The organism is Streptomyces sp. CA2R106 (assembly GCF_037034245.1).
In the GTDB taxonomy this organism is placed as follows: Bacteria; Actinomycetota; Actinomycetes; order Streptomycetales; family Streptomycetaceae; genus Actinacidiphila.
Genome location: NZ_JBAGKC010000009.1, coordinates 113,033 through 226,027, shown reverse-complemented (window position 1 = coordinate 226,027; position 112,995 = coordinate 113,033). Strand labels below are relative to the sequence as shown.

Annotated in this window: 102 protein-coding genes, 3 tRNA genes and 2 pseudogenes (1 of these 107 running past the window's edge); 62 read left to right on the top strand and 45 right to left on the bottom strand. The window is 72.8% G+C overall.

What is annotated here, in order from left to right:
* The first annotated feature begins 47 nt into the window (after positions 1-47).
* The 3 genes from WA788_RS16425 (at position 48) to WA788_RS16415 (ending at position 2,443) form a co-directional block, all read left to right on the top strand.
* A complete protein-coding gene (locus WA788_RS16425) occupies positions 48-938 on the top strand; it encodes an SIS domain-containing protein (RefSeq protein WP_335977956.1) in 891 nt (296 codons plus the stop codon).
* Between the two features lie 183 nt (positions 939-1,121).
* On the top strand, positions 1,122-1,976 hold the full coding sequence (locus WA788_RS16420) for a class II fructose-bisphosphate aldolase (protein WP_335977954.1): 855 nt from the start codon (positions 1,122-1,124) through the stop codon (positions 1,974-1,976).
* Between the two features lie 263 nt (positions 1,977-2,239).
* On the top strand, positions 2,240-2,443 hold the full coding sequence (locus WA788_RS16415; protein WP_335977953.1) for a MarR family transcriptional regulator: 204 nt from the start codon (positions 2,240-2,242) through the stop codon (positions 2,441-2,443).
* Between the two features lie 25 nt (positions 2,444-2,468).
* Here the strand turns inward: WA788_RS16415 and WA788_RS16410 are convergent, their stop codons facing one another.
* From WA788_RS16410 to WA788_RS16380, 7 genes are all read right to left on the bottom strand, one after another.
* Positions 2,469-3,377 (bottom strand): DedA family protein, encoded by a 909-nt coding sequence (locus tag WA788_RS16410; protein WP_335977952.1) that lies wholly within the window; start codon positions 3,375-3,377, stop codon positions 2,469-2,471.
* 172 nt (positions 3,378-3,549) lie between these two features.
* Positions 3,550-4,296: an SDR family NAD(P)-dependent oxidoreductase gene (locus WA788_RS16405; protein WP_335977951.1), complete on the bottom strand. Its 747-nt coding sequence runs from the start codon at positions 4,294-4,296 to the stop codon at positions 3,550-3,552.
* Positions 4,297-4,703: 407 nt separating this feature from the next.
* Positions 4,704-5,993 (bottom strand): citrate synthase, encoded by a 1,290-nt coding sequence (locus WA788_RS16400; RefSeq protein WP_335977950.1) that lies wholly within the window; start codon positions 5,991-5,993, stop codon positions 4,704-4,706.
* A gap of 124 nt (positions 5,994-6,117) precedes the next feature.
* Complete coding sequence (gene recD2 / locus WA788_RS16395; RefSeq protein WP_335977948.1) at positions 6,118-8,340, bottom strand: SF1B family DNA helicase RecD2; 2,223 nt, start codon at positions 8,338-8,340, stop codon at positions 6,118-6,120.
* Between the two features lie 314 nt (positions 8,341-8,654).
* Entirely contained in the window at positions 8,655-9,506 is an 852-nt protein-coding gene (locus tag WA788_RS16390) for a sugar phosphate isomerase/epimerase family protein (protein ID WP_335977946.1), read from the bottom strand.
* Positions 9,503-10,666, bottom strand: a complete 1,164-nt coding sequence (locus tag WA788_RS16385; RefSeq protein WP_335977945.1) for a dihydrodipicolinate synthase family protein — start codon at positions 10,664-10,666, stop codon at positions 9,503-9,505. The genes WA788_RS16390 and WA788_RS16385 overlap by 4 nt, the downstream gene beginning before the upstream one ends.
* On the bottom strand, positions 10,663-11,814 hold the full coding sequence (locus WA788_RS16380) for a Gfo/Idh/MocA family protein (RefSeq protein WP_335977943.1): 1,152 nt from the start codon (positions 11,812-11,814) through the stop codon (positions 10,663-10,665). Before WA788_RS16380 ends, WA788_RS16385 begins: the two co-directional genes overlap by 4 nt.
* Before the next feature lie 286 nt (positions 11,815-12,100).
* Here WA788_RS16380 and WA788_RS16375 point away from each other — a divergent pair, with 286 nt between their 5' ends.
* The 4 genes from WA788_RS16375 (at position 12,101) to WA788_RS16360 (ending at position 16,262) form a co-directional block, all read left to right on the top strand.
* Positions 12,101-13,198, top strand: a complete 1,098-nt coding sequence (locus WA788_RS16375; RefSeq protein WP_335977941.1) for a LacI family DNA-binding transcriptional regulator — start codon at positions 12,101-12,103, stop codon at positions 13,196-13,198.
* Between the two features lie 105 nt (positions 13,199-13,303).
* Positions 13,304-14,224 (top strand): bifunctional helix-turn-helix transcriptional regulator/GNAT family N-acetyltransferase, encoded by a 921-nt coding sequence (locus WA788_RS16370; RefSeq protein ID WP_335977939.1) that lies wholly within the window; start codon positions 13,304-13,306, stop codon positions 14,222-14,224.
* A 243-nt stretch (positions 14,225-14,467) separates the two neighbouring features.
* Entirely contained in the window at positions 14,468-15,265 is a 798-nt protein-coding gene (locus WA788_RS16365) for a sugar phosphate isomerase/epimerase family protein (RefSeq protein WP_335977937.1), read from the top strand.
* A 94-nt stretch (positions 15,266-15,359) separates the two neighbouring features.
* Positions 15,360-16,262: a LysR family transcriptional regulator gene (locus WA788_RS16360; RefSeq protein ID WP_335977936.1), complete on the top strand. Its 903-nt coding sequence runs from the start codon at positions 15,360-15,362 to the stop codon at positions 16,260-16,262.
* 54 nt (positions 16,263-16,316) lie between these two features.
* Here the strand turns inward: WA788_RS16360 and WA788_RS16355 are convergent, their stop codons facing one another.
* Positions 16,317-20,219 (bottom strand): ABC transporter ATP-binding protein, encoded by a 3,903-nt coding sequence (locus WA788_RS16355; protein ID WP_443034045.1) that lies wholly within the window; start codon positions 20,217-20,219, stop codon positions 16,317-16,319.
* 103 nt (positions 20,220-20,322) lie between these two features.
* Positions 20,323-21,282, bottom strand: coding sequence for an agmatinase (gene speB, locus WA788_RS16350; protein WP_335977932.1), 960 nt, complete (start codon positions 21,280-21,282; stop codon positions 20,323-20,325).
* A gap of 336 nt (positions 21,283-21,618) precedes the next feature.
* Here speB and WA788_RS16345 point away from each other — a divergent pair, with 336 nt between their 5' ends.
* Positions 21,619-22,500 (top strand): phosphatase, encoded by an 882-nt coding sequence (locus WA788_RS16345; RefSeq protein WP_335977930.1) that lies wholly within the window; start codon positions 21,619-21,621, stop codon positions 22,498-22,500.
* Between the two features lie 58 nt (positions 22,501-22,558).
* Here the strand turns inward: WA788_RS16345 and WA788_RS16340 are convergent, their stop codons facing one another.
* The 3 genes from WA788_RS16340 to WA788_RS16330 are packed head-to-tail and all read right to left on the bottom strand — an operon-like array spanning position 22,559 to position 25,259.
* Entirely contained in the window at positions 22,559-23,443 is an 885-nt protein-coding gene (locus tag WA788_RS16340) for an acyl-CoA thioesterase (protein WP_335977928.1), read from the bottom strand.
* The gene (locus tag WA788_RS16335; RefSeq protein WP_335977926.1) at positions 23,440-24,597 is read right to left on the bottom strand and encodes an acyl-CoA dehydrogenase family protein; all 1,158 of its coding nucleotides are present in this window, start codon (positions 24,595-24,597) and stop codon (positions 23,440-23,442) included. Before WA788_RS16335 ends, WA788_RS16340 begins: the two co-directional genes overlap by 4 nt.
* Positions 24,598-24,629: 32 nt before the next feature.
* On the bottom strand, positions 24,630-25,259 hold the full coding sequence (locus tag WA788_RS16330; RefSeq protein ID WP_335977924.1) for an SACE_7040 family transcriptional regulator: 630 nt from the start codon (positions 25,257-25,259) through the stop codon (positions 24,630-24,632).
* Positions 25,260-25,344: 85 nt separating this feature from the next.
* Here WA788_RS16330 and WA788_RS16325 point away from each other — a divergent pair, with 85 nt between their 5' ends.
* The 6 genes from WA788_RS16325 to glmS all read left to right on the top strand — a co-directional run bounded on the left by WA788_RS16325 (position 25,345) and on the right by glmS (position 33,647).
* A complete protein-coding gene (locus WA788_RS16325; RefSeq protein ID WP_335977923.1) occupies positions 25,345-26,973 on the top strand; it encodes a carboxyl transferase domain-containing protein in 1,629 nt (542 codons plus the stop codon).
* A gap of 41 nt (positions 26,974-27,014) precedes the next feature.
* Positions 27,015-29,087 (top strand): acetyl/propionyl/methylcrotonyl-CoA carboxylase subunit alpha, encoded by a 2,073-nt coding sequence (locus WA788_RS16320; protein ID WP_335978086.1) that lies wholly within the window; start codon positions 27,015-27,017, stop codon positions 29,085-29,087.
* Positions 29,084-30,073, top strand: coding sequence for a hydroxymethylglutaryl-CoA lyase (locus tag WA788_RS16315; protein ID WP_335977922.1), 990 nt, complete (start codon positions 29,084-29,086; stop codon positions 30,071-30,073). The genes WA788_RS16320 and WA788_RS16315 overlap by 4 nt, the downstream gene beginning before the upstream one ends.
* Before the next feature lie 2 nt (positions 30,074-30,075).
* Positions 30,076-31,242, top strand: a complete 1,167-nt coding sequence (locus WA788_RS16310) for an acyl-CoA dehydrogenase family protein (protein ID WP_335977920.1) — start codon at positions 30,076-30,078, stop codon at positions 31,240-31,242.
* A gap of 192 nt (positions 31,243-31,434) precedes the next feature.
* Entirely contained in the window at positions 31,435-31,710 is a 276-nt protein-coding gene (locus WA788_RS16305) for a hypothetical protein (protein WP_335977918.1), read from the top strand.
* A 122-nt stretch (positions 31,711-31,832) separates the two neighbouring features.
* The gene (gene glmS / locus WA788_RS16300; protein WP_335977916.1) at positions 31,833-33,647 is read left to right on the top strand and encodes a glutamine--fructose-6-phosphate transaminase (isomerizing); all 1,815 of its coding nucleotides are present in this window, start codon (positions 31,833-31,835) and stop codon (positions 33,645-33,647) included.
* 66 nt (positions 33,648-33,713) lie between these two features.
* On the opposite strand, the gene WA788_RS16295 is transcribed toward glmS, so the two are convergent.
* Complete coding sequence (locus WA788_RS16295) at positions 33,714-34,235, bottom strand: universal stress protein (RefSeq protein ID WP_335977915.1); 522 nt, start codon at positions 34,233-34,235, stop codon at positions 33,714-33,716.
* A gap of 802 nt (positions 34,236-35,037) precedes the next feature.
* Between WA788_RS16295 and WA788_RS16290 the strand changes: the two genes are divergently transcribed.
* The 3 genes from WA788_RS16290 to WA788_RS16280 all read left to right on the top strand — a co-directional run bounded on the left by WA788_RS16290 (position 35,038) and on the right by WA788_RS16280 (position 37,350).
* Entirely contained in the window at positions 35,038-36,546 is a 1,509-nt protein-coding gene (locus tag WA788_RS16290; protein WP_335978084.1) for a helix-turn-helix domain-containing protein, read from the top strand.
* A gap of 10 nt (positions 36,547-36,556) precedes the next feature.
* On the top strand, positions 36,557-37,174 hold the full coding sequence (orn, locus tag WA788_RS16285; protein ID WP_335977913.1) for an oligoribonuclease: 618 nt from the start codon (positions 36,557-36,559) through the stop codon (positions 37,172-37,174).
* 100 nt (positions 37,175-37,274) lie between these two features.
* Positions 37,275-37,350 (top strand) — tRNA-His (locus WA788_RS16280).
* Positions 37,351-37,462: 112 nt separating this feature from the next.
* Here WA788_RS16280 and WA788_RS36075 read toward each other — a convergent pair.
* Positions 37,463-37,582: pseudogene (locus tag WA788_RS36075) on the bottom strand (transcriptional regulator); the annotation flags it as partial.
* Between WA788_RS36075 and WA788_RS16275 the strand changes: the two are divergent.
* Positions 37,563-37,877, top strand: a complete 315-nt coding sequence (locus WA788_RS16275) for a hypothetical protein (protein WP_335977911.1) — start codon at positions 37,563-37,565, stop codon at positions 37,875-37,877. The pseudogene WA788_RS36075 and the gene WA788_RS16275 overlap by 20 nt on opposite strands.
* 12 nt (positions 37,878-37,889) lie before the next feature.
* Positions 37,890-38,438, top strand: coding sequence for an NUDIX hydrolase (locus WA788_RS16270; RefSeq protein ID WP_335977909.1), 549 nt, complete (start codon positions 37,890-37,892; stop codon positions 38,436-38,438).
* Positions 38,439-38,476: 38 nt separating this feature from the next.
* On the opposite strand, the gene WA788_RS16265 is transcribed toward WA788_RS16270, so the two are convergent.
* Both WA788_RS16265 and WA788_RS16260 read right to left on the bottom strand, forming a co-directional pair.
* Complete coding sequence (locus WA788_RS16265; protein WP_335977907.1) at positions 38,477-39,484, bottom strand: sensor histidine kinase; 1,008 nt, start codon at positions 39,482-39,484, stop codon at positions 38,477-38,479.
* A 6-nt stretch (positions 39,485-39,490) separates the two neighbouring features.
* A complete protein-coding gene (locus WA788_RS16260; RefSeq protein ID WP_335977906.1) occupies positions 39,491-40,183 on the bottom strand; it encodes a response regulator transcription factor in 693 nt (230 codons plus the stop codon).
* Between the two features lie 576 nt (positions 40,184-40,759).
* On the opposite strand from WA788_RS16260, the gene WA788_RS16255 reads away from it, so the two are divergent.
* Positions 40,760-42,553: a discoidin domain-containing protein gene (locus tag WA788_RS16255; protein WP_335977904.1), complete on the top strand. Its 1,794-nt coding sequence runs from the start codon at positions 40,760-40,762 to the stop codon at positions 42,551-42,553.
* Positions 42,554-42,744: 191 nt separating this feature from the next.
* Here the strand turns inward: WA788_RS16255 and WA788_RS16250 are convergent, their stop codons facing one another.
* Together WA788_RS16250 and WA788_RS16245 are read right to left on the bottom strand one after the other, a co-directional pair.
* The gene (locus WA788_RS16250; RefSeq protein WP_335977902.1) at positions 42,745-43,728 is read right to left on the bottom strand and encodes a phosphotransferase family protein; all 984 of its coding nucleotides are present in this window, start codon (positions 43,726-43,728) and stop codon (positions 42,745-42,747) included.
* 36 nt (positions 43,729-43,764) lie between these two features.
* Positions 43,765-44,133: a hypothetical protein gene (locus tag WA788_RS16245; RefSeq protein WP_335977901.1), complete on the bottom strand. Its 369-nt coding sequence runs from the start codon at positions 44,131-44,133 to the stop codon at positions 43,765-43,767.
* 78 nt (positions 44,134-44,211) lie between these two features.
* On the opposite strand from WA788_RS16245, the gene WA788_RS16240 reads away from it, so the two are divergent.
* Positions 44,212-44,649: a VOC family protein gene (locus tag WA788_RS16240; protein WP_335977899.1), complete on the top strand. Its 438-nt coding sequence runs from the start codon at positions 44,212-44,214 to the stop codon at positions 44,647-44,649.
* 183 nt (positions 44,650-44,832) lie between these two features.
* Positions 44,833-45,303 carry an NUDIX domain-containing protein gene (locus WA788_RS16235; protein WP_335977897.1) on the top strand — a complete coding sequence of 157 codons (471 nt, stop codon included), beginning with the start codon at positions 44,833-44,835 and terminating at the stop codon, positions 45,301-45,303.
* A 37-nt stretch (positions 45,304-45,340) separates the two neighbouring features.
* Here WA788_RS16235 and WA788_RS16230 read toward each other — a convergent pair whose 3' ends face one another.
* Positions 45,341-46,189 (bottom strand): helix-turn-helix domain-containing protein, encoded by an 849-nt coding sequence (locus tag WA788_RS16230; protein ID WP_335977895.1) that lies wholly within the window; start codon positions 46,187-46,189, stop codon positions 45,341-45,343.
* Between the two features lie 210 nt (positions 46,190-46,399).
* On the opposite strand from WA788_RS16230, the gene WA788_RS16225 reads away from it, so the two are divergent.
* The 4 genes from WA788_RS16225 (at position 46,400) to WA788_RS16210 (ending at position 48,299) form a co-directional block, all read left to right on the top strand.
* Entirely contained in the window at positions 46,400-47,239 is an 840-nt protein-coding gene (locus WA788_RS16225; protein ID WP_335977894.1) for a helix-turn-helix domain-containing protein, read from the top strand.
* A complete protein-coding gene (locus WA788_RS16220; protein WP_335977892.1) occupies positions 47,236-47,445 on the top strand; it encodes a DUF397 domain-containing protein in 210 nt (69 codons plus the stop codon). The genes WA788_RS16225 and WA788_RS16220 overlap by 4 nt, the downstream gene beginning before the upstream one ends.
* An 80-nt stretch (positions 47,446-47,525) precedes the next feature.
* Positions 47,526-47,735, top strand: a complete 210-nt coding sequence (locus WA788_RS16215) for a DUF397 domain-containing protein (protein WP_335977890.1) — start codon at positions 47,526-47,528, stop codon at positions 47,733-47,735.
* 27 nt (positions 47,736-47,762) lie between these two features.
* On the top strand, positions 47,763-48,299 hold the full coding sequence (locus WA788_RS16210; protein ID WP_335977888.1) for an RBBP9/YdeN family alpha/beta hydrolase: 537 nt from the start codon (positions 47,763-47,765) through the stop codon (positions 48,297-48,299).
* A 34-nt stretch (positions 48,300-48,333) separates the two neighbouring features.
* On the opposite strand, the gene WA788_RS16205 is transcribed toward WA788_RS16210, so the two are convergent.
* Positions 48,334-49,353 carry a LacI family DNA-binding transcriptional regulator gene (locus WA788_RS16205; RefSeq protein WP_335978082.1) on the bottom strand — a complete coding sequence of 340 codons (1,020 nt, stop codon included), beginning with the start codon at positions 49,351-49,353 and terminating at the stop codon, positions 48,334-48,336.
* A gap of 393 nt (positions 49,354-49,746) precedes the next feature.
* Here WA788_RS16205 and WA788_RS16200 point away from each other — a divergent pair, with 393 nt between their 5' ends.
* From WA788_RS16200 to WA788_RS16185, 4 genes are all read left to right on the top strand, one after another.
* A complete protein-coding gene (locus WA788_RS16200; RefSeq protein WP_335977887.1) occupies positions 49,747-51,081 on the top strand; it encodes an ABC transporter substrate-binding protein in 1,335 nt (444 codons plus the stop codon).
* A gap of 135 nt (positions 51,082-51,216) precedes the next feature.
* The gene (locus WA788_RS16195) at positions 51,217-52,224 is read left to right on the top strand and encodes a carbohydrate ABC transporter permease (RefSeq protein ID WP_335977886.1); all 1,008 of its coding nucleotides are present in this window, start codon (positions 51,217-51,219) and stop codon (positions 52,222-52,224) included.
* Positions 52,225-52,226: 2 nt separating this feature from the next.
* Complete coding sequence (locus WA788_RS16190; protein ID WP_335977883.1) at positions 52,227-53,144, top strand: carbohydrate ABC transporter permease; 918 nt, start codon at positions 52,227-52,229, stop codon at positions 53,142-53,144.
* 113 nt (positions 53,145-53,257) lie between these two features.
* Entirely contained in the window at positions 53,258-54,730 is a 1,473-nt protein-coding gene (locus WA788_RS16185; protein ID WP_335977882.1) for a GH1 family beta-glucosidase, read from the top strand.
* A gap of 114 nt (positions 54,731-54,844) precedes the next feature.
* Here WA788_RS16185 and WA788_RS16180 read toward each other — a convergent pair whose 3' ends face one another.
* From WA788_RS16180 to WA788_RS16170, 3 genes are all read right to left on the bottom strand, one after another.
* The gene (locus WA788_RS16180; RefSeq protein ID WP_335977881.1) at positions 54,845-56,320 is read right to left on the bottom strand and encodes a glycoside hydrolase family 18 protein; all 1,476 of its coding nucleotides are present in this window, start codon (positions 56,318-56,320) and stop codon (positions 54,845-54,847) included.
* Between the two features lie 204 nt (positions 56,321-56,524).
* A complete protein-coding gene (locus tag WA788_RS16175; RefSeq protein ID WP_335977880.1) occupies positions 56,525-57,241 on the bottom strand; it encodes a class F sortase in 717 nt (238 codons plus the stop codon).
* A gap of 306 nt (positions 57,242-57,547) precedes the next feature.
* Positions 57,548-57,952, bottom strand: coding sequence for a hypothetical protein (locus tag WA788_RS16170; protein WP_335977879.1), 405 nt, complete (start codon positions 57,950-57,952; stop codon positions 57,548-57,550).
* A gap of 330 nt (positions 57,953-58,282) precedes the next feature.
* On the opposite strand from WA788_RS16170, the gene WA788_RS16165 reads away from it, so the two are divergent.
* Positions 58,283-59,497, top strand: a complete 1,215-nt coding sequence (locus tag WA788_RS16165) for a multicopper oxidase domain-containing protein (RefSeq protein WP_335977877.1) — start codon at positions 58,283-58,285, stop codon at positions 59,495-59,497.
* A 72-nt stretch (positions 59,498-59,569) separates the two neighbouring features.
* Here the strand turns inward: WA788_RS16165 and WA788_RS16160 are convergent, their stop codons facing one another.
* On the bottom strand, positions 59,570-61,342 hold the full coding sequence (locus WA788_RS16160) for an FAD-dependent oxidoreductase (protein ID WP_335977876.1): 1,773 nt from the start codon (positions 61,340-61,342) through the stop codon (positions 59,570-59,572).
* 396 nt (positions 61,343-61,738) lie between these two features.
* Here WA788_RS16160 and WA788_RS16155 point away from each other — a divergent pair, with 396 nt between their 5' ends.
* The 7 genes from WA788_RS16155 (at position 61,739) to WA788_RS16125 (ending at position 67,489) form a co-directional block, all read left to right on the top strand.
* The gene (locus tag WA788_RS16155) at positions 61,739-62,998 is read left to right on the top strand and encodes a SchA/CurD-like domain-containing protein (RefSeq protein ID WP_335977875.1); all 1,260 of its coding nucleotides are present in this window, start codon (positions 61,739-61,741) and stop codon (positions 62,996-62,998) included.
* A 154-nt stretch (positions 62,999-63,152) separates the two neighbouring features.
* Positions 63,153-63,635, top strand: a complete 483-nt coding sequence (locus WA788_RS16150) for a cupin domain-containing protein (protein WP_335977873.1) — start codon at positions 63,153-63,155, stop codon at positions 63,633-63,635.
* Positions 63,632-64,936: a beta-ketoacyl-[acyl-carrier-protein] synthase family protein gene (locus tag WA788_RS16145; protein ID WP_335977871.1), complete on the top strand. Its 1,305-nt coding sequence runs from the start codon at positions 63,632-63,634 to the stop codon at positions 64,934-64,936. Before WA788_RS16150 ends, WA788_RS16145 begins: the two co-directional genes overlap by 4 nt.
* Positions 64,933-66,201 (top strand): beta-ketoacyl synthase N-terminal-like domain-containing protein, encoded by a 1,269-nt coding sequence (locus tag WA788_RS16140; protein ID WP_335977868.1) that lies wholly within the window; start codon positions 64,933-64,935, stop codon positions 66,199-66,201. The genes WA788_RS16145 and WA788_RS16140 overlap by 4 nt, the downstream gene beginning before the upstream one ends.
* A 55-nt stretch (positions 66,202-66,256) precedes the next feature.
* Positions 66,257-66,556, top strand: coding sequence for an acyl carrier protein (locus WA788_RS16135; RefSeq protein WP_335977866.1), 300 nt, complete (start codon positions 66,257-66,259; stop codon positions 66,554-66,556).
* Positions 66,557-66,650: 94 nt separating this feature from the next.
* A complete protein-coding gene (locus WA788_RS16130; RefSeq protein WP_335977864.1) occupies positions 66,651-67,157 on the top strand; it encodes an SRPBCC family protein in 507 nt (168 codons plus the stop codon).
* A gap of 5 nt (positions 67,158-67,162) precedes the next feature.
* Positions 67,163-67,489, top strand: coding sequence for a TcmI family type II polyketide cyclase (locus tag WA788_RS16125; protein ID WP_335977862.1), 327 nt, complete (start codon positions 67,163-67,165; stop codon positions 67,487-67,489).
* Positions 67,490-67,579: 90 nt separating this feature from the next.
* Here WA788_RS16125 and WA788_RS16120 read toward each other — a convergent pair whose 3' ends face one another.
* The 9 genes from WA788_RS16120 to WA788_RS16080 all read right to left on the bottom strand — a co-directional run bounded on the left by WA788_RS16120 (position 67,580) and on the right by WA788_RS16080 (position 75,798).
* Positions 67,580-68,572, bottom strand: a complete 993-nt coding sequence (locus WA788_RS16120) for a methyltransferase (RefSeq protein ID WP_335978081.1) — start codon at positions 68,570-68,572, stop codon at positions 67,580-67,582.
* Positions 68,573-68,782: 210 nt separating this feature from the next.
* A complete protein-coding gene (locus WA788_RS16115) occupies positions 68,783-69,886 on the bottom strand; it encodes a right-handed parallel beta-helix repeat-containing protein (RefSeq protein WP_335977860.1) in 1,104 nt (367 codons plus the stop codon).
* A gap of 179 nt (positions 69,887-70,065) precedes the next feature.
* Complete coding sequence (locus WA788_RS16110) at positions 70,066-71,409, bottom strand: sensor histidine kinase (protein WP_335977858.1); 1,344 nt, start codon at positions 71,407-71,409, stop codon at positions 70,066-70,068.
* Positions 71,410-71,434: 25 nt separating this feature from the next.
* Complete coding sequence (locus WA788_RS16105; RefSeq protein ID WP_335977856.1) at positions 71,435-72,127, bottom strand: response regulator transcription factor; 693 nt, start codon at positions 72,125-72,127, stop codon at positions 71,435-71,437.
* Between the two features lie 198 nt (positions 72,128-72,325).
* A complete protein-coding gene (locus WA788_RS16100; RefSeq protein ID WP_335977854.1) occupies positions 72,326-72,847 on the bottom strand; it encodes a hypothetical protein in 522 nt (173 codons plus the stop codon).
* Positions 72,848-72,875: 28 nt separating this feature from the next.
* Positions 72,876-73,730: a spermidine synthase gene (locus WA788_RS16095; RefSeq protein ID WP_335977852.1), complete on the bottom strand. Its 855-nt coding sequence runs from the start codon at positions 73,728-73,730 to the stop codon at positions 72,876-72,878.
* A gap of 66 nt (positions 73,731-73,796) precedes the next feature.
* Complete coding sequence (locus WA788_RS16090) at positions 73,797-74,180, bottom strand: hypothetical protein (RefSeq protein WP_335977850.1); 384 nt, start codon at positions 74,178-74,180, stop codon at positions 73,797-73,799.
* Positions 74,181-74,397: 217 nt separating this feature from the next.
* The gene (locus WA788_RS16085; RefSeq protein WP_335978080.1) at positions 74,398-74,988 is read right to left on the bottom strand and encodes a histidine phosphatase family protein; all 591 of its coding nucleotides are present in this window, start codon (positions 74,986-74,988) and stop codon (positions 74,398-74,400) included.
* 120 nt (positions 74,989-75,108) lie between these two features.
* Positions 75,109-75,798 (bottom strand): TetR/AcrR family transcriptional regulator, encoded by a 690-nt coding sequence (locus WA788_RS16080; RefSeq protein WP_335977849.1) that lies wholly within the window; start codon positions 75,796-75,798, stop codon positions 75,109-75,111.
* Between the two features lie 236 nt (positions 75,799-76,034).
* Here WA788_RS16080 and WA788_RS16075 point away from each other — a divergent pair, with 236 nt between their 5' ends.
* The 11 genes from WA788_RS16075 to WA788_RS16025 all read left to right on the top strand — a co-directional run bounded on the left by WA788_RS16075 (position 76,035) and on the right by WA788_RS16025 (position 86,574).
* Positions 76,035-77,063 (top strand): phosphatase PAP2 family protein, encoded by a 1,029-nt coding sequence (locus tag WA788_RS16075; RefSeq protein ID WP_335977848.1) that lies wholly within the window; start codon positions 76,035-76,037, stop codon positions 77,061-77,063.
* Between the two features lie 70 nt (positions 77,064-77,133).
* Positions 77,134-78,432 carry a hypothetical protein gene (locus WA788_RS16070; RefSeq protein WP_443034044.1) on the top strand — a complete coding sequence of 433 codons (1,299 nt, stop codon included), beginning with the start codon at positions 77,134-77,136 and terminating at the stop codon, positions 78,430-78,432.
* Positions 78,429-80,096: a hypothetical protein gene (locus tag WA788_RS16065; RefSeq protein ID WP_335977845.1), complete on the top strand. Its 1,668-nt coding sequence runs from the start codon at positions 78,429-78,431 to the stop codon at positions 80,094-80,096. The genes WA788_RS16070 and WA788_RS16065 overlap by 4 nt, the downstream gene beginning before the upstream one ends.
* A 14-nt stretch (positions 80,097-80,110) precedes the next feature.
* On the top strand, positions 80,111-81,475 hold the full coding sequence (locus tag WA788_RS16060; protein WP_335978078.1) for an AAA family ATPase: 1,365 nt from the start codon (positions 80,111-80,113) through the stop codon (positions 81,473-81,475).
* Positions 81,476-81,622: 147 nt separating this feature from the next.
* Positions 81,623-81,832, top strand: a complete 210-nt coding sequence (locus tag WA788_RS16055) for a hypothetical protein (protein WP_335977843.1) — start codon at positions 81,623-81,625, stop codon at positions 81,830-81,832.
* Positions 81,816-82,328, top strand: a complete 513-nt coding sequence (locus WA788_RS16050; RefSeq protein WP_335977841.1) for a DUF6879 family protein — start codon at positions 81,816-81,818, stop codon at positions 82,326-82,328. Before WA788_RS16055 ends, WA788_RS16050 begins: the two co-directional genes overlap by 17 nt.
* Positions 82,325-83,158, top strand: a complete 834-nt coding sequence (locus WA788_RS16045) for a helix-turn-helix domain-containing protein (protein WP_335977840.1) — start codon at positions 82,325-82,327, stop codon at positions 83,156-83,158. The genes WA788_RS16050 and WA788_RS16045 overlap by 4 nt, the downstream gene beginning before the upstream one ends.
* A gap of 339 nt (positions 83,159-83,497) precedes the next feature.
* A complete protein-coding gene (locus tag WA788_RS16040) occupies positions 83,498-83,635 on the top strand; it encodes a hypothetical protein (protein ID WP_169748831.1) in 138 nt (45 codons plus the stop codon).
* Positions 83,636-83,649: 14 nt separating this feature from the next.
* The gene (locus WA788_RS16035; RefSeq protein ID WP_335977838.1) at positions 83,650-84,837 is read left to right on the top strand and encodes a cupin domain-containing protein; all 1,188 of its coding nucleotides are present in this window, start codon (positions 83,650-83,652) and stop codon (positions 84,835-84,837) included.
* A complete protein-coding gene (locus WA788_RS16030; RefSeq protein WP_335977836.1) occupies positions 84,834-85,739 on the top strand; it encodes an aldo/keto reductase in 906 nt (301 codons plus the stop codon). Before WA788_RS16035 ends, WA788_RS16030 begins: the two co-directional genes overlap by 4 nt.
* A complete protein-coding gene (locus WA788_RS16025; protein WP_335977834.1) occupies positions 85,720-86,574 on the top strand; it encodes a hypothetical protein in 855 nt (284 codons plus the stop codon). Before WA788_RS16030 ends, WA788_RS16025 begins: the two co-directional genes overlap by 20 nt.
* A gap of 320 nt (positions 86,575-86,894) precedes the next feature.
* On the opposite strand, the gene WA788_RS16020 is transcribed toward WA788_RS16025, so the two are convergent.
* Positions 86,895-87,539 (bottom strand): FMN-dependent NADH-azoreductase, encoded by a 645-nt coding sequence (locus WA788_RS16020; RefSeq protein ID WP_335977833.1) that lies wholly within the window; start codon positions 87,537-87,539, stop codon positions 86,895-86,897.
* A 158-nt stretch (positions 87,540-87,697) separates the two neighbouring features.
* Between WA788_RS16020 and WA788_RS16015 the strand changes: the two genes are divergently transcribed.
* Together WA788_RS16015 and WA788_RS16010 are read left to right on the top strand one after the other, a co-directional pair.
* The gene (locus WA788_RS16015) at positions 87,698-88,108 is read left to right on the top strand and encodes a winged helix-turn-helix transcriptional regulator (RefSeq protein ID WP_435131927.1); all 411 of its coding nucleotides are present in this window, start codon (positions 87,698-87,700) and stop codon (positions 88,106-88,108) included.
* Positions 88,109-88,265: 157 nt separating this feature from the next.
* Positions 88,266-89,340 (top strand): annotated as a pseudogene (locus tag WA788_RS16010) (methyltransferase domain-containing protein).
* Here the strand turns inward: WA788_RS16010 and WA788_RS16005 are convergent.
* Positions 89,330-90,211 (bottom strand): LysR family transcriptional regulator, encoded by an 882-nt coding sequence (locus WA788_RS16005; protein WP_335977829.1) that lies wholly within the window; start codon positions 90,209-90,211, stop codon positions 89,330-89,332. The pseudogene WA788_RS16010 and the gene WA788_RS16005 overlap by 11 nt on opposite strands.
* 139 nt (positions 90,212-90,350) lie before the next feature.
* Between WA788_RS16005 and WA788_RS16000 the strand changes: the two genes are divergently transcribed.
* The 5 genes from WA788_RS16000 (at position 90,351) to WA788_RS15980 (ending at position 93,310) form a co-directional block, all read left to right on the top strand.
* Entirely contained in the window at positions 90,351-91,439 is a 1,089-nt protein-coding gene (locus WA788_RS16000; RefSeq protein WP_335977828.1) for an FAD-dependent monooxygenase, read from the top strand.
* Between the two features lie 132 nt (positions 91,440-91,571).
* Entirely contained in the window at positions 91,572-91,934 is a 363-nt protein-coding gene (locus tag WA788_RS15995) for a hypothetical protein (RefSeq protein WP_335977826.1), read from the top strand.
* Between the two features lie 122 nt (positions 91,935-92,056).
* Positions 92,057-92,617 carry a bifunctional DNA primase/polymerase gene (locus WA788_RS15990; protein ID WP_335977824.1) on the top strand — a complete coding sequence of 187 codons (561 nt, stop codon included), beginning with the start codon at positions 92,057-92,059 and terminating at the stop codon, positions 92,615-92,617.
* Positions 92,618-92,635: 18 nt separating this feature from the next.
* Positions 92,636-92,709: transfer RNA gene (locus WA788_RS15985), tRNA-Lys, on the top strand.
* A gap of 172 nt (positions 92,710-92,881) precedes the next feature.
* Entirely contained in the window at positions 92,882-93,310 is a 429-nt protein-coding gene (locus WA788_RS15980; RefSeq protein WP_335977823.1) for an OsmC family peroxiredoxin, read from the top strand.
* A gap of 48 nt (positions 93,311-93,358) precedes the next feature.
* Here WA788_RS15980 and WA788_RS15975 read toward each other — a convergent pair whose 3' ends face one another.
* Entirely contained in the window at positions 93,359-94,609 is a 1,251-nt protein-coding gene (locus tag WA788_RS15975) for a M6 family metalloprotease domain-containing protein (RefSeq protein ID WP_335977821.1), read from the bottom strand.
* Positions 94,610-94,612: 3 nt separating this feature from the next.
* A complete protein-coding gene (locus WA788_RS15970; protein ID WP_335977819.1) occupies positions 94,613-95,986 on the bottom strand; it encodes a M6 family metalloprotease domain-containing protein in 1,374 nt (457 codons plus the stop codon).
* 425 nt (positions 95,987-96,411) lie between these two features.
* Here WA788_RS15970 and WA788_RS15965 point away from each other — a divergent pair, with 425 nt between their 5' ends.
* Complete coding sequence (locus WA788_RS15965; protein ID WP_335977818.1) at positions 96,412-98,187, top strand: putative bifunctional diguanylate cyclase/phosphodiesterase; 1,776 nt, start codon at positions 96,412-96,414, stop codon at positions 98,185-98,187.
* On the opposite strand, the gene WA788_RS15960 is transcribed toward WA788_RS15965, so the two are convergent.
* On the bottom strand, positions 98,124-98,990 hold the full coding sequence (locus tag WA788_RS15960; RefSeq protein WP_335977816.1) for an AraC family transcriptional regulator: 867 nt from the start codon (positions 98,988-98,990) through the stop codon (positions 98,124-98,126). The two genes, WA788_RS15965 and WA788_RS15960, sit on opposite strands and share 64 nt — an antisense overlap.
* Positions 98,991-99,092: 102 nt before the next feature.
* Between WA788_RS15960 and WA788_RS15955 the strand changes: the two genes are divergently transcribed.
* Positions 99,093-99,914 carry a sulfite exporter TauE/SafE family protein gene (locus WA788_RS15955; protein ID WP_335977814.1) on the top strand — a complete coding sequence of 274 codons (822 nt, stop codon included), beginning with the start codon at positions 99,093-99,095 and terminating at the stop codon, positions 99,912-99,914.
* A gap of 104 nt (positions 99,915-100,018) precedes the next feature.
* Here WA788_RS15955 and WA788_RS15950 read toward each other — a convergent pair whose 3' ends face one another.
* Positions 100,019-101,878, bottom strand: coding sequence for a glycosyl hydrolase family 18 protein (locus WA788_RS15950; protein ID WP_335977813.1), 1,860 nt, complete (start codon positions 101,876-101,878; stop codon positions 100,019-100,021).
* 369 nt (positions 101,879-102,247) lie between these two features.
* Positions 102,248-103,372 carry an LLM class flavin-dependent oxidoreductase gene (locus WA788_RS15945; protein ID WP_335977812.1) on the bottom strand — a complete coding sequence of 375 codons (1,125 nt, stop codon included), beginning with the start codon at positions 103,370-103,372 and terminating at the stop codon, positions 102,248-102,250.
* A gap of 362 nt (positions 103,373-103,734) precedes the next feature.
* Here WA788_RS15945 and WA788_RS15940 point away from each other — a divergent pair, with 362 nt between their 5' ends.
* Both WA788_RS15940 and WA788_RS15935 read left to right on the top strand, forming a co-directional pair.
* Positions 103,735-104,493, top strand: coding sequence for an IclR family transcriptional regulator (locus WA788_RS15940; RefSeq protein WP_335978077.1), 759 nt, complete (start codon positions 103,735-103,737; stop codon positions 104,491-104,493).
* A 46-nt stretch (positions 104,494-104,539) separates the two neighbouring features.
* Positions 104,540-104,613 (top strand) — tRNA-Lys (locus WA788_RS15935).
* A 129-nt stretch (positions 104,614-104,742) separates the two neighbouring features.
* On the opposite strand, the gene WA788_RS15930 is transcribed toward WA788_RS15935, so the two are convergent.
* Positions 104,743-105,591 carry a pentapeptide repeat-containing protein gene (locus tag WA788_RS15930; protein ID WP_335977810.1) on the bottom strand — a complete coding sequence of 283 codons (849 nt, stop codon included), beginning with the start codon at positions 105,589-105,591 and terminating at the stop codon, positions 104,743-104,745.
* Between the two features lie 345 nt (positions 105,592-105,936).
* Here WA788_RS15930 and WA788_RS15925 point away from each other — a divergent pair, with 345 nt between their 5' ends.
* Positions 105,937-107,160: a PP2C family protein-serine/threonine phosphatase gene (locus WA788_RS15925; RefSeq protein ID WP_335977809.1), complete on the top strand. Its 1,224-nt coding sequence runs from the start codon at positions 105,937-105,939 to the stop codon at positions 107,158-107,160.
* 65 nt (positions 107,161-107,225) lie between these two features.
* On the opposite strand, the gene WA788_RS15920 is transcribed toward WA788_RS15925, so the two are convergent.
* From WA788_RS15920 to WA788_RS15905, 4 genes are all read right to left on the bottom strand, one after another.
* Positions 107,226-110,144: an FAD-binding and (Fe-S)-binding domain-containing protein gene (locus tag WA788_RS15920; protein WP_335977807.1), complete on the bottom strand. Its 2,919-nt coding sequence runs from the start codon at positions 110,142-110,144 to the stop codon at positions 107,226-107,228.
* An 88-nt stretch (positions 110,145-110,232) separates the two neighbouring features.
* Positions 110,233-110,934 (bottom strand): class F sortase, encoded by a 702-nt coding sequence (locus WA788_RS15915; protein ID WP_335977805.1) that lies wholly within the window; start codon positions 110,932-110,934, stop codon positions 110,233-110,235.
* A gap of 6 nt (positions 110,935-110,940) precedes the next feature.
* Positions 110,941-111,618 carry a hypothetical protein gene (locus WA788_RS15910; RefSeq protein WP_335977803.1) on the bottom strand — a complete coding sequence of 226 codons (678 nt, stop codon included), beginning with the start codon at positions 111,616-111,618 and terminating at the stop codon, positions 110,941-110,943.
* A 143-nt stretch (positions 111,619-111,761) separates the two neighbouring features.
* The gene (locus WA788_RS15905; protein ID WP_335977801.1) at positions 111,762-112,541 is read right to left on the bottom strand and encodes an HAD-IIA family hydrolase; all 780 of its coding nucleotides are present in this window, start codon (positions 112,539-112,541) and stop codon (positions 111,762-111,764) included.
* Between the two features lie 113 nt (positions 112,542-112,654).
* On the opposite strand from WA788_RS15905, the gene WA788_RS15900 reads away from it, so the two are divergent.
* Positions 112,655-112,995 carry the start of a Gfo/Idh/MocA family protein gene (locus WA788_RS15900; RefSeq protein ID WP_335977799.1) on the top strand. 721 nt of this gene lie beyond the right edge of the window, so 341 of the gene's 1,062 nt are visible here — the first part of the coding sequence; it begins with the start codon at positions 112,655-112,657; the stop codon falls past the right edge of the window.

Below are 112,995 nucleotides of genomic sequence, written 5' to 3'. Positions count from 1 at the left end.
GACACCCGACCGCGCAGCCCCGCGCGCCGCCTGCCCGAGGAGCCCTTATGGCCGCCCCGTCACTGACCACCACCGAGATCACCACCCAGCCCGACTGCTGGCAGCGCGCGGTCGAGCTCGCTCCGGAACAGTCCGGGAAGCTGCCCGCCCGTGGTGAGCGGGTCGCGGTCATCGGCTGCGGCACCTCCTGGTTCATGGCGCAGTCCTACGCCACCCTGCGCGAGAGCACCGGTCAGGGTGAGACGGACGCCTTCGCCGCCTCCGAGTTCCCGCTCGGCCGCAGCTACGACCGTGTGCTGGCGATCACCCGCTCCGGCACGACCACCGAGGTGCTCAGGGCCTGCGAGCAGCTGCTCGGCTCCACCCCGGTCACCGCCATCACCGCCGACCCGAAGACCCCGGTCATGCAGGCCGCGGACGAGATCGTCGTCCTGGACTTCGCCGACGAGCAGTCCGTGGTGCAGACCCGCTTCGCCACCACCGCGCTGGCGCTACTCCGTGCCCACCTCGGCGAGGACCTCACCACCGCGATCGCCGACGCGCGCACCGCTGTGAGCGACGATCTGTCACCCGAGGCACTGGCCGCCGAGCAGGTCACCTTCCTCGGCACCGGCTGGACCTACGGGCTGGCGCAGGAGGCCGCGCTCAAGATGCGGGAGGCCGCCGGCGCCTGGACCGAGGCATATCCGGCCATGGAGTACCGCCACGGCCCGATCAGCATCACGGGCCCCGGCCGCGTCGCCTGGTCCTTCGGCCCGCTGCCCGAGGGGCTGGCCGACAATGTCGCCGCCGTCGGCGGGCACCTGGAGCACCGGCCCACCGTCGACCCGCTCGCCGACCTCGTCCGCGCCCAGCGCCTCGCCGTCGCGATCGCCGAGGCCAAGGGCTACAACCCGGACCGTCCGCGCAACCTGACCCGATCGGTCATCCTCGGCTGACCCCATCTCCATCCACCTCCCTTCTCCCCTTCTCCCGCTGACGGCGCTTCCGCATCCGTCGGTACCCGCTCCACATCCGTCCGCCGCTGCCACGGCGGACCGACCCACCTGCACCGTCGGCACGCCGCGTGCCGGCCCACCGGTCCCCGAACGACCCCGGGGACCCGGACCCGAGGAAGCCGCATGCCGACCGCCGCCACCGCCGAACTCGTCCTCGCCGCACACGCGTCCGGCGGTGGCGTGGCCGCCTTCAACGTGATCACCCTGGAGCACGCCGAAGCGATCACTGCCGCCGCCGAGCAGACCGGTCTGCCCGTCATCCTCCAGATCAGCGAGAACGCCGTGAAGTTCCACGGCGGCCGCCTCGATGGTGTGCTCGCGGGCGCGGCGGCCGCCGCCGAAGCGGCCGCCGTACCCGTCTCCCTCCACCTGGACCACGTGGAGGACGAGGCACTCCTTCGCGCCGGGGTCGCCGCCGGCGTGACCTCGGTGATGTTCGACGCATCGGTCCTGCCCTACGAGGAGAACGTCAGCGCCACTGCCCGGATCACCGAGTGGGCCCACACCCACGGGGTGTGGGTGGAGGCCGAACTCGGCGAGGTCGGCGGCAAGGACGGTGCGCACGCCCCGGGTGTGCGCACCGACCCGGCGGAGGCCGCGGCTTTCACCGCTGCCACCGGTGTGGACTCGCTGGCCGTCGCGGTCGGCAGTTCGCACGCGATGACCGAGCGCACCGCCCGGCTCGACCACGAACTCATCGGCCGGCTGCGCGAGTCCGTGGGCGTGCCGCTGGTCCTGCACGGCTCGTCCGGCGTGTCCGACGGCGAACTGCGGCAGGCGGTCACCGCAGGCATGGCGAAGATCAACATCGGGACGGCGCTCAACATCGCCTTCACCACCGCCGTACGCGACTACCTCGCCTCGGACCCCACAGCCGTCGACCCGCGCCGCTACCTCCGCCCTGGTCGCGACGCGATGACCGCTACCGCCGCCCACCTGCTGCGAGTGGTGGCCGGCGCGCCCGAGCAAGAAGGCTGAGACCCGAAGCGGGATTGTCACGCACGGTAATTCTGCCGCAGTCCGGCCGGTCCGAAACGATCTCCACCGAAAGGCAACTCGAACGAGTGATCGAGCGCGCTTCGATGTGATCAATACTTCGGTAATACTGGCCGTGACCTGCGGTTTGTCACCGTTACGCGGGTTCCGTGTCACAGAAGATCAACAACCGCATGCGCGCGTCGCGCCCCGTCGTTGTCCGGACGAAGGTGCTGATCGATATCGCCGTCGCATGGAGGTGCTTCATGACCGATCGGACCCTGTGGTCGTACGCGGACATCGCAGCCCACATCCGCGTCCAGGTGGACACCGTGCGTTCCTACCGGAAGCACGGCCACCTGCCGGACCCCGACGTCGTCGAACGCGGGAAACCGTTCTGGTACGCGGACACGATCCGGGCGTGGAGCGCCCGGCGCCCGGGCAACAGGGGGCGCCGGGACCCCGGCTGACCCGGCGCCGCGGCGCAGCTCACCGCTAAGTGCCGCGCCCGGTCAGCGGACGCGAACTGTCGCCCGCATCGTTGTCCGGCGGCGGCACGGGAGACGGCAGGATCTCCCGGCCGTCCTCGGGCACCGAGACCGGCGGAGGACGCTCGGACGCGGCAGGCGGCGGGACGATCACGGCACTCGTGGCTGCGGACGACTGCGGGGCGGACGCCGCCGAGGTGCCACCCTCGACACCCGCCGCAGTCGGTCCGGCCGGCCCTTCACACCCCCCGGCGGCGGACGCGACCACGACGGACGGGGGACTGCCCCCGTCGCCATGCCGTCGGTCCCGCCCGCGTGAGACCCACTGCGCCACCGTGCCGACCCCGGCGACCAGCAGGGATATGCCGAGCCCGAGGGACAGTGCGTAGAAGGAGTTCGAGGCTGCCCGGCCGCTGATGTATCCGGCACCGACCGAATACGACGCCCACACCGCCTCCGCGACACCCGCGCCGACGGCATACCGCCGTGCCGGGTACCGCACGACGCCCGCGGCCAGCCCGCCGATCACCCGGCCGCTGGGCAGGAAGCGGACGCCTATGACGAAGGGCACACCATGACGCTGGATGCGCAGGGCGGCCCATTTGAGCAGTGCCGCCTGGCGGGGCCGGCGGCGCATGCGGTGCAGCACACGGCCGCTCAGTGCCCGCCCGGCGCGGTGCAGCAGCATGTCACCGACAACGGCGCTGCCCGCCACCACCAGCAGCACGAGGGCGATGCTGAGACGGCCCTCAGCGGCCATCACACCGCCCGTGACGAGCAGGACGGCGTTGGGTACGAGCGGCGGGGCCGTCGTCGCGGCCAGCAGCGCGTACGCCCAGAAGACGTTGCCACCCCGCAGGTGCTCGGCGAGACCGGAGGTGAAGTCGATCGACGACACGCTCAGTGCAACGTCCATACCACCGCCCCTCTTCCCACCCCCTGGGATCAACGCTCCCAGCGGTTCCCTCGGCTCGGCAAGCGGGTTTGGCGGTGTAGGGGTACTTCTCCGCCGATTCCCCGGAAATCTCATCCTCGGGATGCAGCGGGCCTACTCCCGTGGGTGGAGGCCCGGAAACCACTGGTCGCCGTCAACGCCCGAGCAGCTCGCCGCCGTTGCACTGCAGGATCTCGCCGGTGATGAAGCCGGCCTCCGGGGAGGCCAGGAAGAGCACGGCCGCCGCCACGTCCGCCGGCCTGCCGACCCGGCCCACCAGCGTGCGTCCCGCGCGCCGGGTCAGCTCCGCGTCATTGAGCCGCGACCCGAAGAACTCGGTGCCCGCCACGGTCCCGGGAGCCACGATGTTGCACGTGACGCCCTGCGGACCCAGCTGGGCGGCCAGGGAGTGGTTCCAGGCGTGCAGGGCGGCCTTGGAGGCCCCGTAGGAGCCACCGCCGCGCAGCGCGGCGACCGAGGTGACGGTGACCACCCGGCCGGCGTCGGAGAAGCGGTCCCGCAGCGACTCGGTGAGCAGCACCGCCGTCAGGACGTTCCGTTCGAAGTCACCGCGCCAGCGCGCCAGCAGACCGTGCGGCCCGGCCCCCACGGCCAGCTCGCGGCTGCCCGCGCTGTTGACCAGAACGTCGACCCGCTCGGGCAGTTGTGCCAGGACCCTCTCGACGTCGTCGGGATCGGCCAGATCGCAGACGGCCGGAGTGACGTCCAGTCCGCGCTCGGTGTGCAGCTCGTCCGCGGCGGCGTGCAGGACCTCGCGGCGGCGGCCGACGATCGTGACGCGGTGGCCGTCCTCCGCGAACCGGATCGCGATGGCCAGGCCGATCCCTGTGCCTCCGCCGGTCACGACGATGTTCCGGACCGTTGTCGCGTTCTCTGCCATGTGCTCCGCCCCTCGAGGAGAAACAGCACGCTACGGGATCACGCCGGACCGGCCGCGAGCGGGGTAGCCAGCACAAACACCCACAGCGAAGAGACGTAGATCACATCGCCAAGAGCGTAACCAATACGGCGTCTCGTGGGTCTTATGTCTTGAACACCGGCCCCCGGCGGAGCCGGTGTAGAGAGTTGAGGTACGGTCCATCTTGGGGGATGGATCGAGTTGCGTCGCCGGGGCGATCTCCGGGGAGCTTGAGCGGCCCTCCCGGCCGCTTCGTCCCGGCTTGGCGCGGCCGCCGAAAACGCCCGGTACGGACCCGTGGGGGGATCCGCTCCGGGAAACGGGAGCGCCCCGTGCCGGACCCGTGGGGGGATCCGTCGCGGGGCGCTCTCTTTACCCGTGGGCCCAGGTCAGCGGGCCTCGACCGGGACGTAGTCGCGGGTGACGACGCCGGTGTAGATCTGCCGCGGCCGACCGATGCGGGAGCCGGGCTCCTTGATCATCTCGTGCCACTGGGCGATCCAGCCGGGCAGCCGGCCCAGCGCGAACAGCACGGTGAACATGCTGGTCGGGAAGCCCATCGCGCGGTAGATCAGGCCGGTGTAGAAGTCCACGTTGGGGTAGAGCTTGCGCGAGACGAAGTAGTCGTCGCTGAGCGCGTGCTCCTCCAGCTTGAGCGCGATGTCGAGCAGCTCGTCGGACTTGCCGAGCGCCGAGAGGACATCGTGCGCCGCCGCCTTGATGATCTTCGCCCGCGGGTCGAAGTTCTTGTAGACGCGGTGCCCGAAGCCCATGAGCTTCACGCCGTCTTCCTTGTTCTTCACCCGGCGGATGAAGGAGTCGACGTCGCCGCCCTCGGCCTTGATGCGCTCCAGCATCTCCAGCACGGACTGGTTGGCACCGCCGTGCAGCGGCCCCCACAGCGCGCTGATGCCGGCGGAGATCGACGCGAACAGGTTGGCCTGCGAGGAGCCGACCAGCCGGACCGTGGACGTCGAGCAGTTCTGCTCGTGGTCGGCGTGCAGGATCAGCAGCTTGTCCAGCGCGTTGACCACGACCGGGTCGAGCTCGTACTCCTCGGCCGGGACCGAGAAGGTCATCCGCAGGAAGTTCTCGACGTAGCCGAGGTCGTTGCGCGGGTAGACCACCGGCTGGCCGACGGACTTCTTGTACGCGTACGCCGCGATCGTCGGCAGCTTGGCGAGCAGCCGGATCGTGGACAGGTCGCGCTGCTCGGGGTCGAACGGGTTGTGGCTGTCCTGGTAGAACGTCGACAGCGCGCTGACCACGGAGGACAGCATCGCCATCGGGTGGGCGTCCTTCGGGAAGCCGTCGTAGAACCGTTTGACGTCCTCGTGCAGCAGCGTGTGCTGCGTGATCTGCCCCTGGAACGAGGAGAGCTGGTCGACGGTCGGCAGCTCGCCGTTGATCAGCAGGTACGCGGTCTCCAGGAAGGAGCCGCGCTCGGCGATCTGCTCGATCGGGTACCCGCGGTAGCGCAGGATGCCCTGCTCACCGTCGAGGAAGGTGATCGCGGACTTGTACGCCGCGGTGTTGCCGTAGCCGCTGTCCAGGGTGACCAGCCCGGTATCGGCACGCAGCTTGCCGATGTCGAAGCCGTTGTCACCGACGGTGCTGTCCACAACGGGGTAGCTGTACTCGCCGTCCCCGTACCGCAGTACTACAGAGTTGTCGCTCACGTCATTCCCTCACCGACGGTTTTGCCTCTTCTTCGAGGTGCCCTGACTACGTCCACTGTCCCCCATTTGGCACTGGGGTGTGCACTCGGGGTCGGCCATCGGGCCGAAAAGTGGCACGGAGTGCCTATTTTGCGCCCAGATCAAGCCGATGGTCGAGAGCGGTGAAGCGCCGACCCGCCGAGACCGTGCGCACCGCCTGGCCGATCGCCCGGCGGGACCCCACCAGCACGACCAGGCGTTTCGCCCGTGTGACCGCGGTGTAAAGCAGGTTCCGTTGGAGCATCATCCAAGCGCCGGTAGTGACGGGGATCACCACCGCGGGGTACTCGCTGCCCTGCGACCTGTGAATCGTGACGGCATAGGCGTGGGTCAACTCGTCCAGTTCGTCGAAGTCGTATCCGACCTCTTCGTCCTCGTCGGTCCGCACCGTCAGCTTCTGCTCCACCGTGTCGAGGGCGGTGACCACGCCCACGGTGCCGTTGAAGACGCCGTTGGCACCCTTCTCGTAGTTGTTCCTGACCTGCGTGACCTTGTCGCCGACCCGGAAGGTGCGCCCGCCGAAGCGGCGCTCGGCGACGTCCGGGCGGGCCGGGGTGACAGCCTGCTGGAGCAGCCCGTTGAGCACGCCCGCGCCGGCCGGCCCGCGGTGCATCGGGGTGAGCACCTGGACGTCGCGGCGCGGGTCGAGACCGAACCTGGCCGGAATTCGACGGGCCACGACGTCGACTGTCAGCCGGGCCGCCGCCTCCGAGTCCTCCTCGGCGAAGAGGAAGAAATCGGCCAGTCCCTGAGTGACCGGCGGGGTGCCCGAGTTGATCCGGTGCGCGTTCGTCACCACACCGGACTGCTGGGCCTGACGGAAGATGCGGGTCAGCCGCACCGCCGGCACCGGGCCGCTCGGGGTGAGCAGATCCCGCAGCACCTCGCCCGCTCCCACGCTCGGCAGCTGGTCGACATCGCCGACGAACAGCAGGTGCGCTCCGGGTGGCACCGCCTTCACCAGTTTGTTCGCCAGCAGCAGGTCCAGCATGGACGCCTCGTCGACGACCACCAGGTCCGCGTCGAGCGGCCGGTCCCGGTCGTAGGCCGCGTCCCCGCCCGGCTTGAGCTCCAGCAGGCGGTGCACCGTCGAGGCGGCGGCCCCGGTCAGTTCGGCGAGCCGCTTGGCAGCCCGGCCGGTCGGCGCGGCCAGCACCACCTTGGCCTTCTTGGCAACCGCCAGGGCGACCACCGAGCGCACCGTGAACGACTTGCCGCAGCCCGGGCCGCCGGTGAGTACCGCGACCTTCTGTGTGAGCGCCAAGCGCACGGCGTCCTGCTGCTCGGGGGCGAGGTCCGCGCCGGTCTGCTCGGCGAGCCAGGCCAGCGCCTTGTCCCAGTCGACGTCCTGGAAGCCGGGCATACGGTCCTCAGGTCCGCGCAGCAGCCGCAGAACCTGGGCGGCGAGCGCGATCTCCGCCCGGTGGAATGGCACGAGGTACACCGCCTTGATCGGTTCGCCGTCCCCGTCGGGCGACGGGACGCTCTCACGCACCACGCCCTCCTCGTCGGCCAACTCCCCCAGGCACTCGATCACCAGGCCCGTGTCCACCTGCAGCAGCTTCACCGCGTCGGCTATCAGCCGCTCCTCCGGCAGGAAGCAGTTGCCGTTGTCCGTGGCCTGCGAAAGGGCGTATTGCAGGCCGGCCTTGACCCGCTCGGGGCTGTCGTGCGGAATTCCCACCGCCTGTGCGAGCCGGTCGGCGGTCAGGAACCCGATGCCCCACACCTCGGCGGCGAGCCGGTACGGCTGGTTCTTCACCACGGAGATCGAGGCGTCGCCGTACGTCTTGTAGATGCGCACGGCGATGGAGGTGGACACCCCGACGCCCTGGAGGAAGACCATCACTTCCTTGATCGCCTTCTGCTCCTCCCAGGCGGCCGCGATCAGCTTCGTCCGCTTGGGCCCGAGGCCCGGTACCTCGACGAGGCGGGTGGCCTCGGTCTCGATGACGTCCAGCGTGTCGGTGCCGAAGTGGTCCACGATGCGCTCGGCGATGCGCGGCCCGATGCCCTTGATCAGCCCGGAGCCGAGGTAGCGCCGGATGCCCTGGACCGTGGCCGGCAGGACCGTCGTGTAGTTCTCGACGGTGAACTGCTTGCCGTACTGCGGGTGGGAGCCCCAGCGGCCGTTCATCCGCAGGGACTCGCCGGGCTGCGCGCCCAGCAAGGCGCCCACCACCGTGAGCAGGTCGCCGGAACCGCGTCCGGTGTCCACCCGCGCGACCGTGTAGCCGTTGTCCTCGTTGGCGTACGTGATCCGTTCGAGGACGCCCTCCAGGACCGAAAGGTGCGGTGCCTCACCCATCTGCGAGCTCCCTTCGGGCCGGTCGGTGATCTGCTCCGAAGGTACCGGCAGCGGCCGACAGCGCGGCGGCGGTCACCCGCCCGGCTGTGGACAACTCCGAAGCCGGCGGGCGGAAAGCGAGAGGGGCCCGGCCGAAGCCGGGCCCCTCTTCATCCCTCCCCCTGTACCCCCGAAACCCCCCTCGGGCGTACCAGCCGGGCTCCCTGAACCCCCTCCGGGAGCCCCGATGCCATGTACGACACACCACGGCCCGAAAGGGTTGCACCGCGGAACGGCAAAATTCGAAGATTTTTTTCCGGCCCCGTCAGGGCACGTCAGAGCACGTGCCTCCGGTACCTGTCGGCGACTTCGGCGAGCACCTCGGCCCCGTCCCTCGCCCACAGGCCGGGGTTGAAGATCTCCACCTCCACCTGGCCCTGATAGCCGGCCTTGTCGGCAAGGACGCGGAATCCCCTGAGGTCGACGCAGCCGTCACCGAGTTGACCGCGCCCGAGCAGTACGCCCTCGGGCAGCGGCGTCACCCAGTCGGCCACCTGGAAGCAGGCGATCCGGCCGCCCTCGCCGGCACGCGCGATCCCGGCCGGCGCACGGTCATCCCACCACAGGTGGTAGGTGTCCACCACGACGCCGACGTGTTCGGGCGCGAAGCGCTCCGCGATGTCCAGGGCCTGTTCCAACGTCGAGATCACACAGCGGTCCGAGGCGTACATCGGGTGCAGTGGCTCGATCGCCAGCCGCACGCCGTGCTCCGCGGCGTACGGCACGAGCGAGCCGATCGCTTCCGCGACCCGTTCCCGGGCGGCCGCGATGTCGCGTTCGCCCTCGGGCAGGCCGCCGGAGACCAGCACCAGGGTGCCGGTGCCCAGGGTCGCGGCCTCGTCGATCGCCGCACGGTTGTCGGCCAGTGCCTCCGCCCGCTGCGCCGGGTCGGAGGCGGTGAAGAAGCCGCCGCGGCACAAGGAGGTGACAGTGATCCCGTGGTCGCGCATCAGCGCGGCCGCCTCCGACACGCCGTACTCCTGGACCGGCGCGCGCCACAGGGCGACCGACGTGATGCCGACCTCCGTGCAGCCCGCGGCCAGTTCGGGCAGCGACCACTGCTTGATGGTCTCCTGGTTGATGCTCAGGCGCGCGAGGTCCGTCACGGCGCCCAGGTCTCCGGTCATGCGTCCACTCCGTATACGGCCAGCAGCCCGCGCATCCGGGCCTCGGCGAGTGCGGGGTCGGCGAAGATCCCCACCTGGTCGGCGAGTTCGTAGGCCCGCGCGAGATGCGGCAGCGAGCGGGCCGACTGGAGTCCGCCGACCATCGTGAAGTGGTCCTGGTATCCGGCCAGCCAGGCGAGCAGGACCACACCGGTCTTGTAGAAGCGGGTCGGCGCCTCGAAGAGGTGCCTCGACAGGCCGACCGTGGGGTCCAGCAGTGCCCGGAAGCCCGCGGCGTCCCCGGTGTCCAGGGCGCTGACCGCGGCAGAGGCCAGCGGAGCCAGCGGGTCGAAGATGCCGAGCAGGGCGTGGCTGAAGCCTTCGTCGTCACCCTCGATCAGCTCCGGGTAGTTGAAGTCGTCGCCGGTGTAGCAGCGCACCCCTTCGGGCAGGCGGCGGCGCAGCGCGACCTCGCGGCCCGCGTCGAGCAGCGAGATCTTGATGCCGTCGACCTTGTCCGGGTGGGCGGCGATCACCTCGAGGAACGTTTCGGTCGCGATGTCGAGATCGCCGCTGCCCCAGTAGCCGGCGAGTGCGGGATCGAACATCGGGCCGAGCCAGTGCAGGATCACCGGGTCCGCGGACTGCCGCAGCAGGTGCCCGTACACCTCCAGGTAGTCGTCCGGCCCCTTGGCGACCGCGGCCAGGGCGCGCGAGGCCATGATGATGGCCTGCGAGCCGGCCCCTTCCACCACGGCCAACTGCTCCTCGTAGGCGGCGACGACCTCGGCGAGGGTGGCCTGTGCGGCGGCGGGGCCGACGAGTTGGTCCGTGCCGACACCGCACGCGATGCGGCCGCCCGTCGTCCGTGCCTCGGCGGAGGACCTGCGGATCAGCTCGGCCGCGACCGGCCAGTCCAGGCCCATGCCGCGCTGCGCGGTGTCCATGGCCTCGGCCACTCCGAGACCCTGGCTCCACAGGTGGCGGCGGAAGGCGAGGGTCGCGTCCCAGTCGACGGCCGCGGGGGCGTCGGCGGCGGTGTGGAAGGGGTCGGCGACGACATGAGCGGCCGAATACACCACCCTGCTGCGCAGGGGCAGGCCCGCCTTGTGGTGCATCGGCTCCGACCGGGGTTCGTAGGCACGGGTCGTGCCGGACGTGTCCGGCAGCAGGATGGTCACAGCGAAAGCTCCGGGACGTCGAAGCGGCGGCCTTCCGCGGAGGACTTCAGGCCCAGTTCGGCGAGCTGGACGCCCCGGGCCCCGGCCAGCAGGTCCCACTGCCAGGGCTCGTCGAGCACCACGTGCCGCAGGAAGAGCTCCCACTGCGCCTTGAAGCCGTTGTCGAAGTCGGCGTTGTCCGGGACTTCCTGCCACTGGTCGCGGAAGGTCTCGGTGGCCGGCAGGTCAGGGTTCCAGACCGGCTTGGGAGTCGCCGAGCGGTGCTGGACACGGCACTTGCGCAGCCCTGCGACGGCGGAGCCGTGAGTGCCGTCCACCTGGAACTCGACGAGTTCGTCGCGGTTGACGCGCACGGCCCAGGAGGAGTTGATCTGCGCGACGGCGCCGCCCTCCAGTTCGAAGATGCCGTAGGCCGCGTCGTCCGCCGTGGCGTCGTACGGCTTGCCCTGCTCGTCCCAGCGCTGCGGGATGTGGGTCGCGGTGAGCGCCTGCACGCTGCGCACCCGGCCGAACAGCTCATGCAGCACGTAGTCCCAGTGCGGGAACATGTCCGCCACGATGCCGCCGCCGTCCTCGGCACGGTAGTTCCAGGACGGGCGCTGCGCGCTCTGCCAGTCGCCCTCGAAGACCCAGTAGCCGAACTCGCCGCGCACGGAGAGGATCTGGCCGAAGAAGCCGCCCTCGACCAGGCGTCGGAGCTTCTGCAGACCGGGCAGGAACAGCTTGTCCTGCACCACGCCGTGCTTGACGCCGGCCTCGGTGGCCAGCCGCGCCAGCTCCACCGCGCCGGCCACCGAGGTGCTGGTGGGCTTCTCGCAGTAGATGTGCTTGCCTGCCGCGATGGCCTGCTTGACGGCTTCCTCACGGGCGGAGGTCAACTGGGAGTCGAAGTAGATCTCGATCGACGGGTCGGCCAGGACCGCGTCCAGGTCCGTGCTCCAGTGCTCCAGGCCGTGCTGCTCGGCGATCGCGCGCAGCGCGTGCTCGCGGCGGCCGACCAGGACGGGCTCCGGCCACAGCACGGTGCCGTCGCCGAGGTCGAGGCCGCCCTGTTCGCGCAGGCTGAGGATCGACCGCACCAGGTGCTGTCGATAGCCCATTCGTCCGGTGACGCCGTTCATGGCGATCCTCACGGTCTTGCGTGTCATGGGCCTCTCCTGAGCGGTCGGGGGTGGGCACGAAGGCCGACTACGATGCGCTCGCACCATAGCAAGCGCTTTCTTCCGCATCACGCTAGCTTGCATGAGTGGCGGTCGACAAGACTCTCCAGGATGCGAAAGTAAGCGCTTGCTGAGAGGGTGGCCTGCGGAACGGCACTGCCGCTGCCGCGCACGGCGGCGAAGTGAGAGCATGTGCCGCGACGGCCGAGCGCCGGTAGGGCGCCGGTCAGGGCGGTCGAACGTCCGGTCGCCGCACGAGGAGGTCAGGAGCGACATGGCAGTGACACTGGCCGACGTCGCGGCGCGCGCGGGAGTGTCGTCGGCAACGGTCTCCCGCGTGCTCAACGGCAACTATCCCGTGGCCGGCAGCACCCGGGAGCGGGTGCAGCGGGCCGTGGCGGAGCTGGACTACGTCGTCAACGGGCAGGCGCGAGCACTCGCCGCGGCGAGCTCAGATCTCGTCGGCGTGCTGGTCAACGACGTGGCCGACCCCTTCTTCGGCCTGATCGCCAGTGCACTCCAACGCGAGATCGCCGGCGGGTCCGGCAACGCGAACAGCGGCGGGAAACTCGCGGTGGTCTGCAACACCGGCGGCTCCCCCGAGTCCGAACTCACCTATCTGACCCTGCTCGAACGCCAGCGCGCGGCCGGCGTGGTGCTGACCGGAGGAGCGGTCGAGGACGGCCCGCACACGGCCACCATGTCCGCCCGGCTGACCCGGCTGGCGTCGTCCGGCACACGGATCGTGCTGTGCGGGCGGCCACCGCTGCCCGGCCCGGCGCCGGGCATCACCACCCTCACCTTCGACAACCACGGCGGGGCACGGCGACTGACCGAGCACCTGCTCTCGCTCGGCCACCGGCGGATCGGCTGCGTGGCCGGCCCGATCGAACGCAGCACGACGCGGCACCGCCTCGAAGGCCACTTCGCGGCGCTCGCCGCACGCGGGCTCGCCCCGCGGCCCGACGACGGCGCGGACCTCGCCGATCTGCCGGGCCAGCCCGTCGTGCACGGCGGGTACGACCGCGCGTCCGGCTACGACGGCGCGCTGGAACTGCTCCGCAAGGACCCCTCCGTGACCGCGATCGTCGCGGCCAACGACGCGGCCGCGCTCGGCGTGTGCGCCGCCCTCCGCGACCGCGGGCTCAGCGTCCCCGGGGACATCTCCGTGGCCGGGTTCGACGACCTTCCCTTCAGTGTGGACGCCTCACCGGCGCTGACCACGGTCCGCATCCCACTCCAGGAGGCCGGCGCACGCGCGGGCCGACTGGTACTGGGCCGGTCGGCTCCACCGCCGGGTTCGGTCGCCACGGTGACCACGGAACTGATGGTCCGGGACTCCACGGCGCCACCGGCGCACGCCGCCCGCTGAGCCCGCCGGGGGTTATCCACAGACCGGAAATCGGGGCTTTCGCTCGGCTCCGCCACGGGCATACCTTTGACTCAGGCAAAGAAAAACGGAAAGGCCGGAGTCGTCATGGCAGTCCAGGAGATCCGCGAGTTCAACCGCTTCTACACCAACCTCATCGGCGCGCTCGACTACAGCCGCCACCTCCACACGCCGTTCACGCTCACGGAGGCGCGTGTGCTGTACGAACTCGCGCACGCGCGACGCACGGACGCGGCCGACCTGCGCGTGGAGTTGTCGCTGGACGCCGGCCATCTCAGCCGGATGCTGTCGAAGTTCGAGGAGCGGCAACTCGTCACCCGCAGGCCTTCCGAGGAGGACGCGCGAAGACAGCGGATCGAACTGACCAAGCAGGGGAAGGAAGCCGCGTCACTGCTGGAGGAGCGCGCCCAGGAGGCCGTGGGTTCGCTGGTCGGCCGGATAACGCCGGAGGACCGGCCACGGCTCACCGCCGCGATGCGCACGGTCCGCGAGATCCTGCACGACGACCACCGCGTCACCACCGGTCCGCGCGTGATCCTGCGCGTTCCGCGCCCCGGCGACCTGGGATGGGCGATCGAGCGCAACGCCTCGGTGTACGCGGCGGAGTACGGCTGGGACGAGGGGTACGAAGCGCTGGTCGCGCGCATCGTTGCGGACTACGCGGCCGACCATGACCCGGAGCGCGAGGGGATGTGGGTGGCCGAGCTGGACGGGGAACGGGCGGGGTGCGTCTTCTGCGTGCGGGACGACGCGCCCGACACGGCGCGGTTGCGCCTGCTGCTGGTCGACCCGGCTGCCCGCGGGCACGGGATAGGGGGGCGGTTGGTGGACGCGTGCATATCCTTCGCCCGCCAGGCCGGTTACCGCGACATGGTCCTGTGGACCAATGACGTACTGGCGGGTGCCCGCAGGATCTACCAGCGGGCCGGGTTCGAACTGGTGGCGCAGAAACCTCATCACAGCTTCGGTCAGGACCTGGTGGGCCAGGACTGGCGGCTGGCCCTGTGACGGGCTGCCCTGCGAGCGGACCCGGAGCCGACGCCGACGCCAGACCCGGAGCCGGAGCCCGGAGCTGGATGTGAAGGTGGGACCGCTGATGCGCCCGTACCCGTGGCGCTCCAGTGGGGTCCGAGGGTGAAGTTCCCGTCATCGAAAGGAGGCTGGGTTGCAGGGATGCGGGGGCGACACGCCGGAGCGGGGACGCGTGGCACCGGTTGACCCCGTGCGGGAGCCGTGCCTAGTGTCCGGCAAATGAGACTCGCCTTCTCCACCCTCGGACTTCCCACGTTGCCCATCGACCAGGTGGTGCGCCTCGCGGCAGAAAACGGCTACCACGGCGTCGAGCTGCGCGCGAGCGACGAGGAACCTGTGCACCCTGGGCTCGCCGCGGATGAACGGGCCCGGGTGGTCGAGCAGTTCGCGGCAGCCGGGATCGAGATCCTCACCGTGGCCGCCTATGCGCGGGTGGCCGCGCGTGGCGAGGACGGCCCGGTGCTGGCCGAGACCGAGGCCGCGGTCGACCTGGCCGCTGACCTGGGCGCGTCCTACGTGCGGGTGTTCCCGGGCGGCGGGGACCTTCCGGCCGCCGAGGCGGACGCGCTGGCCGAACGGCGGCTGGCCGCGGTGGCACCGTATGCGGCCGACCGCGGGGTCCGGGTACTGCTGGAGACGCACGACTCGCACCGGGCCGGCGCCGATGTGGCTCGGGTGTTGGGCGCCGTCGGGCACCACTCGGTGGGCACGATCTGGGACGTGATGCACACCTGGCTGGCCGGGGAGCAGCCGTCCTCGACGTATCCCGTGCTGGCCCCGTACCTGGGCTATGTGCAGGTGAAGGACATCGCTTCGGCGGAGGATAGGACGCCGCTGGCGCTCGGTAAGGGCGTGCTGCCCCTGGCGGAGACCATCGAGGTGCTCAGCAGGGCCCAGTGGGACGGCTGGCTGTGCTGGGAGTACGAGAAGCGGTGGAATCCGCAGGCGGAGGATCTGCCGGGCATGTTGGGCGCCGGGCGGGAGCACCTGGTCCGGCTGCTGTCCGAATCGGCCTGACCTGGCTTATCGGGCGAGGCAGCGGGGCCGGGGGCCGAGCCCTGGGAAGTCGACCGGGCTCCGGCCCGTGGGAGTGGGAAGGGAGCGTGCGGGTGTGCTCGATCTGGGCCGGTTGAGGGCGCTGCACGCGGTGCACACGCATGGGTCGATCGGTGCGGCGGCCGCGGCGCTGGGATACACGTCGTCCGCGGTGTCCCAGCAGATCGCCAAGCTGGAGCGGGAAGCCGGCTCGGTGCTGCTGGAGCGGCAGGGCCGCGGCGTGGTGCTGACGGATGCCGCGCAGCTCCTGGTGACCGCGGCGCAGGAGCTGATGCGGGTGGTGGAGTCGGCCGAGGTGGCGCTGGAGGAGCAGCGCGGCCGTCCGGGCGGGCGGTTGACGGTTGCGGCGTTCCCCACTGCGGCCTGCGGGTTGCTGCCGCCGGTGCTGGCCGGGTTGGCGGACGCGTACCCGGCACTGGACCTCCGGCTGGTCGAGGTCGACGCGCACCTGTCGGTCGACCTGGTGGTGCGGGGCGGGGTGGACCTGGCGGTGGCGCACGACTGGGACATCGCGCCGCTGCCCGTGCCGGAGGGGTTGGGGCGGGCGGTCATCGGTGACGACCGGTGCGACGTGCTGGTGCCCGCCGGGCATCCGCTGGCCGCGCGGGAGTCGGTGCTGCGCACGGACATAGCGCGGGAGCGGTGGATCTGCCAGCCGCCGGGTTCGGTCTGCCATGACTGGCTGGTGCGGACGCTGCGGGAGGCGGGCACCGAGCCGGACATGGCGTACCAGGTCGGTGAGTACGGGACGCAGGTCGCCCTGGTGGCGGCGGGGTTGGGTATCGCGCTGGTGCCGCGGCTGGGCCGGGGTCCGCTGCCCGCGGGGGTGCGGGTGGTGCGGTTGGAGCCCGCACCGGTGAGGCGGTTGTACGCGCTGTGGCGGAAGGGGGCCGCGCGGCGGCCGTCGATCATGGCCGCGGTCGAGGCCTTGCGGACGCACTGGAGGGACGTGCAGTGAGCGAACCCCGCTGCCGGGGCAGCGGGGTTCGGATGAGGTGGGCGGTGGTGGGTGTCAGGCGGCGGAGCGGACTTCGCCGGTGAACGTGCGCCACAGTTCGGCGTAGCGGCCGTCCTGGGCGAGGAGTTCGTCGTGGGTGCCGTCCTCGACGATGCGGCCGTGGTCGAGGACCACGACCCGGTCGGCTCGGGCGGCGGTGCTGAGCCGGTGCGCGACCACCAGGGTGGTGCGGCGGACGGCGAGGCGGTCGGCGGCTTGGTTGACCAGGGCTTCGGTGGCGAGGTCGAGTGCCGCGGTGGCCTCGTCGAGGAGCAGGATGGCGGGGTCGACGAGTTCGGCGCGGGCCAGGGCGATGAGCTGGCGCTGTCCGGCGGACAGGTTGCGGCCGCGTTCGGTGACCTGGTGGAGGTAGCCGCCTTCGAGGGTGGCGATCATCCCGTCGGCGCCCACCGCGCGGGCGGCGGCCTCCACTTCGGCGTCGGTGGCGTCCATCCGGCCGTATGCGATGGCGTCGCGCACGGTGCCTGCGAACAGGTAGGGCTCCTGGGGGACGACACCGAGTTGCTGCCGGTAGCCGGTCAGGTCGAGGGCGCGGATGTCGGTGCCGTCGACGAGGACGGCACCGCCGGTCGGGTCGTAGTAGCGGGCGACGAGCTTGACCAGGGTGGACTTGCCCGCACCGGTCTCGCCGACGAAGGCGACGGTCTGGCCGGCCGGTACATGCAGTTGGATGCCGGCCAGGGCGTCGGGGGTGTCGGCGTCGGCGCTGCCGTAGCGGAAGTCGACATCCTCGAAGGTGATCTCGCCGCGCAGGCGGTAGACCGTCCGCGGGTCGGCGGCCTGCGGGGTGGTGGTGGGCTGGCGCAGCAGCTCGCGGATGCGGCCGAGCGAGACCGTGGCCTGCTGGAAGCCGTCGAAGACCTGGGAGAGTTGCTGGACCGGGGAGAAGAACAGGTCGATGTAGAGCAGGTAGGCGACGAGGGCGCCGGCGGTGAGGGTGCCGGCGTTGACCCGGTGGGCGCCCACGATCAGCACCAGTGCCGCCGCCACGCTGGACAGCAGTTGGACGAACGGGAAGTACACCGAGATCAGGAACTGGCCGCGGACCCGGGCCGTGCGGTACTCGTCGCTGCGGTTCAGGAAGCGCTGCGCGCCGAGTTCCTCGCCGCGGAACGCCTGCACCACGCGCAGGCCCGCGACGTGTTCTTGCAGGTCGGCGTTGACGACCGCGACCCGTTCGCGCGCGGACTCGTACGCGCGCACCGACTTGCGGCGGAAGACCCAGGTGGCGAGGACCAGCAGGGGCAGGGTCGCGAAGACCATCAGGGCGAGCTGGACGTCGATGGCGAGCAGGGCGACCAGGATGCCGACGAAGGTCAGCAGGCTGACCAGCGCGGTGACCAGGCCGGTCTGAAGGAAGGTGGACAGGGCGTCCACGTCCGTGGTCATCCGGGTCATGATGCGGCCGGACAGCTCCCGTTCGTAGAAGTCCAGCCCGAGCCGGTGCAGGTGGGCGAAGATCTTCACGCGCAGCGTGTACAGGACGCGTTCGCCGGTGCGGCCGGTGAGCAGGGTGGAGCCCCATTCGACCGCCCACTGGAGCAGGACCAGGCCCAGGCCGACCAGGGAGGCGATCCAGACCGCGTGCAGCGCGTGCCGCCGTACGCCAGCGTCGATGCCGTGGCGGATCAGGACCGGCAGCAGCAGCCCGGCGACGGCGTCGACCGCGACCAGCAGCAGGCTGAGCAGCAGCGGAGTGCGGAAGCCGCGGAGCATGCTGCCCAGGCCGAACCGCTGGTCGGCGGCGCTTGCCTGCTCCTCGTCGATGTCCGGGGTGTCGAGCGCGGGCGGCAGGGCCGCGACCTTGGCGAGGAGTTCCGGGGTGGCGGGCATGCCGGCGAGCGCGCCGGCCATCCCCCCGCCCGGACCGCCGGGACCGCCGGGACCTCTGCCTCCCACCGCGGTCCCACCCCGACCGGCAGTGTCACCGGCCTGGTCGGTCGTTCGCAGCCGCTCCGGCCACAGATCAGGGGTGACGGGAGCGTCGCCCGCAAGGGCGGCCGTCCGCGTGCCCGGCTCCGCGGCGGCGCCGGCCGGGTCGCGTTCCATGACGTCCGCGCCGAGCGCCTCGGGGTCGGTGAGCAGCGCACGGTAGAGCGGGCTGCGCGCCTGGAGTTCCTCGTGGGTGCCCACGTCGGCCAGGCGTCCCGCGTCTAGGACGGCGATCCGGTCCGCGAGCGCGAGAGTGGAGCGGCGGTGGGCGATCAGCAGCGTCGTGCGGCCGCGCATCACCTGGCGCAGGGCGTCGAAGATCTCCGCCTCGACCCGGGCGTCCACCGCGGAGGTGGCGTCGTCCAGGAGCAGCAGCCGGGGGTCGGTGAGGATCGCGCGGGCCAGGGCGACGCGCTGCCGCTGGCCGCCGGACAACGTCAGCCCCTGCTCGCCGACGACCGTGTCGTAGCCGTCCGGCAGGGCGCTGATGAAGTCGTGCGCCTGGGAGGCGCGGGTCGCGGCCAGGACTTCCTCGTCGGTGGCGTCGGGCTTTCCGTAGGCGATGTTGGCGCGGACCGTGTCGGAGAACAGGAAGCTGTCCTCGGGTACCAGGCCGATCGCGGAGCGCAGCGAGGCGAAGGTCAGCTCGCGGACGTCCACCCCGCCGATCCGCACGGCGCCGCCGGTCACGTCGTACATCCGGGGCAGCAGCAGGGAGACGGTGGACTTGCCGGAGCCGGACGCGCCGACCACGGCGACGGTCTCGCCGGGTTCGATGCTCAGGTCGAAGCCGTCCAGGACCGGGCGCTCGGCGCTGTAGCCGAAGGTGACGTGGTCGAAGTCGACGGTGGCGGGGGCGCTCGGCGGGAGGGCCCTGGTGCCTTCGTCGAGGGTCGGGCGGGTGTCGATGAGTTCGAGGACGCGCTCGACTCCGGCGCGTGCCTGCTGGCCGACGGTGAGCATCATCGTCAGCATCCGGACCGGGCCGGTGAGCTGCGCGAGGTAGGTGGAGAACGCCACGAAGGTGCCCAGGGTGATCTGGCCGCGGGCGGCCATCCAGCCGCCCAGGGCGAGCATGCCGATCTGGCCGAGCGAGGGGACAGCCTGGAGCGCCGGTGTGTAGCGGGCGCTGAGCCGGACGGTACGCAGCCGCCCGGCGAACAGGCGGCGGCCCACCGTCCGCAGCTTGTCCATCTCCTGCTGCTCCTGGCCGAACCCCTTGACCACGCGGACGCCGGTGACCGACCCGTCGACGATCCCGGCGACCGCGGCGGCCTGGCCCTGGGCGTACCAGGTCGCGGGGAAGAGCCGCTTGCGGGAGCGGTCGGCGATGAACCACAGCGCGGGGGCGACGGCGAGCGCCACCAGCGTCAGCACCGGGGAGAGCAGCAGCATCACGACGAGGGAGAGCAGGAAGAGCAGCAGGTTGCCGATCATGACGGGCAGCATGAACAGCAGCCCCTGGATCAGCTGGAGGTCGCTGGTGGCGCGGCCGACGACCTGCCCGGTGCTCAGTTCGTCCTGGCGGCGGCCGTCGAGCCGCATGATCGACCGGAACATCTCGTCACGCAGGTCGTGCTGGACGTCGAGCGCCAGCCGCCCGCCGTAGAAGCGGCGCATGTACGTGAGGACGTAGACGACGGCAGCGGCTGCCACCAGGGCGATCGCCCACGGCATGAGCTGCCGGTCGTGCTTGACGATGACGTCGTCGATGATCAGCTTGGGCACCAGCGGCACCAGGGCGGTGACGCCCATGCCCGCCAGGGACGCCCCGAACGACAGCAGCACGCTCCGCTTGTAGCGCCACGCATAGCCGCTGAGCCTTCGAAGCCAGCCCTGCCCGGAGCCGTCCTCGGCCGGCTCCCCCGGTTTCGCCTTCGCCACGCTGTCCTCCACCACGTTCGTCCCCGCGGTCCGCGACCGCCTCACCCGCTGAGGCCCAACGCGCCTGACCGCGCGTTTCATCCTCCCGCAACAAATCCAACGACCAAAGTCGCACATGAGTACGACTTTGGTCCTCATCACTTCGAGTGATCCGCTGCGGGGCGAAAAAGGGACAGGGGCGGTCTCAGCGGGTGGCGGAGATCTGCCGCGCCATGATCGTCGTCAGCTCGTAGGCGGTGTGGGAGGCGGCGACGGCAGTGATCTCCGCGTGGTCGTACGCCGGGGCGACCTCCACCACGTCGGCGGAGACCAGGTGGCAGCCGGCCAGGCCGCGCAGGATCTCCAGGAGTTCGCGGGAGGTGAGGCCGCCGGCCTCGGGAGTCCCCGTGCCGGGTGCGTGGGCGGGGTCCAGGACGTCGATGTCGACCGAGATGTACAGCGGGCGGTCGCCGATCCGTTCGCGCAGCTGCTGGACGACCTCGTCGACGCCGCGGCGCATGACGTCGGCGGAGGTGACGATGCCGAAGCCCATCTTCGCGTCGTCGTCGAGGTCCTTCCGGCCGTAGAGCGGGCCGCGGGTTCCGACGTGGGAGAGCGCGGAGGTGTCGAGGATGCCCTCCTCGACCGCGCGCCGGAAGGGCGTGCCGTGCGTGTAGGCGGCGCCGAAGTACGTGTCCCAGGTGTCGAGGTGGGCGTCGAAGTGGAGCAGGGCCACCGGCCCGTGCCGGCGGGCGACCGCGCGCAGCAGCGGCAGGGCGATCGTGTGGTCGCCGCCGAGCGTCATGAGCCGGGCCCCGGTCGCCAGCAGGCCGTCGGCGGCGGCCTGGACGGACTCCACCGCCTCGCCGATGTCGAACGGGTTGGCGGCGATGTCGCCCGCGTCGGCGACCTGGGCCAGTTCGAAGGGGGAGGCGTCCTGCGCCGGGTTGTACGGGCGCAGCAGCCGGGACGCCTCGCGGATGGCGTTGCCGCCGAACCGCGCGCCGGGGCGGTAGGACACGCCGGTGTCGAAGGGCACGCCGACGACCGCGACGTCGGCGGCGCCCACCTCGTCGAGCCGGGGCAGCCGGGCGAAGGTCGCGGGGCCCGCGTAGCGCGGGACCTGCGAGGAGTCGACGGGGCCGCGCGGCTGTGCGCTGCTCATAGGGCTGCCTCTTCTCGGTGTGGCGGTCATCGGTGCGACCGTCGTCCAGTACGACCGGCAGGACGACCGGCTTTATGGGCGCGGTCGGTCCTTCACGGCTGTGAGCTCACGGCTGTAAAGCAAAGTGCTGCCGCTGCGTGCGCGGCAGCTACCGCCACGGACGGTGCCGGGTCCGCAGTGGGCGCTCGTGCCGGCGGGTCCGCCGGTCTCCGCGACCCTACGGACCCCTACCCCTCCCCGAAATGTACGTTTCCTCCAATCGGCGGCGGTGATTACGCCTCGGCGTCGATCCAGGGCACGTCGCATACCAGGACGCAGGGGCGGGAGAATGTGCTCATGCCCATGGACCCGCTGCCTGCCACCCCCACTCGCCAGGCCCTCGTCTCGCACCTGATACGCACCCGGATCGCCGGTGACGTCGCGACTCCGCGCGAGAACAACCTCGACCACTACCGCGAGCTCGCCGAGGGCAACCGCTACTTCTGGTTCGGGCTGGACCTCGGCGACCGGTGGAGTGACGAGGCCGCGGTGCTCGAGCTGATGGCCGAGCGGTGCGGGGTCGTCGCCGATCCCGAACACGTCCGCGGGCAGGACACCATCGACCCGGAACTGACCGTGGACGGGCTGGACCGGATGGCAGCGGTCCTGAAGAAGGCGGTGGAGAACCGGTCCACGGTCCTGCTGGCGAGTGGGCACCCGGCGGGGCTGTTCGCCGTGCACAACGTGCTCGCCAAGGCGCTGCGCACGGTCGGCTGCCATGTGGTCGGACCGGCGGAGAACCTCTACGCGGACGGCGGCGAGATCCGCTACCTGGGCGGCGTCTTCATGCTGCACCGGGGCGGCAGCCTGGTGCACACGCACTCCCCCGAGCCGATGGCCGAGGTGCTCAACGCCCTGGAGCGCGACGGGCGCGGGCTGCCCGACCTGGTGGTGGCCGACCACGGGTGGGCCGGTTGCGCGGGGTCGCGCGGCATCGAGACCGTCGGCTTCGCGGACTCCAACGACCCGGCCCTGTTCGTGGGCGAGTCCGAGGGCACGGTCCTGGTGACGGTGCCGCTGGACGACAACGTGCAGCCGCACTTCTACGCGCCCATGGCGTCCTATCTGCTGGACGCGGCCGACCTGCGGCACCGTCCGGCGCCCCGCCCGAACGGCGGCGGGCGGCACCGCCCGGACCCGCGGGCCCGGCGGGCCAGGACCCGCAAGACCCGGGACTGACCCGCACGACCCGGGACCGGCCGGACACGGCCGGGCCCTGACCGGGACGGCTTCCGTCTCAGGCGCGCGGCACCCGGACCAGGCCCTCCTGGATCACCGACACGGCCAGCGCGCCGTCCTGCGTGTAGATGCGGGCGGTCCCCAGTCCGCGGCCACCCGAGGCGGACGGACTCTCCTGGTCGTACAGCAGCCACTCGTCCGCGCGGAAGGGGCGGTGGAACCACATCGCGTGGTCCAGGCTCGCGCCCACCACGTCGCCGACCGCCCAGCCGCCGCGCCCGTGCGCCAGGAGCACGGAGTCGAGCAGCGTCATGTCCGACACATAGGTGGCGAGGCAGACGTGGAGCAGGGGGTCGTCGACGACTTTGCCGCGGGTGCGGAACCACACCTGGGAGCGCGGCTCGCGGCGCACCCCGGCGGTGAGGAAGGGCGGGTCCTCGACATAGCGCAGGTCCACGGCGGCACGCGCCTCGCGCAGCCGGTCGACCACGGTCGGGTCGGGGAACTTGTCGGCGTGGGCCGGCAGCAGTTCGTCGGCGCACGGAAGGGTCTCGGGGTCCGGCGCCGCCGGCATGGCCTCCTGGTGCTCCAGGCCGTCCTCGTGCACCTGGAAGGACGCCGAGAGGTGGAAGATCGGCTGGCCGTGCTGGATCGCGACGACCCGGCGCGTGGTGAAGGAGCGGCCGTCGCGAATCCGGTCCACCTGGTAGACGATCGGCGCACCCGGGTCGCCGGGCCGCAGGAAGTACGCGTGCAGGGAGTGCGCGGCGCGCTCCTCGGGCACGGTGCGGCCGGCCGCGACCAGGGCCTGCGCGGCGACCTGGCCGCCGAAGACGCGCGGCACCACGGCCGAGCGGCTGTAGCCGCGGAAGATGTCCTCCTCGATCCGCTCCAGGTCGAGGAGGGCGAGCAGGGACTGCAGGGGCGTCGGGTTGTCGTTCACAGGCCCATCGATTTGGCGATGATCGTCTTCATGACCTCACTGGTCCCGCCGTAGATCCGGTTGACCCGGTTGTCCGCGTAGAGGCGGGCGATCGGGTACTCGTTCATGTAACCGTATCCGCCGTGCAGCTGGAGGCAGCGGTCGATCACGCGAGCGGCGACCTCGGTACAGAACAGCTTGGCGGAGGCGGCGTCGGCGGCGGACAGCTCGCGCCGGTCGTGGGCCTCCAGCGCGCGGTCCACCACGGCCTCGGCGGCGTCGACCTCGGCCTTGCACGCGGCCAGCTCGAACTTGGTGTTCTGGAAGGACGCGACGGTCTTGCCGAAAACGGTGCGGTCCTGGACGTAGGCCTGGGCGAAGCGGACGGCGGCCGCGGCCTGGGCGTAGGCGCCGGCGGCGATGGCCAGCCGCTCCTGCGGGAGGTTCTGACCGAGGTAGGAGAAGCCCTTGCCCTCCTCGCCGAGCAGGTCCTCGACCGGCACGCGCACGTCGGAGAAGGACAGCTCCGCGGTGTCGGAGGTCTTCAGGCCGAGCTTGTCGAGCTTCCGGCCGACCGCGTAGCCCTCGGACTTGGTGTCGACGACGAACAGCGAGATGCCCGCGCGGCGGTCCTCGGGGGTGGGCGGGGCGGTGCGGGCGCAGACGATCACGCGGTCGGCGTGGACGCCGCCGGTGATGAAGGTCTTCGCCCCGTTGAGGACGTAGTGGCTGCCGTCCTCGGCGAGCTTGGCGGTGGTCTTCATGCCGGCCAGGTCGGAGCCGGTGCCGGGCTCGGTCATCGCGATGGCGAACATCGTGGCGCCGCTGACGAAGCCGGGCAGCCAGCGCTTCTTCTGCTCCTGCGTGCCGTACGCCATCACGTACGGCAGACACAGGCCGACGTGCACGCTGCTGCCGCCGAAGCTGACTCCGGCGCGGGACAGCTCCTCGCTGATCACGGCCTGGAACTTGAAGCTGGTCTCGCCCGCGCCGCCGAACTCCTCCGGCACCTCGATGCCGAAGACGCCCAGCTCGCCGAGCTTGTAGTAGAACTCCCGCGGCACCTGTCCGGCCGCCAGCCACTCGTCGTAGACGGGGACGACCTCGGCCTCGATGAAGGCGCGGATCGTCGCGCGAAACGCTTCGTGGTCTTCGTTGAACACCGTACGACGCACAGCGCGCCTCCCGTCCGAGAATAAGCAAGCGCTCAGAAAGTTACCCGCCGGTCGTCGTCGCTGTCCAGGCCGGAGGTGCTGTCGAGGGCGTCCAGCGCGCTCAGCGCGAGCCGGTGCAGGAGGGCGGCCATTCCGGCGCGGTCGGGCAGTCCGGACTGGGCGCCGAGGTGGGGGGTGGAGTTGAGCAGGCCGAACACCGCGTGCACCGCGGCACGGGCCTCCAGTTCGCTGGCGTCGGGATAGACGCGGCGGACCACGCCCACCCACTCCTCCACGTACTGCCGCTGGAGCTGGCGGACGAGCTTGCGGTCCGAGTCGCGCAGCCGGTCCAGCTCGCGGTCGTGCAGGGTGATCAGCGGCCGGTCGTCGATCGCGAAGTCGATGTGGCCGCGGATCAGCGCGTCCAGCGCCTCAGCCGGCTCGCCACTCTCGGCGACCCGCATCCGGCCCGCCGCCAGCAGCCGCCCGCTGATCCCGACCAGCAGCTCGGCGAGCATCGCGTCCTTCCCGGCGAAGTGCCGGTACAGGCCGGGGCCGCTGATGCCGACCGCGGCCCCTATCTCGTCGACGCCGACCCCGTGGAACCCGCGCTCGGCGAAGAGCCGCGCGGCCTCTCTGAGGATCTGCTCGCGCCGGTTTTCCACAGCTTTCGTCGGACTCATGAAATCGAGTCTAGACAATCCCGTTAGCGGGCGTTAACGTGGAGTCATCGGTTAACGCTCGCTAACACCATCCGGGGGCCGACCCATGGCAGCACCCACCTTGACCAGTGCCGCAGATCCGACATCGGAGACATTCCGCGCCAACGCGCGGGCTCACGCCGAGCTCACGGCCACGCTGCGTGACAAGCTGGCGGCCGCCCGACTCGGCGGCGGGGAGAAGGCGCGCGCACGGCACACCGCGCGGGGGAAGCTGCTGCCCAGGGACCGGGTCGACGGGCTGCTCGACCCTGCTTCCCCCTTCCTCGAGCTGGCACCGCTCGCGGCCGACGGGATGTACGACGGGCAGGCGCCCGCCGCGGGGGTGATCGCCGGGATCGGCCGGGTCTCGGGCCGCGAGGTCGTGGTCGTGGCCAATGACGCCACCGTCAAGGGCGGCACCTACTACCCGATGACGGTGAAGAAGCACCTGCGGGCCCAGGAAGTCGCGCTCGACAACCGGCTGCCGTGCGTCTATCTGGTGGACTCCGGCGGCGCCTTCCTCCCCCGGCAGGACGAGGTCTTCCCCGACCGCGACCACTTCGGCCGGATCTTCTTCAACCAGGCCACCATGTCCGCCCGCGGCATCCCGCAGATCGCCGCGGTGATGGGTTCGTGCACCGCCGGAGGCGCCTACGTGCCGGCGATGAGCGACGAGGCGGTGATCGTGCGGAACCAGGGCACGATCTTCCTCGGCGGCCCGCCGCTGGTGAAGGCCGCAACCGGCGAGGTGGTCACCGCCGAGGAACTCGGCGGTGGCGAGGTGCACTCCCGGACCTCCGGCGTCACCGACCACCTCGCCGAGGACGACGCGCACGCGCTGAGCATCGTCCGCGACATCGTGGCCACGCTCCCCGCCCGGGGCGCCCCGCCGTGGACGGTGCAGCCCGCGCAGCCACCCGCGGTGGACCCCGCGGGGCTCTACGGAGCGGTGCCCGCGGACTCCCGCACCCCGTACGACGTCCGGGAGGTGATCGCCCGGCTGGTGGACGGCAGCCGCTTCGCGGAGTTCAAGGCGGAGTACGGCACCACGCTGGTCACCGGATTCGCCCACGTCCAGGGCCACCCGGTCGGCATCGTGGCCAACAACGGCATCCTGTTCGCCGAGTCCGCCCTCAAGGGTGCGCACTTCATCGAGCTGTGCGACCAGCGCGGCATCCCGCTGCTCTTCCTCCAGAACATCTCCGGGTTCATGGTGGGCCGGCAGTACGAAGCGGGGGGCATCGCCAAGCACGGCGCGAAGATGGTGACGGCGGTGGCGTGCGCGCGGGTGCCGAAGCTGACCGTGGTGATCGGCGGCTCCTACGGCGCGGGCAACTACTCGATGTGCGGCCGGGCCTACAGCCCCCGCTTCCTGTGGATGTGGCCCAACGCCAAGATCTCGGTGATGGGCGGTGAGCAGGCCGCCTCGGTGCTGGCGACGGTGAAGCGGGACCAGTTGGCGGCCGCCGGTGAGAAGTGGAGCGAGCAGGCGGAGGAGGAGTTCAAGGCGCCGATCCGCGAGCAGTACGAGACCCAGGGCAACGCCTACTACGCGACGGCCCGGCTGTGGGACGACGGGGTGATCGACCCGGTGGAGACCCGCACCGTGCTGGGGCTGGCGCTGACCGCCTGTGCCAACGCGCCGCTGCCGGCGGCCGATCCGACCGCGCCGGGCTACGGCGTCTTCCGGATGTGAGGGCCGAGATGAGCAGTGTGACCACACCGAGCCGGTCGGAGATGTTCGACACCGTACTGGTCGCCAACCGGGGCGAGATCGCGGTGCGGGTGATGCGCACCCTGCGCGCGTCGGGGGTGCGGTCGGCGGCGGTGTTCACCGAGGCGGACGCCGGGGCCCGGCATGTGCGGGAGGCCGACTGCGCGGTACGGGTGGACAGTTACCTGTCGGCGGCCGAACTGGTCCGGGCGGCCGGTGAGGCGGGCGCCCAGGCGGTCCACCCCGGCTACGGCTTCCTCGCCGAGAACGCGGGCTTCGCCCGGGCCTGCGCCGAGGCCGGCCTGGTCTTCATCGGCCCGCCGGCCGACGCGATCGAGCTGATGGGCGACAAGATCCGGGCCAAGCAGACGGTGCGGGCCGCCGGGGTGCCGGTGGTGCCGGGCAGCAGCGGCAGCGGGCTGACCGACGAGGAACTGGCGGAGGCGGCACGGGAGATCGGCATGCCGGTGCTCCTCAAGCCGTCGGCGGGCGGCGGCGGCAAGGGCATGCGGCTGGTCCGGGACGCGGCGCAGCTGCCCGAGGAGATCGCGGCGGCCCGCCGGGAGGCGCGCGGTTCTTTCGGTGACGACACACTGCTGGTGGAGCGCTGGGTGGATCGGCCCCGGCACATCGAGATCCAGGTGCTGGCCGACGCGCACGGCCATGTGGTGCACCTGGGCGAGCGGGAGTGCTCGCTCCAGCGCCGCCACCAGAAGGTGATCGAGGAGGCGCCCTCGGTGCTGCTGGACCCGGCGACCCGGGCCGCCATGGGTGAGGCGGCGGTGCAGGCGGCGCGGTCCTGCGGGTACACCGGTGCGGGCACGGTGGAGTTCATCGTGCCGGGCGCGGACCCGTCCGCGTACTACTTCATGGAGATGAACACCCGGCTCCAGGTGGAGCACCCGGTCACGGAGCTGGTGACCGGGCTGGACCTGGTGGCGTGGCAGCTGCGGGTGGCGTGCGGGGAGCCATTGGACTTCGGCCAGCAGGACGTGGCGCTGACCGGGCACGCGGTCGAGGCGCGGATCTGCGCGGAGACGGCCCGGCCGGGCGACGGCGGGGTGGACTTCCTGCCGTCGGCCGGCACCGTGCTGGAGGTGCGGGACCCGGACGGCCCCGGGGTGCGGGTGGACTCCGGCCTGGCGGCGGGCACCGAGGTCGGCACCGCCTACGATCCGATGCTCGCCAAGGTGATCGGGTACGGGCCGGACCGGGCGACGGCGCTGCGCCGGCTGCGGGCGGCGCTGGCCGGCACCGTGGTGCTGGGCGTGGAGACGAACACCGGGTTCCTGCGGCGGCTGCTGGCCCATCCGGCGGTGGTCGCGGGCGAGTTGGACACCGGGCTGATCGACCGGGACGCGGCGCTGCTGGTGCCGGCGGGGGTGCCGGACGAGGTGTACGAGACGGCGGCGCTGCTGCGGCAGCGTGCGTTGGGCGCGGAGACGGAGGGCGGCGGGTGGGTCGACCCGTTCTCGGTGCCGAGCGGGTGGCGGCTGGGCGGGGAGCCGGCGTGGACGGTGCACCATCTGCGGGTGCCGGGCCGGGAGCCGGTGCGGGTCGGAATCCGCGCCGGCCGGGTCAGGATCGGCGACGGCCCCCCGGTGCAGGCGCGGATCGAGGTGGCCGGCTCCCGGGTGACGCTGTACCGCGAGGGCAGGGCGTGCGGCTTCGACACGGCGGGCGAGTGGCTCGGCCGGGAGGGCGACAGCTGGCATGTGCAGTCGTACGACCCGGTGGCCGCGGCGCTGCGCGGGCTGGCGGCCGGTGCGGGGGACGGCGCGCTGACGGCGCCGATGCCCGGCACGGTCACGGTGGTGAAGGTGGCCAAGGGCGAGCAGGTGGTGGCCGGGCAGGGCCTGCTGGTGGTGGAGGCGATGAAGATGGAGCACGTGATCGCCGCGCCGTACGACGGCACGGTGGCCGAGATCGATGTCGCCGCGGGCACGGCGGTGGCGATGGACCAGGTGCTGGCGGTGGTCACCCCGAATCTCCCGGACGCCCCGAACTCCCCGAACTCCCCGGACGCCCCGAGCACTCCGAACCCCCCGGAGGGCGGCGCCGATGCCACCCCGGACAGCGCGAGGGAGGCGTCATGACCGACACCAACGGCTCGCAGGACACCGGTGCGGGGCTGCCCGCGGGCCTGCCGATGGCGGTTCCGGCACCCGGCCTGCCGGAATACGTCCGCATCCATGAGGTCGGTGCCCGCGACGGCCTGCAGAACGAGAAGTCGACGGTGCCGACCCAGGTGAAGGCGGAGTTCGTGCACCGCCTGGCGGACGCGGGGCTGACGACGATCGAGGCGACCAGCTTCGTGCACCCCAAGTGGGTGCCCCAACTGGCGGACGCGGCCGAGCTGATGCCGCTCCTGGCGGACCTGGCCGGGCGGCCGGAGCTGCGCCTGCCGGTCCTGGTGCCGAACGCCCGGGGACTGGAGCGCGCCCTCGAACTGGGGGTGCGGGAGATCGCGGTGTTCGGCAGCGCCACCGAGTCCTTCGCCCGGGCGAACCTGAACCGCACGGTGGCCGAGTCGCTGGCGATGTTCGAGCCGGTGGTGGCCCGCGCCAGGGACGCCGGGCTGCGGGTGCGCGGCTATCTGTCGATGTGCTTCGGCGACCCCTGGGAGGGCCCGGTCCCGATCGCCCAGGTCGCAGAGGTGGCCCGCAGGCTGTACGAGCTGGGCTGCGCCGAGTTGAGTCTCGGCGACACCATCGGGGTGGCGACGCCCGGCCATGTGGTGGCGCTGCTGGACGAGTTGACCGCCGCCGGGGTCCCGATCGGACACCTCGCGGTGCACTTCCACGACACGTACGGCCAGGCGCTGGCGAACACCCTGGCCGCGCTTCGACGCGGGGTGGCTGTCGTCGATGCCTCGGCGGGTGGCCTGGGCGGCTGCCCGTACGCCAAGAGCGCCACCGGGAACCTCGCCACCGAAGACCTCGTCTGGATGCTGCACGGGCTCGGCATCAGGACCGGGGTCGACCTCGACCGCCTCAGCGCCACAAGCGTCTGGATGGCGGAGCAGTTGGGACGGCCCAGCCCGTCCCGTACCGTCCGCGCCCTCACCCACCGGGAGCCGTAGCCATGTCCATCGACCACCGCCTGTCCGAGGAGCACGAGTCGCTGCGGGCGACCGTGGCCGAGTTCGCCCATGACGTGATCGCACCGAAGATCGGCGACTTCTACGAGCGGGAGGAGTTCCCGTACGAGATCGTGCGGGAGATGGGGCGGATGGGCCTGTTCGGGCTGCCGTTCCCGGAGGAGTACGGCGGGATGGGCGGGGACTACTTCGCCCTGGGGCTGGCGCTGGAGGAGCTGGCCCGGGTGGACTCCTCGGTGGCGATCACCCTGGAGGCGGGGGTGTCGCTGGGTGCGATGCCGGTGTTCCGGTTCGGCACCGAGGAGCAGAAGCGGACCTGGCTGCCGCGGCTGTGCTCGGGCGAGATGCTGGGCGCCTTCGGCCTGACCGAGCCGGAGTGCGGCTCCGACGCGGGCGGCACCAGGACCACCGCGCGGCTGGACGAGGCGACCGGCGAGTGGGTGATCAACGGCACGAAGTGCTTCATCACCAACTCCGGCACCGACATCACCGGCCTGGTCACGGTGACCGCGGTGACCGGGCGCAAGGAGGACGGCCGGCCGCGGATCTCCTCGATCATCGTGCCGTCCGGGACGCCGGGCTTCACGGTGTCGAAGAAGTACAGCAAGGTCGGGTGGAACGCCTCGGACACCCGGGAGCTGTCGTTCACGGACTGCCGGGTGCCGGCGGCGAACCTGCTGGGCGCGGAGGGCCGGGGGTACGCCCAGTTCCTGCGGATTCTGGACGAGGGCCGGATCGCGATCTCCGCGCTGGCCACCGGGCTGGCCCAGGGCTGCCTGGACGAGTCGCTGGCGTATGCGCGGCAGCGGGAGGCGTTCGGGCGGCCGATCGGCGCGAACCAGGCGATCCAGTTCAAGCTGGCCGACATGGAGATGCGCGCCCACACCGCCCGGCTGGCCTGGCGGGACGCGGCGTCGCGGCTGGTGCGCGGGGAGGAGTTCAAGAAGGAGGCGGCGCTGGCGAAGCTCTACACCTCGGAGATCGCGGTGACCAACGCCCGCGAGGCGACCCAGGTGCACGGGGGGTACGGCTTCATGAACGAGTACCCGGTGGCCCGGATGTGGCGGGACTCGAAGATCCTGGAGATCGGCGAGGGCACCAGCGAGGTGCAGCGGATGCTGATCGCGAGGGAGCTGGGGCTGGCCGAGTGACCCGATAACGCCGGCAGATCCGGAGAGCGCCTGCCGCTCATCCGGTGAACGCCTGCCGCTCCTCCGTTCAAGGCCTGCCACTCACCGTTTAACGATCGCCACTCACCCGTTCGGCCCTCTCCAACCGCACTGGGGTGCCCGAAAGCGGGCAGGATTCTTGCAAAGCGGCGATGATCTGATGAGTATCAACGGGTGCCTGAACACCGGACGTCCTATGACGACCTCATCGACCACCTGGTCCGCACCACGTCGCTGCACCGCGGCGAGGCGGCCCGGGTGGTCATGGACGTCCTGGCGTACTTCGACGAGACGACCGAGGAGTACGTCCGCCGCAGGCACCGCGAGCTCCAGGCGAAGGGCCTGGTCAACACGGAGATCTTCGAGCGGATCAGCGAGGAGCTGCCGCACCGCGCGGTCGCCCCGGCCGCGCTGTCCCAGCGCCAGCTGCGCCGGATCGTCTACGGCTGACCGAGGCACTCCGCCCCACACCCACACCCCCACCGGCTCCACCCACCCCCCAGCTTCACCCACCCCCACCAGGCGCTCAGGGGCGCCGGGCACCCGACAGGTACGACCGAGAGGGACGGCATATGTGCGGAATTGTCGGCTACATCGGCAGGCGCGACGTGGCACCACTGCTGCTGGAGGGCCTGCAGCGGCTGGAGTACCGGGGCTACGACTCGGCCGGCATCGCGATCACCGGCCGATCGGGTGAACTGCGGACCGTCAAGGCCAAGGGCCGGGTGCGCGACCTGGAGGCCCGCGTCCCCAAGCGCTTCGCCGGCACCACCGGCATCGCACATACCCGCTGGGCCACCCACGGCGCGCCCAGCGACGCCAACGCCCACCCGCACCTGGACGCGGACAGCGCGGTCGCCGTCGTGCACAACGGCATCATCGACAACGCCTCCGAGCTGCGCGCCCGGCTCACCGCCGAGGGCACCGCCTTCACCTCCGAGACCGACACCGAGGTGCTCGCCCACCTGATCGCCCGCTCGCAGGCCGACACGCTGGAGCAGCGGGTGAGCGAGGCGCTGCGCTCGGTCGAGGGCACCTACGGCCTCGCGGTACTGCACCGCGACTTCCCGGACCGGATCGTGGTGGCCCGCAACGGCTCGCCGGTGGTGCTCGGCATCGGCGAGAAGGAGATGTTCGTCGCCTCCGACGTGGCCGCGCTCGTCGCCCACACCCGCCAGGTCGTCACGCTCGCGGACGGCGAGATGGCCACCCTGAAGGCCGACGACTTCCGCACCTACACCACCGAGGGCTCGCGGACCACCGCCACGCCGACCACCGTGGAGTGGGAGGCCGAGTCGTACGACATGGGCGGCCACGACACGTACATGCACAAGGAGATCGCCGAGCAGGCCGAGGCGGTGGACCGGGTGCTGCGCGGGCGGATCGACGACAAGTTCGCCACCGTCCACCTCGGCGGGCTCAACCTCGACCCGCGCGAGGCCCGCGGGGTGCGCCGGATCAAGATCCTCGGCTGCGGCACCAGCTACCACGCCGGTCAGATCGGCGCGCAGCTCATCGAGGAGCTGGCCCGTATCCCCGCCGACGCGGAGCCGGCCTCGGAGTTCCGCTACCGCAACCCGGTGGTCGACCCGGACACGCTGTACGTCGCGGTGTCGCAGTCCGGCGAGACGTACGACGTGCTGGCGGCCGTACAGGAGCTCAAGCGCAAGGGCGCGCGGGTGCTCGGCGTGGTCAACGTGGTGGGTTCGGCGATCGCCCGGGAGGCGGACGGCGGGACCTATGTGCACGCCGGGCCCGAGGTCTGCGTGGTGTCCACGAAGTGCTTCACCAACACGGTGGTGGCCTTCGCGCTGCTCGCGCTGCACCTGGGCCGGATCAGGGACCTGTCGGTCGCCGACGGCCGCCGGATCATCGAGGGGCTGCGGCGGCTGCCCGGCCAGATCGACGAGATCCTCAAGGCCGAGCCGGAGATCAAGCGGCTGGCGCTGCACTTCGCGGACGCGAAGTCGATGCTGTTCATCGGCCGGGTGCGCGGGTACCCGGTGGCCAGGGAGGCGTCGCTGAAGCTGAAGGAGGTCAGCTACATCCACGCCGAGGCGTACCCGGCCTCGGAGCTGAAGCACGGGCCGCTGGCGCTGGTGGAGCCGGCGATGCCCACGGTGGCGATCGTGCCGGACGACGACCTGCTGGAGAAGAACCGGGCCGCGCTGGAGGAGATCAAGGCCCGCAGCGGCCGCATCCTCGCCGTGGCCCACCAGGAGCAGGAAAAGGCCGACCACACGATCATCGTCCCGAAGAACGAGGACGAGCTCGACCCGATCCTGATGGGCATCCCGCTCCAGCTCTTCGCCTACCACACCGCGCTGGCGCTCGGCCGGGACATCGACAAGCCGAGGAACCTCGCGAAGTCCGTCACCGTGGAGTGACCGCGCTACGCCCTGGCGCGGGCCGGCTCCCCGGCCCGCGCCAGGGCCACCTCACGCCTCACAACCTCATGGAATGACCACCACCGGCCGCTGCGCCCGCCGCGCCAGCCGCCCGGCCACCGACCCGAAGATCCGCCCGACCATCCCGTGGGTCCCGCCGACCACGATGGCGTCGGCTTCGTACTCCTTGCCGACCTCCTCCAGCTCGTGGCAGATGTCGCCGCCGCGCTCCACCAACACCCAGGAGATCTCGGCGAGATGGTCGGCGCAGGCCAGCTCCAGGCCCAGCACCTCGGTGCGGTGGTCGGGCACGTCCACGAAGACCGGCGGCTCGCAGCCGGCCCACACGGTGGCCGGCAGCCGGTTGGCGACATGCACGATGATCAGCGCGGAGTGCGTTCTGCGGGCCATCCCGATCGCGTAGGACAGCGCGCGCTCACTGGAGACGGAGCCGTCGAAACCGACGACCACGCCGTGCCGGAAGGCCGGATCACAGGCGTGGTGCCGCGCGGTGGCCAGCTCGGGGAGCGCTGCCTCGTCGGCAAGCGGCCTGCCCTCGGCAGGCTCGGGAATGTCATGACCGGCCATGATGGGGATTCTCGGCGAGGGCGGCGCTGACGCGCCGAGCAGCGGACAAGACGTTTCTCGCGGGGCGGGCCGCCGCAGCGGCCGGTTTCGGCCAGTTCACCACTTCCCGTCCCACTCCCTCCACAGTACGGCCGGCGCAAGCGCCTGCACAGGGCCGACGGGCCCTTCACAGGCTCTTCCGTATGTCTTGCGTACCCGGAGTTCCCAGGAGAATGCCGGAGGGAGCCCAAGAGCGCAACGGCACCGCGCCTGTGAGGGCAACGTCATCACGCCAACCGGCGACACGCTTCGGCGCACGGGCGCATCGCGGGGGCGCACCGCCGACACCTCCCCGGCACCTCCCGTCACCGCCCGCCGCCCCGACCCGACCAGCACCGCCCGCACCAGCCCGACGGCGGCCGCGCATGTGCAAGTTCACTCCGGAATATCCCGTACCGCTCTACGCCCATTCAGCGCCGGAGCAGCGATTTTCGGCCAACTTGGCACCGTTGCGCATTCGTTGGCGGCCGCGCGCACTAACACCTGCGCCACCAGCGGTTCTACGATGCGGCAGGACGCGGACAGTGCGGTCCGCAGTCGCAACGGCACGAGGCGTACTTCCCAGCAAGCCGCCAGGGTGAAACGCTTCGTGATCGAATGCTTCACGCCACGTTGCCTTGTCGACTTAGCGTCAGATGGTGAACTTGTCACTAACGCCCCACCTGACACAGTAGATTTGATCATGGGTAACTGCGCTGGACAGCGGGGGATTACGTGCAGGACCGAGGGGACGACGCGTCGATACGAGGGGGGCTTGAGCTCCATGAGCCAGGAGTCCAGTTCCGGTACGGCGGCGGACACTCCGTCGCAAGCACCATCGGCATCGCCTCGCGCCATCCGCAAGCTCTCCGCGCGCCGCCGTCCGGAGGTCGTCGCGGTGCTGCTCTTCAGCGGTGGTCCGATCTTCGAGAGTTCCATACCCCTGTCCGTCTTCGGCATCGACCGGCAGGACGCGGGCGTCCCCCGCTACCGGCTGCTGGTCTGCGCCGGCGAGGAGGGCGCGCTGCGCACCACCGGCGGGCTCGAACTCACCGCGCCCTACGGCCTTGAGGCGCTCGCCCGGGCCGGCACCGTGGTGGTGCCCACCTGGCGCTCGATATCCCAAGCACCGCCGCCGGAGGCCTTGGAGGCGATCCGTCGCGCACACGAGGAGGGCGCGCGCATCATCGGGCTGTGCACCGGCGCGTTCGTACTCGCCGCCGCCGGTCTGCTGGACGGCCGGCCGGCCACCACGCACTGGATGTACGCCCCGACGCTCGCCAAGCGCTACCCGTCGGTGCACGTCGACCCCCGCGAGCTCTTCGTGGACGACGGCGACGTGCTCACCTCCGCCGGAACAGCGGCCGGTATTGACCTGTGCCTGCACGTGGTGCGCACCGACCACGGTACGGACGCGGCCGCGGCGCTCGCCCGCCGGCTGGTCGTGCCGCCGCGCCGGGCGGACTGGCAGACCGGGCAGCGGCACATGGACCGCTCTTTACCGGAGGAGATCGGCGCGGACCCGCTGGCCGAGGTCGTCGCGTGGGCGCTGGAGCACCTCCACGAGCAGTTCGACGTCGAGGCGCTGGCCGCGCGCGCGTACATGAGCCGGCGCACCTTCGACCGCCGGTTCCGCTCGCTGACCGGCAGCGCGCCGCTTCAGTGGCTGATCACCCAGCGGGTGCTCCAGGCGCAGCGGCTGCTGGAGACGTCGGACTACTCCGTCGACGAGGTGGCCGGGCGCTGCGGCTTCCGCTCGCCGGTGGCGCTGCGCGGGCACTTCCGCCGGCAGCTCGGCTCCTCGCCCGCGTCGTACCGGGCCGCGTACCGGGCCCGCAGGCCGCAGGACGACGGTGACCGGGCCGGTTCGGCGCCCGAGGTGCCGGCCGCGCGCCGGGGCGGGGCGAGTGGTCCGGGCGGGCCGGGTGGGCCGGGTGGGCCGGGTGGGCCCGGGAACGGTGCCGGTCACGGCTCTGTGCACGCGCACGGAAACGGTCACGGCGGCGCGGGCGGCCACGGCGGCGGTCACGGTGCCGGTGCCGGGGCCGGGACGGGGGTCGGGCCGGGCAGCGGTACGGGCATCGCTCAGGGCGGCGGCCCGGGCGGCGGCCCCAGCGGCGGTCCGCAGGTGCTGGCCGCACCGCTCAAGGGCGACCCGGACGCGTACACCGCCTCCGCCCGCGTCCCGGAGCAGTCCGGGCGGCCCGATCCGGCCGAGGCGGCCACCCGCGGGCGGCTGCGGGCCGGGCGCGGTCTGGGAGCCGCCCTCCCGGGACCACGTGATCGCCCGTAGGGTGAGACACATGAACGACCGGATGGTGTGGATCGACTGTGAGATGACCGGCCTCTCGCTGGCGCACGACGCGCTGATCGAGGTGGCCGCGCTCGTCACCGACTCCGAGCTGAACATCCTCGGCGAGGGGGTGGACATCGTGATCCGCCCGCCCGCCGAGGCGCTGGAGACGATGCCGGAGATCGTCCGGCAGATGCACACCGCCTCCGGGCTGCTGGAGGAGTTGCCCGGCGGGGTCGACATGGCCGAGGCGGAGCAGACGGTGCTGGACTACATCCGCGCCCATGTCGCCGAGCCGCGCAAGGCGCCGCTGTGCGGCAACTCCGTCTCCACCGACCGCGGCTTCCTCGCCCGGGACATGCCGGCGCTGGAGCAGCACCTGCACTACCGCATTGTGGACGTCTCCTCGATCAAGGAGCTGTCGCGCCGCTGGTACCCGCGGGCGTACTACAACAGCCCGGAGAAGAACGGCAACCACCGCGCGCTCGCCGACATCCGCGAGTCCATCGCCGAGCTGCGCTACTACCGCGAGGCGGTCTTCGTACCGGCCCCCGGCCCGGACACGGACACCGCCCGCGCGATCGCGGCCAAGCACGTCCTGCCGCCGGCCCCGCACGCCGCCCACTGACGGGCGCGTACCCGGCCGCATAAGCGGGCGCGACCACCCCCCGCCACCCTGTACACTTTTCCAAGCGGCGCCGCCCCGACAGGGAAAAGCGCCGCTCATGGTGGGTGTAGCTCAGATGGTAGAGCACCTGGTTGTGGTCCAGGATGTCGCGGGTTCGAGTCCCGTCACTCACCCCAGCTTCACAGGGCGCCCGGCCGCGGAAACGCGGCCGGGCGCCTTTTTGCGCGGCGGCGGCCGGGGCGGAGGGGCGGTCGGGAGCGGCCGGAACGGTCGAAACGGTCGAAGCGGTCAGGCGCCGCGGAGCGCCTGCCGGGCGGCCCCGATCACGCGCTGGGCGGCGGCGCCGTACACGGCGGACTCCCGCAGGGTGCGCCACACCTTCATGTGCGTGGCGACGCTGTCGGCATCCGAGGACGAACTCGACCTCGTCGGGCTGCCGGCTGTCTACCAGCGCACCCGGGACGGTGAACACGTCACGCGGTACCAGACCACCGGGCACTACTTCTACCTGCTCAACGGCGGCAACGCCGTCAACTTCCTGCACGGCGCCAGTGTGGGGCCGTTCATTCACCTCGTGCAGGCGGAGATACTGGCCGCCGTCCGCATGCTCACCCGCGGCGGGCTCGCCCGCGGCATCCACGAGGTCACCGCCGCCGACCGGGCCGTGATCGCCGACACCTGGCTGACCTACTTCAACCGCTGAGGACCCGCCCCCATGCCCATCACCCCCCAGCACCTCCACGCCACCCTCACCACCTACCTGAGCCGGCACCCCGAGGACAAGGACGGCCTCGCGGCCCTCACCGCCGCACTGGAGGTCCACCCCGACACCATCGCCTCGCGCAAGGAGTTCCGCGGGCACGTCACCGCCGGAGCCCTGCTCCTGCGCCCGGACGGACGTGTCCTGCTCGTGGAGCACAAGGCACTGGGGAAGTGGCTCTTTCCCGGCGGGCACCTGGAGGACACCGACACGACCCTCATGGGCGCCGCCCTGCGGGAGTTGGCCGAGGAGACCGGCATCGACCCCGAACAGGTCACCCCCGACAGCCCGTTGCCCCTGCACATCGACATCCACCCCATCCCGGCCAACCCCGCCAAGGACGAACCCGACCACCAGCACTTCGACATCCGGTACCTTTTCCGGACGGCAGCCGACGTGGCCGAGCTCCAGACCGAAGAAGTCCTCGACTACTCCTGGCAGTTCGCCGACCAGATCACCGCCGAGCCCCTCCGCACCCGCCTCCTCGCCGTCCCCTTGAGCTGAGCCCCCCCCTGAGCTCCCCTGAGCCCCACTGAGCCCCCTCACACCGCCGGGGTCGCCGGGAGGGTGATGGAGAGCTGGAAGCCCTCGAAGATGTGGCCCAGGTCCTCGCTGGCGACGCCGGGGCCGTGGTCGAGGACGCTGATGATGAGGTGGTCGTCGTCGCGGTGGTGGGCGGTGACGAGGATGTCGCTGTGCTCGGGGGCGTGCCGGACACCGTTGGCCAGCAGGTTGCCGATGGCGCGGGTGAGTTCGCGCGGGTCGGCCCACAGCATGTGGCCCGCCACGTCGCAGTGGACGACGCGGATGCCGCGCGCGCTCGCCGCGGCCCGCACGTCGACGACGGCGTCGGAGACGATGTCGAGCAACGGCACGAGTTCGCGTTGCAGGTGCAGGGTGCCGCTCTGGAGGGTGGAGAGCGCGAAGAGGTCGTCGACCATGCCGGTCACGGTGTCCACCCGCGCGCGGATGGTGCGGACGTAGTCGGCCGGGTCGGGCGCGAACCCGTCGTCGATCGCCTCGGTCATCGCGCGGATGCCGGCCAGTGGGGTGCGCAGGTCGTGCGAGATCCACGCGAAGAACTGCCGCCTGGCCGCGTCGAGCTTCTCCACCTCCGCACGGGCCTGTGCGAGCTGCACCGAGGTGTCGGCGAGCCGGGCGTGCAGGTCGTTGAACTCCCGCCAGCCGGGCTCGGCCGGTTCCAGCACCGCCCCGGCGGCCAGGTGCCGCGCCGACGCGGACAGTCGTCCGACCGACCGCCGCACCGCGCGGGAGATGGTCAGCCAGGTCGTGGCGAGGCTGATGACCGTGGAGATCGCGATCACCCACACCAGCACCGTCAGGTCGTGCGTGGAGATGAACATCTCGACCATGACCGCGAGGATCGACGACACGATCGAGGTGACCGCCCCGGCCACCACGATCGCGAACTGCGAGGCGACCGGCCCCCTGCGGTTCGCGTGCAACGCCGGGCCGGTGAGCAGGGTGACGGCCGCGGTGCAGATCACCGTGGTCATGACGATGAGGCCGATGTCGGGCAGGGCGAGCATGCGCGGCTACTCCGTTCCGTGCGGGGTGAACCGGTATCCGGCGCCCCATTGGGTGCGCAGGTAGACCGGATGGCGCGGTTCGGATTCGATCTTCTCGCGCAGCCTGCGCACATGGACGGTCACGGTCGCGGCGTCCCCGAAGTTCCATCCCCACACCTCGCCGAGAATGTCGTCCCGGGTGAGTACCTGTCCGGGGTGCTGGACGCCATACAGCAGCAGTTCGTATTCGCGGGTGGTCAGGGCGATCTCGTTCGTGCCGAGCCACGCGCGCCGGCGGGCGGGGTCGATCCGGAACGCGCCCGCGGTGAAGGGCGCGGCGGGGCTCGAGGGCGCGTGGCGGCGTAGTTGGGCCTGCATCCGCAGGGGGAGTTCCTTCATCGCGAACGGCTTGACCACGTAGTCGTCGGCGCCGTGCTCCAGCCCGCTGATGCGCTGGTCGACGGCGCCCAGCGCGGTGAGCATGATGATCGGGATGTCCGAGGTCGCCCGGGCCTGGCGGCACAGTTCGTCGCCGCTGGCCCCGGGCAGCATCCGGTCCACGACCAGGATGTCGGGCAGTCCGTCCGCGAGTGCCTGGCGGGCGGCGTGCCCGTCGCCGTACTGGGACATCGACCACCCGCTGGCCCGCAGATAGTCGCCGAGGACCGTCCGCACCGTCGCGTCGTCCTCGACGATCATCACCCGCGGTGTGTTCTCCATGCCCCGCACGCTACCTATCGGCCGCAGGGTGCCCGCGGTTCTTACAGAGCTGAAAGAACTTCGCGGGCGGCGCCGCGCGAATGCTTTCCTCGTTTCCCGGCGGCCGGGTCGGAAATCTCCGATCCCCGCTGCCACCACCCCCGCCACGAGAATCACCAGAAAAGAAGGACGTACTCCCATGCGTTTCAAAGCCGCCGCCGGAATCGGAATCGCAGCCGTCGCGCTGGCCTTCTGTTCCCGTCCGCGGCGACGGCGTACTCGACCACCCGGCTGCTGGTGCGCCACCATCGGCGGCGTGGCGCGGGCGGCCCGGACCCGGCGGTCCCTCCGCCCCGCTGGCTGTGACGGCCCCGCTCCGGCCCGCCGGCCGCAAGGCACTCCAACCCCGGCCGTGACCGCCGGGCCCCGGCCGGGCCCCCCTTCGGAACTCGAAAAGACGGCGGGCCGCGCGGGCGATTATGGAACAACTCATTGACGCCGAAGGACCGGCCTTGTAGACATCACCTCACCGGAGAGCGCTCTCACCCCGCGCTCCCGCGTCCCTCGCGGACCCCCACCCGGATGAGGAGACACCAGATGCCAACCAGCGCGCCGCCGTCGGTGCGGCCACGGCGTACCCCACGCGACAGGTCCCGGCCCTGTCTCGTGCTCGCCCTCCTGCTCTCGCTGACCGCGGGCCTCGCGCTCGCCGTCACCACGCAGTCGCCGGCCCGCGCGGCCGGTTCGCTGCTGTCCCAGGGGCGGCCCGCCACCGCCTCCTCCACCGAGAACGCCGGCACCCCCGCGTCCGCCGCGGTCGACGGGAACACCGGCACCCGGTGGTCCAGCGCCGCCGCCGACCCGCAGTGGCTCCAGGTCGACCTGGGCAGCGACCAGTCGATCAGCCAGGTGACCCTCGACTGGGAGACGGCGTACGCGAAGGCGTTCAAGATCCAGACGTCCGCGGACGGCACGAACTGGACCGACGTCTACTCCACCACCACCGGTACCGGTGGCGACCAGACGGTCACCGTAAACGGTTCCGGGCGGTACGTCCGGATGTACGGCAGCCAGCGCGCCACGCAGTACGGCTACTCGCTCTGGGAGTTCCAGGTCTACGGCGCCGGCACCGGCAGCCCGTCCGCGTGCGCCGCCGGCAACGCCGCGCAGGGGCGGCCGGCCGCGGCGTCCTCGACCGAGAACGCGGGCACCCCCGCCTCCGCCGCCGTCGACGGGGACACCGGCACCCGGTGGTCCAGCGCCGCGTCCGACCCGCAGTGGCTGCGGGTGGACCTGGGCAGTTCGCAGCCGCTGTGCAGCGTCGGCCTCAACTGGGAGACGGCGTACGCCAGCGCGTACCAGATCCAGGTCTCCGACGACGCGACGAACTGGACCACGGTCTACTCCACGACCACCGCGACCGGCGGCATCCAGAACCTCGACGTCACCGGCACCGGCCGCTACGTGCGCGTCTACACCACCGCGCGCGCCACCGGGTACGGCGTGTCGCTGTGGGAGTTCTCGGTGCACCTGACCTCGGACGCCACCACGCCCCCGCCGACCGGCGGTGACGACTCCTTCTGGGGCGACACCAGCCAGATCCCGGCCGCGAACAACGTGATGGAGGTGGCGATCCTCAACCGGACGAACGGCGCCTACCCCGACAGCCAGGTCTACTGGAGCTTCGACGGGCAGGAGCACTCCATCGCCGAGCAGCCGTACTTCGACATGCCGGCCAACTCCGCGGGCCGGATGTACTTCTACGTCGGCTCGCCGAACAGCCAGTACAACGACTTCATCGAGTTCACCATCGGCCCGGACGTCTTCAACGGCAACACCACCCGCGTCGACGCGTGGGCACTGCCGCTGGCGATCCGGCTGCACTCGCACAGCGGCCAGGACGTCCAACTCGGCGACACCCAGGACCTGTTCACCACCAGCCGGGACCAGGTGTTCCAGGAGTTCCAGGACGCGGTGCCGCAGCAGTTCAAGGTGCTGGCGCAGACCCAGGCGCCGTACCGGATCATCGCCCCGGGCAGCGACCCGAGCTTCCGGGCCGGCGGCGCGAACGCCGACTACTTCACCTCCTATGCCCAGTCGGTCGGCGTGAACGCGGCGACCTCGGACATCTTCGGCTGCGCGGGCACGCTGGCCGGCGACCCCACCACGTGCGCGGCGCTGAACCGGCACACCGCCACTCTCCCGGCCGACGAGCAGCAGGACCCGGCGCGCTTCTACTCCGGGGACCCGGCCAACTGGTACGCCAAGTTCTGGCACGACCACGCGATCAACGGGCTTGCGTACGGCTTCCCGTACGACGACGTGGGCGGCCAGGCGGCCTACACCTCGATGCAGGACCCGCAGTGGATGGAGGTCGCCGTCGGCTTCTGAACGCCCGACGGCGCCCGACGGCCACTGACGGCCCCCGAGAACCGTTTCCCGCGATCCCCCCACAGGAGCCGGCGGGGGCGGGTGCGGCACACGACGCCACGTGTGCCGTGCACCGCCCCCGCCGGCGCGTCCCTCACCTCGCCGAAGGTGAGGGACGCCGGAACCGAGCTCCCGGACCGTGTCCTCGCAGTTCAGGCGTAGCGGTCGATGAGGGCTTCCAGGTATCCCTCCAGCCTGCGGGTCAGGACACTGGCCGTCAGGTCGGTACGGCCCAGTTCACGCCAGGGGACAGCGACCTTCTCCGCGTCCGGGGCGAAAGCCAGCGCATCCAGCAGCCGCCAGTAGAGATGGACGGTGCCGGGTTCGGCCAGGGTCCCTCCCGCGGCGACGTAGCGGTCGGCGAAAGCCATGCCGGCGGGAACCCCGTGGAGCAGGGCGAGGGCGGTCGAGCAGTGGGCCACGTCCAGGTCGGCCGGCCCCCACGAGGTCTCCACCCAGTCGACGACCCCGCTGATCCGGAGGTCATCGTCGGCGCCTGAGAAAAGGACGTTGCCGGGGTGGAAGTCCCGGTGCAGGAAGCACCCCTGATGAGCCGGGGGCTCTCGGCGGATGACGTCGACGGCCCGCTGCCAGAGTTCGGGCCGCTCGGTGGCCGCGGGCACCGTCACCCGCTCGGGAGAGGTCCATGCCTGGTACGCGCGAGGCCGCTGCCGCGCGGTCACCGGCAACCGGTGGATACGCACCAGCTGTCGGGCCAGCAGTTCGGCGCGGTCGTCAGCACCCGCGTCGTCCAGGCGCACGCTCCCCGGCAGCAGGGACATCAGCAAGGAGGGGTGATCGCAGTACCGCGCCGTCGCATCCACCGCCGCGAGTGTGGCCGCGGGCACGTCCGTGTCGCCGAGCAGGCGCAGGACATCCGCCTCGCGGGTCAGCAGGCCCTCCGCGTGCCGGACGAAGAAAGGCGTGACGAAGGACCGCAGGACAAGTGAGCGCCGCCCATCAGGGCCGCTGAGGTCCAGGCGGCGCATCTCCGACGTCCAGCCGCCGCGCAGCCGCACCACCTCCTCGATGCGCTCCCCTTCGGGCAGCCCCTTCTCCACCCAGGAGCGCGTGGCGCCCCACCCCCGACCGCCACGATCGGCGCCGATGTCCTCGGCCCCCTCACCCGTACCCATGGGGGCAGGTTAACCCCCTGCCGCGGCGGTTCCGTCTCAGCGCACGACGAGGAAGAACATCAGCAACCCGAGGGCCACGACGCCGAGGGTGGCCACCAGCGCGGGACTGGGACCGCCCGGGCTCGGGCTGCCGGGGCGGCTGCCGGGGCGCGACTGCCCGGTCCCGCCCGAACTCCCCAGGTCGACGGGGCCGTCGGGGCCGCCGCCGTACTCACTGGGGTGGCCGTGGTGCCAGCCGTGGCGACCGCCGTGGGCGTCCATGCCAGCGCCGAGCGCCGCGCCAAGGCCCGCGTCGGCCGCGTGCCCGCTGTGTCCGCCGTCATGTCCCCCGCTGTGCCCGGCGTCGCCGCCGTGCGCGCCCCCGCCGTCCATGGGTGCCTCCCGGATGCTGTTCCGACGTGTCACCGTACGCAGGGGACGACGACCGGGTGGCGGTGCGCGGTTCCGTGCCGCGGCGCCGTCCGTCCTTGCTAGGGTGCGCCGATGGCAACGACGATCAGGCAGTTCCAGGTCACCTTCGACTGCGCGCAGCCCGAGCGCGTCGCCCGCTTCTGGTGCGAGGTGCTGGGCTATGTGGTGCCGCCCCCGCCTCAGGGGTTCGCCGACTGGGCGGCCTACGACCGCTCGCTGCCCGCCGAGCAGCAGGGCGCGAGCTTCGCCTGCGTGGACCCCTCCGGCGTGGGCCCGCGGCTGTACTTCCAACGCGTCCCCGAGGGCAAGGTCGTCAAGAACCGGGTCCACCTGGACGTCCGAGTCGGCACCGGGCTCGTCGGCGACGAACGGCTGGCCGTGCTCCGCGCCGAGTGCGACCGCCTGCTCGCGCTCGGCGCAACCCTCGTACTGGAGCAGGTGGCGGACGAGGAGAACGAGTCCTGCATCACCATGCAGGACATCGAGGGCAACGAGTTCTGCCTCGACTGACCGGCCCGCCGGCCCGGCATCCGGACGGAACTGCTGGTGGTCCGCTCGTCAGTTCCGGGCGGCCGCGGGCGCGCGGCGCTCGTCGGGTTCGCCGCGAAGGCGCACGGGCAGAGTCGGCCCGACCTTGTTCGCAGCGTGCCGGATGCAGCCCGCGTTGGGCCGACCCGTACAGGAAGTCTGAGGATGGCGCGAACCGAGTATTACGACGACCCGGAAGCACCGAAGCCGAACAGCCTTGTGGTCGCGGCATCGGCCGTCGTCACGGACGACGAAGGCCGTATCCTGCTGCAACGCCGGACGGACAACGGCCTGTGGGCACTTCCGGGCGGCGGAATGGACATGGCCGACTCGCTCCCCGGGACCGCCGTGCGAGAAGTCAAGGAGGAAACGGGGCTGGACGTGGAGATCACAGGACTGGTCGGCACCTACACCGATCCGCGCCACATCATCGCGTACAGCGATGGGGAGGTACGCCGCCAGTTCAATGTGTGCTTCACGGCGCGGGTGACCGGCGGATCGCTGGCCATGTCCGATGAATCGACGGAACTTCGTTTCGTCGCCCCCGGCGATATCGAGACGTTGCCGATGCATCACACCCAGCGCCTGCGGCTGACCCACTTCCTCGAGAATCGCGCTGCACCCTACCTCGGGTAGCGGGCCGGTCGCTCGTGCCGGGGGTGGGGCGCCGAGGTCACCGCGGGTCGGGGGCGGAGTGGGTGTCGAGGAGGGTGCGGAGGAAGGTGAGGGATTCGGCGGGGAGGAGGGCGGTGTCGCGCAGGGCGTCGAAGGCGACGCGTAGGGCTTCGACGTCTTCCGGGTCGTCGGTGAGGTGGCCGCTCCAACTGCCCTGGGTGTAGGCCACGGTGGAGCCGTCGCGCAGGGAGATCAGCTCCAACGAGCCGCGCAGGTGGTGCGGTCCGGCCGCGAACGGCACGACGTGCAGCGCGATCCCCGGCCACTGGGCGGCCTCGATCAGGTGCTCCAGCTGGGCCGTCCACGTCTGCGGGTCCCGCGCCTTGCGCCGCAGCGCCGCCTCGTCGATCAACGCCCGGTAATACACCGGCTCCGAGCCGGCCAACGCGGATTGGCGCTCCAACCGCTCCGCGACTTCGGCCGCCACCTGCTCCTCGGGCAACTGCGCCCCCTCCAGCTGCTCCAGGGCATACGCCCGGATCTGGAGCAGGTCGGGAATCGCGTGGCCGGCGTACTCACGGATGCGGGCCGCGTTCACCTCGAACGGCGCCGGACTCCGTACGAGCTGGTCCGTCGTCTCGCGCTTCGCCAGGCGCCACAGCCGCTCCAGCAGGTCCCCGGTCCCGTACACCTTGTCCAGCATCCGGGCCACCTCCAGCGTGCCCAGGCGCTGCCCGCGCTCCAACCGGTGCAGGTACGACTGCTCGTACATGCACAACGCGCCCAACTGCATGTAGCTCATCCCCGCCTTCTCGCGCAGCGCGCCGAGCTGACGTGCGTACAACGCCCGCGCCGAATACGGGTCCGAGGCGATGACTGCCTCGTTGACCCCGACCCTGTCGGACATACGGCTCCCCTCTCCTCTTCGCTCGATCCTTCATTTCGTACGGCCGGGTCGGCGGTTCAACGGGGCAAACCCGTCCCTGACCAGCGCGAACGCGCACTTCCGGGCATGCTCAACTCCTCTCCGTAGCGAGACCACTACCGCTTGGCGCCACTGTCCTCTAGGGTCAAAACGCGATCAACCTGCAAAACAGGAAAGAAAGGTTGTTGAAGAGTGGTCAATCGCAAGGAGTTGGACCCCGAAGCCAGCCCCGAGGCCGCGTACGGGGCACGAATCCGCAGTACGCGGGAAGCGCGCGGCTGGAAGCAGGAGGACCTCGCGACCGAGACGGGATATGCCAGCACGCATATTTCGGCCGTCGAAACTGCTCGTAAGGTTCCAACTCTTCGATTCTCCCGCAGCGTTGACATAGCCTTCGGCACCGGCGACGGCACGGACAGCTTCGAGCGCGAGTGGCGCCAGATCCGCCACGGCTCCCTCCTGGAGGGCTTCCCGCACTACGTCGGCTACGAGGGCCGGGCGGTCGAGATCCGGCTGTACAACATCGGGATCATCCCCGGGCTGTTGCAGACACCGGAGTACGCGCGGGTGCTGGTAGACAGCGCGGTAAAACGGGGCGCCATCACGCCCGCACAAGCGGATGAACGCCTCGCGTTCCTGGCGGAACGGCAGGCAGCCCTGATACGGCCCCGGCCGCCGATGATGTTCGTGACCATGGACGAGAGCTGCCTTCTCCGGCCCATCGGTGGCCCAGCCGTCATGGACGCTCAACTGGCGCGGTTGATCGAGTTCGCCGAGCAGCCGAACACGTTGTTGCAGGTCGCGCCGTTCGAGATGGCCGAACGCCGAACGCTCGACCTGCCGGTCAACCTGCTGACCATGGCGGACCGGTCCGTTCTCTGCTATGCCGAGTCACAGGCCCAGGGGCACCTGGACAGGGAGAACGTGTCCGTGGTGCCCATGCTGACGGCCTACCATCAACTCCAGGCCGAAGCGCTGTCGCAGGCGGCGTCCGTGGCCATGATCCGCCAGCTACGAAAGGGCATGTCGTGACGACCGAGTCCCCCCGTTGGTTCAAGTCCTCCTACAGCAACAACGGCGGCGACTGCGTCGAGGTCGCGGCCAACCTCGTTGACGTGCAGGGCGTCGTCCCCGTACGCGACAGCAAGAACCCGGACGGGCCCGCACTGGTCTTCCCCACCGACGCGTTCGCGTCGTTCGTAGCCGGGGTCAAGGCCGGAGAGTTCGGCACCGTCTGACACGGGTAGACATGGCCTGCGCCGCTGACGGAGGGCGGCGCAGGCCATGCCGACCGCGAAGGGCCCCCATGACACACCCCATGACGACCGAGTCGCCCCGTTGGTTCACGTCCTCCCACAGCAACAACGGCGGCAACTGCGTCGAGGTTGCCGCCAACCTCGTTGACGTACACGGCGTCGTGCCCGTACGCGACAGCAAGGACCCGGGTGGGCCCGCACTGGTCTTCCGGGTGGACGCGTTCGCCTCGTTCGTAGCGAGCGTGAAAGCAGGGGAGTTCCCCGTCGCCTGACCGGCGGCCCGAAGGAAGAGGTTCGGCATGGCGCGCAACGCGGTGGTCTTCCACGGCACGGGGGCGAACCCCGAGGTGGCGTGGTACCCCTGGCTGGCCGGGCGGTTGGCCGCGCGCGGCTACACCGTGGACGTGCCGCACTACCCGGACCTGAACGTGGAGCCGATCGGCACGTTCCTCCCGAAGGTACTGGCGGCGCAGCGGTTCGACGAGGACACGGTCCTGGTCGGGCACTCCGGCGGCGCCGCCCTGCTGCTGGCCGTGCTGGAGCACATCGAGGTGCGGGTGGCGCAGGCAGTGCTCGTCGCCGGGTACGCGACGCGGCCGAACGACTCCGCGGAGCCGGTGCTCCAGGACACCTACGACTGGGCGGCGATCAGGTCGCACGTTCGGGACTTGTACTTCATCAACTCCCGCAAGGACCCTTACGGTTGCGACGAGCACCAGGGGCGGGCGATGTTCGAGCGGCTGGGCGGCACCCAGATCGTGCGCGACGACGGGCACTTCGGGGACTACGACCAGCCGTACGACACCTTCGAGCTACTGGACCGGTTGATCCCCTGAGGCTCAACCGCCGTGCCACACAGACGAGTTGTTCTCACACCGACTCGCGCCGCACCAGCTCCGTCGCCAGCACCACATGCCGCCGCACCGACGTCCGCTCGGCGATCTCCTCCAGCAGCACCCGCGCCATGGTCCGGCCCATCTCCTCCGTCGGCTGCCGCACCGAGGTCAGCGCCGGGTCCATGTGCCGGGCGATCGCCGAGTCCTCGAAGCCGACCAGCGCCACGTCGCCCGGCACGCTGCGGCCCTCCTCGCGCAGCACCGCCCGGGCGCCGGCGGCCATCACGTCGGACGCGGCGAACACCCCGTCCACGTCGGGCCAGCGCGCCAGCAGCTCCCGCATCGCGCGGCGCCCGCCCTCCTCGGTGAAGTCCCCGGCGGCGGCCAGCTCCCCGTAGCCGGCGCCGCCCGCGGCCACCGCCTGCCGATAGCCCTCCAGCCGGGAGCGCGCCACGTACATGTCCGGGGGCCCGGTGATCGTGGCGACCCGGCGCCGCCCGCGCTCGATGAGGTGGGCGACCGCCGCCCGCGCCCCGCCCACGTTGTCGGCGTCGACGTAGGACACCGACTCCAGGTCCGAGCGCCGCCCGTTGAGCACCGCGGGCATGTCGAGCTGTTCCAGCAGGTCGGGCAGCGGGTCGTCCTCGTGGACCGACACCAGCAGCACCCCATCCACCCGGTGCGCCTCGAGGTACTGCGCGAAGCGCGCCCGCTCCTTCGGCGTCCTGATCAGTGTCAGCAGCAACTGCATGTCGGTGTCGGCGAGTTCGGCGCCGATCCCGCGGATGATGTCGGAGAAGTACGGCTCGGCGAACAGCCTGGTCTCCGGCTCGGGAATGACCAGGGCGATCGCGTCGGTGCGGTTGCCGGCCAGGGCCCGCGCGGCTCGGTTCGGCACGTATCCCAGCTCGGCGATCGCCGCCTCCACGGCCGTCTTCGCCCGCTCGCTGACCCGCGGTGAGCCGTTGATCACCCGGGACACCGTGCCGCGCCCCACCCCCGCGCGCGCGGCGACCTCCTCAAGGGTGGGCCGTCCGCTGCGCCGACCGTGCATGGTCACTGGAGCCTCCTGTACTCACTGCGCGCCACCTTAGCGCGAGGTCCTTCCACCGGGACGAAGCTCCTGAGAGCGCTCCCACGTTACAAGTACCCGTGCCAGGGCCCAGGTGCCGCCCGTACGACTCCTTACGTTCAAGAAGTGACCATCCGTCCGTCCCGGACACGTTCCGGCAACGAAATCGACTTCACATCTTGACACTGACCCCTCGCAGGCATGAGTGTTCCGGCAAGCCTAGTGGGAGCGCTCCCACGCATTGCATCCGACGATCACCGCGTCGTCACCACCCGGGGACAGCTCCACCAGCACCACACCGCACCACCGCACCACCGCACCACCGCATCGCACGCACCACCGCACCGCACGGCCCACCCTGACAAGGAGAGTGGAATGCGCACTTTCGGCAGAACCCGCAGGACCGCAGTCATCGCGGTCGCGGGTCTCGCAGCCTGCGCGACCCTGATCACCGGTTGCAGCAGCAACAGCGACAACGACAGCAAGGGGGGGTCGTCCAACGAGAAGATCACGCTGCGCATCGGTGACTACGGCGCCTTCGGCTACGACGACAAGACGGGCGCGAAGCTCTTCGCCGAGTACCACAAGCTGCACCCGAACATCACCATCAAGGAAGACAACGTCTCCGACAGCGGCGTCTACTGGAACTCGCTGAAGCTGCACCTCAACCAGAACAGCGGCCTCGACGACATCCAGGCGATCGAGATCGGCTTCGTGGCGAACGCGGTCCAGCCGCAGTACGCGAACAAGTTCGTGGACTTCAAGACGGTCAAGGGCTTCAACGCCAGTGACTGGCTGGACTACAAGGAGAAGGAGGCCACCACCTCCGACGGCAAGATCATCGGGGTCGGCACCGACGTCGGCCCGACCGCGATCTGCTACCGCAAGGACATGTTCAAGGCGGCCGGCCTGCCGACCGACCGCAACGCGGTCGCCGCGCTGTGGGCGGGCGACTGGCAGAAGTTCGTGAACGTCGGCAAGCAGTTCCAGGCGAAGGCCGCCAAGGGCGTGTCCTTCACCGACTCCGCCGGCGGCCTGTTCAACGCGGTGCTCTCCAGCCAGACCACGCAGTACTCCGACCAGAGCGGGAAGCTGGTCTACGACAGCAGCCCCGGCGTGCAGACCGCGTGGAACCTGTCCGCGGAGGCGGTGCAGGACGGCCTGACCGCCAAGCTCCAGCAGTTCGACACCAGCTGGACCTCGGCGTTCAAGACCAACAAGTTCGCCACCGTGGCGTGCCCGAGCTGGATGCTCGGCCAGGTCGCCTCGGACTCCGGTCCGGCCAACAAGGGCAACTGGGACGTCGCCGCACCGCCGCAGGCCGGCAACTGGGGCGGTTCGTTCCTCGCCGTGACGAAGGCGAGCAAGCACGCCGCCGAGGCCGAGGCGCTGGCCCAGTGGCTGACCGCCCCGGCGCAGCAGGTGAAGGTCTTCCAGAAGTTCGGCAACATCCCGTCGACCAAGGGCGGCCTTGACGACCCGGCGGTGGCGAACACCACCAACGCGTACTTCCCGGGCACCCCGATCGGCAAGATCTTCTCGGACACCGCGCACAACATCCAGCCCGCCCCGATCGGTCCGAACGACGGCACCGTGAAGGACATCATCACCAAGAACGGGCTGCTCGACATGGAGCAGCACGGCACCAGCAAGGACACGGCCTGGAACAAGGTCAAGTCCACGGTGAAGGACCAGGTCAGCACGGGCTGACCGGCGTCGGGGCCGTCCGGCAGTGACTCCCACCTGCCGGGCGGCCCGTGTCCGGGGCCCAGCGCCCCTCTTCTCCCCCGCCCCCGGTCGACATCCGTCGACACCCGCTGATCCCCTACCGGAAGGACGCCACTCGTGGCCACCTCCGTCAGGGCGACGTCCGACGGCAGCCCCCGGTCGTCCCGGACCGACGCCCGCAAGAACCGCAAGAGCGGCGACCCCGGCCCGCCCGGCGGCTGGCGCGCCAAGGCGTTCCGGCTGGACACCAAGGCCTCGCCGTACGCCTACATCGCCCCGTTCTTCCTCTGCTTCGCCGCCTTCGGGCTGTTCCCGCTGATCTACACCGGCTGGCTCTCCTTCCACCAGGTGCAGTTGGGCACGCACGCCACCTGGGTCGGCTTCGACAACTACACGACGCTGTGGGACAACAGCTTCTTCTGGACCGCGCTGCGCAACACCTTCACCCTCGGGGTGATCTCCACGGTGCCGCAGCTGCTGATGGCGATCGGCCTGGCCCACCTGCTCAACTACCAGATGCGGGCCCGCGGTTTCTTCCGGGTCGCGATCCTCGCGCCGTACGCGACGTCGATCGCCGCCGCCACGCTGGTCTTCATCCAGCTCTTCAACCCCGACTACGGCCTGATCAACGAGGTCTTCCGCCACATCGGCATCGGGAACGTGCAGTGGGCGTCGTCCAAGTGGCCGGCGCAGATAGCGATCTCCTCGATCGTGACGTGGCGCTGGACCGGCTACAACGCGCTGATCTACCTGGCCGCGATGCAGGCGGTCTCCGCCGACCTGTACGAGGCGGCCGCGCTCGACGGTGCCTCGCGCTGGCGGCAGTTCATCAGCGTCACGGTCCCGTCGATCCGCCCGACGATCTTCTTCACGATCATCGTCTCCACCATCGGCGCCACGCAGCTGTTCGGTGAGCCGCTGATGTTCGGCGGCAACGTGGGTGTCTCCGGCGGCTCCAACCACCAGTACCAGACCCTCAGCCTGTACATGTACGACAAGGGCTGGCAGGTCGGCGAGCTGGGCCAGGCGTCCGCCGTGGCCTGGGTGATGCTGCTGATCCTGCTGCTCATCGGCGCGGTCCAGCTCCTTGTGATGCGCAGCAACCGCCGGAAGCTTGGGAGCTGACGATGGCACAACTCACCCAGCCGATCCCGTCAGCCGGGCCCCGGCACTCCTCCCCCGAGCTGCGCAAGCGGCACCGGCTGCGCGCCCGCAGCGCCGGCGGCCAGCAGAAGGCCGGCCCGATCGCGTACGTGCTGCTGATCCTGGCCACGCTGGTCTCGCTGTTCCCGCTGTACTGGACCGTGGTGGCGGCCTCGCGCACCGGTACCGAACTGGTCACCCCGCCGACGCCGTTGCTGCCCGGCAGCCACCTCGTCGACAACCTGAAGATCGTGTGGGACCAGGTCGACATGACCAAGGCCCTGATCAACTCCACGATCGTGGCGGGCTGCGTGGCGGTGAGCACCGTGCTCTTCGCGACGCTGGCCGGATTCGCCTTCGCCAAGCTGGAGTTCCGCGGCCGCAACGCGCTGATGACCCTCGTGGTGGCGACCATGACGATCCCGCCGCAGCTCACCGTGATCCCGCTCTACCAGATCATCACCAAGGTGGGCTGGGTCGGGCACATCCAGTCGGTGATCCTGCCGTCGCTGGTGGCCGCGTTCGGCGTGTTCTTCATGCGGCAGTTCCTCTCCGAGGCGCTGCCGGTCGAACTGGTCGAGGCGGCGCGGGTGGACGGGGCGCACAGCCTGCGGATCATCTGGCACGTGGTGTTCCCGATCGCCCGGCCGGGGATGGCCGTGCTCGGGATGCTCGTCTTCGTGCAGTCCTGGAACGACTTCTTCTGGCCGTTCATCGCGCTGAACCAGCAGAACCCGACGGTGCAGGTCGCGCTGCAGGGGCTCGGTTCCGGTGACCACACGATCAACCAGGCCGTGGTGGTGTGCGGGGCGCTGGTCGCGACGCTGCCGCTGCTGCTGGTCTTCGCGGTGCTGGGCCGGCAGATCGTCGGCGGGATCACCGCCGGCGCGGTCAAGAGCTGACGCCGCCGCGGCCGGCGCGCCCGTTCGCACCCTTCCCCGGCACCCACTCCGTCCGCGGCGCCCCGCGGTCCCTCTTCCCCCGACGACCCCTGATTCCCCTGGAGTCCCCCGCTATGACAGCAGTCCACTCGCACAGTGCGGAGGCCGCGGCGAGCCCGGCCGCACTCCACTTCCCTCCCGGTTTCGTCTGGGGGTCGGCCACCGCCGCCTACCAGATCGAGGGCGCCGCGGCCGAGGACGGCCGCACCCCGTCGATCTGGGACACCTTCAGCCACACCCCCGGCCGGGTCCTCAACGGGGACACCGGGGACATCGCGGCGGACCACTACCACCGCTACCAGGACGACGTGGCGCTCATGAGCGACCTCGGCCTGGGCGCTTACCGCTTCTCGATCTCCTGGTCGCGGGTGCAGCCCACCGGCCGCGGCCCGGCCGTCCAGCGCGGCCTGGACTTCTACCGCCGGCTCGTCGACGAGCTGCTGGCCAAGGGCATCACCCCCGTGGCGACCCTCTACCACTGGGACCTGCCGCAGGAGCTGGAGGACGCCGGCGGCTGGACGGTCCGCCAGACGCCCGAGCGCTTCGCGGAGTACGCCGAGATCGTCGCCGGGGCACTCGGCGACCGGGTGCCGTACTGGACCACGCTCAACGAGCCGTGGTGCTCGGCGTTCCTCGGCTACGGCTCGGGCGTGCACGCGCCGGGCCGGACCGAGCCGGAGTCGGCGCTGAAGGCCGCGCACCACCTCAACCTGGCGCACGGCCGGGCGATCGGGGCGCTGCGCTCGGTGCTCCCCGCCACCGCGCAGACCTCGATCACCCTCAACCTGCACCAGGTGCGGGCCTTCAGCCAGTCGGCCGCCGACCTGGACGCGGCCCGCCGGATCGACGCGGTCGGCAACCGGGTCTTCCTCGGCCCGATCCTCGGCGACGGCTACCCGGCGGACCTGCTCGCCGACACCGGCCACCTCGTCGACTGGGACGCGCTGGTGCGCCCGGGTGACCTGGAGGAGATCGCCCGCCCGATCGACCTGCTCGGCGTCAACTACTACACGCCGACGCTGGTCTCCGACGGCCGGGAGAGCACCGACCTGCCGCGCAACGACGGCCACGGCGCGAGCGACTACTCACCCTGGCCCGGCTCGGAGCACGTCGCCTTCCACCTCTCGCCCGGCGAGACCACCGCGATGAACTGGGCGGTCGACGCCAGCGCGCTGTACGACCTGCTGATGCGCGTGCACCACGAGCACCCCGACCTGCCGATGATGGTCACCGAGAACGGCGCCGCCTACGACGACTACGTCTCGCCCGAGGGCACCGTCAGCGACCCGCGGCGGATCGCGTACCTGCGCGGCCACCTGTCCGCGGTGCACCGCGCGCTGGCCGACGGCGCCGACATCCGCGGCTACTTCCTGTGGTCGCTGCTGGACAACTTCGAGTGGTCCTACGGCTACAGCAAGCGCTTCGGCGCGGTGTACGTCGACTTCGGCACCCAGCGCCGCGTCCCCAAGCAGAGCGCCCACTGGTACGCGGAGGTGGCGCGCACCAACGCCCTTCGGGGTCCGTCGGAGGAGGCCGACGGGGCCTGAGGGGGCGAAAGGGCTCCGGCCGTCGCGAACGAGGGTGCGCGACGGCCGGAGCCCGCTGCCGTCCTGCCCCGTGGGGGGAGGGCAGGAAGGCGTCCGGTGCTGCCGGTGCCCGGGTCAGCCGGTGTAGGAGCCGAGGGCCTTGGCGAAGTCGCCGTCGGACTGGGTGATGGAACTGCACGTGGCGTCGGCGTATCTCTGGGCGCCGCCGGCGCACTGCTTGTCGCGGGTGGCCGACCACATCGACAGCCAGGCCAGGCCCTTGGACGTGGCGAAGTCGGCGAGCTTGCCCGCGTCGGCGACGGTGAAGGTCTCGCTGCTCACGTCGTTGACGCCGATCATCGGGGTGACCGCGACCGCGTGCCAGGCGTCGGTGTCGGACAGCCCGAGCACGCTCTTGACCTGGGCCTGCGTGGCGGTGGCGCCGTCGATGGCGTACTGCCCCATGTCGCCGGTGTACGAGGAGCCGTAGTCCATCGCCATGATGTTGACCGCGTGCACGTCGACGCCGTTGCTCTTGGCGTCGGAGAGCACGTCGATGCCGTCCTGGGTGAGGCCGCTGGGCATCGCGGGCAGCGTGTAGGAGACCTCCAGGCCGCTGTGGCTCGCCTGGAGCTGCGCGATCGCCTGCGCCCGGCGGGTGTCGGCGGCGGTGTCGGTGAGCGCGCCGCCCTCGATGTCGAAGTCGACCTTGGTGAGCTGGTAGGTGTCGACGACCTTGCCGTAGGCCGCCGCGAGGTCGCTGGCCGAGGAGCAGGCACCGGCCAGTTCGGTGCCGTTGGCGCCGCCGAAGGAGACCCGTACGTCGCCGCCCGCCGCGCGGACCGCGCCGATCTGGGCGGCCACCGCGTCGCTGTCGAGGTCGGTGACGCCGCCCCACTTCGGGGTGCAGCCGCCGCCGGAGACGACGAAGGCGAGGTTGAACTGCTTGACGCCGTTCGCCTTCATCGCGCCCGTCAGGTCGTAGGCGGGGTAGAGCGAGGTGTCGACGTAGGGGGCGAAGCCGCCGGAGCCGGCCGAGCCGGCGCCCGGGCCGGAGTTCGAAGTGGGCGTGGCGGTGGGCGTGGCGGTGGGGGTCTGGGTGGGCTGCGCCGTGGGGGTGGCGGTGTCGGTGGGGCGGCCGGTGGGCGCGGTGGTGGGGTCGTCGTCCACCGAGCACTTCGCGCCGTTGATGGTGCAGTCCGCGGGGGCCGCGGCCGGGGAGGTGCCGCCGCCGGTGACGTTCGCGGTGAAGCCGACCTCGGCCTTCGCGCCGGGCGCGACGGTGTGGTTCCAGCTGTCCGGGGTGACCGTCACGGTCTGCCCGGAGACGGTGTACTGGCCGTTCCACAGCGTGCCGATGGTCGTACCGGACGGCAGCCGGAAGGTGAGCGTCCAGCCGTCCAGGGGGCTGCTGCTGGAGTTGCTGATCTCGTACTGCCCGGTGTAGCCGGTGGTCCAGTCGCTGGTCGTGGAGTACGCGGCCGCGACGGTGGCGGCGCTCGCGGAGCCGGCGAAGGCGAACGCGCCGCCCGCGGCGGCCGCCGCCACGACGGTCGCGCAGAGCACCTGCGTCCTGCGGCCGGGACGGCGGCGGTGGGTGGTGGGTGCCATGGCTGCCTGCCTTGCACTCGAAGGGTGGGGGCGGGCAGCACGCTAGCGGGCACCGAACGGACAAAAGCCCAGTTCAGGGCCGCCGGGCAGGTTCTTAGGGCGGGCTTAAGGAAGCGGAAGGGACGGCTTAACGATCGGCTCGGCGAGCGGTGCCGGGGGCACTCGGCGCTCGCTGAGCGGCCGGGCGCCGCGGGCCCGGCCGGGTCAGGAGTTCCGCGACGAGGTCAGGTGCGCGAAGACGACCACGTTCGACTCGTAGTCGCGCGTCTTGTGGTCGAAGACGCCGCCGCAGGTGATCAGCCGCAGTTGCGCGTCGGAGGTGTCGCCGTACACGCGCTGGTCGGGGAAGTCGTCCTTGGAGAAGGTGTCGACCTCGTCCACGGTGAAGTCGGCGACCGAGCCGTCCGTACGGGTGATGTCGACCGGGTCGCCCTTGCGCAGGTAGGACAGCAGGTAGAAGACGGCGGGGCCGGTCGTGGTGTCCACGTGGCCGGCGACGATCGCGTTGCCGCGCTCGCCGGGGGTGACACCGCCCTGGTACCAGCCGGCGAGGTTGCGGTCGGCGGCGGGCGGCGGCTGGAGCACCCCGGTGGCGTCCATCGACAGCGGGGTGAAGGGGGCGTTCACCCCGATGGTGGGGATGGAGATCTTCGTCGGGACGGAGCGCGGCAGCGACGGGCCGGGGGTGGCCCCCATCGTCACCGTCGGGTCGGGCGAGGAACCCGAGGCGGCGCTCGCCGCGGGCGCGGGCATCGGCGCGCCGATGGCGCTGCCCGTGTCGGAGGAGCCGAAGGAGCGGAACACCAGGAACGCGCCGAGCAGCGTGGCCCCGATCGCCCAGTGCATCACCCGGGTGCCGCGGTCCCGCACCGGCGGCGCGTCCGCCGGCCGTGGCTCGCGCTGCGGCTGCTGCCTGCTCATACGGTGCTGCCCTTCTGACGGTCCGCGGGATGACGGGTGCCGCGCGTACGCGGGAGGGACGAGGTGGTGCGGCTGCCGCGGGCGGGACGGGGGACGGTCCCGGGCAGCCGGGCGGCCGGGCGCGGTGCGGGACGGCACGCGCCCGGCCGCCGGTGGGAGGTCCCGGCCGGGTTCCGGGACGCGGCCGCCGCCGTACCGCGACGGCGGCCACTGCCAGGTCCGGCTCGGGTCCGGCTCAGGTCCGGTTCAGCCGCGGTTCTTCCCCCGGCCCGGGCAGCCGGAGGGGGGAACCGGAGCGCGAACCGGTCAGGCCAGGGCGCCGGCCGCGGCCGTACCGCGACGGCGGCGCAGGACGTACGCACCGGCGCCGAGGCCGCCGAGCAGCAGCACCGAACCGGCCGCGAGGCTGCTGCCGCCGGCCGCCGACATGCCGCCGCCACCGGTGTGCATGCCGCCGTGCGGCTTGTGCCACTGGCTGTCGTCCGAGCCCTGGCCGGACTCGTCCTGCGAGCTGTCGCTGCCGGACGAGTGCGAGTACTTACCGGAGTCCGACGAGGAGGAAGAGGAGGAGGACGAGGAAGAGGACGACGACGAGCCCTGGCCGCTCGGGTCGTAGATGTTGACGGCACCCGCGGCGTGGGCGGCCGGAGCAGCGAGGGCGAGGCAGGCGGTGAGCGCGGCTCCGGCCACGAGGGTGCGGGCAGTACGCATGGGGACGATTCCTTCCGCCGCCGACATACGCCGGCTGACAACATGTCAGCCCGACAAGCGCAGTGGCGACAAGATCACCGTCAGCCAGTCCCGGCGGGCCCGCCACCGGAGATCGCCGCATCAGGGTGACCGGGTCCGCTCTTCGGGTGGCAGACGCCGCCACCTGCCTGGTTCGGTCACTCTCCAGGGCGGGGCACCCGCGTGACGGGTGATTCGACCCGCACAGTGGGCGTGCGGCGGGCGACGCCCGCGGGCCGCGCCCGGCGGTCGCCTGAGTGCGCCTCAGGAGCGCGGGGCGGCGGCCGCCCACCCCCGAGCGAGAGGACGCCCATGTCACCGGAGCCGGTACGCGAACCGCGCCGAGGCAGCGACCGCCGGAACCTGCTGCGCGCGCTGACCGGAGGCAGCGCGGCTGCCGCGCTGGCGCTGGCCGGCCCGCCCGCCGAGGCCGCCGCTGCCTCCGCCGCCACCTCCGCCACCGCCTTCGGCGGCTCCGGCACGGCCCCCGGCGCCGGCGCCGACCCGTTCGCCGCGGAGGCGTTCCGCGCGGTCGGCGGCGGGCGGGTCCGCGAGTACTGGGTCCAGGCCGACTCCTTCGCGCACAACGCCGTGCCCAACGGCCGCGACGGCATGACCGGGATGGCCTTCACCGCGGACCGCACCACCTACCAGGCGATCGGCTACCGCGCCTACACCCCCGACTGGGCGGAGCCGCTGCCGGCCGACCTGGGCCCGCAGGGCATCGGCCCGAACAGCGGCATCCCCGGCCCGGTGCTGCGCGCCGAGGTCGGCGACGTGCTGCGGGTGCACTTCCGGAACAACGACGCGCACTACAAGTGGCCGCACAGCATGCACCCGCACGGGGTGCGGTACGCCCCGGCAAGTGACGGCGGCTGGATGGCGGATGACCCCGACTCTCCCGGAACGGCCGTGCCCTACGGCGGGAGTTACACCTACACCTGGACCTGCGTGCCCAGTTCGGTGGGGAGTTGGCCCTACCACGACCACGCGGCGCCGCAGACGCCGCCGCAGCCCGCCGGGGGCTCCGGCGGCACCACCCCGCCCCCGGCCCACGACTCGATGAACTCCCGCGCGCTGGGCGGCAGCGGCCCGGTCATGGAGATCGGCGCGGAGCTGGGGCTGTTCGGGATGATCGCGGTCACCGACCGGCAGACGCCGGACGTCGACCGGGAGTTCGTGCTCTTCTTCCACGACCTGTCCGCGAACGACGCCACCGGCCTGAAGCAGGACCTCTCGCTGTGCAACGGAGGAGCCTTCGTCGACAACGCCCCCACGTTCACCGCGCGCGAGGGCGAACGGGTCCGGTGGCGGGTCGCCACGCTCGGCAACTCCTTCCACGTCTTCCACGTCCACGGCCACCGCTGGCTGAGCCCCGCCGGCTGGACCGACTCCCAACTCCTCGGCCCCGCCACCACGTTGACGGCCGAGTACCTGGAGGACAACCCGGGCGACTGGCTCTACCACTGCCATGTGGCGGCCCACATGATGCACGGGATGGCGGGGAGGTACCGCGTGACGCGGTGACCGACCCGCCCGGCTGCCCCGTCCGACCGGTCCGGGGACCGCCCGCCCGCGGACGGGGCAGCCGTCACGAGGTCAGGCGCGGCGGAACGCCTCCGTCAGGGCGGTGCGCAGCACGGACTCGGGGTCGGGGCGGGGGCCCTCGGAGCGCCAGGCGACGAAGCCGTCCGGGCGGACCAGCACCGCGCCCTCCTCCCCGATGCCGTGCAGCCCGCAGAAGTCGGGCGCGGGTCGCGCCGGACCCCCGGGCCCGGGTCGCGCCGACTCCGCCCGTTCCGCCTGTCCCGCCCGTTCCGCCTGTCCCGCCGAGTCCGCCTGTCCCGCCGAGTCCGCCTGTTCCGCCGGGGGCAGGACCTTCAGTTCGCGGCCGAGCCGGTAGCAGGCCAGCGGCACCCCGATCCGTTCGGCGGCCAGCCGCGCCGCGTCGTACCAGGCGCCGCCCGCCGGGCCGGTGAGCAGCACCGGCGTGCGCTCGTAGAGGTCGAGCGTGGAGATCCGCTCGCCGCCGCACCGCACCCACACGTGGGGTGCGCGGCCGCCGGGCACCGCGCGGGGGCTGAACTCGTCCGGTACGGCGGGCTGTCCGGGGTCGGCGCCGAGCACCGCGCCGCCCGGGTAGCGGTAGCCGAGCACCGCCGGCATCATCCCGGACCGCGGCCCGCCGGCGACCGGCGCGGCGTCGTACCCGGGGTGGCTGTGCTCGGCGGAGCGGGCCGACGCGCGGGCGGCGGTGGCCAGCGCGACCGGGCGCCGCTCGGCGTCGTAGCTGTCCACCAGGCCCGGCCCGGCCCACCCGGCGAGCACCGCGGCGAGCTTCCAGGCGAGGTTGTGGGCGTCCTGGATACCGGTGTTGGAGCCGAACGCGCCGGTCGGCGACATCTCGTGCGCGGAGTCCCCGGCGAGCAGCACCCGGCCGTGCCCGTACCGCTCGGCGACGCGTTCGGCGGCGTGCCAGGGTGCCTTCCCGGTGATCTCGACCTCCAGGTCGGGCACGCCGACGGCGGTGCGGATGAGGTGTGCGCAGCGCTCGTCGGTGAAGTCGTCGAGGGTCTCGCCGTCGTCGGGCCGCCAGGGCGCGTGGAAGACCCAGTCCTGGGCGTTGTCGACGGGCAGCAGCGCACCGGGGCTGTCGGGGTTGGTGAGGTAGCAGACGATGAAGCGGCGGTCGCCGACCGCGTCGGCCAGCCGCTTGGCGCGGAAGGTGATGCTGACGTTGTGGAAGAGGTCGCCCGGCCCGGTCATCTGGATGCCGAGGCGCTCGCGGACCGGGCTGCGCGGCCCGTCGGCGGCGATCAGGTAGTCCGCGCGGACGGTGCGCGAGGTGCCGGAGGCGCGGTCGGTGATCTCGGCGGTGACGCCGTCGGCGTCCTGCGCGAAGGACACCAGCTCGGTGCCGAAGCGGATGTCGCCGCCCAACTCGCGGGCGGCGGCGAGCAGTACGGGCTCCAGGTCGTTCTGGCTGCACAGGCACCAGCCGCTCGGGCTGATCCGGGACAGCGCGCCGCCGGGGTCGATCGTGCGGAACAGCCACTCCTGCTCGGCGCCGGTGAGGGTGTCGGCCTGGAGGATGCCGTGGTTGTCGGCGAGCACGGACGCGGCCGCGCGCACCCGGTCCTCGACGCCCGCGGCGCGCAGCAGTTCCATGGTGCGGACATTGTTGCCCCGGCCACGCGGGTGGTGCGAGGTGCGGGCATGCCGTTCGACGAGCAGGTGCGGCACGCCCAGGCGGCCGAGGAAGAGCGACGCGGACAGGCCGACGAGGGAGCCGCCCGCGATCAGGACGGGCACGCGGTCGTCGGTGTGCCCGTCGCGGCCGGGCGGCGGCGCGGGGTGCGGGGCGTTCGTCATGGGGGTCTCCCGGAGTGGGGGGGTGGGGTGGGGGCGCACGCGGCGGCGGGGCCGGGCCCGCGGCCAGGGGATGCTTCCCGGTGGTTCCCTTCCCTGCCGGGGCGCTCCGCGGGCCGGGCCGGGCCGTGCTTCACTCTGCCGCCTCACGTGCCGCGCACGATTCCCGCCCGGGCGTGAGCATCGGAACCAGGCGGCCCGGCCCCGCGCATACGGCAGAACGCATATGCGGCAGGCACCACCGCCCGCGGCGGCCCACCGCGCCCAGCGCCCTCGGCCGCGCCCCGCCAACAGCACATCCGACGGCACCACCGCCCCCCGAGGCACCGGCACCGCCGCCCCGCCCGGGCCCGGCCCACCGCCGTGCGCACCCGCCCCACCCGAGAGGAACGAACTCCCGTGACGACTCTGGACGACCGGCTCGCCCCGCCCCCTTCCGCCGCCGCCCCGCCCACCGCCCGGCTGCGCGTCGTACTGCTGCTGGACGTGCTCGACGGCAGGCAGGAGAACTTCCTGGCGGCGTACGAGCAGATACGGCACCAAGTGGCGGCCGTGCCCGGCCACATCAGCGACCAGCTGTGCCAGTCGCTCGGCAACTCCTCGCAGTGGCTGATCACCAGCGAGTGGGAGGGCAGCGAGCCGTTCCTGGAGTGGGTGGAGAGCGCCGCGCACCGCACGATGGTCGAGCCGCTGCACGGGTGCGTGCGGGACACCACGTCCCTGCGGTTCCTGGTCGCCCGGGAGACCCCGGAGCAGGGTGCCGCACAGCCGCGCGGCGCCGCGTCCGCCGGTCCGGGCGCCGTCCCCGTCACCGGTTCGGCCGCCGGTCCGACCGCCGGTTCGGCCGCCCGCTCGTACACGGGCTCGGGCAGGCCGGCCGACGAGATCGACCCGCTGCCCGCGCCGCCGCTGTGCTCGAACGGGGTGGTGCGGCACGCGATCACCTTCACGGTGAAGCCGGGCAGCGAGGCCGAGGTGGCGAAGCTGCTGGCGGACTACCGCGCCCCGCAGCCCCAAGTGGACGACACCACGCGGTTGTTGCGCACCTCGCTGTTCATGTACGGCAACCGGGTGGTGCGCGCGGTCGAGGTGGCCGGCGACCTCGGCAACGCGCTGCGGCATGTGGCCGCGCAGCCGGAGATCCGGGCCGTGGAGCAGGCGATCAACCCCTACCTGGAGGAGGAGCGCGACCTCACCTCGCCCGCGTCGGCGCGCGCCTTCTTCGCCCGGGCGGCCCTGCCTGCCACCGGCCACGAGACGGACCCGGCCCTGGCGTCCGGCGCCGGCAGCGGCGAGGCCGGCGAGATCAGCGAGGCCGGCGAGGGGGGCGGGCCGCTGACCCGCCTGGCGTTCCTGTACCCCGTACGGCCCGGCCGCGGCGCCGACGCCGCCCGGCTGCTGGGCGCCCTCGACGCCGAGGCCGCCGCCGACCCGGCGCACCCGCTGGCCGCGGCCACGGTCTTCCGGCGCGAGGACACCGTGGTGCGGGTGGTCGACGTGCGCGGGCTGCCCTCCGACGGCCCGGCCGCACCCGCCGCCGACGGCGACCCCGCCGCTGTGCTGCGCGAGCTGCTCGTGCCGGGCGGCCCGGCCGACCCCACCGGGCTCGGCCTCGGCGGCCACCCGATGACGCCGGTCACGGACCGGACCTCGCACTGACACCGGCCGCGGGGACCCGCGGGTCCCCGCGCACCGCAGCACCCGAAGCACGCGGAGCACGCGAGGCGCGTGCGGTGCGTGCGGCACCACCCCCCAGCCACAGCCCCGGCCCCAGGAAGGGCCGGGCGATTTCGAAGGACATCGAGGAGCCGCCATGACGAACGACGTGCGCATCGTGCACCTGGACGACACCAGCCCCAACCGCCGGCGCGGCGGCGACCTGCGGGCCCTGATCACGCCCACCTCCTGCGGCGCGACCAGCGGCTTCATGGGCGTGGCGATCATGCAGCCCGGCGAGCGGATCGGCGAGCACTTCCACCCGTACTCCGAGGAGTTCGTCTACGTGCTCAGCGGGCAGCTGGAAGTGGACCTGGACGGCGTGAGCCACCCGCTGCGGCCGGAGCAGGGCCTGCTCATCCCGATCGACATGCGGCACCGCTTCCGCAACGTGGGCGACACCGAGGCCCGGATGGTCTTCCACCTCGGCCCGCTCGCGCCGCGCCCGGAGCTGGGCCACGTGGACACCGAGGAGGGCGAGGAGAACGGGTCCACCGGGCAGTCCGGCCGCGAGCCGGCGGCGGAGGTGGCCGGAGAGGTCGACCTCGCGCCTCCCGACCCGGCGAAGGCACAGGCGTGAAGCGCCCCGGCGGGCCAGGCCCCGGCCCGGACGGGAGCCGGCGGGTCGCCGTCACCGGCGTCGGGGTGGTCGCCCCCGGCGGGATCGGCGTACCGGCCTTCTGGGACCTGCTGACCGCCGGCCGGACGGCCACCCGCGGCATCAGCCTCTTCGACCCGGCCGGCTTCCGGTCCCGGATCGCCGCCGAGTGCGACTTCGACCCGCGCGCCGCCGGGCTCAGTGCCGCGCAGGCCGAACGCGCCGACCGCTACGCCCAGTTCGCGCTGGTCGCGGCGCGCGAGGCGATCGGCGACAGCGGGCTCGACCTCGCCGCGCAGGACGCGTGGCGGGTCGGGGTGTGCCTGGGCTCCGCGGTCGGCGGCACCACCCGGCTGGAGCGCGACTACGTCAAGGTCAGTGCGTCCGGCAGCCGTTGGGACGTCTCCCCGGAGGCGGCCGGCGCGCACCTGCACCGGGCGTTCCAGCCCAGCGCGCTCGCCTCGGAAGTGGCCGAGGACATCGGCGCGCACGGCCCGGTGCACACCGTCTCCACCGGCTGCACCTCCGGCCTGGACGCGGTCGGCCACGCCTTCCACGCCGTGCAGGAGGGCCGCGCCGACGTGGTGGTGGCCGGGGCGGCGGACTCGCCGATCTCGCCCATCACGGTGGCCTGCTTCGACGCGATCAAGGCCACCTCGACCCGCAACGACGACCCGGCGCACGCCTCCCGCCCGTTCGACGCCGACCGGGACGGCTTCGTGCTCGGCGAGGGCTCGGCGGTGCTGGTGCTGGAGGAGTGGGAGCACGCGCGGGCGCGCGGCGCCCGGGTGCTGTGCGAGCTGCGCGGCTTCGCGACGTTCGGCAACGCCTACCACATGACCGGGCTGACCACCGAGGGCCGGGAGATGTCCCACGCCATCGACCGGGCCCTGGCCGACGCGCGGATCGACCGCACCGCGGTGGACTACGTCAACGCGCACGGCTCCGGCACCAAGCAGAACGACCGGCACGAGACCGCCGCGGTCAAGCGCTCGCTGGGCGAGCACGCCCGCACGGTGCCGATGAGCTCGATCAAGTCCATGGTCGGGCACTCGCTCGGCGCCATCGGCGCGATCGAACTCGCCGCGTGCGCACTGGCGTTGCAGCACGACGTGGTGCCACCGACCGCCAACTACGAGACCCCCGACCCGGAGTGCGACCTCGACTACGTGCCGTGTACCGCGCGGCAGGTCCGGCTGAGGTCCGTGCTGTCGGTCGGCAGCGGTTTCGGCGGCTTCCAGTCCGCGGTGGTCCTCGCCCACGCCGAGAGGAGTGCGTCATGAGCGGGTCCGGCAGCGCAGAGCGGACCGCGGTGGTCACCGGGCTCGGCGTGGTCGCGCCGAACGGCGTCGGCAGCGAGGCGTTCTGGAAGGCGGTCCAGCAGGGCACCTCGGTGCTCGGCCCGGTCCGCCGGGAGGGCTGCGAGCAGCTGCCGCTGAAGGTCGCCGGGCAGGTCCAGGGCGGCCCGGACGGCTTCGACCCGGGCGGGCTGGTCGAGGAGCGCTTCCTCGTGCAGACCGACCGGTTCAGCCACCTGGCCATGGCCGCCGCCGAACTCGCCCTGGCCGACGCGCACCTGGCGGCCGACCCGGACGACCCGTACGCGATCGGCGTGGTCACCGCGGCCGGCTCCGGCGGCGGCGAGTTCGGCCAGCGCGAGTTGCAGCAACTGTGGGGCAGCGGACCGCAGTTCGTCGGCCCCTACCAGTCCATCGCCTGGTTCTACGCGGCCAGCACCGGCCAGATCTCGATCCGCGGCGGGTTCCGCGGGCCGTGCGGGGTGCTCGCCGACGACGAGGCGGGCGGCCTGGACGCCTTCGCGCACGCGGCCCGGACCATCCGGCGCGGCACCGACGCGATGGTCACCGGCGCCACCGAGGCGCCGCTCGCGCCGTACTCCGTGGTGTGCCAGCTCGGCTACGGCGAGCTGAGCCTGGCCGGCGACCCGCGCCGCGCCTACCTGCCGTTCACCGACGACGCCCGCGGCTACTCCCCCGCCGAGGGCGGCGCGATGTTCGTGGTCGAGGAGGAGGCGGCGGCCCGGCGGCGCGGGGCGCGGGTGCGGGCGGTGGTCGCCGGGCACGCGGCGACCTTCACCGGCACCCGCTCCTGGCGGGACTCCCGGGAGGGACTGGCGCGCGCCGCCCGCGGCGCCCTCGCGTCGGCCGGCTGCGCCCCCGCGGACGTGGACGTGGTCTTCGCCGACGCGCTGGGCGTGCCCGCGGCCGACCAGGCCGAGGCGCTGGCCATCGCCGACGCGCTCGGGCCGCGCGCGGCGACCGTGCCCGTCACCGCCCCCAAGACCGGCTTCGGCCGCGCCTACTCCGCCGCCTCGGCACTGGACGCCGCGGCGGCGGTACTCGCCCTCGAACACGGCGTGGTGCCCCCCACCCCGAACGTGGCCGAGGTGCGGCACGACCTCGACGTGGTCACCGGCGAGGCACGTGTCATCCCGCTGCGCACCGCCCTGGTGCTCAGCCGCGGGCTGATGGGGTGCAACGCGGCGATGGTGCTGCGCGCGCCCGATCCGGCCCGCTCCCCCCACTGAACCCGATCCCCTGAACCCGATCCCCACCGAATCCCCCCACCGAAGGAGCACCCCCATGGACGAGCAGCAGACGGACCCGCGGCGGAAGACGACCGCGGACGGCCCCGTCACCTTCGACGAGCTGGCCGACCTGATGAGAAACCGGGCCGGGCTCGCGGTCGAGCCGCACCAGTTGGCGGCCGACCCGGCCACGACGTTCGAGGAGTTCAACCTCGACTCCCTCGGGCTGCTCGGCATCGTCGCCGAGCTGGAGAAGCGCTACGGGCGCCGGATCGGCGACGACGCCGAGACGTGCAAGACCCCGCACGTGTTCCTGGCCACCGTCAACTCCCAGCTGAAGGCGGCCGCGGCCTGACCCGCACCCGTCCGCCGCAGCGCACGCGGGCGCCGCACCGGAACACCGGCGCCCGCGCCGTACGCACGCACGCACCAGACAAGGAGCGCAGCTCATGGCAGCACCGACCGCAGGCCACACCGAGAACTCCATCACCATCGCCGCCCCGGTGGACCTCACCTGGGAGCTCACCAACGACCTGGAGAGTTGGCCGCAGCTGTTCAGCGAGTACGCCGCGGTGGAGGTCATGGAGCGCGACGGCGACCGGGTCACCTTCCGGCTCACCATGCACCCCGACGAGAACGGCACCGTGTGGAGCTGGGTCTCCGAGCGGGTGATGGACCGCCGCAACCTGACGGTGCGCGCCCGGCGGGTGGAGACCGGCCCGTTCGCGCACATGGACATCCGCTGGGAGTACGCCGAGGTGCCCGGCGGCACCTCGATGCGGTGGGTGCAGGACTTCGCGATGAAGCCGACCGCGCCGGTCGACGACGCGGAGATGACCGACCGGATCAACCGCAACTCCGTGATCCAGATGGAGCGCATCCGCGAGCGCGTCGAGAAGCGGGCCGCCGAACGCGGGCTGACCGCGATGCCGCCGCGCACCGCGGAAAGGGCGTGAGGGCGATGCACCGCAGCCTGATCGTGGCCCGGATGAAGCCGGACGCCGCGGCCGCCGTCGCCGAGGAGTTCGCCGCGTCCGACCGGGGTGAGCTGCCCGGGCTGATCGGAGTGACCGGGCGCAGCCTGTTCCGCTTCCACGACGACCTCTACCTGCACCTGATCGAGGCCGAGCGGCCGCCGGGGCCGGAGGTCGCCCAGCACGCGCGGCACCCGGAGTTCCGCCGCATCAGCGAGGCCCTCGCGCCGTACGTCTCGGCGTACGACCCGGTGACCTGGCGCGAGCCCAAGGACGCGATGGCCCAGGAGTTCTACCGCTGGGACCGCGCGTAGGCGCTCGTCGGGCAGTGACGGCACCGCGAAAGCGGGTGGTCCCGGAAGGTACGGGGCCACCCGCTTCGTGGTTGAGGGGACGTCCTGGGGTCAGGGCACCCGCGACTCGAAGGCGTGCAGGTGGGGGTTGATCGGGCGGACGGCCTCGACCGGCAGCCCCGCCTCCTCCATCAGGGCGGTCATGCTCGCCCGGGTGTGCTTGGCGCCGCCGACGTTGAGCAGCAGGAGCAGGTCCATCGCGGTGGTGAAGCGCATGGAGGGGCTGTCGTCGACGAGGTTCTCGATCACCAGCACCCGGGCGCCGGGTTCGGCGGCGGCGACGACGTTGCGCAGGGTGGCGCGGGTGCTGGCGTCGTCCCACTCGAGGATGTTCTTCAGGACGTACAGGTCGGCGCGGACCGGGATCGCGGTGCGGCAGTCGCCGGGGACCAGCCGCACCCGGTCGGCGAGCGCGCCGCCTTCCCGCAGCCGCGGGTCGGCGTGGGCGACGACGTCGGGCAGGTCCAGCAGGGTGCCGTGCAGCCCGGGCGCCTTCTCCAGCAGCCCGGCGAGCGCCAGCCCCTGGCCGCCGCCGATGTCGACGACGGAGCGGACCCCGGTCAGGTCCACGTACGCGGCCAGGTCGCGGGCCGCCTGGCGGCTGGAGGAGGTCATCGCGCGGTCGAAGACGCGGGCGGAGTCGGCGGCGTCGGTGTGCAGGTACTCGAAGAAGCTCTTGCCGTACAGGTCGGCGAAGACGTCCCGGCCGGAGCGGACGGCCTCGTCCAGCCGCGGCCAAGCGTCCCAGGTCCAGGGCTCGGTGCACCACAGCGCGATGTGGTGCAGGCTGCCGGGGGTGTCCTCGCGCAGCAGCCGGGACATGCCGGTGTGCGTGAAGCGGCCGTCGGCGGCTTCGGCGAAGACCCCGTAGCAGGCGAGGGCGCGCAGCAGCCGGCGCAGCGGTTCGGGTGCCACGTCGAGGCGCTCGGCCAACTCCTCGGCGGTGGCGGGGGTTTCGCCGAGCGCGTCGGGAAGTCCCAGGCGGGCGGCGGCGCGTACGGAGGCGGCGCAGGCGGCGCCGAAGACGATCTCGCGCAGCCGCATCGCCGCGGCGCCGTCGTCGGTGCCGTCGTCCTTGCCGGGGCCGGTCGCGGTGCCGGCTCGGGTGTCGTTTCCGAACGGGGTGGTGTTCAGGGGGGGTTGGGCCTCGGTGTCCGGTGTGGTCGTCATGGTGCCGCCCTTTCTCATGGCGTCATGGCGGTGGGGGGAGCGGTGGGGCGCGGTGGGGGGAGCGCCGGTGTGCGGCGGGTGCCGTCAGCAGCGGCCGGCGGGCAGGGAGACCTGGCAGGTGTTCGCGGTGAAGGTGTTGCCGGTGCCGTGGTCGCGGTCGGCGAGGTCGGCGGGGCCGTTGCGCAGCACCGTGTTGTTCCGCACCGTGTTGCCGGAGTCGGGTTTGCCGGTGAAGCTCGGGAAGAGCACGACACCCCCGGACAGCGGCGAGTCGCCGACGTTGCCGTTGATCTCGTTGCCGTCGAGCACCGTGTTCTCCACGCCGGTCAGCACCACGCCCGCGCCCTGGACGTAGGGCAGGCGGGCGGTGGCCGGGCAGTAGGCGTTGTTCGCGTCCACGGTGTTGCCGGTGAGCGTCATCTCGCCCGCGCGCGGGGTGTTCTCGTCGCCGACGAGGAAGACGCCCGCGCAGTTGCCGTTCATGGTGTTGCCGTCCACGGTGACGTCGCGCAGCCGGCGGACGACCAGGCCCATGTGGTTGCCGGTGAGGCGGTTGCCGCGGATCTCGGTGCCCTGGGTGTCGGTGGCGCCGCCCTCCTCGGAGACCGTGTTCGCCACGAACAGGCCGGCCTCGCCGTTGCCGCTCGCCTCGTTGCCGGCGAAGCGCGAGCGGACCGACTTCTCCTGGCCGATGCCGTACTGGCCGTTGCGGTCGGCCCGGACGTGGTCGACGGTGAGGCGGTCGGCGGCGGTGGCCCACAGGCCGTACTTGGCGAAGCCGGTGACCGCCAGGGACTCCACCCGCACACCGGACGCGCCGGTGACGCACAGGCCGTCGCCGGCCGCGGCGCACGCGGCGGCGCCCGTCTGGGCGCCCGCGGTCGCCGGCCGGCCGGCGCCGGCCGCGCTGTGCGGGTCGGTGCCCGCGGTGGGCGGGGCCAGGACGGTGCTGCCCGCGCCGGTGCCGCGCAGCGTCAGGTCCGGCGTGCCGATCCGCACGCTGCCGCGGTAGGTGCCCGGCAGCACCAGCACGGTGTCGCCCGGCGCGGCCGCGTCCACCGCCGCCTGGATGGACTCCCCCGGGTGCACCACCCGCACCGCCGCCGCCCGCGCGGGCGCTCCCGCGGCGCCCATCGCGGCCACCGCCGCGGCCGTCACCGTCGCTCCCGCGATCACACGCTTCACCATCGCCCGACCCGCTTCCCTACGGCCCCCCACCGGGGGCATGGACGTGAAAAACGGCGGCTCGGGCCGCCGTTTCGACGCTAGGGACGGCCCAGGCGCCCCGCCACTCACGGGGCGTCACTGGGGTGACGCGCCAAGCCGGACGTACGGCGACGGTGATACGGCGGTGGGGGGCGCGGTGCTCAAGTACGGCGGTGGGTGGGGCGCGGCGCCGGGGCGGGCAGGGTGCGGGCCAGGCGGATACGGACCTCGGTGCCGCCGAGCACGCTGCGGCCGACGGCCAGGTCCCCGCCGGTGGACTCCGCCACGCGGCGCACGATGTCCAGGCCGAGGCCGGTGGAGCCGGGCCCGCCCGCGCCGTGGCCGCGGCGCAGCGCGGCGTCGGGGTCGGCGACGCCCGGCCCGGCGTCGGAGACCAGCAGGATCACGGCGCCGTCGAACTCGTGGACGTCGACGGCGAAGGCGGTGCCCTCCGGGGTGTGCCGGAAGACGTTGCCGAGCATCGCGTCGAGCGCGGCGGCGAGGTCGGCGCGGGCGACCGGCACCCGTACCGGGCGGTCGGCGCCCGCGGTGCGCACCTCGCGGTTCTCGTCCTCCGCGAGCGCCGACCAGAACGCCATCCGCTCGCGCACCACCTCGGCCGCGTCGCACCCGGCGGGCACCGCGGGTGCGGTGCGCTGGCCGCGGGCGGCCCGGATGATCTGGTCCACCTCGCGTTCGAGTTGGGCGACGGCCGCGCGGGTGTGCTCGGCGGCCGGAGTGCCGCCCAGCGAGGCGGTGTTGAGCCGCAGCACGGTCAGCGGGGTGCGCAGCCGGTGCGACAGGTCGGCGGCGAGTTCCCTTTCGTTGGCCAGGAGTTGGACGACCTGGTCGGCCATCGCGTTGAACGCGGCTGCCGCGGCGCGCAGTTCGTCCGGGCCGGCCTCCGGCACCCGCACCGCGAGGTCGCCCTCGCCGAGCCGGCGGGCGGCGCCGGCCAGCCGGACCGCGGGCCGGATCGTGCGGCTGCCGAGCCGGTCGGCGACCACCGCGGACCCCGCGACCAGGACCGCCCCGACACCCGCGAGCACCAGCCACGCGGTGGCCACGCCCCGGGTGACGTCGGCCTCGGGCACGAACACCTCGACCACCGCGATGGTGCCGGTGGAGACCGCGGTCGGCCGCAGCAGGGCGTACCCGCCGGGCACCCGTACGGTCGCGGCGGCGCCGTGCGCCGACGCCTCGGCCAGCGCGGCGCGCGAGGCTCGGTGCCGGCCGAGGTCCACCGCCGCGGTGTGCGCGGTGGCCGGGATGCGCAGCGCGATCCGGTTCTCGCCGCCGGCCTGGGCGGTGGCCACGGCCCGGGCGAGTTCGGCGCGGTCGGTGGTGATGGCCAGCGCGGGGGCCACCGCGGCGGCCTGGCGTTCGGCGTTGGTCAGCGCGCGGTCCCGGGCGAGTTCCCTCACCACGAGGCCGAGCGGCACCGCGAAGGCGAGCACCACCATCGCGGTGACGGCGAGCGAGACCCGTATCAGCGCCCATCTCATCGGCGGGCCGCCGTCCGCGCGCCGCTCACGCCGGGGGCTCCAGCTTGACCCCGACACCGCGCAGCGTGTGCAGGTAGCGGGGGCGGGCGGCGGTCTCGCCGAGTTTGCGGCGCAGCCACGACAGGTGCACGTCGATGGTCTGGTCGTCGCCGTAGGACTGGCGCCAGACCTCGGCGAGCAGTTCGCGGCGCGGCACCACCACGCCCGGGCGGGCGGCGAGGAAGGCGAGCAGGTCGAACTCCCGGCGGGTCAGGTCGAGTTGGTGGCCGTCGAGGACGGCGAGGCGGCGGCGGGCGTCGATCTCCAGGCCGCCGACGCGGATGCGTTCGTCCGCGGGCGGCGCGCCGGTGCCGCCGCCGCGGGCCCGGCGCAGTACCGCGGCCAGCCGCGCCGACAGGTGCTCGACGGAGAACGGCTTGACCAGGTAGTCGTCCGCGCCGGCGTTCAGCAGCCGGACGATCTCGGTCTCGTCGTCGCGCGCGGTCGCCACGATCACGGGGACGTCGCTCAGGCCGCGCAGCATCTTCAGCGCCTCGGAGCCGTCCAGGTCCGGCAGACCCAGGTCCAGGATGACCACGTCGAAGCCGAACTGGGCGACCTCGCGGAGCGCTTCCAGCGCGGTGCCGACGCTGCGTACGGTGTGCCCGGCGTCGGCGAGGTGCCGGATGAGGGCGGACCGCACGAAGTGGTCGTCTTCGACGACGAGGACTGTTGGCATGACCCGAACCTAATCGCTCCGCGGGTGGAGCCGTGTGTGGTGTGCCCGGGTGGGCCGGTCTGCGCTCAATCGCCGCGCGGGCTTGAGGGCTTGTGCGGGGCCTCCGCTTGTCTGCGCTCAAACGCCGCGCGGGCTTAGGGGTTGCGAGCCAAGGGGTTGTGCGGGCTTGGGGGTTGTGCGGGCTTGGGGGTTGTGCGGCTAGTGGTCCTCGTAGGTTTGGACCGTTGGGGGGTGGGCGTTCCAGGTGGCGAGGAGGGTGGCGGCGGTGGTGCCGGAGGCGGAGGTGAAGGTGACGCGGAGCCAGCCGGGTTGGTCGGTCCAGAGCTGCATGGTCCAGGTGGGGTTGGGGGTGGCGGAGACGAGGGAGGCGGAGGTGGTGGTGAGGGAGAGGACGACCTGGCCGCCGGAGAGGGTGTAGCTGTGGACGGTGCCGGGGTTGGTGGGGGTGGGCGTGGGGGTCGGGGTCGGGGTGGAGGAGCGGGTGGGGGTGGGGCGGGGGCGGGTGGTGGGGGAAGTGGGGGGCGCGGTGGAGGGTTTGGGGCGGTGGACGGCGGTGGAGATGCCCGGGGGCGAGCCGGTGGCGGCGGGTTGCAGGGGCAGCGCGCGCGGCGGACCGTAGGCGGTGCTGCGCAGCACGGAGCGCACGCCGAACCAGGACACGGCCACCGCCATGCTGGTCGCCACTGCCCAGACACCGAGGTGGAGCACCGCCCTGCGCACGGCCCCCATCCTGCCCTGCCCAGGCGGATCAGTCGAAGACGTGTGCGGGCGGGGGCGGGGAGGAGTCGGCGGTGGCGTCGGTGACGACGGGGGCGCCGGCGGTGAAGTCGGCGAGCGCCGGGCCGTGTTCGAGCCGGCCGGGGTGCGGGTCGGTGGCGATGCGGCGGGTGAGTTCGGCGAGCGGGAGCGGGCGGGCGGCGGCGACGAGCAGGAGGTTGCCGAAGCGGCGGCCGCGCAGTACCGCGGGGTCGGCGGCGAGGGCGGTGTCGGTGAAGGCGGCCCGGGCGGTGGCGACCTGGCCGCGGACGAAGGCGAGCGGGCCGCCGTCGGTGAGGTTGGCGGCGTAGATGCCGGCCGGGTCGAGGGCACGGAGTACGTCGGCGAGGAACTCGGCGCTGGTCAGGTGCGCGGGGGTGCGGGCGGCGGCGAAGACGTCGGCGATGACGAGGTCGGCCCAGCCGTCGGGGACCTTCGCCAGGCCCTCGCGGGCGTCGGCGCCGCGGACCTTGATCCGCCAGGTGCGGTCCCAGGGCAGTTCGGTGCGGACCAGTTCGGTCAGGGCGGTGTCGATCTCGACGACCTGCTGGGTGGAGCGCGGCCGGGTGTGCGCGGTGTAGCGCGCGAGGGTGAGGGCGCCGCCGCCGAGGTGGACCACCCGCAGCGGGCGGCCGGGCGGCGCGGCGAGGTCGACGACATGGCCCAGCCGGCGCTGGTAGGCGAAGTCGAGGCGGGCCGGGTCGGCGAGGTCGACATGGGACTGGGGGGCGCCGCCCACCAGGAGGGTCCAGGACTGCGGCCGTTCGCGGTCCGGGCGCAGCTCGGCGAGGCCGCCGCCCACGGGGACGGTGCGGGAAGCGGCAGTGCTGTGCCGTTGACGTGCCATGGTCCGATTATCGACCGGCGGCGCCGGTGCCCCCGCACCCCGGCGCCCGCGCCTGCGCGCGGCTGATCAGGACACCGCCGGCGGCTGGGCGAACCCGTCGACCAGCTCGATGGTCCGCGCGGCCGCGCCCATCGCCTGCCGCAGCTGCGCCGGGTCCGTCACCGCCCCGTCGGTCCGCGGCGGGACCAGCCAGCCGCCGCCGCAGGGCGTGGAACCGCCGCCCCTGCGGTGGCACTGGCTGCCGGGCAGGTCCCAGCCGTCCGCGGTGCCCAGCGGCACCAGGAACGCCAGGCTGTCCGCCGCGTGGTCGTGGAAGACCGGTCCCACCCCGGTGCTCAGCCGGAGCAGGTCCACGGCCTCCAGGCCCTGCCGGAACGGCACGGTCACCACGTCCCGCGCCGCCGGCACGACCACTTCCGGGCTGTGGCCCGCAGCATTTCTCTTCTCCACGGCAACCTCCCTCCGAAGGGGGCCGAGGTGATCGGCTCCCACTTCGTACAACGGCGTCCGTACCCGTCCGGGGCCCGCGCCAGGGGTGGCGTTCCCTGGCGAATCACGGCGTGAACCCCCTATTCGGGGGTGAAGGAGGGGTGGCGGGGGCGGTGGGAGTGCGCCCGGGCGCACCGGCCGGCGTACTCCGGGAGGTGCGGAAGTCCGGATTCCGGCCCTACTCCAGGTGCGCGGTGTCGTTCCAGCGCTCCAGCGCCGGCGCGCCGTAGGCCCACCCCAGCACCGACAGCGACGCCGGCTCCAGGCGCAGCGCCGCCGCGAAGGCGGGGTCGAGGCCGAGCCAGCGCGCCCCCAGCACCCGCAGGAAGTGGCCGTGCGCGAAGACCACCACGTCGCGCGGCGCGGACCGGGCCCACCCGATCACCTCGTCGGCGCGCTCGGCGACCGCCGCCAGCGTCTCGCCGCCGGGCACGCCGTCCCGCCATATGTGGAAGCCGGGCCGCCGCTCCTGGAGCTGCGCGGGCGTCAGGCCCTCGTACCGGCCGTAGTCCCACTCGACGAGCGGGTCCCACTCCTTGGCCCGGCCGAAGCCGGCGAGTTCCGCGGTGGCGGAGGCGCGGACCAGCGGCGAGGTGCGCACCTCGGCGTCGGGCAGGCCGTACCAGGGGGCGCGGGCCAGCCGCTCGCCGAGCAGCCGCGCCGTACGCCGTCCCTCGTCGGTCAGCGGGATGTCGGTACGGCCGGTGTGCCGCCCGGTGCGGGACCACTCCGTCTGCCCGTGCCGGACCAGGAGGACACGCGGCGCCAGCACTGCCATACCGAAGGACCTTTCGCGGACCGGCCGAAAACGCCTCCATCATCACCCACCGCCCGCGGGCGCCCTTCACCGCCCTGAGCACCGGCTGCCCGGCACCTGCGCGCCGGCCGCTCAGCGCTCGGCGAGCAACCCGCCCAGCAGCCGGTCCAGGCCCCATTCGTACTGGCCCCCAGCGTCGTCCTGCGCGCACAGCAGCTCGGGGACGAGGGCGACCAGCGCCGGGTAGCGCTCGGGCTGGAGCGCGTCCAGCTTGGTCCGGGCCCGCTCCCGCGCCCCCTCCTCGCACTTCGCGCGGGTGCGGCGGATGCTCCACACCGCCGAGCCCACGGTGTACTGCATGAGCGCCACGTGCGCGCGGACCGCGTCCTGCCCGGACAGCCCGCACGCCCGCAGCAGGGCCAGCATCCGGTCGATGACCGCGAGCGCGTCGTCACCGCGGGTGGGGCGGGTGGTGAGCAGTTGCAGCGCGGAGGGGTGGTCGGTGAAGAGCCGGTAGACCCCGAGGCAGACCTCGCGCAGCTCGCGGTCCGGGTGCGCGCCGCAGGTGCCCGGCAGCTCCACGGTGTCCAGCAGACGCTGGGCGACGGCGTCGCTGATCTCGTCCTTGCCGCGGAAGTGCGAGTAGATCGCCATCGGGGCGACACCCAGCTGTTCGGCGAGTGCACGCATGGTGAAAGCCTCGGCGCCGTCGCGATCGAGCAGAGCGATCGCCGCATCGAGGATACGATCCGGGTTGAGCGTGTTGCGGGGGGCGCGGCGCCGTGGGGTGCGCAGCGGCCGGGCCGACGGGGACACCGACATCGGGATCTCTGTTCTCGTCTCCTTCGTACCTCGTGCGGCAACCCGGGAGCGGTACCGGGCGTCCTTCGGAGCGTGCCCGCCCGGCATGTCCGGGCTGAACACCGTACGAACTCGGGGTATCTGCGAAACTTCGGGGGCGATGTGCGCCGCACTTACCGTACGGCGTACGGTTGAGCGTACGCCACCGACCAGACCGCCGGACCCGCGGCCAACGGAGAACCTGGAGAGACGTCCGGATGACGATCACTGCCGCTGCGCCGCGCGCCGCTGCCTACCGCGGCCGGCTGCGCTGGTGGACCGAACTGCCGCTCATCGCCGTGGTCTACGCGCTCTACTCCGGGGCGCGGCTGCTGGTCCGCGGTGACGTGAGCAGCGCGGTGCAGCACGGCGCGGACATCCTGCACTTCGAGCAGATCGTCCACCTCGACCCGGAGCACTGGTTCAACCGGCTCTTCACCGACCACGCCTTCCTCGGTGTGCCGGCCGACTTCATGTACGCGTCGCTGCACTACATCGTGACCCCCACGGTCCTGGTCTGGCTGTGGCGCCGCCGGCCCACCCACTACCGGATGGCCCGCACCTGGCTGATGCTGTCCACCCTGATCGGGCTGATCGGCTTCACCCTGCTGCCCACGGCCCCGCCGCGGCTGCTCACCGGCCACCACGGCTTCATCGACACCATGGCCCAGTACGGCTCCTACGGCTGGTGGGGCGGCGAGGCAAGCGCGCCGCGCGGCATGGGCGACCTCACCAACCAGTACGCGGCGATGCCGAGCCTGCACGTCGGCTGGTCGCTGTGGTGCGGGATCATGCTCTTCCGCTACGGGCGGCACTGGACGGTGCGCACCCTCGGCGTGCTCTACCCGCTGATGACCGCGCTCGTGGTGATGGGCACCGCCAACCACTACCTGATGGACGCCGCCGCGGGCGTCGCGGTGATGGGCGTCGGCTTCCTGCTGGCCCGGCCGGCGCTGCGGATGGTGGACGGGCTGCACGCGCGGATCGGCCTCACCCGGTCCGCCGCCGCCCCGGCCGCTTCAGTCTCTTCGGCCGCTCCGGCCGCTCCGGCCGCTTCGGCCCCGGAGGTCCACGCCCCCGCCCCCGCCGCACACGGCGGCGCCCCGGCTCCGGGAGCCGGGCGGACCCCGGCGGCCAAGCCGTCCGTGCCGCGCCAGCTTCCGGCCCCCGCCGGCGGGACCGAGCAGGCCAGCGGCGAGCTGACCGGCGAGGACGACCGGACCGGCGAACCCGCCGGCCACAACTGACCGCGGGCCCCGACCGGTTGCCGGGGCGCCCTCGGGGCCGTTGTCCGTGGCGGATGACACACTTTCCCGGGTGAGCACTACGCACTCCCTGCGGGAGCGGCTGGCCGTCCTGCGCGGCCCCGGCACCACTCCCCGCCCGATGGACGCGCGGGCGCTGGCCGCACTCGCCGCCAACCCCGGCTGCAAGCGCCGCGCGGTGATGGACGCCGCCGGGGTGGACAAGGGCGCCGTCGCCGAAGCGCTCGGCTCCCCCGCCCGGTTCGGCCAGTCCCGGTTCGCCTTCTCCCGCGGCCACGCCTTCGAGGCGCGGGTCAAGGCCGACGGCTGCGCCGAACTGCTGCGGCTGCTCGGCGCCGAGGGCCGCGCGGCCCTGCCCGACCTGGCCGCGCCCGGGCCCGAGGGCCGGGTGGCGAGGACCCGGATGGCGCTGGCCGAGGCCGCCCCCGGCGCCTGGACCCTGCTCGACCACCCGCTGCTCGCGCTGGACGTCGCCGGCTCCACGGTCCACCTCGAACCCGACGCGGTGGCGGTCGCGCCCGACGGCAGCTGGACCGTCGTCGAGATCAAGTCCTTCCCGATCCTGGACGGCGGCGCCGACGCGATGAAGGTCGGCGCCGCCGCCCGGCAGTCCGCGGTCTACGTCCTGGCGCTCGACGCGGTGGCCGCCGGCCGCACCCGCGCCGACATCCTGCTGGTCTGCCCGAAGGACTTCTCCAACCTGCCCACCGCCGACCGGGTCGACATCCGCAAGCAGCTCGCCGTCACCCGCCGCCAGCTCACCCGGCTGACCCGGATCTCGGACATCGCCGGCCTGCTGCCCGAGGACACCACCTTCGACCTGGCGTACACCCCCGACGGCCGCACCCCGACCCGGCCGCGGGCCGAGCTGGCCGCCGCCGTGGAGCTCGTCCCGGCCGCGTACGCCCCGGAGTGCCTGTCCACCTGCGAGCTGGCCTTCCACTGCCGCGACCGCTCCCGGGCGGCGGGCCGGGTCGAGGCGCTGGGCCGGTCGCTGCGCGGCGAGCTCGGCGACCTGACCACGGTGGAGGCGGTGCTCGCCGCCGCGCACGGCCGCGCGGGCGACCCGCGGGACCCGGCGGTCGCGGCGCTGCGCCGGGCCGCGGCGCTGCGCGCGGAGGCGCTGGCCGCGGGGTCCGACGCGCCTTCGGCGGCGGACGGAGCCCCCGCCCCCGCCCCCGCTTCCGCTCCCGCCGTCCCGGCTCCCGCGCGGCCGCCCGCCCCGGAGACCGGGGATCTGCGGGACGCCCGGCCGGACTCCGACAAGCCGGCGCGCGACCGTACCGGCGGCCCTACCCGTACCGGCACCGGCACCGGCGCCCCGACCCGTACGGCCGGAGGCCCGGCGTGAGCGTGCTGCACACCCTCGCCCGCGCCGAGGCGGTCGCCGCCCGCCGGGCGGTCCCGGCCGCGACCGTACGCCACTGCCACCTCGCCGACCGGCCGCTGGTGCTGGTGCCGCTCACCACCGCGGGCGAGGCGGGCGCGCCGCTGGGCGCGATGATCGGCACCGACCGGGACACCCCCGAACTGCTGGTGGTGCCCCAACCCCTCGACCGCGAACTGCGGTTCGGTTTCTTCGCCGGGCTCGCCGCGGTCCTGCTGCGCGCGCTGGAGCAGTACACCGACGAGGTCGAGATCGAGCCGGCCACCCGCACCCGCGAGGAGACCGAGCTGTGCGCCGACGCCCTCCAGATGGTGGTGCCCAACAGCGCCGCCGTGGAGTACGTCCGGCTGGTCGGCCGCTCCACCCGCTTCCTGCGCACCGTCGAGGACCCGGACGCCCCGCACCCGGTGCCGGTGCCGGTGCCGCTGCTCGGCCGCTGGCTCACGCACTACGCGGAACGCTCCCGCACCCCGGGCAGCGGGCTGCTGCTCGCCATGACCGACCTGCTCACCCGGCACTGGGCCACCGGCCAGAGCGCCATGGAGGACCAGCACCTCGGCGCGCTGCTCGGCTGGATCGACCCGCCGCCCGGCTCCGACGGGCCCACCGCCGCCGCCCGCGCCCAGACCGGCCGGGCCCGCGACGGCCTGCTGCTCAGCCCGCCGGCCGGCCCGGCCACCGACCCGGTCTTCGACAACCGCGTCCTCGCCCCGGCCCAGGCCCGGTACGACAAGGCCCGCGGCGCCGCCGAGCGCGCGGCCGCGGAGACGGCGATCAGGGACCTGGTCGCCTCCCAGCTGCGGCCCACCTGGGACGACATGTGGCGCGGCCTGGACCTGCTGCGGTCGCTGCCCGAGGCCGCCCACGTCGAGGAGCGGTGGAAGCGGGACCGCTGGTCCTTCACCGGGCACCGCGACCGGGTCCGCGCGGGCGAGCCGCCCCAGCCCAAGCGCGACGACGCGATCACCGCCGCGCAGAAGCTGGCCGGGCGGGAGACCGCGCAGGCCCGGCTCTCCGCCCAGGAGGCGCTGGACGACCCGCTGGCCATGGCGGCGCGGCGGCTGTCCGGGGAGGCGTTCACCGGGACCGTGGTCGAGGTCGAGATGACCATGTCCGAGGGCCGCCGCCCGATGCCCCGGCCGGTGCTCACCCTCACCACTGGGGACCTGCCGCAGGCCGAGCCGGGCGCGAAGGCGTACCGGGCGCTGGCGGACGCGAAGTCGGCGCAGACGGCGGAGCTGGTGGAGCTGGTGGAGGTGCGCGAGGCCGGCGGCGGTTCCGTGGGCGGGTCCGGCAATGAGGCCAGGGCCGGCAACGGTTCCGGGTCCAGTGACGAGGCGGGCTGCGGCTCCGAGCCCGGCAGCGGCAACGGCTCCGGCTCCGGCTCCGGCTTCCGGTGGTGCGTGCGGGTGAAGCTGACCGGGGGCATGGGAAGCGGCCGCACTCCGCGGGAGGGCTCGGTCCCGGCACCCGGCGACACCGTCACCTTCACGCTGTTCGAGCACGACCCGCGCAGTGGCCCCGCCCTGCCCGACGCCGAGCTGACCCCGTGGACCCACGGCGGGCCGCCCGGCGCCGACCCCGCCCCGACCGCCCCCGACCCCGTGACCGCGGAGGACTTCCTGTGACCGAGCCCGTGCCCGTGCCAGGCGCCGGGGCTGCTGCCCCGGGCGGCGAGGCCGAGCCGTTCGATCCGGGCCGGGCCGCCGCCGAGGCGACCGCCGCGATCCTGGCGAGCACCCTGTACGGCACCGAGCGCGGCGTGGTCGTGGACTCGCCCCCGGGCGCGGGCAAGTCCACGCTCGTGGTGCGCGCGGCCCGCGAACTGGCCGCGGCCGGCGAGTCGCTGATGATCGTCGCGCAGACCAACGCGCAGGTCGACGACCTCGCCGACCGGCTGGCCACCGCCGACCCGGACCTGCCGGTCGGGCGGCTGCACGGCACCGACTCGCCGCCGGACCCCGCGCTCGACCGCCACCCCTCGCTCGCGAAGTCCACGTCCGTGGCGGAGCTGCGGGACCGGGCGGTGGTGATCGCGACCGCGGCGAAGTGGGCGTACGTCAAGGACGTCGAGCCCTGGCGGCACGCCATCGTGGACGAGGCGTACCAGATGCGCTCGGACGCGCTGCTCCAGGTCGCCGGACTCTTCGAACGCGCGCTGTTCGTCGGCGACCCCGGCCAGCTCGACCCGTTCAGCGTGGTGGGCGCGGAGCAGTGGGCGGGGCTGAGCTGGGACCCCTCGGCGAGCGCGGTGGTGACGCTGCTCGCGCACAACCCGGGCCTGCCGCAGCACCGGTTGCCGGTGTCCTGGCGGCTGCCCGCGTCCGCCGCGCCGCTGGTGTCGCGGGCGTTCTACCCGTACACACCGTTCCGCAGCGGCACCGGACCGGGCGACCGGCGGCTCGGGTTCGGCGTCCGCGGCGACGGCGGGGGCCTGGACCGCGTCCTGGACGAGGCGGCGGTAAGCGGCTGGGGCCTGCTGGAGTTGCCTGCCCGGCACACCCCGCGCACCGACCCGGAGGCGGTCCGGGCCGTCGCCCTGGTCGTACGGCGCCTGCTCGACCGCGGCGGGCTCACCCATTCCGCGCCCGACCCCGACCCCAAGCCGCTGACGGCCGAGCGGATCGCGGTCGGCACCGCGCACCGCGACCAGGCCGCAGCGGTGCGCGCCGCGCTCGCCTCGCTCGGGGTGGCCGGGGTCGCCGTGGACACCGCGAACCGGCTCCAGGGGCGGGAGTTCGACGTCACCGTGGTGCTCCACCCGCTGTCCGGCCGCCCCGACGCCACCGCGTTCCACCTGGAGACCGGGCGCCTTTGCGTGCTCGCCTCCCGGCACCGGCACGCCTGCATCGTCGTCTGCCGCGCCGGGGTCGCCGACCTCCTCGACGAGCACCCGTCCTCCGAGCCGGTCCGCCTCGGCGTCACCGTCAAGTTCCCCGACGGCTGGGAGGCCAACCACGCCATGCTCGCGCACCTCGCCGAACACCGCACCGCCTGGCAGCCGTGAGCTGCGGTGACGCGTTGGTCACGTGGTGGCCCGATCCACTTTATGCAAGGACACGCATAGTCGCGTTCCCGCATAGACGCGTAGCGCCACCCCTTCTACTGTCGTTGGCCAGGCGGCCCAAACGGGGCCAGAGCAGGGGGGTTTGGCATGTCCGAACGTTCGGCACTCACCCGGCTCACGGGCAACGGCAACGGCGAGTGCGGAGAGAAGGACTGCCCGAACGTGTACCGCACGGCGACCGGGTCGTTCGTGGTGCAGGGCGACGTGTCCGACGCCTTCAGCCCGCCCACTGGTGAAGGGCTCGTGGAAATCCCGGAGGCGGTTCTCAGGGAGGCGTTCCGTGCACTTGGATGGTGACGCGTGGAATGACTGCTTCGATTCCATGGAGCGGGAGGCGTGGCGGCTGGAAACGCTGCCCGTCTACACCATGCCCCAGGAAGCGGAGAAACTGAAGCGCTTTCTCGCCGGGGGAAATTCGCCCGACGATTACACTTCGGGCTGGATGGACGAGGTCCGGCAATGGACCTCGGAAGGAAAGAGGGTCGGCAGGGTGCATATCGTGACCCGCCCGCTCTCGGACTATCTCCGGTTCGAGTTCGAGCACTACTACCGGCATCACGTCAAGGCGGGCGAGGACATCCGCATCCTCGACCTCACCGACCGGGAGAACCCGGGACTTCCGGATCAGGATTTCTGGATGTTCGATGAGTCCAAGGTGGTCCTGATGAACTACCGGGCCGACGGGACGCAGATAAACCGGGAACTGCACGAGGGTGACCCGGAGCCGTACCGACAGTGGAAGCGGATCGCCGTTGCCGAGTCGGTTCCATTCCTGGAGTACGTGAACGGGTGACGTTCGACCCCGAGCAGTTGGGGCAGCCGAAACAGGAACTGGCGGCCCTGCTCAAAGAACTACGCATGCGAGCCGGCCTCACTGGGGACCGGCTCGCTCGGCGTTGCAACATGTCCCAATCGAAGATCAGTCGGATCGAGAATGGGAAAGCCCAACCGAGTCTGCTCGACCTGGAAAGAATCCTCCGGGCCGTCGTGGCTCCGCCTGAGGTCATCGAGGAGGTCATCGCTCTCGCGAGGCTGGCCAACACCGAATGGCAAGACCTGCGCTCGCTGCGGCGCAGGGGCCTGGAGAAGAAGCAGACCGAACTTGCGGCCCTTGAATCCTCGGGTACGGAGTTCCGATTCTTCCTGCTCTCGATGATTACAGGACTGCTGTCCACCCCCGAGTACATCCGGGCCAGCCTTGCCCATTCCCCGGCCGATGTCACCAAGACGATCGCGAGGAAGCTGGAGCGGCAGGAGGTTCTTTACGACACGAAGAAGCGATTTACCTTCATCTTGACCGAGCAGGCTGTGCGGTGGCCACTCCTGCCCCCGGCTGCAATGGCGATGCAGATTGACCGGCTGGCCTCACTGACCCACCTACCGAATGTGAAGCTAGGTGTCATCCCGATCGCGGGATACAAGCCCATGGCTCCGATGGACACCTTCACTGTCTACGACAACACCCTGGCCACTGTGGAGAACACCACCGGTGTTGTGATCCTGAGAGATCCACGCGACATCGAAATGCATGTGGAACTGTTCTCGACACTGGAGGGGTACGCGCTGTTCGGGGCCGAAGCGCGAGCCTTGTTGACGGAGTGGGCCGCCGCCTGCCGTTCATGATCTTTAGTCCATGACGGGAAAGAACTACACAGCCATCACTTTCCGGGCCAATGATTTCCCCCATGACAGCGACCGAGCGAAACGAAGAGCGGGTGCGCCACGGCGTAGGTCGGGGGCTGGGACGTCCGTCGCCGGTGGGGTCGGCTGATGTCCGGCTCAGGGCGGTGGGTGCTGTGCCGCTTCGGCCGGTACGCGGGTCCGCGCTACCTGGCGACGATCCTCGGCGGAGTGGCCCTGGTTCTCGCCGGGACCCTGGCTCTTCGGTAACTGCATTGGCCGCTGTCACTGATGCTTCCCGCCGGATTCCTGGTGGGAGTTCCCAAGAAGAGAGGTAGTCCGATGGTGGAAGAGAACACCACTTCGGTGGCCCCCGAGGGGGGTGGCCTGCTCGTCGCGAAGCGGAAGATCGTGGCCGCGCGCACCCGCGCCGAGCAGGAGTCCGACGTCAGCAGTGGCCGTTCCGACGGCAACGACTGACGGGAGCGCCCACGTTGCTTGACGCAGCCTCGTGGGCGGGGCGTCTGGGCGGGGACACGTTCCTCGCCCAGACGTACCACCGCTCCTACGCGCACATCCCCGGCACCGCCGACACGGCGGGCCTGTTCTCCTGGGACGACCTGAACCGGATCATCGCCACGCAACGGCTGGAGCCGCCCCGGCTGCGCCTGTCGGTCGACGGCGAAACGGTCCCGCTCCACCGCTATGCGATCCCGACCACGAACCGCCGCGCGGTCACCTGGTCACGCATCCAGCCGTCTGACTTCCACGCCCGACTCAAGGACGGGGCATCACTGGTCCTCGACGCGGTGGAGAAGATCCACCCCACCGTGGAGGCAGCTGCGGAGGGACTGGAACGCTTCCTCGGGACTTCCGTACAGGCCAACGTGTACGCCTCGTGGACCGAGCGGGAAGGCTTCGGCCGGCACTGGGACGACCATGACGTGATCGTGGTCCAACTGCACGGATCGAAGCGGTGGCGCCTGTGGGGGATGACCCGTGAAGCGCCTACCTTCCGGGACGTGGACTCGCCGGACGAGCCGGAGGGCGACCCGATCGCGGACCTGGTTCTGTCCCCGGGTGATGTGCTCTACCTGCCGCGCGGCTGGTGGCACGCGGTCACCGCTGACCAAGGGACAGAATCCCTGCACCTGACGTTCGGAATGGTGCCGCACACGGGCGCTGATCTGATGCTGTGGGTCGTCGACCAGCTCCGGTCGTCCCTCGCACTGCGCAGGGACATACCGCGTTTCGACTCGCGGGCGGAACAGTCGGACTTCATCGACGCTGTACGCGGTGGGGTGGCCGACATGATGGCGGACCCTCGCCTCGTGGAGCGGTGGGCGGAGTCGATCGACACGACCGACCCGGGCCACGCGATTCCGTCCCTGCCGTACGTTGACGGACTCCCGGCACGGGGCGAGATCACCGTCAAGCTCACTACTCCGAGGGGCCGCCTGACGGCGAACCCGACACAGGGCACGGTCACCTTCTCGGCGGCCGGTACCGCTTGGGACTTCACGGAGTCCGCCGCGCCTGCGCTGGGCACGCTGCTGACCAACCGGCCGACCACGCTGGGCGAGATGGCCGACTCCGCTGGACTGGAGGTCAAGGAGGTGGCCGAACTGGTCTCGGTCCTCATCGACGGCCATGCCGTCGCAGTCGTGGGTACGGCGCTGTGACCGCCGCACTCTGCCTGGGGACATACCGCGTGCGTGCCGTCAGTCAGGCGGCACGCACCGCCCTGGCAGCCGGTAGCCCCTGGGTGGACACGGCACCCAACTACGGTCGTGGTCAGGCGCATGAGGAGCTGCGCCCGGCACTCGGGGACTACCCCACCGTTCGGGTAGCTACGAAGACGGGGTTCTTCACCGAGGAACAGGGCCGCAGCGCCCTAGCTGAGGGCGTACTCACCCGGGAAGGGAAAACCGGCAGGCACAGCCTTGAACGGGGCTTCGTCCGTTGGCAGACGGAGCACTCGTTGGCCGCGCTCGGGCGGGTGGACCTGGTGTTCGTGCACAACCCCGAGCACCTCGGGCACGGCTTTGACCGTGCCACTCTGCACGAGCATGTACGGGAAGCCTTCACGGCACTGGAAGAGTTCGCCCATGCGGGCAGGATCGCCGGGTACGGCGTCGCAACCTGGTCGGGCCTGACCTCCGGAGCGTTCAGCGTTCCCGAGCTGCTTGCGCTCGCCCGGCAGGCGGCGGGTTCCGCCGAGCACCACCTCACAGGCTTGCAGATGCCCGTCAGCCTGATCATGGATGCCCCGATCACACAGGCCCTGAACGGCGGCGGACCACTGGCGCAGGCGAAGGACGCCGGGCTGATCACGTTCGGCTCCGCGCCCCTGCACGGGGGCGAACTCCTCGATGCCATGACACCCGAGCTGATGAACCTCATCCGCCCCGGCCTGTCGGCCGCTGCCGCTGCCCTGCTGGCCGCTGGCTCATGCCCCTGCCTCGATGTCGTCTTCGCCTCCGCGAGCACCCGCGAGCACTGGGACGATGTGGCCAAGGCTCTGGCTACGCCGCTAACAGCCCAGGAACTCAGGAGGGTGACGGATGAACTCGCCTCTGAATAAGGAGGTGCAGGCCCTGATGGAGGCCGCCCACGACCGGGCGGCCAGGGCTCTGGGGCTGACGTGCTCGGGTCCGCCGGCGTGGGGCTTCCTCGGTGTCACTCTCGGACGCCGGGCAGGGGACCGGTGGCTACGGGTCAGCCGGACAGCGAAGCGCAACGCGGGCAGGAAGGAGGGGCAGGGCATCGTCGGCGCCTCGGAGCTGGTGCCTGACGGCGTCCCGCGTCCGCGCCTGCACGGGGTGCACGACTGGACTGACGGAGAGTGGGCCTTCGAGGCAGAAGTCCTGGACTACCTCACGCAACCCGTGGTGTCCCCGGACCGGGCCGACATCGACCACGACCCTGGGTTGCCTGACGAGTGGTGGGCGGACCTTCGCCAAGCCCTTGCCCTGCTCGCCGAAGCGGAGGGCGTGAAGACGACCGTCCGGGAGGGGTGGATCGAACGGGCCTTCCCCCAGTTCCTCGGCATTCCGGCCCCCGCCAAGGTGGAGCGGGTGACCGGTCACGGTGACTTGCACTGGGGCAACCTCACCGCCGCGCCCCTGTGCCTTCTGGACTGGGAGCGGTGGGGCTGGGTGCCGTTCGGTTACGACGCGGGACTCCTCCACGCCAATAGCCTCCTCGTTCCCGACGCAGCCGCCCGCATCCGCAAGGAGTTCGCGCCGGTCCTCGACACCCCGGCCGGTCGAATCGGGGAACTCGCGGCCCTGGCGGAGATGCTGCAAGCCGTAGCCCGTGGGTGGTACCCCGCTCTTGCGCCCCACCTGGTTGCCCGAGCGGAGGCACTCACGGGAGTGCGCCCGCCCGTTCCGGTGCGCTCCGAGGTGAGCGCCTGACCGCGTCACTGTGCGCCCGCCGTGTCCGAGAAGCAAGAAACCCCCGCAGTTCGGATGCGGGGGGTCTGCTAGGCCGCCCATTTGCGAGAGCAGTGCGCGGAACGGATTCTCTTCGAGCGGTTCGGGCCGCTCAGCCGCGGACACCGGCGGGCGACCCGACCGCTTCGGTTCCGCCGCAGGCTCCGGGGCCTGCTTCGGTTCCGGTCGGTAAGCGTCCAGACGCCATGCTCGCGCACCTCGCCGAACACCGCACCGCCTGGCAGCCGTAAAGGCGCGGAGCGACCACGGACCGGCGGCCGCGGCGTGCGCGGCGGACACGGTCAGGCGGCGGGCCGGCGTCCGATCGTCTCGGCCAGCCGGCGGGCCTCTTCGTGGGCGCGGGCCAAGGACGCCCGGTGGAGCGGGACGAGGTCGGACATCGCCGGCACGTCGGGCGCCATGGTCAGCTCGGGGGTCACCGAGGTCACGGTGAGCCCGAGAGTGTGGGACCACCCCAGGATGGTCTCCAGCGTGGGCAGCAGGTGGTCGCGGCCCTCGTTGGGGGTGCCGGGGCTGTAACCGCCGCCGCGGGCGGAGATCACGACGGCCGGGCGCCCCGCGGAGGGCGCGGTGCCGGTGAAGCCCAGGGTGCGGCCGATGACCATGATCTGGTCCAGCCACGCCTTGAACACCGACGGCATCGACAGGTTGTACAGGGGCACCGTGAACAAGTAAGCGCCGGCCCCGAGGAACTCCTCGATCAGCTCGTCCTGGAGCCGGGCGGCCGCCGCCTCTTCCGGGGTGTACCGCGCGGGGTCGGTCGTGCGGGCGGAGATGCCCTCCGCGGTGATGTGGGGTACCGGCGCGAGGGCGAGGTCGCGGTGCACCACCTCGCCCCGCCACGCGTCGCGGAAGGACCCGGCGACCTGGCGGGATACGGAGCCGGCGCCCAGGGACGAGGCGTCGATGTGCAGCAGATAGGACATGGCGGGGCCTCTCAGGTGGGTGGAAGCCGTGCGGACACGGCGGGATGGGCCGACGACGAGCGCGGCGCCACCCAATTCCTACAACTTGTGCGTAACGCCATGGTGGACCAGTATGGGAGGCCGTACAAAAGGAACACCGGTGTCCGTACCGGAGAGGAATGTGCGCCATGGAGGTCAGCGCCCAGACGGGTGGCGTCGCAGGCCGGGGGCCGTGCGCCGGCATCCCGGCCGAACAGATGGTCTTCATCCGGCAGTTGCTGGACCGGATCGGGGACAAGTGGAGCATGCTGGTGATCGCCGTCCTGGAGGCCGGCCCGCTGCGCTACACCGACCTGCAACGCGAGGTCCCCGGCATCTCCCAGCGCATGCTCACCCTCACCCTGCGCCAACTGGTGGAGGACGGGCTGGTGTCGAGAACCGCGTACGCCGAGGTGCCGCCGCGCGTCGAGTACGCCCTGACCCCGCTCAGCCGCAGCGTCCACGCGATCGTCACCTCGCTGATCGCCTGGGTCTCCGACCACCACGACGAGATCCGCGCCCACCGCGCCCGCACCCCCGCCACGCCCTGACCCCGCCCGACCCGAACGCGGCGCCCGCTTGCCCGCGCCTTTGAGCAACGGCCTTTCCGGCCCCGGCCCGGAAGCACGGCATTACGCTCACAAAGCCGCGCGAAGGGGTACGCGGCGCGCACCGAAGCGGCGGATACGGCGACGGGAAGCACCGCAGGTGACCGACGGAGACGGTGGGCGGCCGGAGTCGGGCCGCCCCCTTGCCGAGGCGGGGTTCGTGCCGGCCGACTGGGCTCCGGCGTTCGCCGCGGTGCCCCGTACCGCCTTCCTGCCCGGCCTGATGTGGCCGCACGACGCCGCGAGCGGCCGAGCGGTCGCCGTCGACAGGGCGGTGGACCCGGAGGCCTGGCACCGGTACGCGGACGCCGACGTGCCGATCGTCACGCAGTGGGACGACGGAGCGCACACCGGAACGGCGCCGGGCACCGTCTTCACCTCCTCGTCGTCCATGCCGAGCGTGGTGGCCTCGATGCTCACGGACCTCGATGTACGGCCCGGCCGGCGGGTGCTGGAGATCGGCACGGGCACCGGGTGGAACGCCGCACTCCTGGCGCACCGGGCCGGCGCCGGAAACGTGGTGTCGGTGGAGGTGGACCCGGCCGTGGCCGAGTCGGCACGGCAGGCACTGCGGCGGGCCGGATACGGCGGGGTGCGGGTGGTCACGGGGGACGGTCTGCTCGGCCATCCGCCGGGCGCGCCCTACGACCGGGTGATCGCCACGTGCGGGGTGCGGTCCGGTCTGTTCACGTGGGTGCGGCAGACCGCCCCGGGCGGCGTGGTCGTCGCGCCCTGGGGCACGTACTACACGTATACCGAGGCGACGGCGCGGCTGGTGGTGGCCGGGGACGGCGGCAACGGGGGACGCGGAGAGGTCGACGACCACCGTCACGGAAGCGGAGTTCCTGACCGGCGACCTGGACGTGGCGGGGTTCGCGATCGGCTTGCGGGTGCCGCATTGCACGCATGTCCCCGACCGCAAGCAGGCAGGGCGCCGGCCCGTGTGGTTCTACGGCCTGACCGACAGGTCGTGGGCCGTGGTCGTCTTCCGCGACGGCCAGGACACCGCCACCGTCCACCAGTCCGGGAAGCGGCGGCTGTGGGACGAGGTGTCGGCGGCCTTCCGCTGGTGGCAGGACCAGGGGCGGCCCGGGTTCCGGCGCTTCGGGCTGACGGTCACGGCGGACCGCCAGGCGGTGTGGCTGGACGAGCCGTCGAACGTGGTCAGCCGGTGAGGGTGGTGGTGAGCAGAGTGCGGAGCCAGCGGTGGGCAGCGTCGCGGTCGTGGCGGGCGTGCCAGGCGAGGACGGCGGCCACCGGCGGGGTGGGGGCGGGCAGCGGGTAGGTGCGCAGGGCGGCGGGCAGCAGGCCCTCGGTGAGGGCGGCCGGGGCGACGGTGACCATCGGATGGGCGGCCACGGCGCCGAGGGCCAGCACCAGGGTGGGCACCGTGAACGCCACGTGGCGGCGCAGGCGCCGCTCGTCGAGGAGGTCGTCGATGCGGTCGCGGGTGCGGCCCCGGCGGGAGACGACGACGTGCGGCAGGGCCGCGAACCCGTCCCAGCCGGTCGGGTCGTACGGCAGGTCGCGGCGGCCCACGGCGGCCAGTTCGTCGGTGAACAGGGTGGTGCTGCGGATGTCGGCGTGGTCGGCCGCCCGGTCGCTGATCTGGAGGTCGACGCGGCCGCGGCGCAGTTCGTCCGCGGTGGTGGCGCCCTCCCCGAGCAGCCGCAGGCACACCCCGGGGGCGGTGCCGGCGAGGACGGGGGCCAGGCGCGGCAGCAGGGCGCCGGCGACGACGTCGTTGCACTGGAGGGTGAAGGTACGCTCCAGCGCGGCCGGGTCCACCTCGGCGTTCGGCGAGAGCACGGCCTGCGCCCGGGTGACGAGCTGGTGGACCTCCTCGCGGACCTGCTCGGCGTACGGGGTCGGCAGCATCTCGCGGCCGGAGCGGACCAGGATCTCGTCGCCGGTGGCCCGCCTGATCCGGCTGAGCGTGCGGCTCATGGCGGGCTGCGACAGGTGCAGCCGGTCGGCCGCGCCGCCCACGCTGCGTTCGTCGAGGAGGGCGTCCAGCGCGGTGAGCAGGTTCAGATCCATATGCATGGAGGTAATGCTATCGATCAGATCTATGCATTTGAGGTTATACAAGTGCGCTTGTTCACTGGGACCAGTCCCGAACGGGGCACGGGCGGACCGGAGAACGCGAACCGGTGACCGCGGACCGGAGAACGAGGAGGCAGTGATGCGTACAGTGATCGCCGGAGGCGGCCTGGTGGGACTCACCGCGGCGGCGTCCCTGCAGTCGATCGGCCACGAGGTCACAGTGCTGGAGCAGGCGCCGGAGATCCGGGCCGCGGGTGCGGGCATCGGGCTGTGGCCCAACGCGCTGCGGGAGTTCGACCACATCGGCGTCGGCGCCGACGTCCGCGACCTGGGCGCCTGGATCGACACCTGGTTCTTCGACCCGGCCGGCCGGCCCCAGCGCGCCGCCGGCTACGGCCCCGACGACCACCGGTTCCTGCTGGTGCCGCGGCCCGCGCTGAACCAACTGCTCGCCGACCGGATCGGCCTGGACCGTATCCGCCTCGGCGCGCGGGCCACCGGCTGCACCGAGACCGGCACCGAGGTCATCGTCCACCTCGCGGACGGCACGGACCTGCGGGCCGACCTGCTGATCGGCGCGGACGGCGTGCACTCCCGCATCCGCGCGAGCCTCGTGCCCGGCAGCGACGCCGTTCCGCACGAAGGGCACTACGCCTGGCGCGCGCTGGTGCCCGCGGGGGCCGAACGGCCCGAGGGCAGCGTCCTGACCATCGGCGCCGAGCGCACCCGCGGCGGCTACGCGCGGGTCTCCGCGGACCGGACCATGTGGATGGTCAACCAGTTCGACGCGGGGGAGCTGACCGGCACCAAGCGGGACCGCGCCCTCACCCGGGCCCGGCACCTCGCCGCGCAGGGCTGGCACGCCGACCTGCTGGAGATGATCGCCGCGACCCCCGAGGACGCCATCCTGGAGAACCTGATCACGCTGGTGCCCCCGCTGCCGCGCTGGACCGGCCGCCGCGTCGCCCTCGTCGGCGACGCCGCCCACGGGCTGTCCCCGCACATCGCCGCCGGCGGCACCCTCGGCGTCGAGGACATCGGTGTCCTCCGTACCCACCTCGCGAGCAGCCCCGACGCCGCCACCGCCTTCACCCGCTACGAGCGTGAGCGCCGGGCCCGCTTCGACCAGGTCCGCGCGCACTCCCGCGCCGTCGAACACGCCGACGGGGCAGCCGACTTCGCGGAGCGCTACGCGGCGTTCAGCCACTGGATGCTCGCCTCGTCCTGAGGCACGGCCCGCGTCCCGCCGCCGCCCCGTCCCGCCTGCGGCACCGTCGTGGCAGGGCGCCCAGGTCCCCCGCCCCTTCGGCTTCGGGGTGCGGGACAATGGGGGGTGTTGTCGAGACTGGTGGAGGTAGGGATGAGCCAGCCGCCGCAGGCGCGTCGGCCGGGCGGGGAGCGGCCGAAGAGGCCCGCGCCGCTGCTCTTCGAACCGGGGGCCGTGGTGGAGGAGGGGTCCGACCGCTTCTTCGACCTGGAGTCGATGGAGGACCCCCGCGATCTGCTGGTCCGCGCCACCGAACTGGCGGTGGCGTTCCGCGCCGCGGCCGAGCGGGCCACCGACTTCCAGGCGATGGCGGCCGCCCAACTCGCGGACCCGCGCCGCTTCGACCGGCTGACCCTGGCGACCCTGGCCGAGCAGGCGGGGTGGACCGAGGACTACGCCCGGAAGATGGTCGAGCACGGCGAGAGCCTGATCAAGGGCGGCGGCCTCACCCCGTAGCCGGGGCACCGTATCCCCAGTACTCTCCTGGCCCGGGGCACGGTACCCGCCACCCGTCACCGCTGTCCCGCGTTCCCCTGATTCCGCCGGGGTGCGGGCGTGACGTCGGTAGATGTGGAGACATGGACGAGATCCAGCGTCAGCAGCACACCTCCTACGTCACCTCGGCGGGCGCCGCATGGCTCGCCTCCGCCAGCGCCTTCCCGCGCAGCGTGCAGGCGCTGTGGGCGGCCCGCCCGGCCGCGCCGAGCGTCCTGCCCTGCGGCACCGTCTTCGACGTGGTCAACCTCCCCCTGCTCTTCGGGCGGCAGGTGCTGGAGCAGCTGTGGGCGGCCGGGCCCGGCTCCGGCCCCGCGGCCGTGCACCGCGGCCGGGTGCTGGTGCTGGCCGCGCCGGGCACCGCCCACCGGCTGCCCTCGCTGCTGGCGTGGGAGGAGTGGGGCCGCCGGGTGCCGCCGCTGCTCTGCCACGGCCGCGGCGACGCGGTGACGGTGCCGCCGCTGTACGACAGCCCGCCCGCCGGACGTGCGCCGCGCCCCGGGGACAGCCGCTCCCGCTGGGTGGTCGCGCCCGACACCCGCAAGCCCTGGCTGCCCGGCGCCGACGTGCTGCTGTGGGCCTGCGTACGGGCGGTCCGGCGGGCGCCGGCCATCGATTTCACACCCTGCTCAGCCGGGTGCTAATGTCTTCCACGTCAGCAGGCGCCGCTAGCTCAGTTGGTTAGAGCAGCTGACTCTTAATCAGCGGGTCCGGGGTTCGAGTCCCTGGCGGCGCACCTGAGAGGCGAAGGCCCTCCGCAGAAGCGGGGGGCCTTCGCCGTTCCGGTGCGCCCGCGCCCGCCCCGCACGCGCAGCGCGGGGACCTCACACACGGCGAACCCCCCGCGGGGTAGCGTTCCTACGGCGGCCCGATCCGCCGGCCGGTTCGTACTCTTGGAGGCTTTCACCATGGCAACCACTCGTACCGCGACCACCCAGTGGAAGGGCCCGCTCATGGGCGGCGCCGGGACGGTCTCGCTGGACACCTCGGGCGTGGGCACGTACGAGGTGTCGTGGCCGTCGCGCGCCGAGGCCGCGAACGGCAAGACCAGCCCCGAGGAGCTGATCGCCGCCGCCCACTCGTCCTGCTACTCGATGGCGCTCTCGCACGGCCTGGCCGGCGCGGGCACCCCGCCGGAGACCGTGCAGACCGTGGCGAACGTCACCTTCCAGCCGGGTGAGGGCATCACCGGGATCACCCTGGCGGTCAAGGCGCGGGTGCCGGGCCTGACCGCCGAGGCGTTCGAGGCCGCCGCGCAGGACGCGAAGGCGAACTGCCCGGTCAGCAAGGCGCTCGCGGGTGTGGACATCACCCTCGAGGCCGAGCTGCTGGCCTGATCCCCGCGCCGTGGCACGAGCCCGGTCGGCCCCGCCGGCCGGCCGGGTTCAGCGGCGGGTGACCCGCACCCGCCAGTCGCCGGCCGCGTCCGGCGCCAGCACTTTGAAGCCGAAGCCGTCCGCCCGGTCGGTCCACCCCTCTCCGGGGCCGAAGGGCGCGTCGTTGAGCGAGTTGAAGGACGCGCTGCTGTAGGTGCAGGCGGCGGTGCGGGGATGGGCGTCCTCCACGGTGACCGGGCCCTTCCCCGAGTCGACGTCGGTGCGCACCCGGTAGGCGAGTATCCCCTTGCGGCAGGCGTCCTTGTCGTCGCCCAGCGGTTCGCGCAGCTCCAGGACATAGGCGGTGGTGTCGCCGAAGGGCACGATCACCGCCTTGCCGCCGCCGGGCACCTCGATCGGCCGCAGCGTGTAGGTGCGGGTGCCGGCGGTGGTGACGCAGTCGATCTGCTGGTCGTCGATCCAGCCGAGCTTCCACTTGTGCCAGGCGAGCAGGTCGCCTTGCAGCCCCCAGTCCAGCGACATGCTGTCCCACTGGCCGGCGAGGCGGTCGGTGCGCTGGAAGTCGTCGACGGCGTACAGGTCGGGCAGGCCCAGCGCGTGGCCGTTCTCGTGGGCCAGCACCCGGAAGCCGGACTGGTCGTGGCCGTAGATGAGCGAGACCTTGTCCAGGCGGGTGCCGTCGCCGGTGGTGGCGGCCGAGGCGCCGGTCCACGTCACGGAGAGCACCGCCTGGTCGGCGGGCGGGCCGGCGTCGGGGGTGACGAGGATGTTGACGATGTCGTAGCCGCGGAAGTCGACGCTCGGGCCGGCGGCCTTGACGAGGTCCCGCATCATCGCGGTGTGCTGGTCCCAGCCGTAGCCGCGGCCGATCCCGTAGGCGGAGAACGGCCGCGGCATGCGTATCCAGCGCAGCACGGGCGTGGACTCGTAGTCGAGCCGGCCGTAGGAGGCGGCGGCGTACCACTGCTTGACCGCGGGGAAGAACTCGCCGTAGCGCTCGCGGGCGCTGTAGGGGGCCTTGGCGTCGGGAAAGTCGATCAGCAGGGTGAGCGCGCGGACCTTGCCGGTGGAGGGCGCGAACTCCTCGTCGCTGCCGTGGTACGGGTGCGGCGGGAAGCCCTCGGACATCGCGACGCCGGGCTGGGCGCGCAGCGCGCAGGGGCGGGAGGCGGGCGGTGCGGCGTTGGAGCCGGCCGGCCGGGGTTCGGCGACGATCGCGGAGCCGACGGCGAGCAGCCCGCAGAACGCGAGGGCGGCGGCGCGTATGCCGGGGCGCCGGCGCAGGCGGCGGAGGTCCACCCGTCAGCCCGCCGTGCCGGTGCTGTCCGTGCCGGTGCCGCCCGTGCCCGGGCCGGAGGCGGTGCCGCCGGTGCCTGCGGTGCCGCCGTCGACGGGCCGGTCCAGGGTGCCGGCGGCCGCCTCGGTGACCCGCACCGACCAGGTGCCGTCGCCCAGGTGCCCGAGCACGGTGACCTCGGTGCTGTGGTCGGGCGTGGTGTACGACTCGCCGACGCCCAGCGGCGCGTCGGCCAGCGGCGGGTAGACGGAGGTGGCCGGGCAGGCGGAGCGCCCCGGGTGGCCGTCGACCACGTCGATCGGCCCGGCGCCGGACTCGCGGTCGGAGCGGACGTCGTAGAGCAGGACGCCCTCGCTGCACGCGATGCGGTCGTTGCCGGTGCGGGTGCGGGCCTCCATGGCCAGCGCGGTGTCCTCGCCGGTGCGCAGCACCAGCAGCTTGGTGCCGCCGGGGGTCTCGTCGGGGCTGAGGTCGTGGTAGGTGGTGCCGACGCCGGTGACGCAGCCGACCTGGTCCGGGCGCAGCCAGCCCAGCCGCCACTTGTGCCAGGCGAAGGGGTCGGGGGCCAGGCCGAACTGGCTGCCCATCAGGTCCCAGTCGCCGACGTGGGTGTCCCAGTCGGCGTCGCTGCCGGGCGGCGGCTGGTAGTAGAGGTCGGGCAGGTCGAAGATGTGGCCGGTCTCGTGGGCGAGCACGTTGCGGTCCGGCGGGTGGTGCTCGAAGACGGTGACCATGTGGCGGATCGGGTTGCCGTCCACGGTGATCGGGGCGGCGAGGTTGACGACCTTGGTGGCGTCGGAGTCCACGCCGGGCGCGTCGGGGTCGGCGACGAGGTAGACCACGTCGTATCCGGCGAAGTCCACCGTCGGGTCGGCGGTGGCGATCGCGTCGCGCAGGTAGGCGTCCCGGTCGGCGGCGTCCCAGTTCCGGCTGATCAGGTAGTCCGTCGCGGGGCGGGGCATCCGCAGCCAGCGGGTGTCGGCGTGCAGGTGCAGCCGGAACTGCCCGTAGGAGGCGTTCTCCCAGAACCGGCTGGTGGCCGGGTAGTGGTCGGCGGCGACCTGGGCGGGGGTGAGCTGCGGAGGGGCGCCGGGGAAGGACAGGAAGACCATCAGCGCCTTGACGTCGCCGTCGGGCCGGGCGTAGTCGCCGTCCCAGCTGTCGACGCCCTCGGAGTGGTGCACGGCGGTGCGCGGCAGCAGGCACGCGGTGCCCTCGGCGGCGCCCGCGGCCGGTCCGGTCATCAGGGTCCAGGCCACCAGCGCGGCGAACCCGGCGAGCGCGGCGAGCAACGCGCGCAGCACCCGCGGGCGGCGGCCGGCGCCCGTCGCGGGGGGACCGTCCGCCGGGTTGCCTGACGCGAGGTCTGACCGCCGCACAAGGACCTCCGGGAGGTTCGGGTTCCGGTCCGGGACTTTCCCCACATTGCTATGGATTGCGGCGGTATGTCGGCTTCGGCTGCTCCGTGCGGGTTGCCGCCGGAACGGTGCCGCGGCGGGCGTCGACCGGGGTGGGCATACCGACGTACGGGCGTGCGGGGCGCGGGAGGTGGAAGAGGCGCAGAAACGTACGACCGGCGCGCCGGTACGGGTGGGCGCGGGCGCCGGCGCGGGTCGGTCGCCACCCCTGCGGGTGACTACCCTGCGTCGTGGTGTGCGGGGGGCGTTCAGGTGATCGAGCGGGACCGGCGGTAACGGCCCGCCTGGGTGGGACCCCCGCGACACATCGCCGGTGCGACGCTGGATCGCCCGCTCCGCCTGCCCATATGATCGCGACTGACGACAGTGCGAACAGGGAGCAGTCCATGGGCGGACCCTCGGGCGGCCCCGGCGTCGAGCCCGACAGCACAGCAGCCACCATCACCCGCTGTGACCGGTCGCGCAGGTCCTCGTACGCCGCGGAGCCAGGTGACTTTCGGGCCGCTTTCGCGGCCGCCCGCTCGGCGCTGGCGCTGCTCGGCCCCGACGGCGGCGTGCTGGCGGCGAACGCGGCGCTGGCCCGGCTGCTGGGAATGCCGCGGGAGCGGATGCTGGCGGCCGACGCCCGGACTCTGCTCGGCCTGGCCGGCGACCCGCACGTCTCCACCGCCTTCGACGACGTCCTGGCCGGCCGGCGGCGCCGGCTGCGCTGCACCCGCCGGCTGACCCGGTCCGACGGCGGCGACCTGCGCGCGGAGCTGGCGCTGTGCCGCACCGAGGGCCGGACGCTGCTGCTGAGCGTCGAGGACGTCAGCGAACGCGAGTCGCTGCGGCGGCAGTTGCGGCACCTGCGGATGCACGACCCGGTGACGCGGCTGCCCAACCGGGCGCTGTTCTTCGAGCGGCTCGCGGACGCCTGCGCCCGCGCCCCCGAGCGCGGCACCGGCCGGATCGGGGTGTGCTACCTCGACCTCGACGGATTCAAGGCGATCAACGACACGTTGGGGCACCGGGTCGGCGACGAACTGCTGGCCGCCGTCGCCGACCGGCTGCTGACCTGCGCCGGTCCTGGCGGCCACCTCGCGGCCCGGCTGGGCGGCGACGAGTTCGCGCTGCTGCTGCGGGACTCCACCGGCACCGGGCAGGCCACCGCGCTCGCCGAGGCCGTACTGGAGGCGTTCCGGCAGCCGTTCGACGTCGCCGGGCACCGCCTGGCGGTCTCCGCGAGCATCGGCGTGGTCGAACGCGAGGCCCACGGCACCACGCCCACCGGCCTGATGCAGGCCGCCGACACCACGCTGTACTGGGCGAAGGACGACGGGAAGGGCCGCTGGACGCTCTTCGACCCGGAGCGCAACGAGCACCGGATGACCCGCCAGTCCCTGTCCAGCACCCTGCGGCAGGCCGTGGAGCGCGGCGAGTTCGTGCTGGAGTACCAGCCGCTGGTCGCGCTCGGCAGCGGCGAGGTGCGCGGGGTGGAGGCCCTGGTGCGCTGGGAGCACCCGCGGTTCGGGCGGCTCGCGCCCGGCCGCTTCATCGGCCTGGCCGAGGAGGACGGCTCCATCGTGCAGTTGGGGCGCTGGGTGCTCGCCGAGTCCTGCCGGCAGGCCGCCGCGTGGCGGCGGGAGCGGCCCGGCACTCCCCTGGTGGTCAGCGTCAATGTCGCGGTGCGCCAGGTGTGGGACTCCGACCTGGTCGCCGACGTCGCGGCGATCCTGCGCGAGACCGGGCTGCCCGCGCGGCTGCTCCAACTCGAACTGACCGAGTCCGCGGTGATGGGCAGCGCCGGCCGCCCGCTCCAGGCGCTGCACGCGCTGCACGAGATGGGGGTGCGGATCGCCATCGACGACTTCGGCACCGGCTACTCCAACCTCGCCTACATGAGCCGGCTGCCGGTCTCCACCCTCAAGCTCGACGGCTCCTTCGTGCAGGGCTTCCGCTCGGCCGAACACCCCAACCCCGCCGACGAGACGATCGTGGAGGCGCTGGTGGACCTCGCGCACCGGCTGGGGCTGACCGTCACCGCGGAGTGCGTGGAGAACGCCGAACAGGCCGAGCGGCTGCGCCGGATCGGCTGCGACACCGGCCAGGGCTGGCACTACTCCCGCCCGGTGGCCGCCGCCGCCATCTCCGAACTGCTGGCGCGGACCCCGCCGCGCTGACCGGCGCCCGCGTGGTCCGGGCGCCCCGCGCGCCCCGGCGCCGGGCCCGCGTAGGCGGTGGGCGGGCGGCCCAGCAGCCGGCCGAACGCGGCGGTGTACGCGGCGGGGTTGTCGTAGCCGAGCAGCGCCGCGACCTGTGTGACCGGGGTGCCCGCGGCCAGGTGCGGCAGCGAGTGCAGGATGCAGGCGCGCTGCCGCCACTGCGAGAAGCTCAGGCCGGTGCCGCGGCGGAACAGCCGCGCCAGGGTGCGTTCGCTCACGTTGAGCACGGCGCACCAGCGGGCCGGCGGGTCGTGGATGTCCGGGTGCCGCCAGAACGCCTCGCACAGGTCGCGCAGCCGGGGGTCGGCCGGCAGCGGCACGTCCAGCGGCAGCGGGGCGAGGTCCTTCAGCTCGTGCAGGATCAGGGCGACCACGGCCGCGTCCCGGCTGTGCTCGGGATAGCGCGGCTCCATGTCGACGGCCGCCAGCAGCAGCGCGCGCAGCAGCGGGGAGACGTCCACGGCCCGGCAGCGGTCGGGGAACCAGGGCACCGCGGCCGGTTCGACGTACAGGCTGCGGGTGCTGACGCCGGTCATCGCGACCTGGTGCCGGGTGCGCGGCGGGATGAGCACGGCCCGGGCGGTGGGCACGGTCCAGCGGCCGTCCGCGGCCTCGACCCGCATCACGCCGGTGGCCGCGTAGAGCACCTGGGCGCGGCGGTGCTCGTGCCAGGCGAGCAGGTGCTCGCGCGGGTAGTCGGTGCCGATGGCCAGCACCGCGCGGTCGAGGCTGTCCACCTCGGCGAGCGGGACGTTGCGCATGCGCACGAGGCTACGCGCGATCACCCGCGCTGTCTGCTGCGCGTAGGAAGGTGGCCGAGCATCGATTGCCCGCCATCGGGGCCGCTGCCTAGCGTCGTGGGTGTGCTGATCTCGTTCCTCACGCTGGTGGGCTTCGGCTGCCTGACCGGCGTCACCACGGTGTTCTTCGGCTTCGGCGGCGGCTTCGTCACGGTGCCCGTCGTCTACGGCGTGCTGACCGTGGCCGCGCGCCCGGCGGCGGGCGGCGCCGACGCCATGCACGTCGCCGTCGCGACCTCGGCGGCCGTGATGGCCGTCAACGCCTCCGCGGCGGCGCTCGCCCAGTGGCGCGCGGACCGGCTGCGCACGGAGTACGTCTGGCCGCTGGCCGGCTACATCGCGCTCGGCGCCGCCGCCGGGTCGCTGGCCGCGACCCTGGTCGGCGGCACCGTGCTGCGGCTGCTGTTCGCCGCCTACCTGCTGGTGACGATCGCCGACAGCCTGCTGCGCAAGGGCTTCCTCGCCGCGGTGGCCCGGGAGCGGCCGCGGCCGCTGGGCCGCTCCACCGTCACCTTCGGCGGGGTCGGGATCGGGCTGGTGGCCGCGGGCCTCGGGGTGGGCGGCAGCGTCATGACGGTGCCGCTGCTGCGGCGGCGCGGGCTGCCGATGGCCGAGGCGACCGCGACGGCCAACCCGCTCAGCGTCCCCGTCGCGCTGACCGGCACCCTGGTCTACGCCCTCGCCCCCGCGGTGACCGCGGCCGGCGGCGCCGGTCGGCTCGGCTACGTCGACCCCGCGGCGGGCGCCGCCCTGCTGGCCGGTTCGCTGCCGGTGATCGCGCTGCTGCGGCGTACCGCCGGCCGGGTCCCGGACCGGGTCCACTCGGCGGCGTACGTGGGGCTGCTGCTGGTTGTCCTGGTGGTGATGACGGCCACGGGGGCGTGAAGGCGCGCGAGGGAAGGGCCCGCGTCCTCGGGGGGAGTAAGGACGCGGGCCCTTGGGCGGGGCGGGAGCGTGGGGGCAGCCCGCCCCGCGGGCAAAGAGGCGGTTCAGCAGGCGCCGAGGTCGCTCCAGACGCCCCACTCGCCGGTGGTGCCGGGCTCCTCGTTGGTGGTCCACCACTTGGCCTGCCAGTTGTGGCCCTTCCAGGAGACCTGGTTGCCGCCGACGTAAACGGCGCTGGAGCTCCAGGAGGCCAGGGTGCAGGTGCCGCCGGTGCCGCCGGTGGTGGTCCCGCCGGTGGTGGTGGTCCCGCCGTCCGTGGTGCCGGACGTGGTGCCCGAGGTCGTGCCGGACGTGGTGCCGGAGGTGGTCCCGCCGTCCGTGGTGCCGGAGGTGGTGCCCGACGTGGTCCCGGACGTGGTGCCGCCGGTCGTGCTGCCGCTGGTGGTACCGCTGCTGGTGCCGCCGGTCGTGGAGCTGCCGGAGCAGTCGGTGGCCGAGCCGTTCGTCGCGGTGACGATCTTGTTGAAGAGCGTCGCGGAGGCGTCCAGGTCGAGCAGCGAGTACATCATCGACCCGCCGAGGCCGTTGCAGTGCGCATAGTTGGCCTTGGCGGTGATGGACTGGTCGCTCAGGCCGGTCCAGAAGGTGGACCCGTCGTAGAAGTACGCGGACTGCGACTTGGCGTCGTAGAAGGTGTCGGCGGAGTTGTCGACGACCCCGCTCAGCTCCTTGTAGTAGGCGATCCCGGCCGTCGCGCTGATCCCGCGCGCCGCGGAGGGGCCGGTCGCGGACTGGTAGAGGCCGTGGTTGCTGCCGGCCGCGACCCCGGTCCAGCCGCGGTAGTACAGCGGGTAGCCCATGGTGATCTTGGCCGCCGGCATGCCGCCCGGGATGCCGTACGCCGCGTCGCCCTGGGTCCACGCCTTGAGCGCGTTGTCGGTGCTGTACTTCTCGGTGCCCGGGGCGACCGCGGTGGACGGGTCGTCCGGCGACTCGTAGAGCGGGTCCTGCTCGTTGGTCGGGCCGGTGGCCTCGAAGCCGCCGTGCATGTCGTACGTCATGACGTTCGCGTAGTCGAGGTACTGGCCGATCTTGTCGGTCTCGATGTTCGCGATCTTGTCCTGGCCCGACGGCAGGGCCGCGGTCAGCAGCAGGTGCTTGCCGCCGTTGGCGGTGCCGTACGCGTCCAGCTCGCTGCGGAACTCCGCGAGCAGCTTGGTGTAGTTGGCCTTGTCGTCGGCGCTGTAGTGGTTGCCGACATGGCCGTTCGCCGAGCCCGGGTACTCCCAGTCGATGTCGAAGCCGTCGAAGATGCCGGCCGCGCTGCCGTCGCCGCCGTAGCCGCCCTGCACGGGCAGGTTGCCCTTGATGAACATGTCGATGCAGGAGCTGACCAGCTTCTTGCGGCTGGCGTCGGTCGCCGCGGCGTCGGAGAAGTACTTGGAGTAGGTCCAACCGCCCAGCGAGACCAGGATCTTCAGGTTCGGGTACTTCGCCTTCAGCTCCTTGAGCTGGTTGAAGTTGCCCACGATCGGCTGGTTGTAGACGTCGGCGGTGCCGTTGACGCTGATGTCCGAGCCGAACGACTTCTGGTAGTCGGCGAACGCGTCGCCCGCGCCGTCGCCCGCGTTCGGGTCCGACTCGTTCGTGGAGTCCGACGCCTTGGTCGCCTCGAAGCAGGTGAGGTTGGTCGGGTCGATGTTCTCGAACGAGTAGTTGAGGATGTCGAGCTTGCCGGCGATGCCCTCGGTGTCCAGGTTCTTCGGGTAGAAGGCGTTGCCGTAGACGCTCCACTGGTCGTAGTAGGCGATCTTGGCCCCGCCGCTGCTCGCGGCGGCGGCCGCGGGCTGGGCCGCGGCGGCCTTCGCCGCGGCGTGGGCGGAGTCCGCCTGCGCGGTGCCGACCCCGCCGACCAGGGCGGCGAACAGGCCCAGTCCGACGGCGGCGCTGGTGGCCGCGGCCACGAACGCTCTCTTCCTTGACCTTGAGTGCACAAGGACCTCCGGGGGGAGAGGGAGGAACAACAAGGGGCGTCCAGAATGGTTAACCCTTGGTCAAGTGCACGTCAATGGTCTGAACCAGAGTTGGACTAGACCAATCGGACGGTGCCGGGGCGCGGCGCGGCACCCCGCCGACATGGCGCCGACGTGCGGCGACAGCCGTGACGAGGGCTTTAAGTCGTACTTAAGTCGGCGTTCGGCGCCCGCCGGCCGCCGCGTACCGAACGGACCACCGACCGGCCGGTAACCCTCCCTTAACCGCCGCCGGCGCACGACGAAGCCGCCGCCGGCCCCTTCGGCCGACGGCGGCTCACCTGCCAGAGCCGCGCCCGCTCAGGCGGACGCGGCGATGTCCTTCGGGAAGTCGTACGCGTCCGCGATCAGTTCGTACGACCGCAGCCGGGCGGACGGGGTGTGCGCGTTCGCGGTGATCACCAGCTCGTCGGCGCCGGTGCGCCCCGCCAGTTCGTCGAGCCCGGCCTTCACCGCCGCCGGGTCGCCGTAGATCACGTTGCCGAGCCAGGAGTCGACGAAGTCCCGCTCGATCGGGCTGAACTCGTACGCCGCCGCCTCCTCGGGCGTCGGGACCAGACCGGGGCGGCCGGTGCGCAGCCGGAGCATGCTCAGCGCCCCGGACAGCACCTGGCGGCGGGCCTCCTCCGGGTCCTCGGCGGCCAGCGCGGCCACGCCGATCGAGGCGTACGGCCGGTCGAGGACCTCCGAGGGGCGGAACGACTCGCGGTACAGCGCCAGCGCGGGCAGCGTGTTGGCCGCGGAGAAGTGGTGCGCGAAGGAGAACGGCAGCCCGAGCGCACCGGCCAGCTGCGCGCTGAAGCCGGAGGACCCCAGCAGCCACACGCTCGGCCGGGCCGGGGACTGCACCCCGCCGGCCGCCGTGCCCTGGACCGGGCCGGGGATGGCGTGGATGCGCGCGAAGCGGTGGCCGTCGGGGAAGGAGTCGTCCAGGAACCGGGTCAACTCCGCCAGCTGGCGCGGGAAGTCGTCGGCGCCCTCGTGCAGGGACTCGGTGCGGCGCAGCGCGGCGGCCGTCGCGCCGTCGGTCCCCGGGGCGCGGCCGAGGCCGAGGTCGACGCGGCCGGGGGCGAGCGCTTCGAGGGTGCCGAACTGCTCGGCGATCACCAGCGGTGCGTGGTTGGGCAGCATGACGCCGCCCGAGCCGAGCCGCAGCGTGCGGGTGTGGGCGGCGAGGTGGGCGAGGATCACCGCGGGCGAGGAGCTGGCGACGCCCGGCATCGAGTGGTGCTCGGCGACCCACATCCGGTGATAGCCGCGGGTCTCGGCGACCCGGGCGATCTCCACGCTGGTGCGCAGCGCGTCCCCGGCGGTGTAGCCGCTGCCGACGGTGGCCAGGTCGAGCACCGACAGGGGCACCGGAGCGCTCCCGCGGACCGTCCCCCGGATACCGTGTCCCGGGTCGGGCAGGCTTGCGTCGGCCACGGTGGGCGCCTCCTTGTGCTGCGCGAGTGGATGAAGTGCGGGTGCGGACGCGTGTCATCGTCCGCCCAGTGCAACCGGGGCGCGCGGCCGCCTTATTCCCGCTTCCGCGCGCTCCCATCGGACCGGCGCGAATCAGCACTTGCAGATCAGCCCGAAGAGGGCAATGACCATGTCATATGCCACCGTGCCCTCTTCCTGGGTATACGTACGCGAGCGGTTCGAATCGCTTTCAACCGCCTCTGCCGGAAAGGGCATTGGCGCTATCGTGGAGTTCCGGTCCCGCCGCGGGTCAGCCCTGATACTGACCCACGACCAGCGGTCGGACCACACACGCAGACGGTCTTACCTTGCAGGGGGTCACCGTGGCGCTGGAACACCGACAGGTCGGGCCGGGGGTGCAAGCGGTCCAGTACGCGCTGCGCGTGCTCGAATCCGTCACCACGCACAGCAGCGGCATCACCGCCGAGCAGCTCGCCCGCGACATCGGCGTGCCGCTGAGCTACCTCAACCAGTTGCTCGCCATGCTGCGCAGGGAACGCTACCTCGGATTCGTACCCGGCGGCGGCTACGTCATCGGAGAGTCGCTGGTGCTGCTCGGCGCCGCCAAGCGCGATGCCGCGCTCGCCGAGAAGCTCCGGGTGATCCTGACCGAGCTGCGGGACGAGGTCGGCGCCGCCGTCTACTTCAGCCGGTACGACGACGGCGAGGTGCGGATCATCGACTTCGCCGACGGCCCGAACGCGCCGAAGGTCAACGAGTGGGTGGACTTCCGCTCCGCCGCCCACGCCAGCGCGGTCGGCAAGTGCCTGCTGGCGCAGCTCGACCACAACGGCCGCCGCAAGCACCTGTCCCGGCACCGCCCGGCCCGGCTCACCTCCCGCACCGTGATCGACGACCGGGTGCTGCTGACCAAGCTGGAGCGGCAGCCGGCCAGCATCCCCACGCTCGACCTCCAGGAGTACGCGGTCGGCACCGTCTGCGCGGCGATCCCGGTCACCATCGGCAGCACCGTCGCGTGCCTGGCGCTGTCCATGCCGTACGCCCAGGCGCACCGGCTGCGGCCGGCCGTGGACACCCTGCACGAACGGGCCGCTCCGGTGCTGCTGAGCATGAGCATCTGATTTTCGCCGCACGGCGGCCATGCGGTATGGTTTTCCACGTCAGCAGGCGCCGCTAGCTCAGTTGGTTAGAGCAGCTGACTCTTAATCAGCGGGTCCGGGGTTCGAGTCCCTGGCGGCGCACATGACGTAAGGGTTCGGGCCTTGACCGGTCGGTTTCGACGGTCAGGGCCCGGACCCTTTCCGCGTGGCCCGGGCGGATCGGGACCGGCGCGCGGATCGGTCCCGGACGCGGGTCAGGACGGGCGCGGGTCAGGACCAGTGCGCGGGGCGGCCCAGGTCCGCGGCGATCCGGGTGCGGGCGTCGCCGCGCGCCGCGCTCACCTGGGACCGGGTGAGGAAGAGGGCGCCGGTCAGGTCGGCGCCGCGCAGGTCCGCGTCCCGCAGGTCAGCGCCGATCAGGTCGGCCAGCCGCAGGTCGGCGCCGCGCAGGTCGGCCGCGATCAGGCAGGCGCCGCGGAAGTCGGTGCCCCGCAGGTCCGCGCCGCGCAGCCGGGCGCCGAGCAGGTCCGCGCCGCGGCGGCCGGGCCGGCGCCGCCCGCCCGGGGTGGCGGCCCGCACCAGCTCGCTCGCCCGCAGCAGCAGCGGGTTGACCGCGGCGCGCTCGGCGTCGAGGTCGAGGCCGGCCAGGGCGTCCGGGGCGAGGGCGGTCAGCGCGCGGACCCGGGCGAGCTCGCGGTCCGCGGCCGGGTGGAGCGCGGCGGCGGCCGGGCGGGCGCGTACCTCGGTGAGGTAGGCGAGCAGTTCGTGCAGCTGGCGCATCCGCGGCAGCGCGGCGAACATCGCCCGGCCGCCGTCCTGCGCGCCGCGCCAGTCCCGGCCGCCGAAGGTCACCTGCGAGAGGTGCTGGCCCGCACCGAAGCAGTCGTAGACCGTGCAGCCGCGGTAGCCGGCGTCGCGCAGCCCGGCGTGGATACCGCAGCGGTGGTCGGCGGCGAGGTTGCGGCACGGATCGCCGGCGTCCTTGTCGTCGGCGAAGTCCGCGGAGCGAGTGAAGGCCAGGGCCACGCAGCACAGGCCGAAGCAGTTCGCGCAGTCCGCGCGCAGCAGGGGCGGCTCCCCGCCCGGCCGGGCCGCCGGGGCGTCCTCCGTCGTGGTCACGCGCGCCCCTTCGCAAGGTCCGTCTCCCCGGCCGGACCGACGCCCCGCCCGCGTCCATGGTGCCCTACGCGGCGGGCGGCCCCCGCCGCGAGCCCGGGCGGGATTCCCGGGGGGACGCGGAAACCGCGGAAACCGGGCCGCCGGGAGGCCTGCCGGGCCGGGCGCGCGGGGACAGCGCGCCGCCATCGGGTTGCACGCGTGCGTGAAGCTGGGGAACGTTGGATGTGTGCGCAGCGTTCCTGGCCACGGTGTGCCGGCCGCGGCCGGCCGGGTGCGTGGCGCGGGAGGCACGCGGCCGAGGCGACCGGGAAGGCCAGACAGGTACTCCACGTGAAGAACGCCTGGATGCGAGCCGTGCAGCGGCTGGAGACCGACTACCTCTCCCGCATGGGCATGTCGCTGCCGCTCCTCGCGCTGGCTCTGGTCACGCTGATCGACGTGTCCGCGGGCCGGGACCACTACCTGACCCCCGGCATCATCGTGGCGCCCCCGCTCGCCGCCATCACCGTGACGTGGAAGCGGACCCTGTTCATCTGCGTGCTCGGCGCCACCATCCAGGCCGCGCTGTCGCCCTACGACGGCATCACCCACATCCGCAACCACGACGTCCTGGTCGGCCAGCTCATCTCCTACTGCCTGGTCAGCCTCTTCAGCGTGTACATCGCGTGGCGGCGGGAGACCGGGGCGAAGGCGTTCAGCGCGATCACGTCCGTCGCCGAGGCGGCCCAGCACGCCCTGATGCGGCCGCCCGCGCCGCGCGTCGGCACGATCCGGCTCGCGGTGCGGTACGTCTCCGCCGCCGACGCCGCGCAGATCGGCGGGGACCTGTACGCCGTGCTCGACACCCCGCACGGTGTGCGGGCGATGATCGGCGACGTCCGCGGCAAGGGGCTGGCCGCCGTGCAGACCTCGGCGGTGGTGCTCGGCGCGTTCCGCGAGGCCGCGTACGACGAGGGCGGGCTCGACACGGTCGCCGCGCGGGTCGACACGAGTGTGGCGCGGCACGTGGACACCGGCGACTTCATCACGGCGCTCTTCGCCCAGTTCGACCGGCCGGACAGCGTGGAGCTGCTGCACTACGGCCATGTGGCGCCGCTGCGGGTCTCCCGTGACGGCAAGGTGGAGACCCTGGAGCCGGTCGACCCGTGGGTGCCGCTGGGGCTGGCCGGGATGGTCGGTGCCGGCTCGGGCGATCCGGCGCCGGGCCCCGGGTCGCTGCCGGTGGCGGTGCCCGAGTCCGCGCCCGCGGCCGCCGACGTCGCCCCGCCCGTCACCCGGGGGCCGGTGCCCTGGCGGGTGCCGCTGCTGCCCGGCGACATCCTGGTCCTGTGCACGGACGGTGTCATCGAGGCGCGCAGCCCCCGCGACAACACCTTCTACCCGCTCTCCGAGCGGGTCGGCCCCCTCGTCGCCGGCTGCGGCCACGACCTGGACGGCGCCGTCGAACGCGTCTACGCCGACCTCCTGGCCCACGCCGGCGGCTCCCTCTCCGACGACGTGGTCCTTCTCCTGCTGGCCCCCATCCCCCGCCCCCTCCCCACCCACCCCCCGGACCCGCCCCTGTTCTGAGCCCCCGCTCCACAGGCCGCCATGGCCCGGGCCCGTGCGCCCGGCCCGTGCGCCGGGGGCGGGATTCAGGGGCGGGTGGCGCGTTCCAGTGCGGTGAGGACGGAGGCGTAAGGCTCCCCGGTGGCGTCTTCGAGGGCCAGCTCGCAGCTGCGGTCGGCCGAGAGGTGCGCGGTGAAGGGGCGGGCGGCGACCTCCTCCGCCTCGGGGCGGGTGGCGGCCGCGGTGAGGGGGCCGTGCGGGCGGCGGCGGAGCCGGTGGTCGGGCGCGGCGCCGCAGCAGCCGGCGTCGTCGGGGACGACGACCTCGCGGGCGCAGGCGCGGGCGACGGTCTCCAGGGCGCTCGCACCGAGCAGGTCCGCGCCGGTCGGGTCCGCGCCGAGGTGGGCGGCCGCGCAGGTGGGGTGGAGCACCGCAGAGTCCAGCGGCCTGCTGACGGTGAGCTTCGGCAGCAGCTGCGCCGCCGTCCAGGCCACCGCGTCCATGATCGTCAGCTCGACGTGCAGCGCGCGGTTGGCGGCGGTGAGGTGGGGGGCGAGGTCCCGGGTGAGCCCGAGCGCGCAGGACTGGGCATCCACGACCAGCGGCAGCCGCCCGCCGCCGGTCCACGCCCAGGCGAGCTCCACCACCCGGTTCGCCATGACCGCGTGCCCCTCGTCGTAGCCGCCGGCGTGCCAGCCGGCACCGCAGCAGGTGCGGGTGACACCGGGCGGAATCCACAGCGGCTGCCCGGCCCGTTCGGCCAGGGCGACCAGCGCGTGCACCACCCAGCCGCCCGGGCCGCCGCTCGGGCCGCCGCTCGGCGGGCCGAAGATCCGGTTGGCGCAGGACGGCAGGTAGACCGCGGCGGCGCCCTGCCGTTCGGTGCGCGGCAGGCGCGGTGCGAGGCCGGGCCGCGCCTGCACCCGCCCGCTGCCGCGTACGGCGCCGGCCGCGCTCATCCCGGCCCGCACCGCGCGGGCGGCGGTCTGCCAGTGGGTGGCGAGCGCGGTGGCGGCGCGCTGCTCGGCGCGGGTGTGCCGGACCCGCCGCAGGTCCCGCATGAGGGCGCCGGTGTCGATGCCGGCCGGGCAGGCGGTCGCGCACAGCGTGTCGCCGGCGCAGGAGTCCACGGCGTCGTGGCCGTAGGCGTCCAGGAGGGCCCGGAGCACCGGTGAGCCGGGCGGCTGCCGGAACATCTCGCGGCGCAGCGCGATCCGCTGCCGCGGGGTGGTGGTCGCCTCCCGGCTGGGGCAGACCGGTTCGCACAGGCCGCACTCGGTGCAGGCGTCGGCGGCCTCCCCGGTGACCGGGAGGGTCTTCAGGCCGCGCAGGTGGCCGCGCGGGTCCTGGTCGAGCACGACTCGCGGGGCGAGCACGCCGACGGGGTCGAGCAGCGCCTTGACCCGCCACATCAGGGCGGTGGCGCGCGGCCCCCACTCCCGTTCCAGGAACGGCGCGAGGGTGCGCCCGGTGCCGTGGCCGGCCGCCAGTGAGCCGTCGAACCGCTCGGTGACGGTGCGGCAGAAGTCGTCGGTGAAGGCGGCGTAGCGCTCGACGTCGGCCGGCTCCGCGGCGTCGAGGGCGAGCGGGAAGCGCAGGGTGCCGTGGGCGGCGTGGCCGGCCACGGCCCCTTCGAAGCCGTGCCGCCGCTGGAGCGCCCGCAGTTCCGCGCACGCCTCGGCGAGCCGGTGCGGCGGCACCGCGAAGTCCACGGTGACCAGGGTGGTGCCGGGCGGCCGGGCGCCGCCGACCGCGGCCGCGGCGGCCCGGTGCAGCCGCCACAGCCGGGAGACCGCCGCCGGGTCGCGGCTGAAGGAGTTGTCCGCGGAGGCCACCGGCGCGACCAGCCCGAGGTCGTCGCGGACCCGGCGGGCGGCCCGTTCGTAGGCGGCCAGTTCGGTGTCGTCCGCGGCCCGGAACTCCACCAGCAGCGCGGCGCAGTCGGCGGGCAGCCGGTGCCAGTCGCCGGGGGCGCCGGGCAGGCCGGCGGCCGCGGCCAGCACCTGGCCGTCCATCAGCTCCACCGCCGCCGCGCCGGCCTGCGCGAAGGGCGCGGCCGCGCCCGCGGCGGCGTCCAGCGTGGGGAAGAACAGCAGCCCGGCGGTGGCGGCGGGCCGGGCCGGGAGCGTGGCGTAGACCGCCTCGGCGACGAACCCGAGGGTGCCCTGCGAGCCGATCATCAGCCCGCGCAGGATCTGCACCGGGGTCTCGGCGTCGAGGAAGGCGTCCAGCCGGTAGCCGCCGGTGTTGCGGACGGCGTGCTTGGCGCGGATGCGGGCGGTCAGTGCCGGGTCGCCCTCTATCTCGTCCTTCAGGTCCAGCAGGCCCTGGTACAGCTCGGGTTCCGCGGCGGCCAGCGCCGCGTCGGCGTCGGGGTCGGCGGTGTCCACGACGGTGCCGGAGGCCAGCACCGCGGTGAGCGAGACAACGGTGCGGTAGGAGTCGCGGGCGCTGCCGGCGGCCGCCCCGGCGGCGTTGGTCGCCAGCACTCCGCCGACCGTGGCGGCGGCCGCGCTCGCCGGGTCGGGCCCCAGCACCCGGCGGTGCCGGGCGAGCGCGGCGTTCGCCCGGGCCAGCACCGTCCCGGGCAGCACCCGCGCCCGGGTGCCGCCGGCCTCGACCTCGACGCCGGCGAAGTGGCGCCGCACGTCCACGAGGATGTCCTCGCCCTGGGCCTGCCCGTTCAGGCTGGTGCCGGCCGCCCGGAAGACCAGGTTGCGGCGCTGCGCGCGGGCGTACCCCAGCAGCTTGACGACGTCCTGCACGCTGTCGGGGACCACCACCGTCTGCGGGACGAACCGGTACGGGCTCGCGTCGGTGGCGTAGCGCACCAGGTCGGGGGCGCCGCCGAGCACCTTGCCCGGGCCGAGCAGCGCTTCGAGGTCGGCGCGCAGGCCGGGCGGGGTGCCGCCCGCGCGGGCCTCCTCGACCCGGTCCGGCGCCGGGCGCACGGCCGTGGCGGGGGCGGGCCGCCACCTGTCCCGCTGCGGGTCACGCTTGGGCATCCGTTCCTCCGGGTCAGGGGATCGTCACACCGCTTCGCACACCGTTCCGGTCGCACCGTTCCTGGGCACCCTTGCACCTGTGCGCACCCTAAGCCCCGCTGCCGGATGCCGCGCGCGAGCCGGTCAGGGAGGCGTACACCACCACGTTCGCCGAGTACGCCTGCCGGGCGCTGTCGAAGTCGCCGCCGCAGGTGATCAGCCGCAGCTCCGGGCGGTTCGCCGCGTCGGCGCCGTAGACCCGGGTCGCGTCGAAGTGGTCCTTGGGGACCACCTCCACCGCCTCGACGGAGAAGTCCGCGACCGAGTGGTCCGCACGGGTCACCGCGACCAGCGCGCCCGGCTCGACCGTGCTCAGCGGGAAGAACACCGCCGGGCCGGTCTCGGTGTCCACGTGCCCGACGATCAGCGCCGCGCCGGCCGCCCCCGGGGTCGGGCCGCCGGTGTACCAGCCGGCGACCTTCGGCGTCGAGTACGGCGGCGGGTCGATCGTGCCGTCGGTCAGCCCGCGCCCGACCAGGCCGGCGTGCAGCCCGATCGAGTCGATGTCGATCCGGACCGGGTCGGACGCGGGCAGCGGCACGTGCGCCGCGTACAGGTGCGGCGGGTGGTCGCCCGCCGCCGCGGCCGAGACCCCGTCGGCGCCGCCGGCCCCGCCGGGCGCGGTACGGCCGCCGGAGCCGTGACCGGTGAGCCAGGCCGCGAGCAGGAGCAGGCCGACCGCGAGGGCCGTCCACGTCCTGCCGTCGGCCTTGGCCCGGGTGTCGGCCGCGGTCTCCTGCCCTGCCGCCATGCCCGGTCAGCCGCGGTTCGTGCCGCGGCGGCGGTACAGCGCCAGCCCGGCCAGCCCGGCTGCCGCGACGCCCCCGGTGACCAGCAGCGGCCCGGTGCTGCCGCCGGCCGCGGCCGGGCCGGCGGCCAGCTGCTCGGCGCCGGTGTCGCGCGCGGCGAGCTGCCGGGCGGCGCCACCGCCGCCGGCCGGCACCGGGCGGATCGGGTTGACCGGGGTGGTGGTGCTGCTGCCGCGCACCGTGATGGACGCGCTCGCCGAGCTGGTGCCGTCCTGGCAGCGCACCGCGATCGCGTACGAGCCCTGGACGGCGGTGGACTTGATGAACGCGTCGCCGTCCATGCCGCCGCCGCTCCCGGACGGGGACAGGGTCACGGTGTCCACGAACACGTCGGCGCTGGCGGTCGCGCTCTTCCCGGCCTTGCAGGAGGTCGCGAGGTGCAGGGAGACCACGCCGCCCGGCGCGACCGTGCGCGGCGAGACGTCCATCCCGCCTATGCCGGACGACGAGCTGCTCGACGAACTCGACGAACTCGACGAGCTGGACGAACTGCTCGACGAGGAGCTGCCCGACCCTCCCCCGCCGTCGTCGGCCGCGGCCGGCTTCGGCAGTCCGGAGACCCCGCCCACGGCCAGCACGGCGACGGCGCCGGCGGCAGCGACGGCGGGCAGTTTCAGACCAAACATGAGGACCTCCGCTCAGCCGGGAGCGGGGACCCGCGCCCGGTGCTTACGAAGATTCCGCCGCCCGCCGCCGCCCGCACTCCGGGCGGCGGCTCAGTGGTCCATCAGGGTGATTGTCGGCATACGGAGCGTAAAGGCCCGGCGGGTCAGATCTCGCCGACGAGGTCCGCGATCGAGTCGACCACCCGGGACGGGCGGAAGGGGTAGCGGTCGATGTCCGGCACCGTGGTCAGCCCGGTGAGCACCAGGTACGTGGTCATGCCGGACTCCAGCCCGGCCAGCACGTCGGTGTCCATCCGGTCGCCGATCATCGCGCTGGTCTCGGAGTGCGCGCCGATGACATTGAGCCCGGCCCGCATCATCAGGGGGTTCGGCTTGCCCACGAAGTAGGGGTCCTTGCCGGTCGCCCGGGTGATCAGCGCCGCCACCGAGCCGGCGGCCGGCAGCACGCCCTCCGGCGAGGGGCCGGTCTGGTCGGGGTTGGTGCAGATGAAGCGGGCGCCGCCGTTGATCAGCCGGATCGCCTTCGTCAGCGCCTCGAAGCTGTAGGTGCGGGTCTCGCCGAGCACCACGTAGTCCGGGTCGTGGTCGGTCAGGACGTACCCGACGTCGTGCAGCGCCGTGGTCAGGCCGGCCTCGCCGATGACGTACGCGGTGCCGCCCGGCCGCTGGTCGTCCAGGAACTTCGCGGTGGCCAGCGCCGAGGTCCAGATGTTGCCCACCGGCACGTCCAGGCCCATCCGGGTCAGCCGCGCGTGCAGGTCGCGCGGGGTGTAGATGGAGTTGTTCGTCAGCACCAGGAACGGCTTGCCCGACTCCCGGAGCTTCTTCAGGAACGCGTCCGCGCCGGGGATCGGCGTGCCTTCGTGGATCAGCACCCCGTCCATGTCGGTGAGCCACGACTCGATCGGCTTGCGTGTCGACACGGGTTGCTCCTGTCCTGGGGGTGCCACCTGACCGCCTGAGATGTACCAAGAGTAGCCGGGGCGGTGTGCCCGCCGGCGTCGGCCGGCAGCCGGCGGGTGCGACAGTGGCGGGTATGAGCACTCCACCGCCCCTGCGCGTCGGCCTGGTCGGATACGGCCCCGCCGGCTCGTTCTTCCACGCGCCGCTGATCGCCGCGACCCCGGGCCTGGCCCTGGACACGATCGTCACCGCCGACCCGGAGCGCCGGGCCCGGGCGGGCGCCGAGCACCCGGGCGTGCGCTTCGCCGACCGCGCGGACGAGCTGTGGACGCGGGCCGGGGAACTGGACCTGGTGGTCCTCGCCTCCCCCAACCGCACCCATGTGCCGCTGGCCACTGAGGCGTTGACCGCCGGGCTGCCGGTCATCGTGGACAAGCCGATCGCCGCGACCGCCGCGCAGGCGCGCACCCTCGC

Coding starts and splice junctions, on each gene's coding strand:
- WA788_RS16115 (WP_335977860.1), bottom strand. CDS start 69,886: ATGGTGAAGCGTGTGATCGCGGGAGCGACGGTGACGGCCGCGGCGGTG.
- WA788_RS16255 (WP_335977904.1), top strand. CDS start 40,760: ATGCCAACCAGCGCGCCGCCGTCGGTGCGGCCACGGCGTACCCCACGC.
- WA788_RS16210 (WP_335977888.1), top strand. CDS start 47,763: ATGGCGCGCAACGCGGTGGTCTTCCACGGCACGGGGGCGAACCCCGAG.
- WA788_RS16315 (WP_335977922.1), top strand. CDS start 29,084: ATGACCGACACCAACGGCTCGCAGGACACCGGTGCGGGGCTGCCCGCG.
- WA788_RS15920 (WP_335977807.1), bottom strand. CDS start 110,144: ATGCCCAAGCGTGACCCGCAGCGGGACAGGTGGCGGCCCGCCCCCGCC.
- WA788_RS16270 (WP_335977909.1), top strand. CDS start 37,890: ATGCCCATCACCCCCCAGCACCTCCACGCCACCCTCACCACCTACCTG.
- WA788_RS16185 (WP_335977882.1), top strand. CDS start 53,258: ATGACAGCAGTCCACTCGCACAGTGCGGAGGCCGCGGCGAGCCCGGCC.
- WA788_RS16190 (WP_335977883.1), top strand. CDS start 52,227: ATGGCACAACTCACCCAGCCGATCCCGTCAGCCGGGCCCCGGCACTCC.
- WA788_RS15990 (WP_335977824.1), top strand. CDS start 92,057: ATGGACGAGATCCAGCGTCAGCAGCACACCTCCTACGTCACCTCGGCG.
- WA788_RS16405 (WP_335977951.1), bottom strand. CDS start 4,296: ATGGCAGAGAACGCGACAACGGTCCGGAACATCGTCGTGACCGGCGGA.
- WA788_RS16135 (WP_335977866.1), top strand. CDS start 66,257: ATGGACGAGCAGCAGACGGACCCGCGGCGGAAGACGACCGCGGACGGC.
- WA788_RS16410 (WP_335977952.1), bottom strand. CDS start 3,377: ATGGACGTTGCACTGAGCGTGTCGTCGATCGACTTCACCTCCGGTCTC.
- WA788_RS16215 (WP_335977890.1), top strand. CDS start 47,526: ATGACGACCGAGTCGCCCCGTTGGTTCACGTCCTCCCACAGCAACAAC.
- WA788_RS16390 (WP_335977946.1), bottom strand. CDS start 9,506: ATGACCGGAGACCTGGGCGCCGTGACGGACCTCGCGCGCCTGAGCATC.
- WA788_RS16200 (WP_335977887.1), top strand. CDS start 49,747: ATGCGCACTTTCGGCAGAACCCGCAGGACCGCAGTCATCGCGGTCGCG.
- WA788_RS15995 (WP_335977826.1), top strand. CDS start 91,572: ATGAGCCAGCCGCCGCAGGCGCGTCGGCCGGGCGGGGAGCGGCCGAAG.
- WA788_RS16235 (WP_335977897.1), top strand. CDS start 44,833: ATGGCGCGAACCGAGTATTACGACGACCCGGAAGCACCGAAGCCGAAC.
- WA788_RS15910 (WP_335977803.1), bottom strand. CDS start 111,618: ATGTTTGGTCTGAAACTGCCCGCCGTCGCTGCCGCCGGCGCCGTCGCC.
- WA788_RS16240 (WP_335977899.1), top strand. CDS start 44,212: ATGGCAACGACGATCAGGCAGTTCCAGGTCACCTTCGACTGCGCGCAG.
- WA788_RS16295 (WP_335977915.1), bottom strand. CDS start 34,235: ATGGCCGGTCATGACATTCCCGAGCCTGCCGAGGGCAGGCCGCTTGCC.
- WA788_RS16290 (WP_335978084.1), top strand. CDS start 35,038: ATGAGCCAGGAGTCCAGTTCCGGTACGGCGGCGGACACTCCGTCGCAA.
- WA788_RS15915 (WP_335977805.1), bottom strand. CDS start 110,934: ATGGCGGCAGGGCAGGAGACCGCGGCCGACACCCGGGCCAAGGCCGAC.
- WA788_RS16170 (WP_335977879.1), bottom strand. CDS start 57,952: ATGCGTACTGCCCGCACCCTCGTGGCCGGAGCCGCGCTCACCGCCTGC.
- WA788_RS16180 (WP_335977881.1), bottom strand. CDS start 56,320: ATGGCACCCACCACCCACCGCCGCCGTCCCGGCCGCAGGACGCAGGTG.
- WA788_RS16140 (WP_335977868.1), top strand. CDS start 64,933: ATGAGCGGGTCCGGCAGCGCAGAGCGGACCGCGGTGGTCACCGGGCTC.
- WA788_RS16000 (WP_335977828.1), top strand. CDS start 90,351: ATGCGTACAGTGATCGCCGGAGGCGGCCTGGTGGGACTCACCGCGGCG.
- WA788_RS16095 (WP_335977852.1), bottom strand. CDS start 73,730: ATGGCACGTCAACGGCACAGCACTGCCGCTTCCCGCACCGTCCCCGTG.
- glmS (WP_335977916.1), top strand. CDS start 31,833: ATGTGCGGAATTGTCGGCTACATCGGCAGGCGCGACGTGGCACCACTG.
- WA788_RS16375 (WP_335977941.1), top strand. CDS start 12,101: ATGGCAGTGACACTGGCCGACGTCGCGGCGCGCGCGGGAGTGTCGTCG.
- WA788_RS16420 (WP_335977954.1), top strand. CDS start 1,122: ATGCCGACCGCCGCCACCGCCGAACTCGTCCTCGCCGCACACGCGTCC.
- WA788_RS15965 (WP_335977818.1), top strand. CDS start 96,412: ATGGGCGGACCCTCGGGCGGCCCCGGCGTCGAGCCCGACAGCACAGCA.
- WA788_RS16040 (WP_169748831.1), top strand. CDS start 83,498: ATGGTGGAAGAGAACACCACTTCGGTGGCCCCCGAGGGGGGTGGCCTG.
- WA788_RS16055 (WP_335977843.1), top strand. CDS start 81,623: ATGTCCGAACGTTCGGCACTCACCCGGCTCACGGGCAACGGCAACGGC.
- WA788_RS16110 (WP_335977858.1), bottom strand. CDS start 71,409: ATGAGATGGGCGCTGATACGGGTCTCGCTCGCCGTCACCGCGATGGTG.
- orn (WP_335977913.1), top strand. CDS start 36,557: ATGAACGACCGGATGGTGTGGATCGACTGTGAGATGACCGGCCTCTCG.
- WA788_RS15960 (WP_335977816.1), bottom strand. CDS start 98,990: ATGCGCAACGTCCCGCTCGCCGAGGTGGACAGCCTCGACCGCGCGGTG.
- WA788_RS16105 (WP_335977856.1), bottom strand. CDS start 72,127: ATGCCAACAGTCCTCGTCGTCGAAGACGACCACTTCGTGCGGTCCGCC.
- WA788_RS16130 (WP_335977864.1), top strand. CDS start 66,651: ATGGCAGCACCGACCGCAGGCCACACCGAGAACTCCATCACCATCGCC.
- WA788_RS16160 (WP_335977876.1), bottom strand. CDS start 61,342: ATGACGAACGCCCCGCACCCCGCGCCGCCGCCCGGCCGCGACGGGCAC.
- WA788_RS16125 (WP_335977862.1), top strand. CDS start 67,163: ATGCACCGCAGCCTGATCGTGGCCCGGATGAAGCCGGACGCCGCGGCC.
- WA788_RS16310 (WP_335977920.1), top strand. CDS start 30,076: ATGTCCATCGACCACCGCCTGTCCGAGGAGCACGAGTCGCTGCGGGCG.
- WA788_RS16250 (WP_335977902.1), bottom strand. CDS start 43,728: ATGGGTACGGGTGAGGGGGCCGAGGACATCGGCGCCGATCGTGGCGGT.
- speB (WP_335977932.1), bottom strand. CDS start 21,282: ATGAGCAGCGCACAGCCGCGCGGCCCCGTCGACTCCTCGCAGGTCCCG.
- WA788_RS16230 (WP_335977895.1), bottom strand. CDS start 46,189: ATGTCCGACAGGGTCGGGGTCAACGAGGCAGTCATCGCCTCGGACCCG.
- WA788_RS16330 (WP_335977924.1), bottom strand. CDS start 25,259: ATGAGTCCGACGAAAGCTGTGGAAAACCGGCGCGAGCAGATCCTCAGA.
- WA788_RS16005 (WP_335977829.1), bottom strand. CDS start 90,211: ATGCATATGGATCTGAACCTGCTCACCGCGCTGGACGCCCTCCTCGAC.
- WA788_RS16150 (WP_335977873.1), top strand. CDS start 63,153: ATGACGAACGACGTGCGCATCGTGCACCTGGACGACACCAGCCCCAAC.
- WA788_RS16325 (WP_335977923.1), top strand. CDS start 25,345: ATGGCAGCACCCACCTTGACCAGTGCCGCAGATCCGACATCGGAGACA.
- WA788_RS16370 (WP_335977939.1), top strand. CDS start 13,304: ATGGCAGTCCAGGAGATCCGCGAGTTCAACCGCTTCTACACCAACCTC.
- WA788_RS16025 (WP_335977834.1), top strand. CDS start 85,720: ATGAACTCGCCTCTGAATAAGGAGGTGCAGGCCCTGATGGAGGCCGCC.
- WA788_RS16020 (WP_335977833.1), bottom strand. CDS start 87,539: ATGTCCTATCTGCTGCACATCGACGCCTCGTCCCTGGGCGCCGGCTCC.
- WA788_RS16015 (WP_435131927.1), top strand. CDS start 87,698: ATGTGCGCCATGGAGGTCAGCGCCCAGACGGGTGGCGTCGCAGGCCGG.
- WA788_RS15925 (WP_335977809.1), top strand. CDS start 105,937: ATGCGAGCCGTGCAGCGGCTGGAGACCGACTACCTCTCCCGCATGGGC.
- WA788_RS16205 (WP_335978082.1), bottom strand. CDS start 49,353: ATGCACGGTCGGCGCAGCGGACGGCCCACCCTTGAGGAGGTCGCCGCG.
- WA788_RS16165 (WP_335977877.1), top strand. CDS start 58,283: ATGTCACCGGAGCCGGTACGCGAACCGCGCCGAGGCAGCGACCGCCGG.
- WA788_RS16425 (WP_335977956.1), top strand. CDS start 48: ATGGCCGCCCCGTCACTGACCACCACCGAGATCACCACCCAGCCCGAC.
- WA788_RS16260 (WP_335977906.1), bottom strand. CDS start 40,183: ATGGAGAACACACCGCGGGTGATGATCGTCGAGGACGACGCGACGGTG.
- WA788_RS16380 (WP_335977943.1), bottom strand. CDS start 11,814: ATGACACGCAAGACCGTGAGGATCGCCATGAACGGCGTCACCGGACGA.
- WA788_RS16365 (WP_335977937.1), top strand. CDS start 14,468: ATGAGACTCGCCTTCTCCACCCTCGGACTTCCCACGTTGCCCATCGAC.
- WA788_RS16120 (WP_335978081.1), bottom strand. CDS start 68,572: ATGCGGCTGCGCGAGATCGTCTTCGGCGCCGCCTGCGCCGCCTCCGTA.
- WA788_RS16080 (WP_335977849.1), bottom strand. CDS start 75,798: ATGTCGGTGTCCCCGTCGGCCCGGCCGCTGCGCACCCCACGGCGCCGC.
- WA788_RS16415 (WP_335977953.1), top strand. CDS start 2,240: ATGACCGATCGGACCCTGTGGTCGTACGCGGACATCGCAGCCCACATC.
- WA788_RS16320 (WP_335978086.1), top strand. CDS start 27,015: ATGTTCGACACCGTACTGGTCGCCAACCGGGGCGAGATCGCGGTGCGG.
- WA788_RS16175 (WP_335977880.1), bottom strand. CDS start 57,241: ATGAGCAGGCAGCAGCCGCAGCGCGAGCCACGGCCGGCGGACGCGCCG.
- WA788_RS16265 (WP_335977907.1), bottom strand. CDS start 39,484: ATGCTCGCCCTGCCCGACATCGGCCTCATCGTCATGACCACGGTGATC.
- WA788_RS16345 (WP_335977930.1), top strand. CDS start 21,619: ATGCCCATGGACCCGCTGCCTGCCACCCCCACTCGCCAGGCCCTCGTC.
- recD2 (WP_335977948.1), bottom strand. CDS start 8,340: ATGGGTGAGGCACCGCACCTTTCGGTCCTGGAGGGCGTCCTCGAACGG.
- WA788_RS16075 (WP_335977848.1), top strand. CDS start 76,035: ATGACGATCACTGCCGCTGCGCCGCGCGCCGCTGCCTACCGCGGCCGG.
- WA788_RS16355 (WP_443034045.1), bottom strand. CDS start 20,219: ATGAAACGCGCGGTCAGGCGCGTTGGGCCTCAGCGGGTGAGGCGGTCG.
- WA788_RS15980 (WP_335977823.1), top strand. CDS start 92,882: ATGGCAACCACTCGTACCGCGACCACCCAGTGGAAGGGCCCGCTCATG.